Genomic DNA, 103522 nt, shown 5'->3' with positions numbered 1-103522 from the left:
TCGCAAAACTAAATACTTATTTATAACTCTCAAAATTTAGTTCTACTAAATAATTTCCGGTATTTATAAGCTCCTATGTCAACTACAATACTACTCGTCTTTCGTATTGGGATTGCAAATATACAACCCATTTTTCCGAAACTCCAAACGAAATTTACATTTATTTTACACAAAAGCCCTAACTCATTGTTATATCGCTAAATATTTTTGAAAAAAACATAAATTAAAATCGAAAAGTAAGAAGATCCCTGCTAAAACAAGCACGAAATCTATAGAGGTTAACCAAAAAATGACTGGCGATTTGTGATTATTCGAAAAAAGAAGTGAGAAATTCGGGTTATTGAATCGTGGGAAATAAGTAGAAAACAAGGAGAATTAATTTTAATGAGAGTTATCTTGTATAGCAAATCTCTTAACTTTGCTCCTACAATTTAAATAAATTCACATCCGTATTTACATCTATTATGCTTTGCAGAGAAAAAGAATATTTTGAAATAATTAACCAGATCTATCAAAAAGTTATTCATGAAGAGAATATAGGAGAAACAGCCAACTACATTCCTGAACTCTCAAAAATAGATGGTGAAAAATTCGGTGTTTCATTGTTGTTTATCGATCAGCTTCAATTTGGATTTGGAGATTATCAAGAAAAATTTTCCATTCAAAGTATTTCAAAAGTTTTGCTTCTAGCTTTAGTGTATGGAGAAATTGGAGAAAAAATTTGGGAAAGAGTTGATGTAGAGCCATCAGGAACTCCTTTCAATTCTTTACTACAATTAGAGTCTGACAAAGGAATTCCCAGAAATCCATTCATTAATTCCGGAGCATTAGTTGTTTGTGATATATTAATTGGTATTTGCGACAATCCAAAAGAATATTTTTTAAATTTTATACGGAAAGTATCCGGAAATAATACCATTCAGTATTCAGATAAGATTGCAGAAAGTGAATTTACAACTGCTTACAGAAATGCTGCGTTAACGAATTTTTTAAAATCGTTAGGAAATATACACCATTCACCTAATGAAGTATTGGATTTATATGTTCATATCTGTTCAATAGAAATGACCTGCTTAGAATTGAGCAAAACTTTCTCTTTTTTAGCCAATAAAGGAAAAAACTTATTTGATCATCAGGAAATCCTGTCAAACAGTCAAACCAAAAGAATCAACGCTATTATGCAAACGTGCGGGTTTTATGACGAGTCAGGAGAATTCGCCTTTCGTGTTGGTTTACCTGGAAAAAGCGGTGTCGGTGGTGGAATTGTTGCTATAATGCCCAAGCATTATATTGTTTCTGTTTGGAGTCCAAAATTAAATTCTAAAGGAAATTCTTACAGAGGAATGAAATTCCTGGAAGAATTCACAACCGCTACAGAAGATTCTATTTTCTAGCGTTAATAATCTCCATCACTTTATCAGCAGTTTCTTCCAGATTCATATTAGAATTGTCCACTTCTATTGCATCATCAGCTTTTCGAAGTGGTGAATATTCTCGATGCGAGTCGATATAATCTCTTTCATTTACATTTTTCAGTACCTCATCCAAAGAAATTTCTTTTCCTTGTTGCTGGTATTCTAAAAAACGGCGTTTTGCCCGAACTTCAGGCGAAGCTGTTACGAAAATTTTAATATCAGCTTTTGGAAAAACTGTTGTTCCTATATCACGCCCATCCATTACAATTCTTCCTTTTTCACCCATTTCTTGTTGAAGTGCGACACAATAATCACGCACTGCCGGAATCTCAGAAATAGGACTAACCATTTTAGAAATCTGCATTGTCCGAATAGCTGTCTCTACATTTTCTCCATTTAAATACGTGAAATTCTTTTGAGTTGAAGAGTCTTGTTTAAATTCTATCTTAATTGCTGACAAATTCGCTACCAGAGCTTGTTCATCGATTTTATTTTCGATAATATAATTATGTTGAAAAGCATACAATGTTACTGCACGATACATTGCTCCACTATCGATGTGCGTATAACCAAGATTTTTTGCGATAATTTTTGACATCGAACTTTTTCCTGTAGAAGAATATCCGTCGATTGCAATAATTAAATTTTCTTTCATCAAAATAGAAATTGAAGACAAAGATAATATTTTATAGTTGTTTGAAAAGTTTTTATAACCAAGGATTACTTCTCCAATAATCTCGTCCTTGGATAATTCGATCTAAATTGATAATTAATCCAAAATGATTCGACCCTCCTGATTTATGATAATTAGCATGCCCAAATTCGAAACGAAAAGCATTCACTCGAATTCCAAAACCATATGTTAAACCAGATAATGAACGCACTCCTTCTGCGGCCAATTCATTTCCTCGTTTAAAATTATATCCCAAACGCATATTAAAATCCGATTCCGGAAATAACTCTGCCCCAACTGAAACATGATCGATTATTTTCCGTCCGGCTGAAACTTCTTGACCATTTTTATTGTAAGGTTGTGAAATATCAAACTTCTGCAAATCGTGCAGAGAAAAGGTAAATTCTAACGGTACATGTTCCAAACGGTGTGAAATTCCTAAATTGACTTGCGTTGGCATATCTTCTTTCTTCCCGTTGTACGTTTGGAGTTGTCCTCCAATATTACGAACAACTAACGAAACATTGATATTTTTATCGAAATCATGATAAGAAAGACCTACATCACCTGCAATAGCCGATGACTTATACGATTCGATTGTAGAGTTAATATATTTTAAATTTGCCCCAACTGTCCAGTAATCGCCTAAAACTCGAGCATAACCAACTGTAATGGCCGCGTCATTTGCTTTGAAATTTCCTGTTACATTTCCATTTTCGTCGGTCCCAATTAATTTTCCATAATCAACATATTGCCCATGTACAGAGACAAAATTTTCTTTATCAATTTCATAAACAGTCGAAAATGTACCAAAGTTTACGTCTGCAATATAATTCACATAATTAATTCCGAACTGACCATGCATATCACGATTCATTAATGCAGGATTCCAAAGAGATGAATTAGGATCAGCATCCCAAGAAGTCGCCGCATTTCCACCCAGAGCAGCTTGACGCGGAGAGGTTGTAATGTTCAAAAACTCGTAAACACGCGTTCCATCTTGCGCAAAGATCGAAGACGACAGCGCAAAAAACAATAATGTACTTAGCTTTTTAAACATTGGGCAAAAATAAAGATTTTGTAGAATAACGAAAACACAATGATTTTGGTATATATGGAATTAAATTTTAAGCATTCTGAAAAAAAGCTTAACTTCAATTTACCTAAAAAAAACAGACTATGGATTTTTTCATTGCCGTCATCATACTTACATTATTTGTGATTTTGTTTAACAAAACAACACAACTGAAGAAACAACTTGATTATCAAGATACCAAAATAAAAGATTTACAAGAACAATTAAATACTCAGGAAACAAAATCTAAACCAATTGTTCAAAAGCCAGAAGTTGTTGAAGAAAAAATCACACCTCAACCTGAGTCAATTTCTTATCAAAAAGAAACTATAGAAAAATCTGATCTCGAAGAATTAATTGAAAAAACGCAATCACATCCTCAACCCGATGAAAGTAACTTTGATAAAAACCTTCATAATGCTATTGTCTTTATTAAAGACAATTTTTTGACAATTTTCGGAATTGTAACCTTGGTTCTTGGTATTGGTTATTTTGTAAAATATGCCATCGATCAAAATTGGATTAATGAAACTTTCCGCGTAATGATTGGTTTAGTTCTTGGTTTAGGAATTATTGGAACCGCTCATAAAATCAGGAAAAACTTCGACATATTTTCTTCTATCTTGATTGGCGGCGGATTAACCGTTTTATATTTTACACTAACCATTGCTTTTCGTGAATATCATTTATTTTCTCAAAACATTACTTTTATATTACTCACAATTGTCACTGTTTTTTCTATTGTCATGGCAATGTTGTACAATCGTCAAGTAGTAGCAATTTTCTCTATTATTGGTGGATTTACCGCTCCGCTAATGATCAGTACAGGCGAAAGTAATTTCGTATTTCTGTTTGGCTATCTGGTTATTTTAAATCTTAGCATGTTGTATATGTCCTGGCGAAAAAACTGGCAAGTTATTTCGTTCATTGCTTTTTCGTTCACTTTTATTTACAGTATTGCCTGGATTAGCCATTCCAAATCTAACGTACAATTTTTATTCTTTGCGCTACTTTATATTATATTTACTATAACAAGTTTCATCAATTATTTAAAAAAAGAAGAATTCTCGGTCTGGAATTGTCTTTTATTCATTTTTAATACCATTCTTTCGACCATCTTAATTTCTGTTGTTTATTATTTTAAAGTTGGAGATCATAACGGTTTGATTGCTTTTATATTTGGATTGATGACTGCGTTGGGAGCATTATACATTTACAAATCATCAAAGCAGGCTTTGTTACAAAATACGTTCATTGGATTAAGCATTTCATTAATCACAACAGCAATTGGATTAGAATTTGAGGCCAATGTTGTTTCCGTATGTTTTGCAATAGAATCAACTTTGTTATTATTTCTTTGGAAAAAGAGTCATCAAAACATTTTCAAAATATTTTTCATTGCGCTATTTCCTTTCTTTTTTATTGCACTAAGTATCAATTGGTTTGATTACATTCACAGTAACAATCGTTTACCCATTATTATCAATCCTGTTTTCAGCACAAGTTTTATTGCTTTAGTTTGTTCGATTGCAAATATTTATTTGATGAAAGATTTTGAAACAGAAGAACAATTTTTAGGGTTCAAATTAACGCATTCAAAATTTATTTTCATTTCGACATCTCTTTTATTGATGTATACAGGAATTCTGTTCGAACTAATTTACCAGATTGAACCTTATTTTAACTTTATGCTGATGATAAGTTATGTTTTGATTTACACCTTGTTCTTTATTGCATTCATTTTAACTTTGCGCAAAAAGTTCAATTTAGGCAATACACTACAACTTCTTCTGCAAATTTCGGCTGGTTTTTGTGTCTTACTTTTACCACTTTTTGCCGAAATACCATCATTAACTTATCGCGAAAATTTTAGTACAAGCAGTTATTTCATTTACATAACTTACTTATTCCCGACAGCCTATATCATCTATTTACTTGTAAAAAATAAAGACTTCAAAAACTCTAAAGCACTACAAATTGCAACGATGTTTATCTTGGTTTATGTCATTAGTTTTGAGAAATATAATGCATTTATGCTCATAACACTTGATGAAGCTTCAGCAAATTTTACTCATCAAGCAGATATTTTCCGAATGATATTATTGCCTATTATTTGGGCTGTTTTAGGATTTGGAATGATTTATTTCGGGTTGAAGAATCAACTAAAAGGTTTTCCTATTGTTGGAATTATTTTATTTGGATTGATTATTTTAAAACTTTACCTCGTTGATGTCTGGGAAATGAGTAACGTGTTCAGAATTGTTTCATTCATTGTTTTAGGAATTTTAATTTTATTGACATCCTTCATGTACCAGAAACTAAGAAAGTTAATGTTTAATTTAATGGAGAAACCAAATCCAGGCAAAGAAGCTGAACATTAATGTTCAGCTTCTTTGCCTGGATTTTAACTTTCTTTCAATGCTTCTGCTATTTCCCGCATATCATTTGAAGATGGAGATTCAAAAATCTCCAAATGGAAAAATGGAACAACTGCAATAATGTGATCAAAAATATCTGCCATGATGACTTCATATTCATTCCAGACAGTTGTATTTGTAAACATAAACAATTCTATCGGCAATCCATGTTCTGTTGGTTGGAGCTGACGAACCTCAAACATCAAATCTTTTCTAATTTTTGGACTGTTGTACGTATAAGTCTTAATATATTGTCGGAACAAACCTATATTTGTCATTCGCCTCCCATTTGCCCATACTGTCGGATCTACTTTATTTGAAAGATTATATTGTTCAATCTCACTTGAACGGTCAACAATAAAGTCGTATAACATTTTAATCTTTTTCAGCTCCTCTATTTCTTCTTCTGTCACAAAACGAATCGAATTCATTTTAATATTAATTGAACGTTTTATTCTGCGACCTCCTGCATTTTGCATTCCTCTGTAATTACGGAACGAATCTGAAACCAGTGCATAAGTAGGAATAGTTGTAATGGTTTTATCAAAATTCTGAACTTTTACAGACCCTAAATTAATTTCGATTACCGTTCCGTCTGCACCATATTTTGTCATCTCAATCCAATCTCCAACTCGAACCATATCATTCATGGACACCTGAATACTTGCTACAAAACCTAAGATTGAATCTTTAAAGACTAACATTAAAATTGCCGAAGCGGCACCCAATGAAACTAAAAATGTAAGTGGTGATTTTCCGGTTACAATCGAAAAAATAAGAATTCCGCAAACAAAGAATAATGAAATGTTCATCACTTGCAGGTAACTATCTATTGGCTTGTCTGCAAACGACTTTTTGCTTCGAAGAAAATCTCTGAATGTTTTAAACACAGCACTAAACAGCAAGCCTATAGCGACAACCAACGCTACATCTGTTATTTGCATCGCAATTTTTATCCAATTTGGAAATCCCTTAAAAATTAAAGGAATTGCTTCTTGGGCTACAATTATCGGAACAATATGTGTAACAAATTGCAAGACTTTATTTTTGACCAATAAGTCGTCAATTTTTGTTTTACTCTTACGAATGACGTTCGTCAAAACTAACAACAGCACTTTCCTAAATAGAAAATCAATCACATATAAAATGATGACTAGGGCTATTGACAATACAAGTGTAGTAATAATTGTTGTCGAATAACTCGAAAATCCAAAGGTTGAAATCAATTCTAAAGTTGTGCGATACAAATCGCTTTGAATATTTTTGTCTAAAAGTTCCATTTATCTAAAAACTAACGGAACAAAAATAAGTTTATCCTTTTCAAAAAAGACAACAATTGATAAATTACATTGAAAAATTATTCTGTTGTTAATTTATTTTGATTCAAAGCAAAGAAAACTTTACATTTGTTAGATTAATCTAACTTATTTAAATTAATGTTTTCAAACCCTTTGATATTTGCCTTTAGTTTAACTTTCCTTGCGGGAATCAGCACCGGAATTGGTAGCATTTTATGTTTACTTTACAAAAAATTCAATCCAAAATTTTTAGGAATCATGCTCGGAATTTCTGCTGGCGTGATGCTTTACGTATCTTTTGTTGAAATTCTAACGAAAGCAAAACTATCATTATCTTCTGTTTTTGGAGAAAAATTGGGTTACACCTATACCTTATTAGGTTTTTTTACCGGAATATTGATTATTATTTTAATTGATAAAATTTTACCTCATCAACATCCCGATGAAAAACAATCTGAAACTCATGATCAAAAACTTTTACGTTTAGGAATTTTTTCAGCTTTAGCTTTATCTATTCATAATTTTCCTGAAGGTCTGGCAACATTTTTATCTGCATTAGAAAATCCTACTTATGGAATTTCGATTGCATCAGCCATCGCAATTCATAACATTCCTGAAGGAATTGCTGTTGCCATACCAATTTACTACGCAACAAAAAACAGAAAAAAAGCTTTTTTATACTCATTCTTATCTGGGTTAACAGAACCTATTGGCGCATTAATTGGGTATTTTATTTTACTGCAGTTTTTCGATGAATCTATTTTTGGAGCAATTTTCGCAGGTGTAGCCGGAATGATGGTTTATATTTGCATCAACGAATTAATTCCTACAGCAAAGGAATATGCCGGAAAAAAATTATCTACTTACGGAATTGTATTCGGAATGTTTATCATGGCTGTCAGCTTGGCTCTTTTTATATAAAAACAAAAAAACTTCCCGCAAAGAGAAGTAATTTTGAAAAATGATATAAATTAACACATGAGGATTTTGTTACAGCAAACTTACTTCAAGATTTTTTTGAATAGCTTAATTAAATATTATCTGATTGTTAAGTCAAGATTAAATAGACAATTTATGAAAATAACATTTTTACTTTTTTGTTTTATCCTAATTTTTGGGTGCTCGTCAACTTCAGATTCACATAATTTAAATGACAATGTTGAAGATGGAACCTATTGTGCAAAAGTCCGCATAAAAATGAGAGAAGAAACCAAAACATACCAATTAACAATAACTGCTAAAAATAATCATCTTCAGAAGATTAATTGGCCAAATGGAGGCTGGTTAGATCGATCTCATTACAAACTCCCTGAATTTTATGAAAATGAAACTACTTTTATAGATGACAGAGGCAGAAAGTTTGATGTAAAAATTATACACAAAGGAAAGTGTACATTATAAAAAAAGCCCGAAACATTTGTTTCGAGCTTTAATCTAGTACTCGGAGTGGGAATCGAACCCACACTCCAAAGGAACACGAGTTTGAGTCGTGCGCGTCTACCAATTCCGCCATCCGAGCCTTTATGGACTGCAAATATAGTGTTACTTTATTTATTTTTCCAAATGTTTTTCCAAACTTTTTACAGATTAATTTCTAACATATCGTAAGCCAAATGTTTACCTTTTGGTAATCGTTTCTCTACTTCATCGTGAAATCCCAAATGATGCGAAATATGCGTAAAATATGTGCACTTGGCTCCGATCAGATCTGAATAACGAATCGCTTCATCCAACAATATGTGTGAAAAATGCTCTTGCTCCACTCGTAATGCACTTATAATCAAAAGCTCCACACCTCGAAGTTTTTCAAGAGATTCGGTGGGAACCGTTTTTACATCTGTCAAATACGCTATTTTATCATCAATTAAATAACCTAAAATAGGCAATGAACCATGCATCACTTTTATGGGTTGAATATTAAATCCGGCAACAGAAAATTGCGCTGTTTCAACCTCGTTTTCAATCACCGTTGGCACCCCAGGGTATTTATGTTCTGCAAACATATATGGAAAACGATTATGCAATTCATCTAATACTCGTTTCAACCCATACACGTTCATATCTTCTCCGGATTTGAAAACTAACGGACGAATATCATCCAATCCCATTACATGGTCATTATGCTCATGTGTATAAAGAATACCATCTAATCTTTGTGCATTATAGCGCAGCATTTGCTGCCTAAAATCCGGTCCGCTGTCAATCGTAATAACTTTACCATCTTTTTCTAATAACAAAGAGGAACGCAGTCGCTTATCTTTTTGATTCGTTGATAAACAAACAGGATGATTACTCCCTATAACCGGAATTCCCTGCGAAGTTCCTGTTCCTAAAAAATGTATTCTTATATTTGATTTAGCCATAATGATTTGGTAAATTTACCACAAACTATTTGAAATTAAAATATGGCATTAGAACAAGTTCTTACTCCTAAACAAAAAGCTTTAGAGATCAATTTGAATCCGAAAATATACGGTTCTTTTGCAGAAATTGGTGCTGGTCAAGAGACCGTTCGTTTTTTTTATCGCGCAGGAGCTGCTTCCGGTACAGTTGCAAAAGCGATGAGTGCTTATGACAAAGAAATGTCTGATTCGATTTATGGTGTAGAAGAAAATCGTCGTTATGTAACACAAGCGCGCTTGAAAAAGATGTTGGATCATGAAATGGAACTGATGAAAGAGCGCCTTGTTCATGATCATTACAAAGAAAAAGCGTTTTTCACCTATGCAAATACTGTTACAACGATTGATTATTCAAAGAAGAATGAAGGTCAAGGGTGGATTGGTTTACGTTTCAAATTGAATGCAGAAGAAGAAAAAGCAAATGAAATTATTTTCCATGTAAAATTCAAAGAAAATTCTGCTCAACTGCAACAGGAAACCCTAGGTGTTCTGGGAGTTAATTTAATTTATGGAGCTTACTATTACTACGACAATCCCCGAAAATTAATCAAATCTCTGTATGATACTTTGGATAAAGATCAATTGGAAATTGACATGATTAATTTCCGCGGACCACAATTCAAATATGTTGACAATCGCTTAATGTCTCTTCAGTTGGTTAAGAACGGAATGACTGATGTCGCAGTTTTTAGCCCACAAGGGAAAAATATATTACCTGCAGATTTATTATACAAAAAAAACATTTTCGCTATTCGTGGGTCTTTTCGTCCTTTTATGAATGTCAACATGGACATGTTCAAAGGTGGTTTAGAAATTTTTAAACAGGAAGACGATGTTCGAACTGATAATACTGAGATTCTATTTGAAATTACACTTTCTAACTTAATCGCCTGTGGTTTTGAAGGTGAATTAAACGAGCGCGATTTCTTAGATCGTGCCGATATTATTGGAAGTCTAGGTCATAATGTTATTATTTCTAATTTTTCTGAATATTATAAATTGGTCGATTATTTCTCGAAATTCACCCGAAATCAAACCAAAATTGGTTTAGCAATGGGGGTTAATAATCTGGTCGAAATATTCAATGAACAATATTATGCTGATTTGCCGGGCGGAATTATGGAAGCCTTTGGAAAATTATTCAAGAAAAATGTAAAGGTTTATTTATACCCATATTTAGACAAACAAAAAGATATTTTATTGACTTCTAAAAATCTACAAGTAAGCGATAATGTACACGAATTGTACAAATACTTCTTGTACAATGGACGAATTCAAGATATTTTGAATTACAACCGGGGTTATTTAGATTCCTATTCGCGCCGAATTTTAGAAAAAATTGCCAATGCTGAACAAGATTGGGAAAAGGAATGTCCGGAAGGGGTTGCGGATATGATCAAAGACCGTGGCATGTTTGGCTACAAATTGAAATATATTTTGGAGTAATGCATTCCCTAAACAAAAAAGTGAAATTAAAATCTTTTTTTAGGTAAATTCGAGAACAAAAAGAGATCTAAACAAATTAATTATTGGTTATTAATAGGAGAATCAGGAAAAATAATCGACGAAAAAAATGAAAATTTCCCTAAACGTGTTTTAGTTTTATTTGACACAAATTTGGATCAATTCAACTTGATTAATCATAATCCGATTAAGAACTCTTTATGGATTTTAAAAACTGATTTAGAAATTTTATCATAATATTAAAACGGTAAACCAAGTTGGTCTACCGTTTTTTTTCATTTACGAAACTTTTGAAATCATTCAATAGAAGCTCAAAAGTCTTGTTCACTCGAACTTCTGAAGTTGGTGAAGCTGATACTCCTTCCATGTTTAAATTCTAATGAAGGTTCATCTTTAAAAATCATAAAAAAGCCCTGAGTTTCCTCAGAGCTTAAAATCATCATATAAAAATTCTAAAAGAATTATTTTTCTTCAAATAATGCTTCTTCATCTGCCGGGTTATCAACAGAAATTTCTCCTGTTATAGGCTCACCTTTGATCAAAGCAACAATTTTCGCTTCAATTTCTTCTGCTAATTCAGGATTATCTTTCAGCACTTCTTTTACTGCATCACGACCTTGTCCAAGTTTGCTATCATTGTATGAATACCAAGAACCGGATTTGTTGACAATTCCTTTCTCAACACCCATATCCAAAATTTCTCCCACTTTCGAAATTCCTTCACCGTACATAATATCAAACTCTGCCTGACGGAATGGAGGAGCAACTTTGTTTTTAACAACTTTTACTTTCGAATGATTTCCGATCACTTCATCTCCATTTTTAATCTGCGTTGAACGACGAATATCTAAACGAACAGAAGCATAAAATTTTAATGCATTACCACCTGTTGTTGTTTCCGGATTTCCGAACATTACACCAATCTTCTCACGTAATTGATTAATAAAAATCGCCGTACATTTTGTTTTATTGATTGTTGCTGTTAATTTTCTAAGTGCTTGAGACATCAAACGAGCTTGTAATCCCATACGAGAATCACCCATTTCCCCTTCAATCTCCGCTTTTGGGGTTAAAGCAGCCACAGAGTCAATCACAATAATGTCAATTGCTCCCGAGCGAATCAAGTTGTCTGCAATTTCTAAAGCCTGTTCTCCATTATCAGGTTGAGAGATAATCAAGTTTTCTACATCAATCCCTAATTTAGCAGCATAAAAACGGTCAAATGCATGTTCAGCATCAATAAAAGCCGCAATACCTCCAGCTTTCTGAGCTTCAGCAATTGCATGTAATGTCAACGTTGTTTTACCTGATGATTCTGGTCCATAGATTTCAATCACACGTCCACGAGGATACCCTCCTACTCCTAACGCTAAATCTAATCCCAAAGACCCCGAAGGAATCACTTCTATTTTATCATCAACAGCAGAATCTCCCATACGCATTACAGTTCCTTTACCGTAAGCTTTGTCCATTTTATCTAAAATCAGCTGAAGTGCTTTCTTTTTATTATCTAAATCGCTCATTATCTTATTTTTTATTTTCTAGTATTTGTTTTGCGTGTTCTTTTGTTTTTACTTTTTCAATCACATCAGTGATAATGCCATTTTCGTCAATGATAAATGTTGTACGATGAATCCCATCAAATTCACGTCCCATAAATTTCTTTGGTCCCCAAACTCCAAATGCATTTAATACATCATGGTTTTCGTCTGCAATCAATGGAAAAGGCAAATTGTTTTTTTCTGCAAAATTCTTTTGTCTTTTTACTGAATCTGCACTTACTCCTACCAAATAATAACCTTGCGCTTTCAACGCATTTTCATTATCCCGCAAATCGCATGCTTCAGCCGTACAACCAGGTGTACTTGCTTTTGGATAAAAGAAAACAACCAATTTTTTACCGGCATAATCCTGGTATGAAATGTCATTCCCTTCTTGGTCTATTCCTTTAAAATCCGGAACTTTATCTCCTACTTTTAACATATTGATTTGTCTTTAGAACTTCTCGTAAAAATAATCATTAAATCTCAAATCATAATTGATTTAACTAATTAATCTTTTATTGATACTACAAATGTAATACCTTATGACGTCAAAACAAGTCGCTGAATGTTTATACTATAATTTTGATTAAAAAGTTATCTTTATAAAAAACTAAACGATGAAAACATTTCTAGCTACATTATTCTTTTCATTATGTTCTTTTATAATTGCTCAGGATACTGAATTTCGAAAAGTTGATTATAAAACAATTGAAAAAGAAATTAAAAATAAAAATTCTGAATATTACTATTCTACTTTAATGGATCGGTTTCAGAAAATGGATACAACCTTAACAAAAGAACATATGTATCGTTTATATTATGGTTATAGTTTTCAGAAAAACTTTGATGTTTTTGACATCATCGAACATCCAAAAAAAATTCAAGAAATTGAACAAAAAAATAGTCAACCAAATAAAACCGACATCGAAACTCTAAAAAAATATTACACTTCCCTTTACAAGGAAAAACCTTTTGTAAATATAAATAGTATTGAAACTCTAGCTATTATCTATTCTTTGGATGAGGATGAGACCATGGTTAAAAAATTATTAAAAATGTATTATACATTAATAGATGCAATTTTATTAACGGGAGATGGAAAATCAATGGAAAATGCAATTGATGTTATAAATGCCAGACACGAATATACTTTAATAAATCTTTTTGGGTTAAAAGTGAATGAACAGGCTTTACTAAATGACAAAGGAAGATCTTATGATTTATTATCATCAGAAAATGAAGATGGTGATAAATTTGATGTCTATTTTGATGTGACAAGATCTTTTGAATTTTATAGTCAGAAATTTAAATAATCTTAATCTAGATTTCTTTTATATCAGAAAGACATTTTATTAATTGTCATGAGAATCTTTTTTAATGATTTATTATAAAAGATGTTTCATTATTTTTACACAAAAAGTTTCAGAACTTATGATGTTAAAGAAAGAACGTATCCAGTTTGTGATTGATGAATTGGAGAAATTATACCCTGTACCGCCTATTCCATTGGACCATCAAGATGCTTTTACATTATTAATTGCTGTTTTATTATCTGCCCAAACAACAGATAAAAAAGTGAATCAGGTGACACCGGAATTATTTGCAAAAGCCGCTAACGCAAAAGCAATGTCGTTGTTAGAAGTAGATGAAATAAAATATTATATCCGCGAAATTGGCTTGTCAAACACAAAAGCTAAAAATATCAAAAGATTATCGGAAATTTTACTTGAAAAACACAACGGAGAAGTCCCTGAAAGTTTCGAAGAATTGGAAGCTTTACCAGGAGTTGGGCATAAAACTGCTTCTGTTGTGATGTCACAATGGTTTGGTCATCCGGCTTTTCCTGTTGACACACACATCCATCGTTTAATGAAATTATGGAAGTTAACAAAAGGAAAAAACGTAGAAGAAACAGAAAAAGATGCCAAGAAGATTTTTCCAAAAGAATTATGGAATAAACTTCATATACAAATCATTTATTACGGAAGAGAATATTCTCCGGCCCGTGGATGGAACTTGGAAAAAGATTTTATTACACGAAAAATGTTTGAATAAAAAAAACGTCTTCTGAAATTCAGAAGACGTTTTTTTTATTTTGAAGTCTGATAAACATATTGCATCAACTTTAACGAATCATTTTCAGTAATTTCTTCCTGTAAAATTAGCGATTTAGGACTTATCTCGAACATATAATATGTTTTAGGTTCTCCATTAACAGGAGTCAAGTTCAAACGTCTTTTATCTTTAGCTGTTTCATAAACATATTTACCTTCGGCTTGAGTTTCTGTACAGTTTCCTTCAATCGTTTTATACGAAACGGCATAATATTTTTCTACATCTCTAAAATCCAATGTCGATTGTCGCTCGCAGGCTAATAATTTATCAACAATGGTTTTCGTTCCTGAAATTTTTACGGTTTGCTTCAGCTGCCACTTATTCCCACGTAATAATTGATCCTGAGAAATTGCCAATGAGTCGTCTTCTTTACAAGAAAAAACAGAAACTAAAAAAGTTGTTATTAAAAATATGCTGAAAAAATTTTTCATCTGAGTCTTAAATTATGGAGTAAAAATAAAGATTTTAGATGATGTTTCCAGTTTATAAAAAAGTTTTGATATAAAATTTTAACTTTAGCATTCAAACCAATTACATATGAAGACTTTTCAAGTTGAAACATCTGACGGATTCAAAATTGCTGCCACCTCATTCGGAGAAAACAATGCAACAAAAAAAATTATTGTGATTTCATCTGCAATTGGTGTTAAACAATCTTTTTATACAAAGTATGCTACTTTTTTAGCCAACAAAGGTTATTTAGTTTTCACCTATGATTATCGCGGAATTGGAGATTCTAAACCTAAAAAAATGAAAGGTTTTGAAGCCCATTTTATCGATTGGGCTGATAAAGATTTTATGGGATTAACGCAATATATAGAAGAATTTTATCCCACTCATGAAAAATACTTGATTGGTCATAGTATTGGCGGAATTATGATTGGACTGACCCGCGCTTATAAAATTTACGCAAAAATAATCACAATTGGTTCTCAATACGGCTACATTAAGAATTTTCACCAGAAAGATAAACCAAAGGTCAATTTCTTTTTTCGAATAGCCATTCCGGTTTTATCTAGATTTTATGGATTCTTTCCTTCTCAAAAAGTTGGAATGGGCGAACCTATTCCACATGGAATTGCTCGCGATTGGAGAAAATTAATTTTGAACGAAAAATCGATTTTAGGGTATGCCAATGAAACTCAAAATTTATATGAGGAAATTACACAACCTGTTTTGATTATTAGTTTGGATGATGATTTTATGGCGACACCAAAATCTGTCGATTTATTTGCGACACTGGTTCTAAAAAATGCAAAAAAGAAACGATTAAATATTATTCCGAAAGAATATGGATTAGACGAAATTGGTCATTTGGATTTTTTTAGAGAAAAGAACAAAAATGAGCTTTGGCAAATCCCATTGGATTATTTTGAAGAATAAAAAAAGCTCCGTTTCCAGGAGCTTTTATATACAATTAGAATCTTATTCCGACTCCACCCAAAACATTAATTCCGGCTTGTGGAAAATAAGATGCCTTTCCATAATAAGTCCCATTTGACTCATACTCTACATCAAATAGATTATTGATTAAAAATGAAAATTCAAGATTCTTGATTCCTTTTATTTGAGGAGAATAACGAATCAATAAATCTGATACCAAATAACTATCGAGTTTACCGTCTACAGGTTCTGTATTGGATAAATATTGTTCTCCGATATATTTATTTGATAAATTAATCAATATATTCTTGATGGGAAAAACTTCGAATCCAAAAGCAGAAATAACTTCTGGCGACATTGATATTTTTGTTGTTCCAAAATTCTTAATAGAAGATTGGCCTTCTTTGTCCCAAACTTCTTCTTCATAATTTATATTTTTATTCTGGCTTAAAGTCAAGTTTCCAAAAACATTCAATCGATTAGGAATAATTTTATAATTCACATCCAACTCTATTCCTCTTCTATAACTTCTCCCTGAATTAATACGTTTTCGTGCTCCTACTTCATTCAACTCACCTGTTGCAACTAATTGATTTCGGTAATCCATATAGTACAAATTGGCACTCAAAGAAAGTTGCCCTATTTTTCTATATCCTAATTCATAATCTTGTAAAAATTCTTCTTTTGGTTTGGATTTAGAATCCACATAATCATTTCTCAAAGGCTCCCTGTGTGAAATTCCGTAAGAAGCGTATAAAACATTTGAATGATTAATATTAAAATTAACCCCTGCTTTTGGGTTCACAAAATTGAATGTATCAGAAAATGGTTCAAAATCTTCCCTCTTGTTCTCCCCATTCGGTAAATATTTTGCATCATAATCTACAAAACGATATTGTAAATCTCCAAATAGCTCAAATTTATTCAGTTGATACAACACTTTTGCATAGGCTGCGAGTTGTTTTTTAACGGATCTGTTGTTATAATATTTAAAATCTTTATTGTCCCATTCGATATCTTTCACCCATAAAACAGTACCGTAATGATCTCCATCATATTGGTTTGCAGATAACCCAAAAAAGACTTTAAAATCATTTAGTCTTTGATTTTCAACTTCAAGATTAAATCCATAAAAATCATTGTCTAAATATTCGCGGTTAATTAGGTTACGTGATTCATTTTCATAACCGGTTATCTTATAGCGTTTCAACTCTCGTTTATTTTTATAGCTCTCGTAATATCCTTTCCCTTTTGTATAGTGAAATGTTAAATTAGATTTCCAATTGTTCCCAAAGTCTTGTAACCATGAAAGAAAATAATGATTCTGCTTATAATTATCTGTGTGATTATCATAAAAACCAATCACTTTACCTTCCTCATCTTCTATTTCACCCTCTGAGTTGTATGTTCTATCTTTCTTCAAGGTTTCTGCATCAACACCACTCCATGCCTGATAAGTCTGTTCTTTACCAAACATATTCTGGAATCGAAATTTTGTTTTAGCATTCAATTCATATAAGGCTGTGAAGTTATACGAAATCAAATCTGCCCAAGATCGATCCACATATCCGTCCGAATCAATCTTAGAAAAACGCCCATCAATACTTAATTTATTATTCAATATTTTTCCTGTACCAGCCTGAACTGTATATTTTTGAGTTTTAAAATTTCCGAAAGAAATATTGGCCTCTGCAAAAGGAATTGTAGACGGATTCTGCGAATCTATATTGATACTTGCTCCAAATGAAGCCATTCCGTTCGACGAAGTTCCAACACCTCGCTGAATAATCATAGAACTTGTTGAAGAAACCAAGTCTGGCATATTAACCCAAAAAACACCTTGAGATTCTGCATTATTTAAAGGAATACCATTTAAAGTGACATTAATTGACTGCTCATTAAGTCCACGTATTCTAACGGATGAATAACCTATTCCTGTTCCTGTATCGGAAGTGGTTGAAACTGAAGTAGCAGTATTTAATAAAGCAGGAATATCCTGACCTAAATTCCTTTTCTGTAACATTTTATCCGTTACTTTCTCTACAGTAATCGGTAGTTTCTCTACAATAGAGACTTCCTGAAGTTGAATTTCTTCTTTTTGAATTGAGTCATGTTCTTGTGCATATAAAATTGATGCACCAAATAATGACAATAAAAAAATCGACCTTTTCATAATTTATTTTAATAAACATTATGAAAGGAGCCATCTTACACTTTTATAATTTACGCGCGAATGTAATTTGGTGAAGTACCATTTCCCTTAGCAGCATTACCTGCCCAGGTTCCTTGGGTATAATCTCAGCCTCTACTAGAAGCACCCCTTTCGATTGAGGCTCAAAGGTAGCTATTTTTTTGAAATCTAAAAACTAGCTCAAAAAACTTTAATTGTGATCCTCTGTAAATGTTAAAAAACCTTCAGTAAAAACATGAAGGCTTTCGGGTTTAGTAATAGAAAAATAGATTAATTGATTTTCAATAAAAAATCAACTGGTCTAGTTGATATAAATCTCAAATAGATTACACATTTAATATTTATTTTAGCAAAGTAAATGCACAGAAAAAAAGTATCAAAAAAATTGACATCTCATAATGTCTACATCTTTTAAAAAAAACATCTACCAATCGTCTACATTTTTTAATCTTCCCTCTTATGCTAGTTAAATGACTACTATACCTTCACAAAAAAAATAATCTCTATGAAATTAGGCGTTGTCTATTCTTCAAACACAGACTTATTAAATGAATAATTTAAGAGCTCTTTATAGTATTAAAAACCTAACTCTACCTATATATAAAAAAGAATGCTTATATAAATAAGCATTCTTTTTTGATCTCCATAAATTGAAAAAAAATTATTCTATTTTTAATTCCGCTACTATTGGAAAATGGTCTGATTTAATATCTTCTCCTCTATAAAAATTGGTTACTTTTATTTTCTTTGAAACCCAACATTGATCAATATTTGTACGAAAGACCGGAATAAAAGCATTCCAAGAGTTTTGTAAGCCAAAACCGGCACGAGCATCTTTTAATTTTTCTGATTGTACCAACTTAAAATTTGGAGAATGAATTGTCGAATTTAAATCTCCTATTAAAATAATGTTTTCATTTGGCAATGCGTCTATTTCTTGCTTCATTAACTCATATTGTTTGTTTCGCCTCTCAAAACGTGCTTGATTAGGTAAAGGCGGAACAGGATGCGTTCCCAAAATAGTCACAGGTTTTCCATTTACAAGAAAATCGGCTAAAATAGAAGGATGCATTTCGTCAATATAATTTTTTGTAGAAACCTTTGTAAACGGAATCTTAGAATAAATTGCAATTCCAAAGTTATTGCTTCTAACCTCTTCTTTAAAATAAGGATATTCTTTTCTGATAAACTCAACATGCTTTTGCCAAGTAGGAGTCAGTTCTTGTAAAATAATTACATCACTTTTCTCTTTTGATAAATAATTTTTCAAATAGTGAAAATCTTCATTCTGAGAAAAAATATTAATTGATGTGATCTTAAAATTGGGCTTTTCTCCTTTTGCATTTTCCCCGAAATAAAAATATCCTATGCTTTGGTAAACAATTATTGGAATCGCTACAAGAGGGACCAGCCACAAAATATTTTTCTTCTCTTCTTTTCGAATCGAGTAATTATAAATCAGACATAAGAAAAAAGCAATAATTAATGCATAAATAGAATATTGCACCAACATATCAAATATAAAATATTGATAAAAACTTTTACTCGTCAAATAAATTCCTGCAAATACAAAGAACAAAACTTTGCTCCATTTTGTTAACATCTCGTCAATACTTTTTTAATTCTCGTAAAAGTAGAAATTATATTATTCATTAACTTCGCAATATGATAAAAATCGGAATTTTAGGAGGAGGACAATTGGGGTATATGTTTTTGCAAAATGCATTACAATATCCTTGTGAAATTAGTATTTTAGATCCGGCTGCTGATGCGCCTTGCGCACCGCATGCACATCATTTTGTACAGGGCGATTTCAAAGATTATGAAACAGTTGTTTCATTTGGAAAAGATTTAGATGCGATCGGAATTGAAATTGAGCACGTAAATGTTGAGGCGTTGCGTTATCTAAAATCAATTGGGAAGCACGTTGTTCCGGATCCTGAAGCGTTAGCGATTATTCAAGACAAAGGAGTTCAAAAAGAATTTTATGTCAACAATAATATTCCGACTGCGCCTTATTTTGGTTTAGACAATTGGGAAGAATTAAAATCAAAACAAGATATCAATTATCCGATTTTCCAAAAATCCCGAAAAGACGGTTATGACGGAAAAGGTGTACAATTCTTGAAGTCAGAGAATGATTTGGATAAAATGCTTCAGTCGCCTTCCATTTTTGAAACTCCAGCAGATTTGAATCGTGAAATTGCTGTTGTTGCAGTTGCCGACCATTTAGGAAATATCGTTACTTATCCTACTGTAGAGTTTGTCATTAACGAAGAATATAATTTATTAGATTATTTATTGATGCCTTCCATACTTCCGAAAGATGTCACGAACCAAGCTGAACAAATTGCTCGCGATGTTGTCAAAGCATTAAAATCCCCAGGAGTTTTCGCAGTTGAATTATTCTTAAATAAAGACCAATCCATTTGGGTAAATGAAACTGCTTCACGCGTTCATAACTCTGGACACTCAACAATTGAAGCGGCATATTCATCACAATTCGATCAAATGTTAAGAACGTTAATGCAATTGCCACTTGGTTCTACAAAATTGTTTACAACTTCTGCAATGGTGAATTTAATTGGAGCTGAAGGGCAAACCGGACAAGCAGAAATTGAAAATATTAAAGAATTATTGACAATTCCAGGAACATTTTTGCATTGGTATGCAAAAACCATCACAAAACCAGGTCGAAAAATGGGACACGTTACATTGGTTAACGATGATTTAGAACAATTAAAACAAAACATAAAACAAGTCAATGCAACGGTGAAAGTCGTAGCGAAAAAGTAACAACTATGGTAGGAATTATAATGGGAAGTGATAGCGATTTGCCTATCATGAAACAAGCTGCTGATCTATTAACAGAATTAAATATTCCGTTCGAATTAACAATTGTTTCTGCACATCGTACGCCACAACGTATGTTTGATTATGCTAAAACAGCTCACGAACGTGGAATAAATGTGATTATTGCCGGTGCAGGAGGTGCTGCGCATTTACCAGGAATGGTTGCTTCAATTACACCACTTCCTGTGGTTGGTGTTCCAATTAAATCGTCAAATTCAATTGATGGTTGGGATTCTATTCTATCTATTTTGCAAATGCCAAACGGTATTCCGGTTGCGACAGTTGCTGTCAATGCAGCGAAGAATGCAGGAATTTTGGCTGCGCGTATTTTAGGAGCAACAAATCCTACTTTACAAGAAAGATTAATCCAATACCAAGAAGATTTACAAAAAGCTGTAGAAGCGAAAATAGAGCATGTAAAAGGCGAATATCCGAATGGGTTTGATAAATAGAATATAAAAGCATCAATTTTCAATTGATGCTTTTATTATTTATAAAAAATTAATCTAAAATAATATTCATACTATCCCTGTCAAGTTTATTATTTAGTAAAATAACTTTTTTATTTTTTTCTTTCTCTACTATCAAATTAACTTTAGGACATTTAAAACCACAAGGAATTAATATTGTTCTAGTATTAAAAAAGCCATTTTTATCTGTAAACAATATCTTCGGTTTATAATATTCTCCTATTGCATTAATATATAAATCGTCTTTTGTACCCTTTTTTCTTAATTTATCTCTTTCTTCTACCGGAATTGTATCTAATATAAATCCCACCTTTTTTATAGTATCATTTTTTCTCAATAATACGGTTATCTTAGCATTTGAAATGGGTTCATTTTCAGAATTATAAACATTACCTTTAAATCTTATAATTGATTCACAAGAAATTAAAGATATTATTCCACCAAAAAAAAGAAAGAATTTAAAGTTAATTATTTTCATAAATCTAATTTCTCCTTAAATATAAAACAAAAACCGCCTGAACAATTGTTCAAACGGTTTTATTTATTATAAGATTTTTTTTTTGAATCTTAACGTAAAGCTCTGTCGCGGTTATCAACCACATCAGCAGCTTGAATCAATGATTGTAACAATGTTTGTTGGAAACGTCCTTGTAATTGACGGTTTAAATTATCCAAAATCATTGAACCTTTTTGATTCTTTTGAATTTGTTGGTTTGAAGGAATAATATAGAAAACTCCCGCATTACCAGCAATTGCTTTAGAAGATTGATTTGGTTTTACGCCAAACGCAGCTCCTACAACTTTAGGCTCTAAACCAATTCCTGTTAAATTAGAATTAGAGAAGTTAACTGTCGCATTTCCTTTTTTCGCTCCGAACTTAGATGCAAAAGCATTTAAACCACCATTTGCCACTTGCTCATCAACCAATTTAGCAACTTTTTCGTGCATCAAAACCGGCTCTACATATTGACGAACAACACTTGGATGAGCTAAACCTTTGTCAAATTTCTCAACTAAATGAACAACGATGTAGTCACCTGTTGAAGATGTAAACAAATTAGATGCACCAACATCTGTTTTCTTATCAAAAGCCCATTTTAAGATATCAGCATCTTGATCATTTGGAATATCTTGTCCAATTGCAGCATAACGCTCAATACCTTCTGTCGTATTATTTAAATAACCTCCTTTTTTTGCTAAAGTCTGGAAATCTTTCAACGATTTTCCTTCTACATTCTGCACATATGTTCTTGCACTTGTAAATGCTTTTTCTGTTGTCGCTTTAGAAGGCTCTATTGTTTTCACAATGTTTGCAACTTGATAAGCCGTTTTATTTTTCGCTTCATCAACTTTAATAATATGGTATCCAAATTGTGATTCAACCAAGTCAATTGTTCCAACCGGTTTCGTAAAAATAAATCCGTTATAAGTTTGATCCAATTGATTGTTTTTACCAACCCAACCAATACTTCCTTTTTGTACAGCAGATGATTTGTCATCAGATTTAGTAGACGCCACTTCTCCAAAAGAAGATGGATTCGCTTTTACTTGAGCTAAAATTTCTTCTGCTAATTTCTTTGCTTCTTCTTTTGTACGTTTTACTCCATTTCCTGCTGCGCTTCCAGTAAATGCAACTAAGATATGGCTTGATTTTACTGAATCTTTAACTTCTTTTACTTTAGAAAGTTTATATAACTGGTACGTATTTCCAATTTTGAAAGGACCTCCTATTTGTCCAACTGCAGCAGTTTTTAAGAAATTTGTTGCTTCTGTACCTAATTGTGCTTGCTCCAATTCTGCTTTCGTAAAGAAATTTGGAATAAATGGTTTCTCAGAATTTTGAGTCACATAAACTGAATCGCTTTTTGCCGAACCAAAAGCTTGAATCGTATCTGTTACATTATTCACTTCATCATGAACAATTTGTGTTGACAAATATTTTTTGATGTTCGCCAAAGCAACAGCTTCATCAGCAGCAGATGCTCCTGCAGGAAAATAAGTATAACTTAATTTCACTAATCCTTCTGCTTTAAACAATTTAGGATATTTCGCTTCGTAAGCAGAAATCTCTTCATCTGTAACTTTCACATTTAGTTTTTTAGCTAAAGTTGCATAGTCAACAAAAGCATATTGAATATTCGCATTAGAGATGTTATATCCTTGTTGAATATCAGCTTCTTTATTTGTAACCGCTGTACCAGCCATTACATAGCCAAAATATTTTTGAGATAAAATCTGTAATTTTATTTGTTCAGCAGTTTGCAACCAAGCTCTATATTGTTGTTGTGCTTCTGGACTAGCAGCAGCGTTAGCTTCTAATTGAGCAATTTGTTGCTGTGCTTCTGCACCAGATGCCATTCCAAAGTTTTGTGCAACATAACTCCAGAATTCATCATCAGAAACTCTTAAACCTAATTTTTCTGCATGTTGTTTCAACACTTTTTGGCTAACCAAGCTATTCCAAGTCTGTTGAGCAATTTGGTTTGGAGTTGCAGATTGACCTTGGTTTTCATACATCTTTTGTGTTTGATCGTATGCACTTTGATATTCTGCAATACCAATAGATTCTCCGTTAACTGTACCAACTACAGACGGATCTCCAGTAAATAATTGTTTAATCTTTGAATTCTCCCCGAATAAATCTCCTGCAACGAAAGCTAACATTGCAACTCCGATTACAACGAAGATCAGCCAAGTTTTTTTACGAATTTCTCCTAAAACTGCCATTGTTTTATTTTAATGTTATTTCTATAATAGGTGGCGAAAATACGACAATACATTGAATAATAAAATAGAAGAAGCGACAAGTATTCGCTTTTTTAATCATTTTTTTAACGTTTTTTAGAATTTTTGATTATCCTCTACGTACTTAAATCCTTGATTATTGAATAAAGTATAACTTTCTAAATCATCTGTAGCTTGTAAACCATTTTTCGCTGTTAACGAATCGCCTTCACTACTAATTAAATAAACTTCTTTCGATGTGTAAACCGTTTTGTTTTTTTTATTCCAAAATAATTGTTCGCTTTTCAACGAATCACCTTTTTCATTCACAATAATTACATTTCCTCTACCTTCATAGATTCCTGTCGCATCGCTCAATTTTGCCCAATCTGCCTGAAAATAACCTGGTTTGATTTGTCCTTTTTGATAAAAATCGAGGTCTAATCCTTTTCTAAACACCGTGTAAGGCGAATCAACCGTCGTATATTCTTCAATTAATGGTGAACGAACATTCATCGAAATTCGCCCTGAATCTCTATTGATAATATTCGCATTAATTAATGTACGGCTTGGAAATTCTACTTTCTTCTTATTGGTAGGAGGAAGTTCTTTTTTACAAGAAAAAAGCAAAATGGAAATGCTAATTAGTCCGAAAATATAAATCGGGGTGATTAAAACATTTTCATTTGCTTTTCTATACAATTTCTGTTTGTCCAAAATTAGTCAATAACTCTTTTTCTAAACCAAATATCATTTATATCAAACCCAACTTTAACTCCAAAATAATTTTCTTTGATTAAGTTGTTTGTTGTTTTTCCTTTTTGTCCGTATTCTAAAGAAATATTCATCATAGAACCATCACTCTGTTTCCCGATTGGGAATCCAAATCCTAATGTTGCTCCATAAGAATCTATATCTGTCCCATGAATAGAATATTGTGCAGATTGGTAATACATTCCGGCACGATAAGTCACACGATTAAAATAACTTTTATAACTGTTGTAATCAGGAATCCAATATCCTCCGACAGCTAAACGTACATTGTTCTTATAATCAACACTTGAAGACATCGTGCTATTTTGCCCTTCTAGCGGTTGAGAGAAATCTTTCCAATTGTTATACTTTGCTTCAATCGCTAACGACCAAGTATTGTCTTTAGAGTATGAAGCTCCTAATGTAAACATTTGTGGGATTTTTGTTTTACCGTTATCTACTCTGATAATTGAAATGGTGTCTAAAGAAGACTGAGTTGTTCCAATATAGCTGTATGTTGTTGTAAGATCGGTCACGTCTGTTCTTAGATTAGTCCCTAAAGTATAGGTTGCTCCAAGATTCAAGTTGTGTGTTTTCCCTATTTTCTTTGTGTACATTGATCCTAACGTAAACTGAGCCCCTCTATAATTAGACTTATCACTATAATCCACAGCCAAACTAGCTCCTTCTACGGCTAAAATTTCATTACGTTTCAACTCTCCAAATAAATAATTCACACGTAAACCTAAAGAAAATTCTTTGGTAAGGTTTCTAGAATAAAAAGCATGAATACTATTTAGTCCACCATCTCCTTTCATTTGAACATTCTGTTTGATATTATTTCTTTCTGAAGTTGTCATAATATCATATCCTAAAGCTGAATAAGGTTGAAATCCTAAACCAAAACTTCCTTTTTCACCTACCGGAAAAGCCAATGAGATATTTGAAACGTTAAAACGACCAGCGTTTTCTTTGTCTGTTCCAGATTTGAAACTATAGTTGGTTCCACTTCCACTCGCATTAAAAGTTGTCATACGCAAGTTTTGATTAGCTGCCGGATTTGCAAAATTTGCACTTTGTCCGTAAGGATTCGTAGGAACTGTTGAAATACCGCCCATACCAGCTTGTTCAGTATTATTATCGAATAATTGCTCACCTACTCCATAAGCAGAATAAGGAGAAACTGATATTGATTGAGCTTTTACTGTTACCACACTAAAAAGTGATAAACTACAAATGATCCACTTCATTATGAATGTATAATAGAATTCTAAGACGCAAATATGATGATTTGTTGCGAATTGTAAAAATTAGATTGCAAAAATGAGTTGTTAATTATCTATTAAAATGTTAAAACTTCATTTTTTTCTGCAAAGATAAAAAAAATAAAATTTTATTTCTCGGTAAATGAACAAGATAGCTTTTACAGATGAAAAATATTTTAGAAAATGTTTGGCAGAACAGATTTTCGCTCTATATTTGCATCACAATTAAGGCGGTGCCTTAGCTCAGTTGGTAGAGCAAAGGACTGAAAATCCTTGTGTCCCTGGTTCGATTCCTGGAGGCACCACTGCTTAAAACCTCAATCATTTGATTGAGGTTTTTTTTATGCTTAATTATTTTTAAACACAATAAAAAAATCAAATTTTATTGTGTTTAAAGAACAAAAGCCGATGTAGAAATACATCGGCTTTTGTTTTATAATAAATTAAATGAATTATTTTGCTTGCTGCACTTTAATTAAATTCAATGCAGAACCGGCTTTAAACCACTCAATTTGTTGTGCGTTATACGTATGATTTGCTAAAATTGAATCTTTAGAACCATCTGTATGTACCAATTCTATTGTCAGTGGTTTTCCCGGAGCGAACTCTGTTAAATCAATAAAGTTGATTGTGTCATCTTCTTGAACTTTATCATAATCCGCTTTATCAGCAAATGTTAAGGCTAACATTCCTTGTTTTTTAAGATTTGTCTCATGAATACGTGCAAAAGAACGAACCAGAACAGCGACAGAACCTAAATGACGGGGCTGCATTGCCGCATGCTCACGAGAAGAGCCTTCCCCATAGTTTTCATCTCCAACAATTACAGAAGGAACGCCTGCCGCTTTGTATGCACGAGCAGTATCAGGAACAGCTCCATACTCTCCTGTCAATTGGTTTTTAACTGAATTTGTTTCTTGATTGAATGCATTTACAGCTCCAATCAATGTATTATTCGAAATATTATCTAAATGACCTCTGAAACGCAACCAAGGACCAGCCATAGAAATGTGATCTGTTGTACATTTCCCAAATGCTTTGATTAATAATTTAGCACCCATAATGTTTTCCCCATTCCAAGGTTTGAATCCTTCTAATAATTGCAAGCGTTCAGAATTAGGATTAACAATCACTTCTACATGAGAACCATCCTCTACCGGTGCTTGATATCCGTTATCTTCATATGCATACCCTTTGCCTGGTAATTCTTCACCTTTTGGAGCATCTAACATAACTTCTTCGCCGTCTTTATTGACCAATTTATCCGTCAATGGATTAAAATCTAAACGACCAGAAATTGCAATTGCTGCAACCATTTCCGGAGAAGTTACAAATGCATAGGTATTTGGATTTCCATCTGCACGTTTTTTGAAGTTACGATTGAATGAGTGAACAATTGTATTTTTTTCTTCTTTATCAGCACCTTCACGATCCCATTGACCAATACATGGTCCACAGGCATTTGTAAAAATCACGGCATTCAAATCTTCGAACGTTTTTAATAATCCATCACGATCTGCGGTATAACGAACAACTTCAGAACCTGGATTAATCCCGAAAGCGGCTTTTGTTACAAGGCCTTTGTCAATTGCTTGTTGAGCAATTGAAGCTGCGCGAGTTAAATCTTCATAAGAAGAATTCGTACAAGAACCTATTAATCCCCACTCCACATCTAATGGCCATCCATTGGCAGCTGCAGTTTCCTTCATTTTTGAAACCGGCGTCATTAAATCTGGTGTAAAAGGACCATTCAGACGAGGTTCCAATTCTGATAAGTTAATTTCGATTAATTGATCGTAATAGTCTTTTGGATTTTCATATACTTCATCATCCGAACGTAAATATGATTTATGTTCATTCGCAGCATCAGCCACATCATTACGGTCTGTTGCTCTCAAATATCTCTCAGAAGCATCATCATACGCAAAAATAGACGTTGTTGCTCCAATTTCAGCTCCCATGTTACAGATTGTTCCCTTACCTGTTGCAGATAAAGACTCTGCACCTTCTCCAAAATATTCTACAATTGCTCCGGTACCACCTTTTACAGTTAAACGTCCCGCAACCTCTAAAATAACATCTTTAGGGGCTGCCCAACCAGATAATTTACCGGTTAATTTGACACCAATTAATTTTGGCATTTTTAATTCCCAAGCCATACCTGACATTACATCAACTGCATCAGCACCACCAACACCAATTGCAACCATTCCCAATCCACCTGCATTTGGGGTATGTGAGTCAGTACCAATCATCATTCCTCCCGGAAAAGCATAGTTTTCCAAAACAACTTGGTGAATAATACCGGCACCTGGTTTCCAAAATCCAATTCCATATTTATTCGACACAGACTCCAAAAAGTTAAATACTTCTGAAGATTTATTAATTGCCTCTTGTAAATCGGTTTTAGCACCAACTTTAGCCTGAATCAAGTGATCACAATGAACCGTAGACGGAACTGCCGTTTTTACTTTACCTGCTTGCATAAACTGTAACAAAGCCATCTGAGCAGTTGCGTCCTGCATCGCTACGCGATCTGGAGCGAAATCCACATAAGACTCGCCTCTTGTGTATGCTTGCGTTGGTTGTCCATCAAACAAATGGGCATATAAAATTTTTTCTGAGTAAGTTAAAGGACGAGCTACGATACTTCTCGCAGCATCTACACGTTCTTGCATTTTGGCATAAACGCCTTTAATCATATTTATATCAAATGCCATAATTACTGTTTTTATTTTATTGGTTTAAATTCATCAAAAAACATACCCCAATATACTGAATTATTTATTAATTAACACCTCTTAAACAATCAATAATCTTATTTAAATCAATTCTAACTTGTTTTTAAACAACCATATAAAAAGTCTATAAAAAAACCGAGACTATCGGTGAACGATAGTCTCGGTTTAAATTTATATCAATACGTTTTGCAGTGAAAATGCGGACGAATTAATTCATAGAAATTGGTTTAAACTTCGTTAAGTTAATCCCTTCTACAGCCGCTTTGTACTCTTCTATACTTGGAATACGACCTAAAATAGCAGACAACACAACAACGGGAGTAGACGCTAATAAAGATTCACCTTTTTTACCATCTCTATCTTCAACCACACGCCCTTGGAATAAACGAGTTGACGTAGCCATTACAGTATCTCCTTTTTCAGCTTTCTCCTGATTACCCATACATAAGTTACAACCAGGACGCTCTAAGTACATAATATTTTCATATTCCGTACGAGCTGTAGATTTTGGTAATAAATCACTAAACTCAAATCCTGAGTATTTTTGTAACATTTCCCAATCTCCTTCCGCTTTTAATTCATCGATGATGTTATATGTAGGAGCTGCGACTACTAAAGGAGCTTTGAACTCAACTTTCCCATTTGCTTTTTCTACATTACGCAACATTTGAGAAACAATTTTTAAATCGTCTTTGTGTACCATACAAGATCCTACGAACCCTAAATCTACATGCTTATCTCCTCCATAATAAGTCAGGTCACGAATTGTATCGTGTGTATAACGTTTAGAGACATCTACATTGTTAACATCCGGATCGGCAATCATTGGCTCTTCAATGATATCTAAGTCAATCACAACTTCTGCATAGTACTTAGCATTTGCATCAGGTGTTAAAGCTGGTTTTTCGCCAGACTTAATTTCTTCGATACGTTTGTTTGCTTTATCAATTAATCCTTGTAACACTTGGTTTTTATTATCCATCCCTTTCTCGATCATAATTTGAATACGAGATTTAGCAATTTCTAACGATTGGATTAAGGTGTCATCTTGAGAAATACAGATAGATGCTTTCGCTTTCATCTCTGCAGTCCAGTCAGTAAACGTAAACGCTTGATCCGCTAATAACGTTCCGATATGCACCTCAATTATACGACCTTGGAAGACGTTTTCACCATCAAATTGTTTCAACATTTGTGCTTGAGTAGCGTGAACCACATCACGGAAATCCATGTGTTGTTTCATCTCTCCCTTGAAAGTAACCTTTACAGATTCCGGAATTGGCATAGATGCTTCACCAGTTGCCAAAGCCAGAGCTACCGTTCCTGAATCGGCACCAAAAGCAACACCTTTAGACATACGCGTGTGTGAATCACCACCAATGATGATAGCCCATTCGTCAATCGTAATATCATTTAATACTTTGTGAATAACGTCAGTCATTGCATGGTATTCACCCTTAGGGTCACGTGCAGTAATTACACCGAAGTCATTCATAAATTTCATCAATTTCGGAATGTTAGCTTGCGCTTTTTTGTCCCAAACTGAAGCTGTATGACATCCTGATTGGTAAGCTCCATCCACTGTAGGAGCGATAACTGTAGCAGCCATAGCTTCTAACTCCTGCGACGTCATCAAACCTGTTGTATCCTGAGAACCTACAATATTTACTTTAACACGAACGTCAGAACCCGCATGTAAAACTTTTCCCGGAGTAGATCCAACTGCATTGTTATTGAAGATTTTCTCAACAGCAGTTAAACCTTGACCATCATTTGAGATCTCTTTTGAAGGAGCGAAAACTAAAGGAGCTTCGATACCCAAAGTTTGAGCAGCAAATGTTTGAATTTTTTTACCAAAAACAATCGCATAAGAACCACCTGCTTTGATAAATTCCATTTTTTGAGGAGTCAATGATCTTGAAATATCTATTAACTCTTGGTCTCCGTTGTATAATTTTTGAGTTTTTGTATTGATTGTTAAAACAGTACCTGTAGCAACTGAATAAACTTCTTCTAAAACCGGATCTCCAGCTTCGTTACGAACAACTTCTCCGTTTGCATCTACTTGTTTTTTCCAGTTTTTCAAATCGATCCCAATACCACCTGTAACATCTACTGTTGTTAAGAAAATTGGAGAAATTCCGTTAGTACCTGCAACAATTGGAGCGATATTTACAAAAGGAACATAAGGAGACGCTTGTTTTCCTGTCCATAGCGCCACGTTGTTAACACCTGACATACGAGAAGAACCAACTCCCATTGTACCTTTTTCAGCGATTAACATCACAGAGGCATCTGGGTGTTGCGCTTGTAAAGCTTTGATTTCAGCTTGAGCAGCTGGCGTAATCATACATTGACCATGCAATTCTCTATCAGAACGAGAGTGTGCTTGGTTACCCGGAGATAGTAAATCTGTCGAAATATCACCTTCAGCAGCAATGTAAGTCACAACTTTTATTTCTTCTGCAACAGCAGGTAATTCTGTAAAGAATTCTGCTTTTGCATAACTTTCTAAAATATCTTTTGCGATTGCATTTCCTGCTTTGAAAGCATCCGCTAAACGCGCTGTATCTGCATCATACAAGAAAACTTGTGTTTTAAGAACTTCCGCAGCTTGTTTAGCAATTGCTTCGTCGTTTCCTAAAGCCAAGTCTAAAAGAACCTCGATAGATGGTCCTCCTTTCATGTGAGATAATAATTCGAATGCATAAGTTGGTGTAATTTCAGCAACTTCCGCTTCTCCTAAAATAATTTCTTTTAAAAATTTTGCTTTTACACCTGCAGCAGAAGTTGTTCCCGGCAATGTGTTATAGATAAAGAATTTAACAGAATCCTCTCGGTATTCGTTGTTAACATCTTTAATTTGATTAATGATTTCACTTAGTAATTCTGCACCATCAATTGGTTTTGGATGTAAACCTTGACCTTTTCTTTCTTCAATTTCGTTAAGATACTCTTGGTAAAGACTCATAATTATTTATCTTTTCTTTTTTAATATTAAAGATTGTTTAAAACCAAGCTACTTACACTTAATTTTAATCAATCAAAATGAACTATATACTTATACTACTTCGTTGTATCGTCACATCTTATACTACAAATTTTTTTCATCGAAAACCATTTTTGGCATAGGTAACCACTGTTATCAGAATACAAACTAAGTATTTAATTTTTCTTCGAGGCAACTTTTAAACATTAACTATCAGTAAATCAAAAACAAAAACGTTTAAAAACCATATCAATATTTAAATTTCCATGTTGTCAATCGTCTAAACAAACCTGTATTTATTTATAAATTGGCACACAAAATTACGTTTATAGTAATGATTTTTCATCAAAGAATGATATATTTTAGTTATATTTTAATAATTTAGAATTATTATAAAAAAGGTGTAAATTTCACTTTAACAAGGTTTTAAACGTAAAAAAACAGAAGTTAAAAATTTAAGGCTTCTCAAAATATCAACTTCACAATTTTTGTATCTTTTTTTTACGAAATTGAATTATATCTAAAATTTAATAACTATTCAATAATCAATCTTTAAAAATGATATCAATCGTCTAATCAATCTTTAAAATCAATTCATATTATTCAAAATGAATAAATATTAAACAATATTAATAATTATACAGTTTTAATGCAATATTATACAAGTTTTTATTACCTTTGCGCCCTTAATTCATTATTATAAATATGAAACTTTGGGACAAAGGTTTTACCATTCATGATAAAATCGAAAAATTTACTGTTGGGAAAGACAGAGAATTAGATGCTCATCTCGCAAAATATGATGCGTTGGCATCAAAAGCGCAAGCGAACATGCTGGCAAAAGCGGGTTTGATTACAAATGAAGAGAATCATGCTTTGCAAAATGCATTGGATGAAGTCTTGGTTTTAATTGCTGAAAATAATTTCGAAATAGACGAAAGCTACGAAGATATCCATTCAAAAATTGAAGCTTTCTTAATTGAAAGAACCGGAGATGCAGGAAAAAAAATCCACGTTGCGCGCTCCAGAAATGATCAAGTTTTAGTTGCAATACAACTTTTTGAAAAAGAGTATTTAAAACAAACAACAGAAAAAATAATCAATTTAATTGAGGTATTCTTACAAAAAGCAGACGAATTCAAAAACCATTTATTACCGGGGTACACACATTTTCAGGCAGCAATGCCAAGCAGTTTTGGCCTATGGTTTTCTGCATATGCCGAAAGTTTATTAACAGATTTATATTTTTTTGAAGCTGCCTATAAAATTGCCGACCAAAACCCTTTAGGTTCGGGAGCCGGTTTTGGAACGAGCTTCCCTATTGATCGTTTACAAACAACACAAGAATTAGGTTTTTCTGAAATGTTAGTTTCTTCTGTCGGTGCACAAATGCTACGTGGAAAAACAGAAAAATCTGTTGCCACTGCATTGGCTATGATTTGCGGAACATTGTCTAAAATGTCTTATGATTTGGTTTTATACAATTCTCAAGATTTGGCTTTTGTAAAATTGCCCAACGAAATGACAACCGGCTCATCTATTATGCCTCACAAGAAGAATCCGGATGTTTTTGAATTGACTCGTGCACATTGTAACCGAATTCAGGCTTTACCAAATGACATCACCATGACAATTAACAACCTGCCTAGCGGATATCATCGTGATTATCAAATTTTGAAAGAAATTTTATTCGAACCCATGATGCAGTTTGACAACATCATTGATATTTTAACATTTGCAATTCCACAACTTCAAATCAAAGATAATTATATAAATCAGGAAAAATATGACCCTATTTATACCGTGGAAAATATCAACGAAGCGATTAAAAATGGAACTCCTTTCCGTGATGCCTATAAAGAAGTTGGTTTATCTGTTGAAAACGGTACATATATTCCACACAAAGAATTTCAGACTTCACATATCGGAAGTATCCATAATTTGAGATTAGATTTAATTTCAACTAAAATCGAAAAATTCAAATTAGAAGCACAAGTTATGAAATAACACCTTGTATAGAGATAAGAATTCATCCTCAAATCTATCATTTTTGAGGATTTTTTTATGTAGACAATTTTATAATTTCGGAAAACTAAAGCACATAAACAACTGATATCATGTTTTTTGTAAAACAGAAATTGTTTTACAAAATAATTACAATAGTTTTTTATCACATTAGGTCAAATCCATCTTAACTTTGATTCATCAAATAACAAATTTGTTTAAACGATTAAAATTAAAAAAATGAAAAAATTTTTCGCAGTAGTTGCAGTAGCAGCTTTATCATTAGGAGCAGTATCTTGTGGAGAGAAAACTGAAGAAGCACCAGTAGAAGAAGCACCAGCTACAGATTCTGCAACAGCAGTAGTTGATTCTGCAGTAGTTGATTCTACAGCAGTAGCTCCAACAGCTGATTCTACAGCAGTAGCTCCAGCAGCTGACTCTACAGCAGTAGCTAAATAATTCAAGCGAAGCTAAAATATAAATGCGTTTAACTAAGTTAAACGCATTTTTTTATGGTTTTAGTTCATAATTCCCATTTGCCCACATTTTACATGGTTTAATCCATTCATCAGAAGCAATGTATAAAAAGCCATGTTTTAGTCCATTGTTTAATTCAATTTCTCTAAAGTGTGGAACCGGAAGTTTAGACAATTCTTTTCTTCTTATTGCGGAAACTCCATATTCATCTGATTTCTCATAAATATTCAAAATATTTCCACAGAACTCTATTTCTGGAGTATCTTCAATATCAGAATTTTGATAAGCTCCAATAAAAACAAAATTCAGATTAGGTTCTTTTGCTATAGTAGAAACATATTGAGCAATATAACCGCCTTTAGAAGTCCCTATTATTGTGATATGATTCGGTTTTACACCTTGTGAAATTAAACTATCAACCTGAATTTTAACTTTTTGTGCATATTCAATCCAATTTGTCTTTGATTTTCGCTTTTCACTAATCACCACAAAACCATCTTTCCTAAACGATTCTAAAATCTTTGAGTACTCTGCTTTCACTCCATAGTTTGACTCATAAGTTCCATCCGGATTCTCTTCTAAAAATTTGTTGTGTAGAAAAAATATATATTTCCTTTCTGTTGTATTGTTTTTTGTGGCTTTTGAATAACAATTTAAATGAATAATTAAAACTGATAAGAATACTATAGAAATTAGTCCTTTCATGGATTTAGAATAATTTTATACACAAGTCAAATGAACAATTTTATCTAACTAAACACGCATAAATAAAATTTCAAATGAATATATATAAAAAAATGGGAATCTTATAGTAGATTCCCATCAAATTTTCCTGATTGTATTTTACGGTCTAATTCTGCTTGAATATCTTCCAGAACAGGACGAACAGTCGACTCGGGAATATCCGAAACTCTGATGTACATTAAACCATCTATTGCATCATTAAATTTCGGATCAACGTTAAACGCAATAACCTTCGCGTTCTGTTTGATGTATTTTTTAATCAAAACCGGCAAGCGCAACATATTAGGCTCAAGTTCATCAATCAATTTATCAAATTTATTCAAATCCGCTTCAGACTCATCAAAAATAAATTCTTTATCCTCTTCTTTCAGCTTAACCTTATATTCATTTTTGGCTCTCACATATTGTGCAACTGTTGAATCATAGTAATGAGATTTCATAAACTCGATCATCAATGATTTCGAAAAATCAGAAAACTGATTACTAATACTCACACCACCTATAATAAATTTTTGATTTGGATTTCTCAATGTAACATGTACAATCCCTCTCCACAACAAGAACAGCGGCATTGGTTTTTGTTGATATTCAGCCGAAACAAAAGCACGTCCCATTTCGATGCATTTTTTAAAGAAAGGATGAATTTCCGGATCGAAATTGAATAATTCATTCACATAAAACCCGTTGATTCCATATTTTTCATACACTTCTGAACCAATTGCCATACGATAAGCTCCTACTATCTTGTTTGTTTCCTTATCCCATAAAAACAAATGATGATAATGATTATCAAATCTATCCAAATCAATTTCGTCATTTGTTCCCTCTCCAATCGCTCGGAAAGTGATTTCACGTAAACGTCCGATTTCTCTTAAAATATTTGGAATTTGCTGAGCGGTTGCAAAAAAACATTCGTAATTATTATTGGTAAACAATAACGCCTGTTCATCTTTTTGTAACTCTATAATGTCCTGCTTCAACAATTCTAAAGATGTTTCAGAAATAACAGGTTTAACCTTTTTATTTGAAGAAGATAAACTTGGTAAATTCGGAATTTTCAATTCAATATTTGTCGGATTTTTCAGAACCTCTGTAAAACTTCTTTTCTGTTTATAATAAGAAGAAAGCATGTAGGTTTTCTTTCTCAAAAAAGCTGAATAATCTTGAATTGTTTCGTGTTCGTCTTGCTGTTTTTGTAAGATTGGTTTCCCGATCCGAATCTGAATTGGACGAGTTCGCTTCTTCATCATTTCCGCAGGCAACATCGCCGTTTGGAAATCCGGATGAAGTTTTGCCACCCGGTAAAAAATATTGCTATTTCTCGCTCTAAAAAACATTGGAACAACAGGAACTTTAGCCTTCTTAATCAACTTCATTGCTGACTCCTGCCATTCTCTGTCAATAATTCTGCTTTCATCATCGCGGTACGAAACTTCTCCTGCCGGAAAAATACCTAAACACCCTCCGTCTCTCAATAATTTTAACGCATCTCGCATTCCCGAAAGACTATTGTAGGCTTCTTTTCGTGTTTCGAAAGGGTTAACCGGAATAATCATAGGATCTAACGGTTTAATTTTTTGCAATAAAAAATTACCCATTACCTTAAAATCAGGACGAATTTTTGACATGCAATGCATCAAAATAATTCCATCCAATGCACCTAACGGATGATTAGAAATAAGGATAAACGGACCTTCTTTTGGAATACGTTTCAAATCTTCTTCGTGGATTTCATACTCCACTCCCATGTCATCTATTAAATAATCTAAGAAAGGTTCACATTCTAAATGTTTTCCCCGGTTATATAAATCATTTAGCTGATCTATACTAAAAATTTTTTTCAATGCCCAAGCGACGGGTTTTCCTAAAACTCCAATTTTAGAAAGGCCTGATGCTGAATAGATATCTTGTGTAGTAATTAAACTCATTTAAGCTTTTACAACGATTTGTAATGTTTCGCGTACGGTTTGACGCAATAACTCTTTTTCTTTTGATACAACTTTGTCTGAGTCGGAATTGAAATGACGAATTGTGTACAATAAAACATTGTTTTCTGCCTGTACTTTGAATTCTTCATTCATATCTGCTACAAACTTATCTAAGTTGTTGTATTTATCCTCTAAACATAAAGATAGTGAAATTGCTGAATTCTGCATCAAATTTACTTTGATTTGATAATCATACAATTTATTGAAGATACCGCTCAATTTATCTTCTGTAATAAACGAAAAATCCTTACTTGATAAACGCACCAAGTGCTGATCCCTTTTCAAGATGAAACAAGGAACTTTCGGATCTAATGGTTGACCTTTTGCAACCTCTGTTCCTGCTTCTGTCGGATTGATAAATGATTTGACGAAGAAAGGAATTTTCTTTTGTTGAAGAGGTTGTAACGTTTTCGGGTGAATAACAGAAGCTCCATAATAAGCCAATTCTATTGCCTCTTCATACGAAATGTGATGCAACAACTCTGCCTTATCAAAATAGCGCGGATCCGCATTTAAAACACCCGGTACATCTTTCCAAATGGTCATGCTTTCAGCATTTAAACAATATGCAAAGATCGCAGCCGAATAATCTGATCCTTCACGCCCTAAAGTCGTTGTAAAGAAATTAAGATCCGACCCTAGGAAACCTTGTGTTATAAATAAGCCTGTTTGTGGCAGCTTTGTGATATTTTCTTCCGTCAATGTCCAATTTACTTTTCCTTCGCGGTATGTATTATCTGTTTTGATATAATCGCGAACATCTAACCACTCATTGTGAATCTTTATCGAATTAAGATACATACTGATAATTTTTGTCGAGATTAACTCTCCACAACAAACGATTTGATCATATACATAACTGTAATTCGGTGATTTGTTTCGTCTCAGAAATGATACAATGTCATCAAAAAACTGTGAAATTTCATTCGAAACTTCTGTTGGATTATCAAATAATTCTTTTGCTAAAGTAATGTGTTGCTCCTTAACATCATTAATTGTTTTCTCGAAATCGTCCTTTTCAAAATAACGTTTGACTACTTCTTCCAATGCATTTGTTGTCTTGCCCATAGCAGAAACGATCACGCATGTATTTTCGTAACCAACAGATTGCAGCAATTCTGCAACATTTCTAACGCCGGCTGCATCTTTTACAGAGGCACCACCGAATTTGAAAACTTTCATTTCTATAAAAACTTTTTTTACAATTTATTAACTTGCAAATATAACCAAACTACAAATTATATCTTGACCGAATCAAATTAAAATGAAAAATAAATTTGCATGATGGTTTTCATGTATTTAGATTAATTTCAAACGTTTGAAATGATGAGCATTTAAGTTTTTATTCCGATATTTGACGAGCAAAACATAATTATGAACACAAATTCTCATCAAACTCTCGGAGAGTTTATCATAGAAAATCAAGCCGATTTTATTTATTCATCCGGAGAACTATCCAGACTACTGAGTTCTATTAAATTAGCGACAAAAGTTGTTAATTACAAAGTCAACAAAGCTGGTTTAGTTAGTATATTAGGTGAATTCGGAAATGAAAATGTCCAAGGAGAAAAACAACAAAAATTGGATGTTTTTGCAAATGAAACATTTATAGAAACTTTATCGCAACGTGAAGTTGTGTGCGGAATCGCTTCAGAAGAAAATGAAGATTTTATTGCAATTCAACCTTCAAAAAATTCTAAAAACAGTAAATACGTTGTATTAATTGACCCTTTAGATGGTTCTTCTAATATTGATGTCAACGTTTCCGTAGGAACTATTTTCTCTATTTACCACCGTGTTACAGAACCAGGAACACCTGTTACAATAGAGGATTTTCTACAACCCGGAAATAAACAAGTTGCTGCCGGTTATGTTATTTATGGTACATCGACCATGTTGGTTTACACGACAGGAAAAGGGGTTAACGGATTTACCTTAAATCCGGGAATCGGTACATTTTACTTATCGCATCCGAATATGTGCATTCCGGAAGATGGAAATATTTATTCGGTAAACGAAGGGAATTACGTCAAATTCCCGCAAGGCGTTAAAAATTACATAAAATACTGCCAGGCAGATGAAGATAACCGTCCGTATACTTCTCGTTATATCGGTTCCCTTTGTTCCGACTTTCACCGAAACATGTTGAAAGGAGGAATTTACATTTATCCTTCGGGAACAAATAATCCAAATGGTAAATTGCGTTTATTATACGAATGTAATCCTATGGCCTTTATCGCGGAACAAGCAGGAGGTAAAGCTTCAGATGGTTTTAAACGTATTATGGATATCGAGCCAACAGAATTACACCAACGTATTCCTTTCTTTTGCGGATCAAAAAATATGGTCGAGAAAGCAGAAGAATTTATGCGAAATGAAGAATTGAAGTAAGCTAGATTTTAACAGATATCAAATAGAAGCAAACCATTGGGTTTGCTTTTATTATTTTCTAAACGACCATTTCTTCAACAAAAAAAAGACTACCTCAACGAGATAGTCTTTTATAATTTATTGAATAATAATTAAGGAATAGCTATTCCCGGGTAGTTCCCCGGATAAACATGTCTTAATGTCGATTGATATTTTCTGTTAATTGCATCTGCAAACATATTAGCTACAATAGCATAACCTGTTCCTGTTAAGTGAACTCCATCTAAAGAGAAGGCTCCTCCCGAAACAAAAGTTGTTGTATAAGTTTGTCCATAATACTTAATACCTGAACTAGAACTTAATTTTTTCATTTCAGAATATGCATCCACCAATGCTAAATTATATTTTGTTGCTAAACTTGCTATTGAAGCATTGTATTTCGTTACTGCCGCTTCAGCTTTTGCCGTTTCTTTTTCTGTTAAAACATATTGATCTGGCATTTGTATTTGTGTACCATAACCTTGTCTTAACAAAGGCAATGCTGTTAGCGTAATTAAATCTTTCGAAGTCGCTTGTCTATAACTATTTAATCCTAAAGCTGATAAATTTGTTAAATCTTTATCTATTATTACTAATGCATTTTGAGTTGCTCCTGCTGTAAATGGTTTAATTAAACGTTGTTCATACTCTGCCTGATTAATTAAATTATTCTTAAGCGCTAATGCTAATCCACCATTGTATTGCGCATAAGCAGTATTTAAACCTGATATCTGCACATCTGTTAAACCAGTAATTGCATTATACGGTACAGTTGTAAAATATGGAATCGATGTTACAGAAGGAATATTCGCAATAACACCTTTTGGCTTTTTTGCAGAATTCGTCATTGTAGCAATAATTTGTTCTAAAGCCCCTGCAACTACTGTCGCATTTGAAATATCATTTGAATTATAATCTGCGGCAACTAAACTACCTGTTTCATTATGATCTACACCGGTACCACCACTTGTTGCATACCCCAATACATCATTATTTCCAATCCATAGAGAGAAAAATGTAGGTTCTTGTTCTACAGCATCAGCTACAACAGAAACAGAAGGTCCACTTGCAAAACGAACAAAATACGGATTTGCCTTTCCTACTGCTAATCCTGCAGGATTTCCATAACCTGGGGCAACTAAATGGTATGATTTTGCACCCGGAACCCCCATATTTTGGAATTTTCCTTTATCCGCTAAAAAATCCAATGCCGCTCCGGGAGCACTTGGCACAGGAGTTAAAGCTCCATTTACGATTTGTAAACTTAATTTTCCCGGAAAGCCAGGTAAATCGGTAAATCCACCTGTATCATTTGGCATATAAGGAGTTGTAAATTCTCCTCCACCTGCAGCTTTCATTAATCCGGCTAACATATTCGGATAAGAATTTTCTTGACCGGAACGGTACAATGCATTGTCTCTATAACCAGAAGTTAACGAGTTTCCTAACGCAATGTATTTTTGAAAGTCAGCTTCACCTGCTGTTACTTTAATGTCTTCAACCGGATTGTCAAAATCCTGATCACAGCTAAACATCGTAGCAGCTAAAGCAACTAATACTATTTTATTTAAATGTTTCATGTTGTAGTGTTATTTAAGATTATACGTTAGTCCTAAACCAAAGTTAATTGCACGCATCTTCACATCTCCTGAGAAATTTTGCTCGATGTTGTCAATATGTCTCTCATCTCCCTGTACATAAGAACCAAACAGATCTAAATAAAATCCATTGTTAAATTTAAATCCTACACCTGCAGAAACAGAGTTTAAATTAGAACTTGGTGTTTCTGAAGACCAGTATGCTGCCGGAACAGGTGATTTATCGTGGTAATACCCAACACGTCCTACAATCATATCATTGAATGTATATTCAGCTCCAAAACGGAACAATGTATTGTCTTTCCAATTCTTTTGAGAAGATGACGTGTAAAAAGTGTTTGATGCATCATTGTATAAATTGATATCTAAACTTTTATAACGTGTCCAGTTTTGCCAAACAACATCTCCAAAGATTTCCAATTGAGGTAAGATTTTATACGACATCCCGAAAGTAAATTCAGATGGTAGTGGTAAAGTTGTGTTCCATTTATCTGTATTGAAAGGCACATTAGAGGCTATTCCGGAAGGCACATTCGTCCATGTAACGTCTCCTTTGTTTGCAGAAACATCAACATTTGAACGGTATGCTAATCCTACACCAAATTTCTCTGTTGGCTTGAACATTGCCCCAACATTAAACCCTAAACCATGAGCATCTTTGTCCTCTAGTTTTAGTTTAATATCATTTCCGGCAACAGTTTGTACTTTTTCTAATTTCGCTGTTCCGTGTGTGTAGATAAAGCCGATACCTAAACTGAACCAATCAGAAAAACGGTAAGCCACAGTTGGCTGAATGTTAAATGCTTTTAAATCAATATGCGTGATATTCGCTTTATTCTGCCAATCTTCCGGCCAGGTAACCGAACTTCCAAACGGTGTCGTTACGCTTATCCCTACTGCTAAGTCATCAACAGGTTTGTAACTCACCGCTAAATACATTGGTGTTCCCAATTTACTATCCGTTTCAGCTTTTTGCAAAGTTGTCGGGTCTTGCCATTTTACGTCAGTTTTTACACCAAAACCTCCGACAGCAATACTCAATTTACTGTCTACGAAAGCTAATCCGGCAGGGTTATAAAACGCCACACTCGCATCACGAGTCTGCGTCGCAGAAGTTCCTCCCAAAGCAGCTTGGCGAACTCCCTGTAAAGCAACACGGTAACCTCCTGCAAATGCAGATGTAGATAAGCCGATAAATGCTAATGTTAAGAAAATTTTCTTCATATTTTTTGTTCGTTTTTAATAATACCTTCTAACAAAAATAACATAATTTTATAATAATGTTATGTTAACATAATAAATTTTAAAAAAATCTTTATTCTTAAGGCTTTCAGCCATAATAATACTTGTGTAAAATATACACTATTGATAAATTTCTTTAATTTTTTCAGATATAATGTATCCTTCAGACCAACATGCCTGAAAATTAAATCCTCCTGTAATGGCATCAATATTTAACACTTCTCCTGCTAAAAATAAATGCGGTAGCTTTTTCGCTTGCATCGAATGAAAATCAATTTCTTTTAAATCTACCCCTCCAGCTGTTACAAATTCATCCTTGAATGTACTTTTTCCATTTATCTGATACATTCCTTGTGTCAATTCAATCGCAATTGCTTCCACTTGTTTCTTTGATAAATCTGCATACACTTTGTTTTCATCTACACGGCAATAATTTAGAATACTGAACCAAAAACGTTTCGGAAAATCGAACGGGTTATTCTTATGAACATTCTTTTTTGCATCAGCCTGTTTCTTATCATTTAAGAAAGAAATCACTTCATCTTTGGATTGATTCACAAAGTTAATTTCAGCTTCGAATTTATATTTACTTTCATTTAGCTTTAATGCTCCCCAAGCGGATAATCTTAAAATAGCCGGACCGCTAAATCCCCAATGTGTAATTAAAAGAGGACCTTCAGCGTCTAATTTTTGCTGATTGATTTTTACTTCTGCATTTTCAAATGAGATTCCCATCAAACCTTCAATGCGGGGATCTTTGCAGTTAAATGTAAACAATGAAGGAACAGGTTGAACAATCTGCAACCCTAAACTCTTCAGGCTTTTCCAAAATTTAGGGGTGCTTCCGGTTGTTATAATCACCGTTTCAAAAAATTGTTTTCCCGATTTCGTCATTAATTCATACCCTCCGTCTACCTTGCTTATCTCTTGTACACCTTCCGAGAAATTCAATTGAACTTTATTTTCATCTACGGCTTTTGTCAATGCTTCTATAATAGAAAGCGAAGAATCGCTCACAGGAAAAATACGGTTATCCTCTTCAATTTTTAATTCGACACCGCGTTCATCAAACCAAGCCATTGTATCTCCTGGTTGGAAAACATGAAAAACACTTCGCAATTCTTTTTTTCCTCGGGGATAAAATTCGACCAGATCCAACGGATCAAAACAAGCATGTGTCACATTACATCTTCCTCCTCCCGAAATTCGTACTTTTTGCAGCGGTAAATTTGCTTGTTCAAACAATACAGTTTGTTGTCCTACAGTTTTTCCAAGGTTTGCTGCAACAAAATATCCTGCTGCACCACCTCCTACAATGGCTATTTTTTTCACGGAACAAAGGTAAAATTTTATTTTTAACAGAAATTTTAATAAAAAAAGGAAATGTTTTCACATTCCCTTTTATACTTTTTGTTCATGAAAAACAAACAGAGGTGTAATATTTTTATTCGCGATTTTCTTTGTAAATCCCGGCGAAAATATTTTATCAAAAAAACCTTTGTTTCGACTCACCACAGTCAATAGATCAATTTGTTTTTCCTTGATAAAATCCAACACCGCATTTACAGGATCCGTATCATGATAAATCTCGAAAACAATTGGATCTCCGGCAAATTGATCTTGCCAATCTTTCAGTGCCTGTTCATCATATTTACCATCCTTAGAAACATGCATACAATGAATTTTAGCTTGGTGACGATTTGCAATCTCAATCAGATATTTTAAAGCATCTTTGTCTTTTTGATCAAAAACAGTTGTAAAGCCAATATTTTTAAATCCTTTGAAAGACATCGCTTTCGGAATACTTAAAATCGGAATCTTCATCGATGTAATTGCATTAATCGTATTCGATCCAAAAAGCATTTTTTCTATTCCAGAATTACCATCTGTTCCCATCACAACAAAGTCGACACTTTCTTCACCGATAATCTCTCTTAAGATGTAAAGAAAATTTCCTTCTTCTAAAATAAATTTAACCGGAATTTCATTCAATCCATTTTCATCCGCAATTTGTCTTAATTGTGGAATATTATCTTTAAAATTATCAAAGCTTCCTAATTCTACCGTCTCATAAACATTTTGAATTAAGCCGGCGCTTAAACTTCCTGTTATCATAGGTAATTCGTAAACGTGTAAAACATAAACCTGTGCATCTATACTTTTTGCAAGGTTTAAAGCATATAAAAATGCATTATTGGCAGTCTCAGAAAAATCTGTTGGGAACAATATTTTTTTCATTTTTTCGTGTTTTGTAGTCAAAAGTTACGAATAATTTTATTTCGACACGAAAAAAGCTCAATCTATTTACACAGATTGAGCTTTCTTTATTCACTATAAATTATATTATTCATGAAAAACAAATAGCGGCACTATATTTTGAGAAAGAATTTTCTTTGTAAAACTTGGAGAAAATAATTTTTCAAAGAAGCCTTTATTTCGGCTCACCACAGTTAACAAATCTATTTTCTCTTCTTTGATGAATTCTAAAACCGCATCAACTGACTCTTCTGTGGTATAAATAGAAAAATCCACTGGTTCATCTTTATAATATTCTTTCCAATGATTAAGTGTTGGAATGTCATAATTACCATCTTTCGATACATGCAGACAATGCACTTTCGCTTTGTACCTGTATGCGATTTCTGTTAAATAATCTAATGCTTTACGGTCTTTATCCTGAAAAATTGTTGTGAAACCAATGTTATTGATTCCTTTATATTTGTATCCGTTTGGCACACTTAAAACCGGAATTTTCAAATGTTTGATCGCATTCATGGTATTCGATCCAAAAATAACTTTATCAAAACCTGTATTACCTGTAGTCCCCATTACGACAAAATCCACTTTTTCTTCTTCTATAAAAGTTGGTAAAACAAACGAAAGCATTCCCTCTTTTATAAAAAATTTCAAATCAATAGATGAAAAACCATTGTCTTCTGCCATTTTTCGTAAGAACGGAATGTGATCTTTCAGATTTTCGAAATTATTCAATTCTATTGTATCATATACATTTTGTAAGATTGTCGCATCAACTCCTCCGCTCACCATTGGGTATTGAAATGCATGTAAAACATACAGTTCTGCATTTTGATTTTCTGCCAAATTTAAAGCATATAAAAACGCATTATTTGCAGTTTCTGAAAAGTCTGTCGGAAATAATATTTTTTTCATAATCTCACTGTTTAATAGCTCTTTAAATATACAAAATAATAAAGACTTAGCATTTAATTTGATGTTAAATATTATTGTTTTTTTCTATTTGATGTGATTAAAAATATTAATCATTTTCGTGTAAATTCTAATCCGTAACTTTGCAATTAAAATAATTTTCAATTCATGAATAATACATATTTTCAGAAAACCATTGTTCGCTGGTCTGATTTGGATGCGAATCGTCATTTAGCAAATGCTTCGTACATGAATTTTACAAGTTTTGCGCGAATTGCTTTTTTAAGAGATTATGGTGTTTCGATGAAAAATCTGGCTGAATACGGAATTGGTCCTGCGATTTTACATGAACAATTTTCTTTTTTCAAAGAAGCGATGGAAGGTGAAGAAATTTACATCTCTGTAGAAATTGGCGGAATGTCAGAAGATGGTATGATTTATCAGTTTATTCACAATTTATATAATCAAGATGGAACACATCTTTGTCATTCTGAATTGACAGGTGTTTGGTTTTCGATGACAAAACGTAAAATGCAGGCTCCTCCAATCGAAATGTTAGAAAATATACAAAAATCATTTGAAGGTAAAACCATTAAAACAATGTCAAAACAAGACATTATCAATTTACCTTTCCGCTCAGAAAATGTAGATCCATCACTTTTTCAATCCCTAAAATAAACAGATGTTAGAAGATAAAAATATTTCAAAAACTAGTTTGGCAGAAATCGGCGAATTCGGTTTAATTAATCAAATCAAAGAAGGTTTTCCCATCAAATTAGAAAGCTCTATCAAAGGAATTGGTGATGATGCGGCCGTTCTTGACTTCAAAAAAGATAAAATTGTCGTATCAACTGATATGTTGGTAGAAGGCGTTAATTTCAGTTGGTCGTATATGCCATTGCGTCATTTGGGATACAAAGCTGTTGTAACGGCTATCAGCGATATTTTAGCTATGAACGCAATTCCAAAACAATTGTTGGTTTCGATGGCAATTTCAAACCGTTTTACAATAGAAGCGGTGGACGAAATTTACAACGGAATGAAATATGCCTGCGACAAATACAACATCGATATTGTCGGAGGAGACACAACTTCATCTGTCAGCGGGCTTGTGTTAAGTATGACAGCAATTGGTTCGGCTCCTGAGAAAGATTTGGCTTATAGAAATGGCGCCAAAGAAAATGATCTGGTTGTTCTTTCAGGAGATTTAGGCGCTTCTTTTCTTGGTTTACAGGTTCTGGAACGCGAAGCACAAGTTTCTAAAGTGAATCCTAACAATCAACCGGATTTAGAACAATATTCTTATTTAGTCGAACGACAATTGAAACCGGAAGCAAGATTAGACATTGTCAACCTTTTAAAAGAACTGAAAGTAAAACCTACTTCTATGATTGATATTTCGGATGGATTATCTTCTGAAATTATTCATTTATCAAAAGAAAGTGGTATTGGATTTAATATTTATGAAGAAAAAATTCCATTGGATTCTATTGTCATTCGTACAGCTGAAGAGTTTAAAATCAATCCCATTACGTGTGCATTAAGCGGTGGAGAAGATTATGAATTGCTGTTTACCATTGACCAAAAAGATTTTGAAAAAATCAAAGGAAATCCACATTTAACGGTGATTGGCCATGTAACCGGGAAAAACGAAGAAAATTATTTGATTACACGCGGAAGTGAGCAAATGGTTCCGTTGACAGCGCAGGGATGGGGTATTGAAACGGAAGAAGAAGAATAATTTTTGAAATGAAGCTTCTCATCAAATATAAAATCAAAAGCATTCAAGAGATTGGATGCTTTTTTTGTTGAAATAAGTTGTAATTTTAAATTTAATAGAACTAAGATGAATACAGAAAAACTAACAGAATTAATAGGGGATTTAACAGTTTTTGATTTGAGTATCGATTTCAAAAACAAATCAATTACACTTCATCTTGGTTATCTGCCTTTTGAAAAAAATCCAACTAAGAAAATAACTTTTAATGATATTATTTGGCAAGATTTCTCTAGTTTTCATAAAGAAAACATTCAAAATACGATAGAATATACGAATGATTTCAATATTTTTCTTGAATATAAAAAAGATTATATTGAAAAGAATATAAAGTATTTACCAATTGATTTATTAGAAACTCTCAAAAATAATCAACATCATTATTACTACTCCCAACCAACTCTTGGGTTTGAATTTTTAATTATTACTCAGACAGAAATTAGTATTTCAGATTTATAAAACAAAAAAGCTCATCCAATGGATGAGCTTTTTTATATTGTTAGCGTTTTCGCTGTCGAATTATCAATTAAGATAATGGTTCAATTGAAACGTAAGATCTATCGTTACGTTTTTTAGTGAAAACTACTTTTCCGTCAACTAAAGCGAATAATGTGTGATCTTTACCGATTCCTACATTATCACCAGGATGATGTTGAGTACCTCTTTGACGAACAATAATGTTACCAGCGATTGCTGCTTGTCCACCAAAAATTTTAACACCTAAACGTTTCGAATGTGATTCACGACCATTTTTCGAACTTCCGACCCCTTTCTTATGTGCCATTTCGTTTTGTTTTTAAGAGTTAATAATTAATCTCAGCTCAATCTTAACCGATTGAAGCTACTTCAATTTTAGTGAATTGTTGACGATGACCGTTAGACTTTTGGTAACCTTTTCTTCTTTTCTTTTTGAAAACGATTACTTTGTCTCCTTTCACGTGTTCAACGATTTTAGCTACTACGGTAACTCCGTCTATAACTGGGGCGCCGACAGTGATTGCTCCGTTATCTGTTAATAAAACACGATCGAATTTTACTTCGTCTCCTGCTTCACCAGCTAAACGGTTTACAAACAATTGTTGGTCTTTTTCAACTTTGTATTGAAGCCCTGCTATCTCTACAATTGCGTACATAAATTAATGTTTATAAATGAAAATTGAGTGCAAAGATAACCAAAATTTTGAATTTAAACACTTGAATTGATTGAAATTTAATTAGAAAGATAAAAAAACTATGACATATCTTCTATTTGGATTAATTAAAAATAAGTATCTTTGCCTTTGAGATAATTCATAGATAGATTGGTAGAAATGATTGAAAATTATTCTTTAAAAGATTTAAAAATTGGCGAACAAGCAGTTGTAACAGGGTTTAGTACCGAAGATATTCCTGCTAAGTTTTATGAAATGGGTTTTATTCCCGGTACAAATTTACTTGTTAAAAATAAGGCTCCTTTTGGCGGTCCTATTTGCATCAGTATTGTATCAAACAAATCTGTTTTGGCACTAAGAAGAAATGAAGCTGATAAAATCTTGATAACAAAAAAATAATGAATCATTATAAAATTGCCTTAATTGGTAACCCAAATGTTGGAAAGACTTCGTTATTTAATAAACTTACAAATCTTCGCCAGAAAGTAGGTAACTACCCTGGTGTAACAGTTGAAAAACGAGAAGGGAATATTGAACGAAATGGAAATAAATTTTTCATTACAGATTTCCCCGGAACGTATACAATTTACCCTAGTTCGCTGGATGAGGAAATTGTTTTCAAGACGTTAGGAGACAAAACCAATGATCATTTCCCTGATTTGGCTGTTGTCATTGGAGAACCTTCTAATTTGAAGCGTTCAATTTTATTGTATCAACAAGTTCGTGATTTGGGTGTTCCTGCTATTTTCGTCATTAATATGAAAGACGAAATCAAAAGTAAGGGTCTGAATATCGACTTGAAAAAGTTAGAAGATTTTCTTCAAACAAAAATATATCTTACTAATGCTCGTACAAGCGAAGGTCTTGATGAATTGGTAGAAGCTTTCACGAAGAATGCTACACCATACTCTCATCGTTATGAAATCCCGAGAGAATATTCTTCTGTCGTACAGAAAGTAAAAGAAGAATTTCAACTAGAATCAGATTACCTGGCTTGGCAATATCTTTCTCAGAAAGAAATTTCATTCCAATCGAAAGAAAACCTGAGTAAATTAGATACGATAAAAAAAGAAGCGGATTTAGTCTCAAAACGATTACAGGTTAAAGAAGCATTGGATCGTAATAAAATTTTAGATGATAAATTAGAAGATATTATTTCCTACAATTTTGAAGGAAATGAAACTTTAACAGATAAAATTGACAAAACATTAATCCATCCGATTTTTGGATATATTATCTTTCTAGGAATTTTATTGTTAATCTTTCAGGCAGTTTATACATGGTCTGCTCCATTAATGACAATGGTTGAAGATTTATTTGGCTGGATTGATGAAAAGGCAATCAGCTTGCTTCCGGAAGGTCCTATCAGCGAAATTATAGGCGGTGCTATTATTCCCGGTATAGAAGGTATTGCTGTTTTCGTTCCTCAAATTGCCATTTTGTTTTTATTCATTTCGATCATGGAAGAAACTGGTTACATGAGTCGCGTTGTTTACCTAATGGACAGATGGTTAAAACCTTTTGGACTGAGTGGTAAGAGTGTTGTTCCTTTAATTTCCGGAGTTGCCTGTGCTGTTCCGGCAATCATGTCAGCACGTAACATTGAAAATGACAAAGAACGTTTGTTAACAATACTTGTTACACCATTTATGACGTGTTCTGCTCGTTTACCTATTTATATCGTTCTGATTGCTTTAGTCATTCCCGACGAAAAGATACTCGGTTTCAGTTATCAAGCTTTGGCCTTATTTGTGATGTATATCTTAGGTGTTATAGGAGCATTAGGAAGTGCCGTATTACTTAATTTGATTATCAAAGCAAAACATAAAAGTTACCTTATTCTAGAAATGCCGACATACAAACTTCCTGATTGGAAAAATGTCGTAATTAATGTTTGGGAAAAAACATTAGGCTTCTTAATTGATGCGGGTAAAATAATATTTGCAATTTCAATTATTCTTTGGGTTTTAGGAACATTTGGACCTGGAGAAAAATTCAAAAATGCAGAGGAAATTGTAACTGCTCATCATCCAAAAATGAATGAAGAAGATTTAGCTAATGAAGTTGCATCTTATAAATTAGAACATTCATATTTAGGAAGATTAGGAGCTGTTATAGAACCAATTGTAGAACCTTTAGGATATGATTGGAAGATGGGAATTGGTTTAATTTCATCATTTGCTGCACGTGAAGTTTTTGTCGGAACAATGTCAACTGTTTATAGCCTAGGCGAGGTTGATGTTGAAGACGATGGACAAAAAGATCGTTTACTTCATCGTATGCAAGCTGAAATTAATCAAAATACAGGACAGCCTGCGTATAATCTTGCAACCGGAGTTTCATTGTTATTATTTTATGCTTTCGCAATGCAGTGTATGAGTACAATTGCAATTGTAAAGCGTGAAACAAATTCTTGGAAATGGACATTGATTCAGACAGGGTTTATGACTGGCTTGGCATACATTGTTGCATTTATTGCTTATCATTTTTTAAAATAAAATTATGGATAATATATGGCTACAATATATTTTTATTGCATTCCTTTTCGGATTTGCAGTTTGGTATGTTGTAAAGTTAATACGAAATTCATTCAGCTCAAAAGGTGGTGGTTGCTCAAAAGGCTGCGGCTGCTCTCCGGACAAAGACGAATTTCAAAAAAAAGCTAACTCATAAGTTAGCTTTTTTTTATTTCAATATTTCAAAGTATTTTTACTTCATTAATGATGATTTAAAATCAACTATTTCACTGATTATTAATCAATTTAATTTTATTTATTCGGAATAAAAATTTTACATAATGGAAACTTGGATGATCATTTCGCTCATAATTTCAGCCCTAATTCTTTTAGGCCTAATCATTTACTTTGTCTCTAAAAATAAAAAGCAAGAAATGATTGAAGACCATTTCTTAGCTCCTGAAAAAGCTAAACCTATAATAGAAAACAAAGAAACGTTAGCTAAACCAGCAATACCCACTAAACCTATAAATGTTCATGAAGATATTCTTCAAGAAGAAAAAACTATCAGTAATCTTAACATTTCATCTAAAACCGAAAATGATTTGCTAAAAAAGTTAGAATTATTCGAGAAAAATAAAGGTTTCATCAAAAAAGATATTAACCTGGCAACATTGTCAAAACAGTTCGAAACAAACACAAAATATCTTTCTGAAATCATTAAAGTACATCGTCAAAAACAGTTCAACTCTTACCTGAATGAATTAAGAGTAAATTATATCGTGAACCGGTTAAAGAATGAATCCTCTTACATAAATACAAAAGTAAGTTATTTAGCTAGTGATTGCGGATTTACTTCCCACAGTACTTTTACAACAATTTTCACACAGATTATGGACGAATCACCTTCAGTTTTCATAAAAAGAATAAAAGAAGAGCAAAAAAAATCATAATTCTCATTCATTAAAGAATAACACTCACTATTACAATCAGATAAAAAACATCAAACATATTTTTATTAACAACAATAAAAGACGATCTATATAAAATAACTTCTATTTAAAATTTCATATTTTTTTATTCTTGATGAAGATTCTATCTTTAAAATAAGATTTAGTCTTATGCGAAAAATAGAACCTGAACTACTTGCTCAAAAAATAAAAGACGGCGATCGATTCGCTCTCTCACGAGCCATAACTCTTGCCGAAAGTAATCGATTGGATGACTTAAATTCAGCTCATCAGATTATCAGTCTATTACCAACTTCAAACACATCTAAAAGAATCGCAATCACCGGAATCCCAGGTGTTGGAAAAAGTACATTCATCGAATCTTTAGGAAAATACATTCTCCAACAAGGTGAAAAAGTTGCTATTCTGGCAATTGACCCCAGTAGCTCTCTATCAAAAGGCAGTATTTTAGGTGATAAAACACGTATGGAGGATTTATCTAGAGAAAATAATGCTTATATCCGTCCAAGTGCCTCTAATGGTTCTTTAGGAGGAATTACGTCCCGTACTTATGAAGCAATCTTACTGTGTGAGGCTGCCGGTTTCGAAAATATTTTAATTGAAACTGTGGGCGTAGGTCAGTCGGAAACTCTTGTAAATGAAATCTCAGACCTTTTCCTATTTCTTCAGCTTCCCGGTTCCGGAGACGATTTGCAAGGTATAAAAAGAGGGATTATGGAAATGGCAGATTTAATTTTTGTAAACAAATCAGATTCTTTCCAAGAAAAACTGGTAAAAGATGCAAAACTGGATATCGTTCGCTCTTTGCAATTTCTACCTACAAAATCATCGCAATGGAAAAGAAAGTCCATTGTTGGTTCTGGTTTAATCGGGAAAGGAATACCTGAATTATGGGAATTAGTAAGTGATTATTTTAAATTTATACATGAGAACGATTACTATCAATCAAATCGAGAAAACCAGCAACTGAAACAAGCCCAGCGGTATACCATAGATTTAGTTAATCAACATTATTTAAAAGCTCTAAAAGCTCAGCCAATCCAATCTGATAAAAGTATTTCAGCTTTTGAAATGGCCAAAAATTGGTTAAACTCTCATTCAGTAGAAATTAATACAAAATAAAAAAAGACAATCAATTTGATTGTCTTTTTTGCTCCTCCTCTTGGGCTCGAACCAAGGACCCTCTGATTAACAGTCAGATGCTCTAACCAACTGAGCTAAGGAGGAGTATCGTTATCGATATTGTGATGCAAATATAGAGCAAATTTTATTACTTCCAAATCCTAAAACTATTTTTTTTCGTTCTGAAAGTCGCTTAAACAAACAACTCTTTGAAAATGAATTAGAAATAATTCAAAAAAAATATAAAAATTTTTATTCACGTATTATTTGTAATGATAAAATATCCCTTGTTGCGTTGCTGTCCATAAAGGAGCCGTTTTATTTGCCACTTTTAAAGCATCTGCTGTCCAAGTATTACAAGTGAAAAATAAATTATAACTTCCTTTTGCTTCATAAAAAGAATCATTATCGCCATAAACAGCATCTGTTTTGATTAATTCCACTTTTTTATTTTGATTCAAGTCAAAAGAATCTTTAATGTAACCGACCAACTTTTCATATTCTTCTAGGCTCATCTCAATACGTTTACACCCCTCTCCCTCTGTCATCTTATCATAAAATGTTGTATGCATAGCCGAATCTCCTAGCCAAAAAGCAGCCTTAAAAGCAGTAGAAAATTTTAAATCTTTCCATTCTGGTGTATCCAAATAAAATCCTTTATCTCCCCAACCAAAAGCTATGTATGCGTATTCTTTCTTTGATTTTGTATCTGAAAAAGGAACAAATGCAGACCAATCGATCAGTTCTGATTTTACAGGAACAACAATATCTGTATGCATTCCGTTCGTTAAAATATAAACTGTTATTTCATGATTGGCATTGTGCTTTTCTTTGTTCACAGTAATTAATGGCAATAAAACGACCGCCAGCAAATAGATGACAACTAACAAGAGCAATACACCTAAACATTTTAACACAATTCGAAAAAGTTTTTTCATACAATTTGGTTGAAGAGCTAAAATAAAGAAAATCACTAGAATCAATGACCATAGTAAACAGATTTTTCACGAAATTTTAAGTCGTTGTTACACAGTCTTAATATTTACTATTCTTATTTTCAAAATTTCATGTAAATTAAAATACGGAATCAGAAATTGTATTTCACTTGAAAATTGAAGTAAGGATCAAAGGATTGTATCATTTCACAATAAATTACTACTTTATAAAAAAGAAGAAACTCTCTAATGACAGAAATTAAAAAAACCTGCTCAATTGAGCAGGTTTTTTTAATTTGATTCGTTGTAAAGTGTATTATGATCTTTATCCAAGAAGTTAAATTGTAAGTATTTGTACGCATCTCTTGGTACAATCTTAATCCACTTTTTATGCTTAAAAAACCATTTCATCTGAATGCTTGGCAATCCATGTTGCAAATAAGCTGCTACGAAAGGATGTACATGCAATGACATTTTTCGTAAATCCTTATCTTTTCTATCAAGGATATTCAAGAGCACTTGTTCAATTTTATCAATTGTAACGATAGGAGCTTCTATTTCATTCGATTCTTGGTTCGGATTTTCTTCAGTTGTAATAAAATTCACCTCTGGGCGAACTCGCTGTCTTGTAATCTGAATCAATCCAAATTTACTTGGTGGCAAAATCTTATGTTTTGCTTTGTCTTTCGACATTTCGGCTCTCAGATGTTCAAACAATTCTTTTTTATGTTCTGCATCTGTCATGTCAATAAAATCGACCACAACAATTCCTCCCATATCACGTAAACGTAACTGACGTGCAATTTCAGAAGCAGCAATTTTGTTAACCGCAAAAGCCGAATCTTCCTGATTTTTAGAGTTTCGAGAAATATTTCCCGAATTCACATCAATTACATGTAACGCTTCTGTATGCTCAATCACAAGGTAAGCCCCTTTAGATTGTGGAATAGTTACCGTTTTACCAAAAGCTTGTTTAATTTGTCTTTCAACATTAAACTTTTCGAAAATTGGAACAAATGGATCTTCATATTCTTTCACCAAATTTACTTTATCCGGTGCAATGACTTCCAAATATTCACGCATTTCGTCTGCTAATTCAGCATCATCTACAGAAATTTTAACAAAATCATCATTAAAATTATCTCTCAAGATAGAAGAAGCTCTGTCCATTTCACTAAGAATTTTAGATGGAGCTTTCTTTTTCTGAAGATTTTTAAAAACTTGAGTCCATTTGTTCAACAAATATGTCAAATCCGCTTGCAATTCTTCAGCATTTTTATCTTCAGCGACTGTTCGGATGATAACTCCAAAGCCTTCTGGTGTTAATCCTTCCAAAATTTTGATTAAACGATCGCGTTCAGGTTTTTGTTTGATTTTTTGTGAAATCGAAACACGCTCCGAAAAAGGAACTAAAACCAAATATCGACCGGCAATTGAGATTTCAGAAGTAATTCTTGGTCCTTTCGTATGAATTGGTTCTTTTGTAATTTGAACCAAAACGGAATCACCGGGAGCAAAGATTTCAGTAATCTGACCATCTTTATCAATTGGTTTTTCCATACGGAAGTTCTTCAATTTTTCGGTTTTGTACGTTCCATTTGCTACAATTTTGTTGTAAACATTTGATGAACGTACTTGTGGACCTAAGTCATGATAATGTAAAAACGCATCTTTTGAATAACCTATATCAACAAAGGTTGCATTTAAACTAGGAGCTAATTTTTTGATTTTACCCAAGTAAATGTCGCCAACTGCAAAGCCATCATTTGCAGTATCTTGATGAAATTCCATCAGGCGACCTTCATCTAAAACTGCGATGCGTACTTGATCAGCTAAGGCTGAAATCACTAATTCTTTACTCATCAAAAAATTATGTTTTTAAAAATGATAAAAGCACTTTCCAAAATTTCCATTGAAAAGTGCTATCTTGTAAAAAGACTAAAATTATTAATAGTGTGCTATTAATTATTTTTTCTTTTTGTGTCTGTTAAGACGACGACGTTTTTTACGTTTATGCGTCGCTACCTTATGTCTTTTACGTTTTTTTCCGCTTGGCATGATACAATTATTTTATTGTTATTTGATTACGTTTGCTTCGCTAGTCTTTACATCTTCGATGAAAGTTTTAGCTGGTTTGAATGTAGGAACGTTGTGAGCTGGAATGATAATAGAAGTCCCTTTTGTAATATTTCTACCAGTTTTTTCAGCTCTAGTTTTAATAGTAAAAGATCCAAATCCTCTTAAGTATACATTTTCTCCTTCTACTAATGATTTAATCACCTCCTCCATAAACGATTCTACCACTCTTTGAGTATCGCTCTTTTCAAGTCCTAATTTACCTGAAATGTTATTTACTATTTCTGCCTTTGTCATAATTCCTCTTATTATTCTTAAATTTGAAAGCGGGTGCAAATATAACGATTGTATCTCAACAAAAAAACATTTTACTAGTTTTTATGAACTTCAACTATCTGATTTTGTCATATTTTGACAAAAATAAACGAGATTTACCTTGGCGTCATACAAAAGACCCATTTCGCATTTGGTTGTCGGAAATAATTCTCCAACAAACAAGGGTTGACCAAGGTATGAAATTTTACAATAATTTTACACAAGAATTTGAGACTATTTTCGATTTGGCAAATGCTGATGAACAAAAGGTCTTAAAACTCTGGCAAGGATTAGGTTATTATTCTCGTGCCAGAAATTTGCATTTTACTGCCAAGATGATTGCACAAAAATTGAATGGTGAGTTTCCTTCAAATTTTCAGGACCTGAAAAAACTTAAAGGAGTTGGGGATTATACTGCAGCTGCAATTGCCTCTATTGTTTACGATGAAGCTGTACCGGCTGTTGATGGGAATATGTTTCGTGTTTTTGCACGTTATTTTAATATTGATGATGACATAAGTTCGCCAAAAACGAAGAAAATATTTTGGGATTTAGGGTTAGAAGTAATAGATAAAAACCGACCGGGTGATTTTAATCAGGCAGTAATGGATTTGGGCGCTACTATTTGTACTCCAAAGCAACCTAAATGTGACCATTGTCCACTAAATGAATCTTGTGAAGCTTTGCGTTTGAACAACGTAAACGAACTTCCTGTCAAACTCAAAAAGACAAAAGTTTCCAACCGTTTTTTACATTTTATCATTATCGAGAATGACACTAAAATTGCTTTGTCTAAACGAACCGGAAACGATGTTTGGAAAAATTTGTATACTTTTCCAAAAATAGAAACCGAGACAGATTTATTAGATAAGGGTTGGGTTCTGGAGAACGGACTATTAAATCGACTTTCTTTTCTTGATGAGGAGAAACACATTTTATCGCATCAAAATTTATTTATAAAATATTGGAAATTAAATGTATCTTTAAAAGAAATAACAATATTGAGAACAGAAAATGATTTTGAAATGATTTCTTTACATGATTTCGAGCATTATCCGTTTCCAAAACCAATAGAAAAATTTATAACTAAACATTATTTGGATTAACTTTGTATATTACAAGCCACTAAAACCTATTACACTATGAACGGGACAACAAATAAAGTACTTTTAATCGGGAATTTAGGCGATGATGTAAAATTGCATCATTTTGATGAACAAAACTGTATCGGACGATTTCCTATCGCAACAACAGAATCTTACATTTCAAGAACAGGAGAGCGAATCACAGAAACAGAATGGCACAATATTGTGACACGCAATAAACTGGCAGAGTTATGTGATCGTTATCTGAAAAAAGGAGATAAAGTTTTTGTTGAAGGACGTATCAAAACGCGCAAATGGGATGACAATGGACAAACTCGTTACACAACGGAGATTGTTGCAAATTCAATTGAGTTTTTAACTCCAAAGATTGACAACGAACAGCGACAAACTATGCAAAATGAACAGAATAAAAGTCAACCAAACACACCAATTGTTGAACCTCCGTTTATTGATGAAGGGGAAGATGATTTGCCTTTTTAGAAATTAAAAAATTTAAATGAATTTTAAAAAACTTAACGTTTTACATCATACAATGAATTTTAAAACTATAATAGCATTAGGTAGTAGTGCTATTTTTTTTATGTCGTGCAATAAAGGCGAGGATATTGCTAAACCTTTGGGACAGGTCCGCCTCGAATATCCGCAACAAACATATTTGTCATTCTCCGAAAATGTCCCTTATACATTTCAGTACTCAACTTTTGGAAAAGTAATTCCCGGAAAGAAATCAAATTCGTTCAATATTGTTTACCCAAAAATGAAAGCGACAATTTACCTGACCTATTTTCCGGTAAAATCTCCACAAGATTTAATCATTCAGATTAAAGAAAGTGAAAGCTTTGTACAAGAACAGACGGTTAAAGCAAGTTTTATTTCTCCGCAAGAATTTACTTTTCCTCAAAAAAAAGTATTTGGTACCTTATATGAATTAGGTGGAGAATCTGCCATTAATATTCAATTCCATGCAACAGACAGTACAGCGAATTTTTTAGCAGGTTCAGTGTATTTTAAAACCCAACCAAAGCCCGATTCTTTAGCACCTGCAGTTGATTACATTAAAAAAGATGTAAAAAAATTGTTAGAAACCTTAGAATGGAAAAAATAAACCTTGTCGGTAAATAAAAACAATTAATTTTGTAGTCATTTAAAAATTAGAACATAATCAAATTTAAAATAATATGTTAATACAGATAGCTACTTTAATGCTTAGTTTGATGCTATTGGTAATGTTGCACGAACTTGGACATTATGTAACAGCGCGATGGTTTGGCGTTCGTGTCGAACGTTTCTTTTGTTTTTTCGATGTGAAATTTGCCATTTGGAAAAAGAAAATTGGTGATACTGTTTATGGTATCGGTTGGTTACCACTTGGAGGTTATGTAAAACTTTCCGGTATGATTGACGAAAGTATGGATTTGGAACAGATGAAACAAGAACCAAAACCATGGGAATTTCGTGTAAAACCAGCATGGCAAAGATTAATCATTATGTTAGGTGGTATTATTGTAAACATCATCTTAGCCATGATTATTTATGCCATTCTTTTTATTTCTCAAGGGAAAAGCTTTGTTGATGTAAGTAAAATGCAATACGGAATTGAAACAAATTCAACTCAAACTAAATTTGGCTTGCAACATGGTGATATTCCTGTTGGGGTAAATGGTGTTAAATACCAATCGTTACAAGAAATTGGAAAAGAAGCTTTATTAGGCGGAGAAACTTTAGATGTAAAACGCCAAGGGAAAGAAGTTTCTTTACCTATTACAGAAGATTTTAGAACTGAAATATTAAATGCAAAAGGAACATTCTTTAAACCACAGATAATTCCGGTTGTTGACTCTGTACTTGATAACAGTGCAGCACAAAAAGCAGGTTTATTAAAAGATGATAAAGTTATTGCTGTCGATGGATTTACAACACCTTTATACACTGATTTAAAAAATAAATTGAATGAATACAAAGGGAAAACAACTTCTTTAAGTATTGAAAGAAAAGGTGAACCTGTAGAATTGATGGTAAATGTAGGAAAAGATGGAACAATTGGTTTTTCAGTTTCTAATTCATATACAGAGTCTTTAATTTCTCGTGAAGACTACACAATTGGAGAAGGTATTGCTATGGGAATCACAGAACCTTTTAAAGCAATTGCAACACAAGTCCGTGGAATTGGAACATTATTTCAAGTAAAAGATGGACGTAAACAAGTAGCAGGTCCTATTGGAATGGTAAAACAAATGCCAACAGAATGGAACTGGTTATTCTTTTGGTCATTTACAGCAATGATTTCTGCTTGGTTAGCATTTATTAACTTGTTACCAATTCCTGGTTTAGATGGTGGACATGCTGTTTTTGCCATCTATGAAATGATCACAGGAAAAAAACCAAGTGAAAAAGTTTTAGAGAAAGCGCAAATGGTTGGTGTCGTAATTATCTTAGGCTTAATGGTCTTCATCTTCGGAAACGATATTGTAAATATGATTTTTAAATAAAAATTAAAATATTTTTTGTGGGTGTAAAAAATACTATTATATTTGCACCCACAATTAAGCAACATTCCTCCTTAGCTCAGTTGGTTAGAGCATCTGACTGTTAATCAGAGGGTCCTTGGTTCGAGCCCAAGAGGAGGAGCTTTTTTAGTGAAACGTCAAACAAAGACTTAAAAATAATATTTTAAAATATCGGATTTTCCTCCTTAGCTCAGTTGGTTAGAGCATCTGACTGTTAATCAGAGGGTCCTTGGTTCGAGCCCAAGAGGAGGAGCAAAAAAGACAATCAATTGATTGTCTTTTTTTATTCTTACAACTACCGATTGACTATTATTCGGATTATATCCAAAATATAATCATCTACTTCAACTATACTATATTTTTCCAAGAATAGTATAGTCCGACACAGAATTAAAACATGCACTGTAATTATGCTTTACAATAGATTTTGTACATCACAGTCTATACTCACTACTTATCGTATTGAAAATGTTTGATAATAATTCACAGATTTACAAATAATGAATAATAATAGGTTTAAATCGTTCGAAGAAAAAGATATGAAAAAATTTCAGTTCAAAAAACAAAATACTCATAGCACGAATTGAAAAAGAAGTTGAAACTGAAAAACAGATGAGCTACTACCTTATCTTCAATACTTTAATTAATCAGGTACAAAGATTGTAAAACATCTTAAAAAGAAGGACTCTTTCTTTCTGCTAAGGTTTTAGAAATATTTAACATTTCTCCACGCAACCATTCCTTCATGTAGAGCATCTTACTAGTAAGAAAATAAACAAATCAATTTAGTATGAAACTGACAAAAGTATTTAGCGTTTTAGCCTTATTTATTGCAATGGTATCATTTGCTCAGAAAAACAGTAAAACAGATTATTCAATGTATCCGAAAGCAAAAAAGGGATATGAGCAGAAAATTATTACGCTTGAAACATTGCCTAATGAAGACAATTATAAAGTAGAAATTTTTGCAGGTAAAAAAACCATGGTCGATTCATGTAATAATTTCTTTTTAACCGGAGGTTTTGAACAAAAAACAGTAGATGGTTGGGGATATGATTATTATGATTTTGAATCGAACGGTAACGTTGGAGGAACGTTGATGGGATGTTTTGATAATAAGTCTGTCGAAAAAATTGTTCATGCACAATCATTGCAAACTCGTTACAACAGTAAATTACCAATCATCGTTTACCTTCCTAAAGGATATACTTTGGAGTATAGAATCTGGAAAGCTGACGAAAAACTAAATTTAGTAAAATAATTTTTTAGACAATTATATGGAAAAGCTCGAGATGATCTCGAGCTTTTTTTATTCTAATGAAAAACCAATTGGGTAATGGTATAAATGACCAACCCCACAAGTCCTCCTACTAACGTTCCGTTAATGCGAATAAACTGTAAATCTTTTCCTACTTCTAACTCTAGTTTTTCACTCAACTCTTTCCCTTCCCATTTATCCACAGTAGAGCTAATTAAACCTTCTACTTCCTTCACATTTCTTAAAATCATTCGGTAAAGAAAATGACGTACCCAACCATTTATTTTAGCAATCATTTCCTGATTTTCATTTAAATTTTCAGTTAATTTTTTGATATTCTTCCTGATATACAATTGCATCGCAGAATTTTCATCATCAAAACTTTCTGTAAGGTTCAGCTTTATAGCTTGCCACAAATCTGCTGCATAATCATTCATGCGTTCTTTTGTGATAAAGTCATCCCGAAGAGACTCTAACCTCAATTTCCATTCAGGAGATTCTTTTATATTCTGAATATTTTCTATGATAATTCTTTCAATAGAATGACGAATAGGGTGTTCTTTATCTTCTTCTACCTCATCCAAGAAACTCACCACACCTTCCACTACTCCTTTTGAAATTCTTTTACCTGCGAAAAATGAAATCACCGGGTGTTTTTCATTCAATTTATCCTTTATGATTAAATCACTTTCAAGTATATATTCTTTTGCCTTCGGAATAATGGCTTCTAAAATATCATCGTGTTTTTCCTTTTCTAAAATATATTCTAAACTTGATGAAACCAATTCCGGAAGATTAAACTGCTTTAGAATTTCATCTCCTTTCAAGGTAATGAATCTCACCACATCCTCATCATCTAAATCTCTGACAATCTTTTTGGAAAAGTTGATTAATTCTTCTTGCAGCATCTCTTGATTAGTTGAGCTGTTCAACCAATCCGCAGCATATTTTACAACTTCCAATTTTTCAATATACGGACGTATTGTTGCCGGTGTCAGAAAATTACCTGTTACAAACTGTCCTAAATTATCTCCAATTGCATTTTTACTATTTTCAATAAGATTTGTATGCGGAATTTTAAGACCAAGCGGATACTTGAATAAAGCTGTAACGGCAAACCAATCGGCAAGCGCTCCTACCATCGCAGCTTCTGCAAAAGCTTCCACATAACCAATCCATTTCGCTGATGAATGCTGACTTAAATAAACCATCAAAAAATAGATGAAAGCCATTAAAATGAATAACCCCGTTGCAATTGCTTTGTGCTTTTTGAGATTTTGTATTTTCTGAAGTTCCGTCATAAAAATATTTTAAAAAATGGCGCAAGAATTTAGCCAATCAAAAAAAGCGGAGACTTCTCCGCTAAATGCTTTATACTTTTTAGCTATTTGCTTTCCTGAAACACCAACAAAGCAACATTAGCACTCGATAATAAACGTTGGCTGTGGTTGATTGTAAACAATCTTTCAAAAGAAGATAATTCACGGTGAACGACTCCTAAAACATCAATATTATTCTTTGCACAATAATTAATTAATCCTCCTTCTACATCTTTATTCGGTTCTATCGTAATCAACGCTTCAGGGTAATCAGATTCCCATTCTTTTTTCACACTTAACATTTCGGGCGTAATCGACTTATCGTCTACATGGACAATGTTCAACAATTTATCGTATCGTTTTGTGATTTGCGCCATTTGCGTCAGAGCTTTTGTTTCTTTTTGATTGAATAATGTCGCATATGCAAAATTTCTTTCTTCTTTAAACTTTACCTTATTTGGAACTACTAACACAGGAACAGGCGAATTGTTGATGACATTGACCGTATTTGAGCCAAAAAACTTTTTTCCTAAACTTGTTTGTCCGTTTGTTCCCATCACTACATATTGTATGTCCTCTTTGTTGATAATATCCAATAACATTAACAATAAGTCTCCAACAACCAATGAACTGTCTATTTTTACATGTTCCAGGTTATTCTCTTGTGCTATATTTTTCAGTTGATTGATGTAATTTTCGAAATTAGCTTCAGTTACATCAAGATAATTTTTAAGATTAGATTGTACCGAAACTAATTTGATCCCAGTCTTGAGTACTTTTGCAAGATTTAACGCATATAAAAAAGCATTGTTTGCCGTTTCCGAAAAGTCTGTTGGAAATAATATTTTAGCCATAATTTAATTCGTTAATACATTTTTCTGTTCTATAAATCTACGATTAAAAAATGTCTATCCATAAAAAAAGCCTTGATTTCTCAAGACTTAAGTATTTTTTATTCGTTCTTAATAACCAAAACGACGAAGGTCATTTTCTTTACTTCTCCAATCTTTGCGTACTTTCACAAAAAGCTTCAAGAAAACTTTTTTATCAAAGAATTTTTCCAATTCTTCTCTCGCTTCTTTTCCTACTTTCGATAAAGATTCGCCTTTATGTCCAATGATAATTCCTTTCTGAGAATCGCGTTCTACATAGATTTCAGCATCAATCGAAATTAAATTTAAATCTTCCTTAAAACGTTCTGTCACCACCTCTACAGAATAGGGAATTTCTTTTTGATAATTCAATAAAATCTTTTCACGAATTACTTCATTTACAATAAATCGCTCTGAACGGTCTGTTAACTGATCTTCCGGATAATACTGGGGACCTTCCGGAAGAATTGCTTTTATTTTATTAATCAATAAATCTAAATTCACATTTTCTTTTGCAGAAATTGGAAGAATTTCAGCCTTCGGTAATAATTCATGCCAATATTCTACTGCTTCATTCAAACGTTCTGGTGTCACGGTATCAATCTTATTTAATAATAAAATAATTGGTGTAGACGTTTTTTGCAGACGCTCAAAAACGTCTTCATTTTTCAGACGCTTCTCTCCAATCTCTACCACATAAAGAATAACATCGGCATCTACCAATGATTCTTTTACAGCATCCATCATTTTTGATTGTAATTCATACGCCGGATCTAAAACTCCGGGAGTATCTGAAAATACAATTTGATAATCCTCTCCTGTCAAAATACCTTTGATACGATGACGTGTTGTTTGTGCCTTATGTGTAGCAATCACAAGACGTTCTTTCATCAATACATTCATCAAGGTAGATTTTCCAACATTTGGATTCCCTATGATATTTACAAAACCGGATTTAAATTTCTTTTCGTCTGACATTCTGCAAATTTAGTGATTTCTTTAGTAATATTTCAGATTTATATTTTGAAGAAAAGTATAAATTCTAATCAAATTTTAATGTAATAAATTGATTTTGGTCTGTATTTTGAATAATTCTAATTAAGTTCAAAAAAATATGACGAAAGTTATGGTTTATTGAAAAATATGATTAATTTCATACTCGTGTTACGGAAAAATTAAATTAACCAAAATTTAAAAAAATGATGAAAGCAGAACTTATAGAGAAAGAAGAAGTAAGAAACTATAAATTTTTAGACGCGCCAAAAGACGAAGTTACGGTAGAAGTAAATAAATTATATGGGGCTGTTAGACTAGGAAACGAATTCAAATCAAAAGCGTATATTACATTCCAAACGGATCAAGGTCCTAAAAAAATAGAGACAACGGTTTGGTCTGTCACAGATAAGTTTTTACAAATAAAGAATGGAGTGTTAATTCCATTAAAATCTTTAATTGATATTCAATACTAGTGTTGTGTATTACTTAAAATAAAAAGACGGTTACTACGGGTAGTAACCGTCTTTTTATTTTAAGTATTTTCATTCGTTTCATTTAATAACCGGATCAATTCTGCTCGTATTGCAGCTTTGTCGTTACTTTTCGGAAAATCTCCGATGAAAAATGTTTGCTGCGGAATCTCGTCCGGTTGTAATTCTCTTTTCGGAATATCTACATGCTCTGCAAAACGACTCTCAATTACCAAAGAAATGACATCTTCATTGCTTCCTTTTTTGGGGAAAGCAATCACAATAAAGTTATACTCAATATATGGTTTTAATTTTTCTTCAATCAATTCCAAATTTACCACCTGTCTTCCGTTCAGCTTGCATTCGTTTCCGGAGATCCATCTAAATTTTCGTTGATCATCAGAAATAACTGCTTGTCTATACAGATTAAGTGTTTCTGTTTCATATGGAGAATTCAAGACTAAATTACCTTTTTCATCTTCTGATATTTCAACCTTATCTAAAACAGTATATTCATTTTCATCTATTTTTTTTACAGCAACCGGAAATCCATTTGCTGTAAATACTTGATAAAAATTCGTTTTAGTTTGCTCTTTTAATTTCTGAATTAATCCGGAAGATAAAGTATCACTTTCTATCGCTACCTTTTCTATCCTAGCCAAATCTGAAAAAGAATTTTCCAATTGGTCTTTTGTTAAATAGGCATAATTTAATGCATAACCTATCTCATCTTGACCATCTCCTGTTAATGGAATTTTAACTTTATCCGCATCTTCGTGACAATATAAATCCAATCCTCCTTCTATCGCTTGAACCAACGAAATTTCTCCCTCGTTTTCTAAGACTGATGAATTTAAGAGAGCAGAATCACCTCTTTTCAATCCTAAAAATTTGTTCAGTGATTGAAAACTTGCATTGACAAACTGGTGGCTAAAATTGGAAACATAAATATTATCTTCCCGCAAATAATGAAAATTAACAATCTCTTCTTTTTGATCCATTCTTTCCATCAGCTCAAAAATATGATCTTGCCATTCGAAGGTATTTTTATCCTTAAATTCACCTAGAATTTCAGGAATATTTTTGTTACTAAACTCTAATTTCATAATAACTATTTTTTGTGCGTTTTTAATTTATTGATAATCAATAATTCTACCAAAAACAATAATTCATCTCTATTTTGAATGTTTGTTGATAAAAAAGTTGAAAAAGAGTTTTCAAAAAAAAGCTATTTTATAAAATCTAATCGATAATTATTTATCTTAGCAAGATGAATCACAGAACAGATTTTTCGAATTTAAGATTTAAACGAAATCTAAATTCTAATCCATCACAAATAGAGTCATTTGAATTAGATAGTTTACAAGTTAAAAGTGATTACAATTACGATGATGTAAAAGATCTGAAACAAATTAATTTTCTTCCGGGAGTTGCTCCATATTTACGAGGACCATACACGACAATGTACGTACGTCAACCATGGACAATTCGTCAATATGCCGGTTTTTCTACTGCAGAAGAATCGAATGCTTTCTATAAAAGAAATTTAGCCGCCGGGCAGAAAGGTCTTTCTGTCGCATTTGATTTGGCAACTCACCGTGGTTATGATTCAGACCACGAACGCGTTGTTGGAGACGTGGGAAAAGCAGGTGTTGCTATTGATTCTGTCGAAGATATGAAAATTTTGTTCAATGAAATTCCGTTGGATAAAATTTCCGTTTCCATGACAATGAACGGAGCTGTTCTTCCTATTTTAGCATTCTACATTGTTGCTGCAGAAGAGCAAGGAGTTTCGCAAGAACAACTTTCAGGAACCATTCAGAATGATATTTTGAAAGAGTTCATGGTGCGTAACACCTATATTTATCCACCAACTCCTTCTATGAAAATCATTGCAGATATTTTCGAATACACCTCTAAATATATTCCTCGTTTTAATTCCATTTCAATTTCAGGCTATCATATGCAAGAAGCCGGAGCGACACCTGTTCTGGAAATGGCTTATACCTTGGCTGATGGTTATGAGTATGTAAAAACCGGGCTGGAAGCCGGACTGAAAGTAGATGATTTTGCACCTCGATTATCATTTTTCTGGGCAATCGGAATGAATTTCCCTCAGGAAATTGCAAAAATGAGAGCAGCCCGTATGTTATGGGCAAAATTAATGCAGGAATTTGAGCCTCAAAATAAAAAATCGTTGATGTTACGAACGCACTGTCAAACTTCAGGCTGGAGTTTAACAGAGCAGGAACCTTATAACAATATTGGCCGCACAGCGATTGAAGCATTAGCTGCTGCTTTAGGCGGAACACAATCTCTACACACGAATGCATTGGATGAAGCCATTGCTTTGCCTACAGACTTCTCTGCTCGTATTGCACGTAATACTCAAATCATTTTGCAAGAAGAGACACAAATTTGTAGAACTGCAGATCCTTTTGGAGGAAGTTTTATGATTGAATCTTTGACGAATGAAATGGCGAATCAAGCTTGGGAGTACATTCAGGAAGTTCGCGAACTAGGAGGAATGACACAAGCAATAGAAGCAGGAATTCCGAAAATGCGGATTGAAGAAGCGGCCGCTAAGAAACAAGCGAAAATTGATTCGGGAGAAGTAGCTATTGTAGGAGTAAATGCTTATCGTTCAAAATTAGAACAACAAGAATTTGATATTTTAGAGGTTGACAATACTGCTGTGCGTCAAAAACAAATTGATCGCTTAAATCAAATCAAATCAGAACGTAACAGTGATGCTGTTCAAGAGATATTGGAACAATTAACAAAATCTGCTGAAACCGGAGAGGGTAATTTATTAGCCTTGTCTATTGAAGCAGCCCGACGTCGTGTAACATTAGGCGAGATTTCTGATGCATTAGAAACTGTTTTTGGTCGCCATAAAGCAATTACAAGAGGAATTCAAGGAGTTTATGCTATGGAAGCCGGTAAGATGAATAAATTTGAAGAAGCTCGTAATTTAGCAGACGAGTTTGCAGAAGAAGACGGACGCCGTCCACGTATTATGGTTGCAAAAATGGGACAAGATGGTCACGATCGCGGAGCTAAAGTTGTGGCAACTTCATTTGCGGATATGGGATTTGATGTGGATATTTCTCCATTGTTCCAAACACCTGCTGAAGTTGCAAAACAAGCCGTAGAGAATGATGTTCACATTTTAGGAATTTCTTCATTAGCTGCGGGACATAAAACACTGGTTCCGGAAGTTGTGAAACAGCTAAAGGAACTTGGTAGAGATGATGTTTACATTGTTGTTGGAGGAGTTATTCCTCGTCAAGATTATGATTATCTTTACCAAAACGGTGCAGATGCAATTTTTGGACCAGGAACTAATCTGGCTGAATGTGCTTGCGAAATTTTAGAGAATTTATTGAAATCTTATAAATAAATCTATTTTAGTACGAGTATTCCTGTCTATTGACAGGAATATTTTTATATTTATACCACACAAACCTTAAAGCGAAATGAATAAAACTCTTCGAAACATTATCTTAATCATCTGTACAATTTTTATTATATGGTTTATTGGGTACTTTCTGATTGGAGACTTTATCAGTTTAGAATTCGCTAATCAGCAGTTTTCCAAATTATTCCCTAAAATATTAACTTTTGTAGCAGCAGTTAGTATTTACATTATTTTTCTTGTCTCAATAAAAAAGAAAGAGGGATGGAGTTTTATGAATATCATGAAATTTGTTTTTGGAATTATCATTGGTTTAATACCGCTCTTAACCTTCGAATATTTCAGTATCGGAAGTTGTACAGATTGGAAAATAGATAAAAAGATAAAAAAAACACTGTACCAATCCAATTCATCAAATGCTGAAACTATTGTATTGCTTGAAACATATTGCCCGGAATCTAACCTGAAAACAACCCAAGTAAAACGTGTTGTAAAAATCACACCGCTTTTTATTACGACATCAGATATTGATATTTCAAAGATTTCGGATAAAAGCTGGAAAAAACTTTAATCAACATTAAACTTTGCTCAAAATTTGATGTCTAACAGGTGAAGAAATCAATTCATCATATGACAAAATATATTCTAGCATTTCTTTTTAGTTTCGTAACGATATTATCCTTCGCTCAAGAAAAAATTACGATGACCGGTAAAGTGACTGATGTACTTCAGTTTCCTTTGACTGATGTTGAAGTTAGTTTAGGAAATACATCCGATTCGACTAAAATTTCTACTACAAAGACGGATGCTTCAGGAGTTTTTAAATTAGAAATTTCTACTCAACAAAACCCTGTATATCTCATTATTGATGATGCTTTAGAAGGTATTTTTAAACAAAATTTTGAATCCATTAAACACTCCATTGATCTTGGAACAATTATCATCAATCCTATGATCTATGATTTGGACGAAGTCCTTGTAACCAATGTAGAACCTATTGTTATAAAGCAGGATACAATTGAATATAATGCAGACTCGTATAAAGTAAAACCAAACGCTAACCTGGAAACACTCCTGAAAGAATTACCTGGTTTTGAGATGGACGAAAGTGGTAAAATAACCGTAAATGGAAAAGATATCAACGAAATTTTAATTGATGGAGAACCTTTCTTTGGTACAGATGGAAAAGTTGCTTTAGAAAATCTACCTGCAGATATTATCAATAAAATACAAGTTTCTGATTACAAAACAAAAAATGAAAAATTTTCAGGAGAGCGTTCAAAATCAGACAAATCATCCTTGAATATAACCTTAAAAGAAGATAAGAAAAAAGGATATATGCTAAAAGCATCTGCAGGATATGGTACCGATAATCATTATGAAGGCAACTTAATGGCCAATTATTTTAAAGGTAAAAAGAAAATAAGTTTAATTGGTTCTTCAACAGATATTGCCTCTTCCGGAATGGTAAACGGTGAAGGTTCTCGTGGCCGTGGAGGAATGGGACGAAGAAGCTCGGACGGAATAACCACCAATACTTCAATTGGTTTAAATTACAATGATCAATTGAGTGAAAAACTAAAAATTGGTGCTGATTACCGATTGAATCATTCTTACAATAAGAATGAAAATTTTACACTTCAAGAAAATCTTAACCCTAATAATACCTTTACAACAACATCAAATACAAATTCGAAAACTGAAAATTACGGACATAATTTTGGAACAAATTTAGAATGGACAAACAAGAACACAAAAATTTACGTTTATCCAACTTTTAACAATTCTTCTGCTACATCCTCTAAAATTGGTGACGGTGAAAGTATTGATCAGGATGGTGTTCTTAAAAATCAAACTGACCAAAACATTCATTCAAAATCAAATTCGAATACATTTGGAAATCAGTTATCAATCAATCAAAAATTCGGAAATAGCTCATATTTAGATTTTAACTCAGGAATCTCTGTTTCAGCAACAAACACTGATCAACGTGAAATTTCGAGTGCCGTTTTTTATGACGGAACAAGAGCTGATACAAACCGTAATGTTAATTCAAAAAATAATTCAAAAAATAATTCTTATACTTTTGATTTAAAATATACCTTACCTGTAACAGATTCTATCAAGGTTTCCGTTGGGTCTTCTTACGACATTACTGATTCGGAAACCAATAACTATTCATTAAACTACAACGAACTTACAGGAGAATTTGATGAGGTAAACAGTGATTTGACAAGGTTATTTACAACTAAATCTACTTTATTTAACCCATATGCTCAGTTTTTGCTGGATAAATCGAAACTTTCGGCAACTGTAAAAGTTGGTGCAAATATTTATAACCAGGATAATTTTGGTCAATATAAAACAAGTGTTGAAAACTTGACTGTAAACAAAACGCTGCCTCAATTACAAGGGAACATTCGTTATCAAAAAGGAAATAATTCGTTGATGTTGATGTACAACTACAACACAAGTTTACCTTCTGCCAGTCAATTACTAGCCATTGAAGATCAATCTTCTCTTACCAGTACAATAACTGGAAATCCTAATCTTGATCCGAACAAAGCACATAGTTTTAGTATGATGTTTGGAAATTTTGATCGTAAAACACGCCAGGGATTTAATGCATTTCTTAATTACACGTACAACGAATCCAGTATTGTGAATGCTATCGTAACTGATGAGAATTTGACCAGAACTATTACCTACGAAAATATTACAGGAAATTACAGATTGAATGGGAATTTATCGTTCAACAAACAATACCAAAAAGGAATGAATAAATTCCGAATGAACCTGGGAGTCTCTGCAAGTTACGGATTAAATCAAGGTTTTAATGACAACCAAAAATATGAATCGTATAACACGACTCTTTCTCCAACCCTAAGACTGAATTGGGATTATGGAGATTATTTAACAATTTCACCTTCGTATCGGTTAAATTTTACAAAATCCAAGTACAAGAATTATCAAATTGACGGGCAAGATAATATCACGCATAATTTCGGAATAAGAACAATTGCGAACTGGCCTAAAAATCTAAGCTGGACAAATGACTTTAATTACAATTACAATTCGAGAATGGCAGCTGGCTTTAAACGTGATTTCTTTTTATGGAACACCAGTTTAATGTATCGTTTTTTCAATGATAAACTAGAAGCAGGGATAAAGATTTATGATGTATTAAATCAAAATAACAGTTTTACACGTACAATTTCTGATGAATATATTCGCGATGAACGTAATAACATCTTAACACGCTTTATGATGTTTTCCCTAACATTTAACCTCAACCAATTTGGAGGAAAGTCGGCAAACCGTGGAGATCGACGAGAAAGAGGCGGAATGCGAATAATGGATATGCAATAACTGGAAAAACGGCTCAAAATTAAGCCGTTTTTGTATTTTAATCTCCTCTGTCAACTCCTCTGTTTTTATTGATATTTTCTTGTATTTTTTGATAATATTCTCCTTCTAGTTTTTCAAATTCTGATAACAAAATTACTTTTCCTTTACTTGGCTTTTGTAATTTTAATTTATTATCAATCGAAATTGATTCTAATTTATAAGTCGTATATTGATTTTCATCTTTCAAAGATGTTCTTTTCAATTCTAATAATAAGCCCGGTAAACCATTATATTCTTCTGGTCCACATTTCGATTTTATCGTAGGAACATACCACGCTTCTATGCTAAAATTAGCATCAACAACTATTGCTTTTCTTACATCGTAGCCTTTTATCTTTTTGGTTTCTCGTGTTATATTCCATTTATATGTTGTAATAGAATCTGAAATGTTATAGATTTTTGAATCCATTTCTCTCCTAATTGTTTTTGTATTATTGTCAAAATCATAAAAACTTTCTAAATCCTTGTAACCACCAATTACTTTCATCGAATATTTTGGCCCTTGAGAATTATCTACTCGCTCTACTTCTTGGGAAAGACATTGGTTCGCATCAACAGATAAAGCAATGTATTTTGGTTTAGAAAACATTTCTTCTCTCAGCTTCTTTGACTCAGGATTCGGATCATCTAAAGAAATAAAATATCTTCGTTCATATTCTACTTTAAATTTATCTTGAGCAAAAGAACAAATTGAGAGAAATAACAATAATATGTATTTCATTTTAATTGAATTAGATACTAAATATAAGAAATAAAAAAGCTTCACCATTTCTGATGAAGCTTTTTTTTGTAAATATCCCTCTTGTTTTTAGAAAACTCTTACCAACAATTCTTGTTCTATTTTATTGTGACAATCTTCTAATGCATTTTTCTCTGCCTTACCGGCTTTCCAATGCGATGTACAATAAAATTCGTCTTTTTTCCATTCTAAATCATCTTTAAAAAATGATTTAATTTCCTTAACAGATTTCGATTCGCCTGCGACATATGCAAAACGTTTTCCTTCTTTTCGTTTCGGAAATTGTTGATTTTTAGTCAAACTGTACAAAGCTGTTCCACTTCCTACATTCTGATTCACAATCCATTTAAACTCTAAATTCGCTTTCGTTTCTATTTTATGAATATCGTCTTCTGTTGGGACTTCCACGCAAACAACTCCATGCGTTTTTGCAGGTAAAGATTCTATAATTGAAGAAATAACAGGTAAACCTGTTAAATCAGCTGCCAGAAAAATAAAATCCGTTTTAGGAGCCAATTCCTTCTTTTTCGACTTCATCGAAACTCCAATCATATCTCCAACTTTCGCTTCATTTGCCCAACGAGAACCTGGTCCGTTTAGTCCATGATTTGCGATATCAATTACAATCACATTATGTTCTGTATCTATATTACGTAAAGTATAGGTACGGGAAACAGGTTTGAACTTTTCTGATGGTGAAATCCATTTTTTATTTTCATCGTCATACTCTGCATAATGAATATCTCGGATTCCAAGCGGAGGAAATAATAATTTACACGTTCCTCCTATTGTAGTATTTTCAAAAAAAGAAACATCATCATTTTCTAAATAAACGCGAATAAGATGTGGTGTTACAAATTCTTTCTTTTTTAAGATGAACTTCTCCTTCGCAATTTTGACTTTTTCTCCCATCAGATTATTTAGATTTATTCTAATTCTATGCGAAGATAAACTAAATTTAGATTGAATTAAAATAATAAAATGTTAAAGTAAAAACTTATAGTTTTTTTAATGTGGTAAACTAGATTATTCCCCGTAACTTTTAGGTATTGAAAAAATAACCTAAAAAACGAACAGAAAATGGAATATACTTTATGTGAAATCGAGCTTGACAAAAGAACTCTTCCAATTGAAGGCGGATATAATTGCAGAGATTTAGGTGGAATAACAAACAAAAAAAATGAAGTCATTAGAAAAGGATTGTTAATCCGATCTGATGATTTAGCTAATTTAACGGATGATGATTTAGAAATTTTAAATGATTATCCTATTCGGACAATTATTGATTTACGGACAACTTACGAGCGTTTAAAAAATCAGGATCATATCCCAAATAGTTGCAATCATGAAGTTCATCTGGATATTTCTTCCGGGCATTTTGAAAATTTAGTGAAACAATTTAAAGCCGGGATATCAAATCCGAAAGAATTTATGTGCAAAATCTATGAAGATTTTGTCTTGGACAGAATTTGTCAAGCGCAATACAAAAGCTTTTTCGACATTATACAACATAAAAATAGAACACCGATATTATTTCATTGTACAGCAGGAAAAGACCGAACTGGTTTTGCTACAGCTATGATTTTATCTGCGCTGAAAGTAGACTTTGAAACAATAATGGAAGATTATTTGGCTTCGAATATTTATTTAGAACAAAAATATGCACATATATTAAAAATTGATCCGAACTATAAATATTTAATCGATGTTCTCCCTGAATATCTGGAATGCTCTTACACAGCTATTAAAAATAATTTTGGTTCTGTTGAAAATTATTTAACAGACATATTAAATGTAGATTTAAATTTAATGAGAAGTTTATACATAGAAAAATAAAGCGGCCAATTGGCCGCTTTATTTTTCTATGTATGAAATTTCATTCGTTGAATTCTTACTGCATTCAGAATAGCTAACAAGGCTACACCAACATCAGCAAAGATAGCTTCCCACATATTAGCAATCCCTTCAGCTCCAAGCAATAAAACAATAGTTTTAACTCCCAATGCCAAAACAATATTCTGTATCACGATCTTTTTAGTTTCGTGACCAATTTTCATAGCAGTGGCTATTTTAGATGGCTGGTCGGTTTGTATCACGACATCCGCCGTTTCAATCGCTGCATCACTTCCCAAACCACCCATCGCAATTCCCACATCAGAAAGAGCCAATACCGGCGCATCATTAATACCATCTCCCACAAAAGCAACTAGTTGAGTAGGATCTTTTTTTAATGCTTCTACCTTCTCTACTTTTCCTTCAGGTAGTAATCCTCCAAAAGCTTCATCCACGCCAACTTCTTTTGCTACTTTTTGCGTAATCGTATTTTTGTCACCACTTAGCATAATCGTTTTTGTCACACCCAAAGATTTCATTCTCTGAATAGCTTGTTGGGCATCTTCTTTTATTTTATCTGCAATCGTAATATAACCCGCATATTGACCGTCTACCGAAACCACAACGATACTTTCTACGATATCATGAATTTCTTGCGGATATTCAATTGAAAAATGATCTAATAATTTTGTATTTCCGGCTAAAACAATTTTTCCATCTACATTTCCTTTCAATCCTTTTCCGGAAATTTCTTCTACCTCTACGGCTTTTAGACCAGATGGGTGATGCTCTACAATCGCTTTTGCAATAGGATGTGTAGATTGTTTTTCTAAAGCGGAAACAAGATTTAGAAACTCAGGTTCAGGAAGAGTTGTCTCTATTTTTTGAACTTCAAAAACCCCTTCTGTCATTGTTCCTGTTTTATCCATCACAACAGTATTCACTTTAGCAATTAAATCCAAAAAGTTGGAACCTTTGACTAAAATACCATTACGAGAAGCCGCTCCAATTCCTCCAAAATAACCCAATGGAACTGAAATAACCAATGCACAAGGACAAGAAACCACCAAGAAAACTAAGCCTCTGTACAACCAATCGTTGAAATCATAATTATCCACAAAGAAATAAGGAATAATGACCAAAGCTGTTGCCAGAAAGAATACAATAGGCGTATATATTTTTGCAAATTTTCGGATGAATAATTCAGTAGGTGCTTTACGGGAAGCCGCTTCCTGAACCATTTGTAAAATTTTAGCAATTGAACTGTCTTCAAATTTTTTCGTTGTTTGTATCTCAATTACATTTTCGAGATTTAACATTCCGGCCAGAACAGTTTCTCCTGTTTTATAAGTTGAAGGTTTACTTTCTCCTGTCAATGCTGCTGTATTAAAACTTCCTTTATCTGAAATCATCATTCCATCTAACGGCACCTTTTCACCTACTTTAACCTGAATTGTTTCACCTATAGCCACATCATGTGGTTTTATAGTCTCGAAATTACCATTTCGTAAGACATGTGCTGTATCAGGGCGAACGTCCAATAAAGCTTTGATGTTTCCTTTCGCTTTATTAACCGCTGCTTCCTGAAACATTTCTCCAACTGTATAAAACAGCATAACCGCTACTCCTTCCGGATATTCACCTATTATGAAAGCTCCTAAAGTTGCAATTCCCATCAATGAAAATTCATTGAAAAAATCGAATCGCTTCGCAAGCTTAAATGCTTCTTTCCAAACTGAAAAGGCAACTAGAATATATGAAACAGCAAACCAAATCAAACGGATGGTTTGATTTTCTACAAACCATGATGATTTTAAACCATATTGAATAAAAATCCCTGCAAAGAAAATTGCTAAACTTGCTCCTAATAAAACCTTGCTATTATTGTGCTCATGATCGTGATCATGTCCTTCATGAGAATGATTCTTTTGCTCATCTACTGAGCAACAATTATTACAATTCGCCATAATTTAACTTTTATAAGAACAAAGCTAGAACGAATCCTGTGCAACTAAGTTGCAAAGTGGTTAATGTTTACAATGATCACAAATTCCTCTCAGAATAAACGAAGATTGCTCCACTTCGAAATTTTTTGGAAGACTAATTTCCGGCAAGTGAATATTTCGTAAACAAAATGTTTGGCTACAGGTCGTGCAATGAAAATGGGCATGTGTAAACTCTGGAGTACATTTACAACTCGATTCGCACAATGCGTATTTTATAGAACCTGTTCCATCTTCTATCGAATGAATTAATTTATTCTCTTCAAAGGTTTTTAAGGTCCGGTAAATTGTTACACGATCTGCCTGATCCATTTCTATTTCTAAATCTGCTAAGCTCAACGCAACCTCTGCATTCATCAATTTATCCAAGACCAACAATCGCATCGCAGTCGGATTGATGGAACGGTTTTGTAATGTTTTGTTTAAAATTTCTGTTTGCATTTTTTTCGATTTCGTTCTATAAAATTACAAAAAAAGAGGCAAATCAGCAATGATATACGTCTCTACAAAAGTTTGAATTATTTTTATTTAATTGTAATCTCATCAATAAAAATATATGATTTTCCATTAAAAGGTTCTGCTAAATGACCTTTAGGAAAGGCTCCATAAGTTGTTGCTTTCACTTTCACATAGCGCGTTTTTTCTGATTTGAATTCTGTTTTCCACGGATCAGAAAATACAGTATTGTCAAATGCATCAACTTGTTTTTCTCGTAATCCAACCAGCTTATAATCTTTATTATCTTTTGAAGTATAAATCTCTAGCTTGATTGGAAGTAAAATCCATGAACGCGAATCTTGTAAAAAATTCATCGAAACAGATGAAATTGATTTTACTTTTTTCAAATCGATAATCGCTTCAAAATCTTGATCATAATAACCTTGCCAATCCCCTTTTTTCCAATTCGCATCCCCAAAGATTCCATCCAATAAACCTTGTGCTCCTCCTGCATGATATTGAGGCGTATAGGTAGAATTCAGTTGAAGTATATAATCATTCGGTTTCTTTGTAAATGTCCCAAAAACTGTTTTACTTTTTTTACCATTCGTATCTACAAAAGCTGAAATAATAGACGTTTCTTTAATTAAAATTGGTTTTTTATATAATTCAGATTTTTTCCCGTTTATTGAAATAAAAATTTGTGCAGCAGGTTCAACAGACTTAACTTCTACGACTAATTTCTCTTGAAATGTTCTATCTTCTGCAATCAAAACCGGAACAGTTACAATTTTTTCTTCGTCTAATAGAGGTTTTATTTCCCTATCTTTTAAAAACTCAAAGCCTAAAAACTGGTTTTCTTTGTAATTATTTTTCGTCATGATACGTTTTGTTCCATCTTCCAAATGAATGGTAATCTCATCAAAGTACGGCTCAACTACCGTCCACATTCCTGAGGCTGGTGTTACACTATAAATTCCCATCGAAGCCAAAACATACCAAGCACTCATTTGTCCACAATCTTCATTCCCGATCAAACCATCTGGAGAATTTTTATAATGTTCATCTAATATTCGATGAACCAACTCTTGTGTTTTTTCAGGCTCATTAATATAATTGTACAAAAAAGCAACATGATGACTTGGCTCGTTACCTTGCGCATATTGCCCGATTAACCCCGTCACATCTACTTGTTCTCGCCCCGTCGTTTCCGAAGGAGCATTGAATAATTCATCTAATTTCGTTTCGAACCCCACTTTTCCACCATAAAAATCAATCATTCCATGAATATCATGCGGAACAAAAAACGTATACTGCCATCCATTTGCTTCCGTATAATTATTGTTCACTTCTCTCGGGTCAAATGGCACTAGCCAGCTTCCATTTTTCTTGGGTTGAATAAATCTTGTTGCATGATTAAATAAGTTTTTCCAATATTGCGAACGCTCAATAAAATACTGGTAATCATCTTGTTTATTCAAAAGCAAAGCCATTTGAGCAATACACCAATCGTCGTAAGCATATTCTAATGTTTTGGAAACCGATTCATGTTCATCATCAATTGCTATAAAACCGTTTTGTTTATATGCTTTTAACCCCAAGTGGTCCAGAGTAGCTGAATGTTTAGCTGCCTCAAATGCTTTTTCATAATCAAATCCTTTGAAACCTTTTACCATCGCATCTGCTATGACAGAAACTGAATGATAACCAATCATACAATCGGTTTCATTACTCGCTAATTCCCATACCGTCAAACGCCCTCCTTGCTCATAATGCTTGATAAACGTATTGATAAAATCAACTGTTCTTCTTTTTTCGATTAATGTATACAACGGATGTGCTGCTCGGAAAGTATCCCAAAGCGAGAAAACCGAATAGTAATCGAAATTGTTTGCCAAATGAATTTTATCATCCATTCCACGATAATTTCCATTCATATCTTGCGAAATATTGGGTTGCATCATTGTGTGGTATAAAGCGGTATAGAAAATAGTTAATTTATTTTTATCTGAAGATTTAACTTCTATTTTCGACAACTCTTTATTCCAAGTTTTCTCTGCTGCTGCTTTTGTTTTCTTAAAATCAAAATTTGGTAATTCTGCACTATTTACATCTGTTCCATCATAACCTGTTGTAGACAAAGTAACCTTTACTAAAATTGTTTCTCCCCTCTTTACTTTTTTGCCAAAGGCCAAAGCAATTTCTTTTCCTTTAAATTTTGTAGACTTAGGATTTCCTTCTTTTGATGCTGTTAATTGAAGTGGCACATTAAATTCAATCTTTGCAAAAATCTTTTGATTTTTAGCCCACTCTTCCGAATTTCTGTAAACATAGATTGTTTTTGCATCGACAACTTTAACTTCTCCTTCTACAAGTTTATCACGGTGATTTAAATCTAAAATAATAGTTGCATCACCTGCCTTGTTAAAAGTATATTCATGCAAGCCAACACGAGTAGTTGTTGTCAAGCGGACATTAATATTGTATTTATCCAACAAAACCTGGTAATACCCCGCAGTTGCTTTCTCATTTTGATGTGAAAACTTTGAACCGTAATCAGCTTGATTAAAGCTTTTTTGGTTAAGTGTAGGCATTAACATAATATCACCGTAATCGGATACACCAGTTCCATTTAGATGGGTGTGTGAAAAGCCATAAATAAAATCATCCGAATAATGATAGCCACTACAACCATCCCAACTTCCATCAATTCTCGTATCAGGTGACAATTGAACCATTCCGTACGGCAAAGTTGCTCCCGGAAATGTATGACCATGACCTCCTGTTCCTATAAACGGATTAACGTATTGAGCATAATTGGTATTTTGAGCACAAATAAATGATGAAACTATTATCCAAAATAAAGAAAGGAAAGTTGATTTCATAAGTTTTAGTGTTTTGATTTTCAGATAAACTGTTATACAATAATATGGATTATATTTGTTTTCGACACAATTAGAAATCGATTAACACATGAGTAACAGAAGAAATTTTATAAAAAAATTGGGGGCTTTAGGACTTCTTTTAGGCACTTCAAAATTAGACCTTAACGCTCAAACAAAACATACAAAACCGGCAAGAGTTCATCAACCTGTTGTCTTATCGACATGGCGATTTGGAATTGAAGCCAACAATGAAGCTTGGAAAATTTTGAGTAGAAACGGAACTGCTTTAGATGCAGTGGAACAAGGTGTAAAACTTGTTGAGGCAGATCCGAACGAAAGAAGTGTTGGTTATGGCGGGCGTCCTGATCGAGATGGAAAGGTTACTTTGGATGCTTGCATCATGGATCATCAAGCGAATATTGGGTCTGTAGCCGGATTGGAATATATTAAACATCCGATTTCTGTTGCCAGAAAAGTAATGGAAGAAACTCCCCATGTGATGCTCGTTGGAAATGGAGCTTTCCAATTCGCATTGGAAAAAGGATTCAAAAAAGAAAATTTGCTAACAGCTATTTCTGAAAAAGAATGGAAAGAATGGTTGAAAGATACCAATTATCAAATGCCTATCAACATTGAAAATCATGATACAATCGGAATGATTGCTCTAGATGCAAATGGCAACCTTTCCGGAGCCTGTACAACGAGTGGAATGGCGTACAAAATGCATGGACGTGTAGGAGATTCTCCTATTATAGGCGCAGGTTTGTATGTTGACAACGAAATTGGTGCGGCAACAGCTACCGGTCATGGAGAAGAAGTAATCCGCATTGCAGGAAGTCATTTGGTTGTTGAACTGATGCGTCAAGGGTATTCGCCTGAGAACGCTTGTAAAGAAGCCGTACAGCGTATTATTAAATTAACAAAATCCCGGAAAAAAGAACTGGAGAACATTCAGGTTGGTTTTATTGCAATTAACAAACAAGGCGAATATGGTTCGTATTGTATTCATCCGGGGTTTAACTTTGCCGTATATGATCAAACAGGGAATCAATTGATTGACGGAAAATCTATTACAAAATGAAAAAATTAGAAATTGCTTGTTTTAATCTTGAGTCTGCTTTAATCGCAGCAAAATCGGAAGCAGATAGAATTGAATTATGTGCCGACGCATCTTCAGGAGGAATTACGCCAAATTTTGAAGACATTCAAACTTTACGAAAAGCTACAAATAAAGAAATTATGGTGATGATTCGTCCTCGTGGAGGAGATTTCTGTTATTCGGATCAAGAATATGAACAAATGAAATCAGAAATCATTCAACTAAAAAATTTCAGAATTGATGGGTTTGTTTTCGGAATTTTGAATGAAGATAATGAAATTGATTTTGAACGAAATCAAAAATTAATTGAACTTGCAAGACCTTTTCCGTGTACATTTCATCGTGCATTTGACAGAACATCAAATGAAGTCAATTCATTAGAAACAGTTATCAAATTAGGATTTACAACAATTTTAACTTCTGGCTTAAATCGTTCTGTAGATTATGGGAAAATCTCCTTGAAAACTTTGGTAGAGCTTTCTGAAAATCGTATTACAATTATGCCGGGAGGAGGATTACGCTCCATAAATATTGAAGAAATCAATTCATTTACGAATGCATCATATTTTCATTCTTCTGCAGTAATTGATGATTCTGGAATTGCAGATTTAAAAGAAATCAATCGTTTAAAAAGTTTGATTCATTCAGAAAAATAAAAATAGTAACTTTGGCCTATGCTTTGGGAAAATGTAATTGGACAACAAGAGATTAAAAACAAACTTCAACAATCTATAAAAGACGGTCGTATTAGTCATGCACAACTTTTTTCAGGACCAGAAGGTTCAGGTACTTTAGCACTGGCGATTGCTTATGCGAGAGAAGTTTTATGTGGATTAAACAATTCGCAATGCCACCTCAAAATTGATAAATTACAGCATCCTGATTTACATTTTTCTTTTCCTTATTCAGCAACTGAATCTGTAAAAAAACCACTTGCAAAGTATTTATTAAATGATTGGAGAAGTTTTGTAAACGAAAATATCTATGGAAATTTAACCGACTGGATGTCACATCTTGGTATTGAGAAAAAACAAGGTGTAATTCCTGTTGATGAAGCAGACGAAATTGTAAAAACCCTTGCACTAAACAGTTATGAAGGCGGGTATAAAGTGATGATTATTTGGCAAGCAGAGGAAATGACAATTGCTGCTGCAAATAAATTGTTGAAAATAATTGAAGAACCTCCTCAAAAAACACTTTTTTTGCTAGTAACAGAACGAGAAGATTTGATTTTACAAACCATCATTTCGCGTTGTCAATTGGTTAAAATTCCTCGTTTGTCTCAAACTGATATCAAAGATTATTTGATTGAGAAGAAAAATATTAACCAAGAAAAAGCACAACATCTTGCTTTTTTGTCACAAGGAAATTTGAGAGAAGCACTACATCAGTTAAATGATGACGAGCATTTATTTGATAAATACTTTGTAACTTGGGTTAGGAAAGCATTTATGGCTGCTAAAACGCCAACTGTTTTGAAAGATTTAATTGATTGGTCGAATCAAATTTCGAGTTGGTCGCGAAGCGAGCAAAAAGATTTCTTAAATTATTGTTCAGAAATTTTTCGTCAAGCGTTACTCAAAACATACCAATCAAACGATTTGGTGTTTCTACAAATTAATGCTGAAGGATTTAAATGGCAAGGTTTTGCTCCTTTTATTCATGGAGCAAACATCGAAGATATTTTAAATGAAATCAACCAAGCTTCATATCACATCGAAAGAAACGGAAATTCAAAAATTATACTTTTAGATCTGTCCATCAAACTCACTCGGTATTTGCATCGTAAAACAACATAAAAAAACCACTCATCTAATGAGTGGTTTTTATTATATGATTGAATTTTCTTTCAATTATTTTGCTGGAGCTTCAGTAGCTGGAGTTGTAGCTGCTGGAGCTTCTGCTTTTAAAGAATCAACTGTAGCTTTAGCTGAATCTACTACTGCGTTAGCTGAATCTACTACTGTATTAGCTGAATCTACTACTGCGTTAGCTGAATCTACTGTATTCTCTACTGCTTCTTCTGCTTTTTTCTCTCCACAAGATACTGCTCCTAATGATAAAGCTGCTACTGCAACTACTGCGAAAAATTTTTTCATTGTTTTATTGTTTTAATTATTAATAATTTTCGATTAATTTTCTTTGACAAATTTATTTCGGAAACTGAAGTTTGTCATGTAAAATCAATGTAATATAATTGTATTAAATAATTCTTAAATATTAAAAACAATAATACTGATAATCAAATAATTAAAAAATATTTTACAAATATATAATTCGTTTTGTAAAATAAATTAATTTTAATTTTTATCAATTTAGGTCTGTCAAATTAACAAAATATTCAAAATTGTTCTATTTTTAATTGTAAATGATTTAAACTTTATTCAGAAAAGTTAATTATTTATACATTTGTATAAACTTAAATAAAAAGTATGCTAGTAGTTTCTTACATTCAAGAAAACAAAGATCGTGTAATTGAAGGACTTAAAAAACGTAACTTCAAACAATTGGATCTTGTGGATGAAGTTTTAAATGTGGATGAACTTCGTCGTAAAACTCAGTTTGAATTGGATAATATATTAGCTGAATCCAACAAGTTAGCAAAAGAAATTGGTAATTTGTTTAAAGATGGTAGATCGGAAGAGGCTAATGAATTAAAAAACAAAACTGTCGATTTAAAAACACAATCGAAAGAATTACAAGATTTATTATCTTCTTACGAGAACTCCGTTAAAGAGATTTTATATCAAATTCCAAATATCCCGAATGAACTTGTTAAAGCCGGTAAAGATGCTGATGACAATGAAATTGTTTTTGAACATGGAGTTGCAACCGCAAAACCGAACAATTTACCTCATTGGGAAATTGCAAAGAAATTTGATATCATCGATTTCGAATTGGGTGTTAAAATTACCGGTGCAGGTTTCCCTGTTTACAAAGGAAAAGGTGCTCGCTTGCAACGCGCTTTGATTCAGTATTTCTTAGATAAAAATGCGGATGCAGGTTACACAGAAATCGTACCTCCGTTTGTTGTAAACGAAGCTTCTGGTTATGGAACCGGACAGTTACCCGACAAAGAAGGACAAATGTATTATATAAATGAAGACAAGTTCTACTTAATTCCGACTTCTGAAGTTCCTGTCATGAATATATACAGAGATGTTGTGCTGAAAGCTGAAGATTTGCCTATCGCCCATACTGCTTATTCACCATGTTTTCGTCGTGAAGCCGGTTCTTACGGAAAGGATGTTCGTGGTTTAAATCGTTTACATCAATTTGAAAAAGTAGAGTTAGTACGAATTGAAAAGCCTGAAAATTCATATGCAGCATTAGATGCAATGGTAGAGCATGTAAAAGTTTTACTAGAAGAATTAGAATTACCTTACCGTATCTTAAGATTATGTGGTGGTGATACTGGATTTACAGCTGCCATTACATATGATTTTGAGGTTTTCTCTGAAGCTCAGGAAAAATGGTTAGAAGTTTCTTCAGTCTCGAATGTTGAAACTTTTCAAGCAAATCGTTTAAAATTACGTTACAAAGATGAAAATGGGACACAATTGGCTCATAGTTTGAACGGTTCTGCTTTGGCTTTACCTCGTATTTTAGCTTCTATTTTAGAAAATCATCAGCTAGCTGATGGAACAGTTAGAATTCCGAAAGCTTTACAACCTTATACACGTTTTGAAGTTTTAGATTAATTAAAATTCAGATAGAAAAAGCTCGAGAAAATTTCTCGAGCTTTTTTATTTCTAACAGTTTTCAAACTAAATATTTTAATTCTTCTTTTAAACTATCTTCCCAATTTGGAACTTCGACTTGAAAAACTTCTTTTATTTTAGATTTATCCAATAAACTATAGGCCGGGCGTTTTGCTTTTGTAGGATAAGCAGATGTCGGAACCGAATGGATTTCTGTCGTTGCTCCGGACAATTCTTTAATCTTTTGAGCAAATTGAAACCAGGAACATTCTCCTTCATTTGAATAATTAAAAATTCCGTACGCCGGCTTATCTACCGAAGTAATATCCAAAATAGCTTTTGCTAAATCTAATGCATTCGTGGGAGAACCAATTTGATCTGCAACAACAGAAATAGATTCTTTCTCTTTAAATAACCTTAGCATCGTTTTAACAAAGTTATTTCCAAATCTGGAATATACCCAAGCGGTACGAATAATGATTGTATTTGGATTATTTTCTAAAGCTAAATTTTCTCCCTTCAGTTTTGTCTCTCCATACACACCAATTGGATTTGTTTGATCAGATTCTGTACGAGGCATAGGTTCTGTTCCATCAAAAACATAATCAGTTGAAATATGAATAAATTGACTATTTTTTTCTTTTGCAATTTTTGCTAAATACTCTACCGCTTTCGCATTCACTAAATATGCATTTTCTTGATCATCTTCAGCTTTATCAACAGCAGTATAAGCAGAACAATTCACGACAAAATCAAACGATTTATCTTCAAAATAATGCTTAACCAAATCTTCATTTGTAAGATCTAATTCATTTCGAGTCACAAAAAAACATTCTATTTCTTTGTAATTTTTAGATTGTTCTAAGATTGACTGGCCTAACTGTCCGTTAGCCCCGGTAACTAAGATTCTTTTCATATATAAAAAAAGCCACTAAACTAGTGGCTTGAAGATATTAATAATTCAAAAAATTATAATCCTAATTCTTTTTTAACATCGTTTAATAAATCGTACCCTCCGGCTTTGTAAACCAATACACCAGCAGGTAAAACATATTTAACTCCTTTTTTTGCAGCAGCAGCATTAATTGCATCCATTACTCTTTTCTCGATTGGGTCCATTAAAGCTTTTTCTTTTGCTTGCATTTCCTCTTGAGCTGCTTTAGCTACTGTTTCGTATGCTTTTTGCATTTCTTGCTCTTTTTCCTGGTATTTATTCGCCGCAATTAATTTTTGTTGCTCTTCTTGAGATTTACCAGCTAAATCTTTCTGTGCAGTTTCCATAAAAGTTTTATAATCTGCTTGTAATTTAGAAATTTTTTCTTGGTGTTTTTTCCCTAAAGCTTCTAAATCAGCCTCTGCTTTTTTGTATGCTGGCATTGCTTCAATAACTGCTTGCGTATCAATATGTGCAATTTCTTGAGCGAAAGATAAAACGCTTCCGAAAACCATCATTGTAAATACTGCTATCAATCTAATTTGTTTCATTTCTAGTCTAATTTGTTTTAAAATTTATTTTCTTGTTGTATTATTTGTGTTCTTATTCTTTGTTTTAGAATTTGAATTATTTGGTTTCAAATCTGGTCTTAGTGTATGTAAAACCTCTCTGCTTATGTCAAATTTAGGATCAGTATATATCATAATTAAATCGCTTCCTTTGTCAAAAACAAAACTATATCCACGTTTATCGGCAACTTCTTTTGTTGCATTATAAATTTGATCCTGTAAAGGTTTGACCATCGATCTTCTCAGATTCACTAAATCGCCATTCGGACCATAACGTTTATCTTGTAAGACTCTTACGGCAGTAATCTCTTCTGCAAGCTTTTTCTCTTGTTCTTTAACCTGTTCAGCAGTTAATAAAATCTTTTCGGCTTCAAATTCGGCTTGTAATTTAGCTAAATTTTCTTGTTTCTGCTCTATTTCTTTCTGCCAAGAGTCAGTTTGAGATTTTAATTTGCTTTGAGATGATGTATATTCTGGTAAATTCTCTAAAATATATTGAGAGTCCACATAACAAAACCGTTGTGCAAAAGTGAAACTTGCTAGTCCCAAGAATAGCGCTATAAAGCTAATCCATTTTTTCATATTCTGAGTGTATTAATTCTAAAACTATGCCAAAACGTGTTCTACAAATTTACATAATTTATTAGAATTGTTGACCGATAATAAAGTGTGTTTGCCATCCAGAGCGTTCTGTTTGTCCAAATCCTTTATCAAATCCATATCCAAAATCAAATCCTAATAAACCGAATGCCGGCATGTAAATACGTACTCCTGCTCCTGCAGAACGTTTTAATTCAAACGGTTTAAATTCACTTGTATTGTTCCAAACATTACCTCCTTCAGCAAAAGTTAAAGCATAAATTTTAGCTGTTTGACTCATTGTAATTGGGTAACGTAATTCCAGCGAATATTTATTGTAAATCGTTCCCCCTCCTTCTGGTGTAATATCTCCTGTTTGTCCTCCGGAATTTGTGGCATCTTCATAACCTCTTAATGAAATTATCTCACGTCCATCAAAACGGTTTTGGTTAAGTCCTGTACCTCCTAAATAAAAACGTTCGAAAGGAATTGTTCCAATTTTTCTGTTGTATGTACCTAATACTCCAAATTCTCCACCGGCTTTTAAAACAAGTTTTCCTGCTAATTCTTTATAGAAATATGCTTTGGCTTTGAATTTATAGTATTCTAACCATTTGAATTTTTCTACATCAGACATATTATTGTAATCTTTTTCTTTGAATAAAGAATAAGGAACTGTTGTTGTAAATGATAAACTAATTTCTGATCCTGATTGTGGGAAAATTGGATCTGGCCCAGCAGAATTACGTGTCAAACCTAATGTATAATTTAAGTTATTCGACGAACCATTCTCATATTGCAAATTACCAACAGACATGTTGTAATTATCAAAATTATATAACTGGTATGACACAGAATTAGATAATCTAAAGTAATCATCCGGCCAAGTTAATAATTTAGTCAAACCAACTGAAGCTCCCAAAATATCTAAGTTTGCTTTCTGTCCGTAGCTATCTCTATAATTATATTGCGAGTAATAAACTGATGTAGACAGAGCGGTAGGACGTTTTCCTCCAATCCAAGGTTCTACAAACGATAAACTATAGTTTTTATATCCATTACCAGCTTGTGCTCTTAAAGAAAATTGTTGTCCATCTCCCATAGGAACAGGTTTCCATGCTTTTCTATTAAACAAGTTCTTAATAGAGAAATTTCCAAATGTCAATCCTAAAGTTCCAATAAAAGTACCTGCACCATATCCCCCTTGTAATTCTACTTGAGAAGAAGATTTTGGAGCTACTTTCCATTCTACATCTACTGTATTATTATCTTGATTTGGCTGAATATCCGGAACAATTTGCGTTGGCTCTAAGTATCCTAAAGAAGCCAACTCCATCATGGTACGCTTGATATCCGATTTAGAAAATAAATCTCCCGGTTTTGTTCTCAACTCACGGTATAAAATATGATCGTGTGCCTCTGTATTTCCGTTAATTGTTACTTTATTAAGCGTTGCTTGAGTTCCTTCAAAAATTTTGATTTCCAGGTCAATCGTGTCATTTTTCACACTTTTTTCAACAGGAATAGCGCGTGCAAATAAATACCCTCTGTCCATGTATAACGTTGAAATATCATCATCTTTTTCTGATCCCGAAATCTTTTTATTGATTCCGACAGCATCATAACGATCTCCGGTTTTATATCCAAAAATTCGTTGCAATTGCTCAGAAGTATAAATAGAGTTTCCTGAGAACGTTACATCCCCTAAGAAATATGGTTTTCCTTCGTTAACCTTAATTTTTACCAATAAGTTTTTATCATCAACTTTTTCGATATCATAGGAATCAACTTTCGCATCTCTAAATCCGACAGATTTATACTCTTCAACCAAGGTTTTCAAATCTTCCTGAAACTTTTCAGGAATCATTTTAGATGATTTGAAAATATTAATTGATTTACGCTTGGTATTTTTCATTCCTTTTTTACGCAAACGAGAAGCTGTTAAATTTTCATTTCCTTCAAAAACGATATTTTTGATTTTAACACGCTCGCCACGATTCACATTCAATGTAATGTTTTCTTCATCTTCTTTCCCAACAATTGGTTGACGATCGACATTAATTATTGTGTTAGGATATCCCTTTCCTGTATAATAATCTTTGATCTTATTATTTGTCGTATTGATTAAACTTTGTGTAATCTTAACTCCTGGATTTAATTTATTTTGTTTAATTAAATCTTCTCGTTGAGATTTTTTCACTCCGTTAATCTTTATTTCTCCTAAACTTGGAACTGAAACTAAAGCTAATTCTAAAGTTACCTGATCTCCTTCTATTTTATCTACATACAAATCGATGTCAGAGAAAATATTAGATCTCCATAATTTTTTTACAGCATTATTAACTTTCGTACCTGGTAATTCTATCTCTTCACCAATAGCAAAACCTGCATAACGGATAATTTGATTCTTAGAATATTTACTATCTCCAGTTACAATAATATCTTTCAATTTGAAAGTTTTTGCGTTGGTATAGTCTAAGACAAAATTATCTTGTTGTGTTGAATCAATGGTTTTCGTAGAGTCTACGATCTGCGCTTGTGCCATGTAAGCACCTAGCATACACATTGTCCAAAAAATTTTCTTCATAATCCTCTATTTCAGTTCGATTAGTTCTTTAATTGCTCGCTTATTTTACCAAATCTGCGTTCTCGGTTTTGATAATTTAAAACTGCTTTATAAAATTCTTCTTCGTTAAAATCAGGCCACAAAACTTCTGTAAAATACAATTCTGCATAGGCTATTTGCCACAATAAGAAATTGCTAATTCGAGTTTCGCCACTTGTTCTAATCATAAGATCTACCATTGGTAAATCGTGTGTATATAAGTTTTGGTGAACTAATTCTTCATTAAAATCATCGTCGGATATTTCACCGTCTTTGTATTTTTTTGCAATCGTTTTCATTGCATGTAACAACTCTTCTTTTGAGCCATAACTTAATGCTAATGTCAAAACACAACTTGTATTGTCCTTTGTTTTATCCATCGCTTTTTCCAAATCATTGTATGCTTTTCTTGGTAATTTTGATAGATCTCCAATGACATTCAAACGAATTCCATTTTTGTGTAACTCATTTATTTCGTCCTTTATTGCAGAACTTAACAAAGTCATTAAAACATTGACTTCTAATTTTGGACGGTTCCAATTTTCAGTTGAAAATGCGTAAAGTGTAAGATGTTGTATACCTAATTTGCGACAAGTTTCTATTGAAGATCTCACAGCACCCAAAGAACTTTTGTGTCCAAAGGTTCTTTCTTTACCATTCTTCTTTGCCCATCTACCATTACCATCCATAATAATGGCTACATGATTTGGTATATTATTTTTATCTATTTGTTCTACTAAACTAATTTCCATTCTTTTTAATCGCAATAACATGCAGGTCGACCAAAACTATAAGTTAAGGTGATTCCTGTTAATACATACCAGTCTTTACTAGACATATTTCCAAATTGTCTTTTATCAAATTCACTTTTTGATAAAGTTCCGTCTGCTATTGCCTCATTAAATCGATCAGAAAACTTTCCTGTGTTATAATCAAGATAATCTACATTTGCATAACGAACACCTGTTTCGAAAGATAAAATCCAATTGTAATTGAATCTTACTTTATAGCCAACTCCAAAAGGAATCGTCAAATCAGTATTGTATTTTGTTTTTTCTATAATCAAATCATTGTCTGCGTCATAATCATATTCCTTTCCTTTGGCAGAGAAAGCACCCAAACCTATAAAAATATAAGGAGATTGAGCTTTTTCCTGATCATCATTTATGCTAAAGAAATTATACTCAAACATTACTGACCCTTCTACTATATTGTTTCGAAAACTTTTTTTCCGGTCTAATTTATATTGCTCTTTCGAACGGTGATCACTTGCACCTACTTTCGAATAAGAAATATTTGCTCTAAATCCCATTTGTGGATTTATATTAAAACGATACAACCCTCCAATCGAAATAGGCAGAAAAATTTTCCCTCCAGGTTCAGTTTTTGTAGGAAATGGATTGATATAGCTGGCTTTTCCAACATCACCTATCACATTTGCCCCACCAGCAAAAATTCCGAGTTCGTGTCTTTGGGCAAAAATCATTTGCGACAAACACAATGTAAAAACGAACAAAAATAATCTCATCATAATGTTGTGTTATTTTTTCGGCTTTTGCTTTTTCTTCTTTTTAAATTCGAACAAATATAAACAAAAGTCAATTCAACGTAACTGATTTAACAAAAATTAAGAAGTTTTATTGTAAATTTTAATTCCTTTTATCTGAACCCCAAAGCATTTTTTCTCTCAAAGTCGTGAAATAAGTCGCATCAATAGCTTCAACAATTAGGATTTTGAACTCTGCTTTTTGTATGGTTAATTCAACGTCAGTTGTTAAAGGAAAGTTACGAGAATCTAATGATAAGAAGTATTCATTGGCACGACTTCGAATTTTCAAGTCTATTTTTTCGTTTTCCGAAACAACTAATGGACGTACATTCAAATTATGTGGTGCAACCGGTGTAATGACAAAATTTTGATTAGAAGGATGTACAATAGGTCCTCCACAACTTAAAGAATATCCTGTAGATCCTGTTGGTGTTGAAATAATCAACCCATCCGACCAAAAAGAATTTAGAAATTCGTTATTCAAATAAGCATCAACTGTAATCATACTTGTCGTTTCACGACGAACAACAGTCACTTCATTAATGGCAAAATTATTTTCAATTTCTACCCCATCACTCCTTTTGACCGTTAATAACGTACGTGGAATAATGTTGTATTCTCCATTGAAAAAACTATCCATTTGTTCCAGTAAAACACTTTTATTAATTGTTGCTAAGAACCCTAAACGACCTGTATTGACGCCTATTATCGGAATATTAGAATCTCTGACAATTGTCGTCGCAGACAATATGGTTCCATCTCCTCCAAAACTAAATAAAAATTTTACCGATTTATCTAAATCTTCATAAGAAGTATATGTTTCTACCTGTTCAAAACTAATATTTGTAGAATCCTTCAAAATTTGAAGAAAATTCTGCTCAACACAAAAAGCAATTTTATTTTGAATTAAATAATTAAGAAATGGAGGAATAATGTCCGTTAAAGACGTACTTGTTTTTTGTCCAAAAAGTGCAACTTTTATCATTAGGTATTCATGTATTTTAACAATTGTGCATAACGACTTTGCAGAAGCTCTTGCTTTTCATCGTTATAAAATTTTTGAATCACTTGGTATCCATACCGTTCAAAAGTTTCTCCAATTGCTAATAAATTAGATGAACTAAATTTTAATAAAACATAAACGCTATCTTCTTTGTAACCTACAATCAACATTCCCAGTACTTTTCCATTATTCACTTCGATAATGTTAGAAATTGCAGTCATCGACAAGTCTTTCTCTGCTATCGAAACTAACATTGAAACTCCTTGGGCAGAAACAAAAGGGAAATTTGCAAACGTATTGATAATATCAGTTTCTGTTATAGAACCAAGATATCTCGATTGCTCGTTCATAATTGGTAAGATATTCGCCTGATTCGCATACATCATCTGAATAGCATCTAAAAGTGTACTGGATTCCGAAAGGTAGAAGTTTTCTAAATATGACATATAATCCACTTTTTCATCATCAATAGATAGCTCTATCAAATCTTCTTCCGAAATATTACCAACAAAATCCAATCCTTTCAATAAAGGTAGATGAGTTAATTTATTCTCTTGAACAACTTCTAAAAGTTGGCTTGGAGAAGAATCAACTTTTCCTGGTTTCACTTCGTTCGATAAATATTCAGTAATATACATGGCACAAATTTATATATTTTAATACATTAATTCTCTATTTTCAGTTCTAATTCAGTTAAAATCACTCATTATTAATTAAAATTTAACCAATTTATTTTAAAATATTTAGTCAAAATATATTCCAAAAACAAGACTTAACTGAAAAATAATATAATTTCGAATAAAAATAAACATGATTTACAATTTATTAAACTGAAGCTCTTTCATAAATTCAAAAAAGAATGGCTTAAATTTTGTAGCTTTGCACTACCAATTATAGCATTGAATGAAAAACCCATTATTTTATGCCAAAATTTTGCTGTTTGGCGAATATGGAATTATTGAAAACTCGAAAGGATTAACAATTCCTTATAATTTTTATCAAGGTGCATTAAAGTTTGAACCTTCTGAAATTGCAGAACAATCAAACGCTCACCTTAAAAATTATGCAAAATTTTTAGAAGAAAATTTTGCCGACACATTTGATACGAAATCTTTTTCGAAAGATGTTGCTAACGGAATGTATTTCGACTCTAACATTCCTCAAGGATATGGCGTAGGTAGTTCCGGCGCTTTGGTTGCCGCTATTTATGACAAGTATGCGTTGTCTAAAATAGACATCAATCAGCATCTGAATAAAGAAAAAATTAGCGAATTAAAAGCTCTTTTCGGAAAGCTAGAATCGCATTTTCATGGAAAAAGTTCAGGAATTGATCCGTTAATTTGCTACATGAATATTCCTTTACTGATTCAGTCAAAAGATGATATTTCTACAATTGGTTTACCTTCTGCAAATGCCAACGGAAAAGGCGCTGTATTTTTGATTAATTCCGGTACTCCGGGAGAAACAGCTCCTATGATTCATATTTTCTTTGAGAAAATGAAAAAAGAAGGTTTCCGTAAAACATTGAAAGAAGAATTTATTAAATACAATAATGCTTGTATTGAGTATTTTGTGAAGGGTGAATACAATCCGCTTTTTGCAAACCTTCAGAAGTTATCTGCTTGGGGGTACGAGCATTTTCGACCTATGATTCCTCAAAAATTGGTTGATGCGTGGAAAACGGGAATTGACACAGATACCTATTACCTAAAGCTTTGCGGTTCTGGTGGAGGAGGCTATGTACTTGGTTTTACACAAGATTACGACAAGGCGAAAAGTTATTTAAAAGACTTTCAGACGGAAGTCATTTACAAATTCTAACAAACTAATCTCACAAAAATATAACCGATGAACGTTCAGAAAATAATCGTAAAAATTATTGCTTTATTTTCTGTTGTTCGTGGATACAACTTAATTGTACTCATTTTAGCACAATATCTTGCCGCTCTTTTTATTTTTGCGCCAGAAGTTAGCCATCGTCAATTGTTAACAAATCCTCGATTAGATGGTCTTATTCTTTGTTCTATTCTTTGTGTAGCTGCAGGCTACATTATCAATAATTTTTATGATTTAGAAAAAGATGAGCTCAAACGACCATTGCAAGTCTATTTGCAAAAACAAGTCTCGCAAGGGTTTAAATTAACCGTTTATATTGTCTTAAATGCATTTGCTTTACTTCTTGCTGCTTTAATCTCTTGGAAAGTTTTTATCTTCTTTTTAGTTTATCAATTTCTGGTTTGGTTTTACAGTCATAAAATCAACCGATTTGCACTGATTAAAAACTTTTATCTCGTCATTATTCGCGTCATGCCGTTTTTTGCTTTACTGGTGTATTTCGATAACTTTACATTCAACTTAGCTTTACATGCCACTTTTTTAACCATTCTATTGTTGATTACAGATATCGTTAAAGATCTCAGTTCACAAAAAGCAGATTTAATTTACAGTTACGATTCTATTCCAATCAAATACGGGATTGACTTTACAAAAGTTTTAATCTCATGCTTGATTATTACGGAGCTTATTATCGGATTCATTATTGTGATGAAAAATGATGTGGGTGCAATGAAATACTTTTTTATTGCTTCTAATATTGCATTTACCCTGATTCTATTTACCATTTGGAGAATCAAAACAATGCAAGGATATAAGATTTTACACTATTTTTTTAAGGGAATGATTGTTGCAGGCGTATTTAGTATCGTATTAATCGAAATAAATCCCTTAACTTTGCAAACTATTGCGCAAAATTTTAATAAGCGCATAAATTAATCAAATTCAGATGAATAACAGACGAAATCAATCCAACGACAGAAATTCCCAAGGCGGGAACAATCGTGGAAAAGGTGGAAACAGAGGAAACGCTTCTTCTAAACCATCTTCAGGGAAAGGAAAACCAACTTTTGGAGGAAAACCTTCAGAAGACGGAAAGAAAAGTTTTGGACCAAAGAAACCGTTTAACAAACAAGGTGAAAAACCATTTGTTAAAAGACTGAAAAAAGCACCAGTTGATGACGGGACTATTCGTTTAAATAAATATGTAGCGAATGCAGGGATTGCATCCAGAAGAGAGGCTGACGAGTTGATCAAAACTGGAATCGTTACAGTGAATGGTCAAGTGATTACTGAAATGGGGTACAAAGTACAACCCGAAGATGAAGTTCGTTTCGATGGTCGTAAAATCTCTTCAGAGAAAAATGTATATTTTGTGTTGAATAAACCAAAAGGTTTTATTTCAACTTCAAAAGATGAAAAAGATCGTAAAACCGTAATGGACCTGATGGCAAACGCAACTACAGCTCGTATTTTTCCTGTAGGACGTTTGGACAGACAAACAACAGGGGTTTTATTGTTTACAAATGATGGTTACCTAACAAAAAAATTAACGCATCCAAGTCATGATATTAAAAAAATATATCATGTTACATTGGACAAAAAATTAACAGCAAATGATTTAGCTGACATCAAAAAAGGTGTTCGTTTAATTCCGGAAGGAATTGCAGTTGTTGATGCAATTTCATTTATCGAAGGAAGACCAAAAAATGAGGTTGGAGTAGAATTGCACATAGGTTGGAACCGTGTGGTTCGCCGTATTTTTCAAGAGAAAGGATACGAAGTTGAAGCTTTAGACCGCGTTTCTTTTGCAGGACTTACAAAGAAAACTTTACAAAGAGGTGAATACAGAAAATTAACCGAGTTAGAAGTTAACTTCTTGAAAATGTTATAATACCTCATCAAAATATTTCATAAAAAAATCTCCCAAATGGGAGATTTTTTGTTTAGTCTTTCTCTACCCTGTTTCCCGAAGCTTCCACTATTTTTCGATTTGCTTCTTTTACAAAATCATCTGCCTCTTTTTGTGTCATTTTTTGTCCTTTTGAAGGAATTTTTATCTTTTCTCTTTTCGAAGCCTCTTTTACATGAATTGCTTTAAATACAGTTTCATACTGTTCATCTTCTAACATCGTTTCAGCTTTTAATTCTAGAATTAACCCCGGTAAACCATTAAAAAATACAGGTCCGCCTTTTGGTTGTAAAGTTGATGCAAACCAAGCTTCTATTTTTGAATTTTGATGTTCTGTCATTGCTTTTCTGACTGTTATTCCTAAAAGTTGTTTTGTTTCTCTACTAATCGTCCAGTTATAGGTTGGCAAATGATCGGTTATTAAAACATTTTTATTCAGATAATTATCTTCAATCATGTATTTCGAATTCTTATAATCGATATAAATGTGATCTGTAATTGTACTCATTGACATGGATGATTGATTTTGCTCATTCTTTATTCGTTCAATTTCGCTGAAATAAGACTGATTTTCATCAAAAAGTAAAGCGTAATATTTTGGTGTTGAATTATTTTTATCCAATTCTGCCTTAAAATTTGCATCCTTTTCATCTAAGAATATTTTATCATATGTTTCATATTCTACTTTCCATAAATTTTGAGCAAATACAGCTTGAGTAAAAGTCATCAAAACAAATATTAAACCTTTCATTTTCATGCTATTTATGATTATATAATCATAAATATAACAAAAAAACGACTCAAAATTGAGTCGTTTTTTTGTTATTAAAGGAAAAAATTATTTCTTTTCGATTTCTTTACCTTTGTTTTTTACATATTTTTCTAACCACTGATCTTGTTCCCATAACATGTGTAAAACATTTTCTTTGGCAGCGTATCCATGAGATTCTTTAGGTAATAATACCAAACGAGTTGTCGCTCCTAAACCTTTTAATGCATTGAAATAACGTTCTGATTGCATTGGGAAAGTTCCTGTATTGTTATCCGCATCTCCATGAATTAACAATAATGGTGTTTTCATTTTATTCGCATTTTGAAAAGGTGCCATTATATTATAAACATCTGGTGCTTCCCAATAATTACGTTGTTCTGACTGGAAACCAAACGGCGTTAATGTACGGTTATATGCTCCTGAACGTGCAATTCCTGCTGCAAATAAGTTTGAATGCGTTAATAAATTCGCTGTCATAAATGCACCATAAGAATGCCCACCAACAGCTACTTTTTCACGATCAATGAAACCTAAGTTATCCACAGCATCAATTGCTGCTTTAGCATTCGCTACCAATTGTGGGACAAAAGTATCATTTGGTTCCTCTTTTCCTTCTCCGATAATTGGGAAAGCCGCATCATCTAAAACTGCATATCCTCTCAATGCCCAAAAAATAGGACCTCCATAAGAAGGAGAAGTAAATTTATTTTCAGAAGTTGTGACCTGACCTGCTGTTGAAGCATCTTTAAACTCACGCGGATAAGCCCACATTAACATTGGCAATTTTTCTTTCTTCGATTTGTCGTAATTTGGCGGTAAATACAACGTTCCTGATAACTCTACTCCATCAGCACGTTTGTAAGTAATTAATTCTTTTGAAACTTTACTCATCGCTTCAAAAGGATTTTTTGTAAATGTTACTTGTTTTGGCTTTCCTCCTTTTTGAAAAATAGTACGAACATATAAATTTGGATAATCTGTTTTAGACTGAATTTGTTCTAAAATAATTCCTTTCTTTGGATCAATAACACGAGCGATTGTTTCTAGCTTATCTGATTTCTTTGCTCTCCATAAACGAGACGTTTTTTGTGTTTTGATCTCAAAATCATCTACAAAAGGTAAAATTCCTTCCGGAGAAACACCTTCTCCAACTAACATCAATTTCCCTTTGTTGATTGAAAGTACATTAAATCCGTAATCATTCATTTCTGTAACAAAATTTCCTGGATTATTGTAGGCATCTTGTGTATTTCTATTGAAGAAACGAACCGGTTCTTGTTTTGGATTCGATGGATTGAAAAGATAAGTACTTTCATTACGTGTATTGTACCACGCATCACGAACTAAAGCGACCTCATCATTCCCCCAAGTAACTCCTCTGTAACGGTCTTTTACTTTTACCAATAATTCTTTCTCAGATGTGAATGGTGCTGTAACTTGATAAAGCGCGTCACGATACTCTGCCGGCTTGTTAGCATCTCCACCATCTAAAGCTTCAACCCAGTATAATGTATTTGGTTTATCAGCTCTCCAATTCAAACTTCTTTTCCCTATTATAGTAGAAGAAAATCCTTTAGGAACTACTTCTTGCAATTCTTTATGATCAATTTCTTTTACTAACTTCCCGTTGATGTCATATACAACATCTGTAGAAGGAAAACTACTATATGTGACTAAATAAGAGAACGGTTTTTTGATCTCATTGACCAAGACATATTGTCCATCCGGAGAAATTGCAACATCTGTATACATTGCTGCATCTTTCCATTTCGACTTTGCTCCTGTTTCGATATTCACTTTTACCAATTCAGAAATCGCCAATTGTTCGAAATTGAACTCATCATTTTTATTCTTCAATAAATCCTGGTAGGTTCTATTTTGAGCTTCTTTTCCATCTGCAACAGAAACTGTTGGTCCAGTAGGAATCACATCAACCGTATTTATCAACGCTTTTCTAGAAGCAGGAATCACATTTACCAATACTTCTGAATCTGAAATCCAACTAAAAGGGCGGCCTAAATTTGCATTCAATTTGTCTTCATACACTTTAATTGCAACCTGTGTTTTTACATCTACAATCCACAATTCAACTCCTTTATCTGTTGTATTTGTTAGTGCAAATTTTGATTGACTTGTGTTCCAAGATTGATTCGAAAAACGACCTTTCGCTGGTAAACCAGCAATCACTTTTTCTTTTGATGTTTTAAGATCAAAAAACGTAATTCTCTCGCTAAACGTTTCTCGAGAATTAATATTTGTTACCGGATTTATACGCAATCCAGCCAAGCGCAATTCTGTTTCTGACAATTCGTTAATTGTTTTATAACGACTTCTATAAGACAAAAATGCATTTTCTGCTTTACGATCTGTACTAATTGATGGTGGCATATCTGCATCTGCCAATTGTAATATTTCTTGTGGCGGTAATTGAAATGTAACATTTTCTTGTGCATTTACCGATGTTCCTAAAGTCATCGCTAAAAACAGCAATGAATAAACAATTTTCTTCATGTGTGATTGATATTTTACATGATAAAGATATTGAATCTTTCGTAAAGCAATATGACGGAAATTAGTATTCGATAAAAAATGAATAAAAAAAGACGAATCATTTGAAACGTCTCTCTCTTTTTATCTTCTCTTTCCTCCTTTCGCCTTATTGGGATTGCTTTTCCCTACTCGTGCTTGTGAAGTTTTGGTTTTTGGCTTTGATTTTTTAATTGATTTCCCTTTTGAATCTTTGAAATCAGGAGAAATTTCTTTTGATTTTTTTACAGATGATTTTTTCGGTTTTGATGTAGTTTTCTTTTCTTCATGTTTTTCCGAATCTTTTGTCAAACGATTGATTTCTGCTAATTCTTCTGCAGTTAGATCTCGGTGCTGACCAATTCCTACATTCAAGGTTAAGTTCATTATTCGAACCCGTTCTAATTTTTTGACATTGTAACCAAAATAATCACACATACGGCGAATTTGCCTATTTAAACCTTGTATCAACGTAATTTTAAAAACATTGTTACTTATTTTCTCTATTTTACATTTTTTTGTGACTTGATTCAAAATCGGAACACCTTTAGACATTCGTTCGCAAAAATCGTCTGTAATGGGCTTATCAACCGTTACAATATATTCTTTTTCATGATTATTCCCTGCCCGTAAAATTTTATTCACAATATCTCCATCACTCGTTAATAAGATCAATCCTTGTGAATCTTTGTCTAAACGGCCAATCGGAAAAATTCGCTCTCCAAAAGAAAGAAAATCAATAATATTATCAGGATCTGTAGAATCTGTTGTACACGTAATTCCAACAGGTTTATTCAGCATAATATAAACAGCGTTTTCCTTTTCTCTTGGCTCTATCTCAACTCCTTTCACCGTTACCACATCATGAGGCCCTACAAATTGACCTATTTTAGCAACTCTTCCATTTATCTGAACCAATCTGTTTTCGATGTACTGATCTGCTTCTCGTCTCGAACAGAACCCACTATCACTGATGTATTTATTTAAACGTAAAAAACTAGTCTCCTCCATAACTACAAAGATAGTTTTTTATCGACTTGAAATATATCCCGACAAAATTCTTTCTCCTCCTCAAAAAAGAAGAATCTTATTTATATTTACACAACCAAAGATTTTTGAGAAATGAAAAAAATATTTTTTTTGAAGACGTGTGATACTTGCAAACGCATCATGAAAGAGTTTGATTTTACAGGTTTTGACTTGCATGAAATTAAATCAACCGCAATTTCTGAAGAAGAATTAGCCGAAATGAAAGATTTAGCAGGAAGCTATGAAGCTCTTTTTTCGCGTCGCGCTCAGAATTATAAAAAATTAGGATTGAAAGATCAACAACTTTCTGAAGAGGATATCAAAAATTATATTTTATCGGATTATACATTCTTGAAGCGTCCTGTGGTTGTTGACGGAGATAAAATTTTTATCGGTAACGAAAAGAAGAACTTAGAAGCCCTAGGGCAATATTTGAAATAGAAATCACACATGAAAAAAACAATTTTATTCAGTACGCTTTTGATGAGCGCCAGTTTACTTGCTCAGAAAAAGAATGTCACAATGGAAGACGCTGTACTTGGATTATCGACAAATTTACGTATCGAAAGTCTAAATCAAGTTCAATGGATCCCGAATCAAAATGCGTACACGCAAAATGTAAAAACGTCTTACGGAGAAGCTTTAATCAAGAAAGAAGTTCCTTCGCTAAAAACGGATACCATTTTCAGAAGTTCTCAATTCGAGAATAAAAGAATTCCTTCTTTGAATTGGATCAATGATAAGCAAGCATATTATTCTACAAAAACGGGTTACAAAACAATTACAACTGCTGGTCAGCAAACAGATTGGCTAAAGCTTCCTGATAATGCAGAAAATATAGAATTTGACGCAACAAATAATCAAGTTGGATATGTGATTGATAACAATTTATTTTTTGTTGATAAAGCGGGAAAAACACATCAAATTACCAAAGACGGAAAATATGAAATCGTCAATGGAAAATCGGTTCATCAAAATGAATTCGGGATTCACAAAGGAATTTTTATTTCGCCAAAAGGAAGTTTAGTTGCTTTTTATAGAATGGATCAAACTGTTGTAACAGATTATCCGATTATCGATTGGTCTGTTCAACCTGCGGTGAACAAAAACATCAAATATCCGTTTGCCGGAACCAAAAATCATACGGTAACATTAGGTGTTTATAATCCGGCAACTCAGAAAACAACTTTCTTAGAAACGCATCCGGAAGTAGATCATTACCTTACTTCGGTTACGTGGTCTCCTGATGAAAAACATATTTACATTGCATTATTGTCTCGTAATCAAAAACATTTGGAATTAAACCAATATGATGCCGTTTCAGGAAAATTGATTAAAACATTATTCAAAGAAGATGATGCAAAATATGTAGAACCTCAGAACGAATTACACTTTATTCCCGGAAAAACAAACGAGTTTGTTTGGTGGTCACAACGTGATGGTTTTATGCATTTGTATCGTTTCAATACAGCCGGAAAATTATTAAACCAAATCACAAAAGGAGATTGGATTGTAACAGATCTTGTTGGAGAAAATGCGAAGAAAAAAGAATTCTTAATCATGACAACAAAAGATTCTCCGAAAGATCGTCATTTATATGCGGTAAATTGGGAGAATGGAAAATTGCGTAAAATAACAACAGATGCAGGTACACACAATGTTTCGGTTTCATCGAACGGAGAATATGCGATTGACAACTGGAGTAATGACAACACGCCTCGTAAAATTGATGTGTTGGATGCGAATGGAAAATTCAAACAAAATATCTTAACTGCTCAAAATCCTTTAACAAATTACAACACTGCGAAAGTTGAAAATGTAACGTTAAAAGCGGATGATGGAACAGATTTGTATGGAAAATTAATCTATCCCACAAACTTTGATTCTTCGAAAAAATATCCAGTTATCGTTTATTTATACAATGGACCTCACGCGCAATTAATCACGAATCGTTTTCCTGCAACAGGAAATCTTTGGTACGATCATTTAGCCGAAAAAGGCTATGTTGTGTTTACAATGGATGGACGAGGATCAGCGAATAGAGGTCTTAAATTTGAGCAAGCTATCCATGGAAATGTAGCAACAACAGAAATGAATGATCAAATGAAAGGTGTCAACTTCTTGAAAACCTTACCTTTCGTAGATGCGGAACGTATGGGAATTCATGGCTGGTCGTATGGTGGATTTATGACCACTTCTTTTATGTTACGTAAACCTGATGTTTTCAAAGTTGGAGTAGCCGGTGGACCAGTTTTAGATTGGGCACAGTATGAAATCATGTACACAGAACGTTACATGGAATCGCCACAAGATAATCCTGAAGGTTTCAAAAACACGAATTTAATTAACCGTGTAAAAGACTTAAAAGGTAAATTATTGATGATTCACGGAGCGCAAGATAATGTGGTAGTTTGGCAACATTCTATTGATTTTATTCGCGAAGCCGTGAAAAATGGTGTTCAAATGGATTACTTTGTTTATCCCGGACATGAGCACAATGTTCGTGGAAAAGATCGCGTTCATTTGATGCAAAAAATTACAGATTACTTCGATTTATATCTTAAACCAGAAGGTACATCTCAAAAATAATAGTCAACAAAAAACCACTTCCTTCGAAGTGGTTTTTTTATTATTTCGTGAGATCGTGAAATAGGTTCTGTATGATTTAAAATTCAGCCTTTATATAAGCTTCAACTTATTTTTTTATAAATTCAAATTTCTGATCTGATTCTTCTATTGTAAACGTTTTTTTATCTTTCGAAAAATTTAAATCAAGTCCAGCTTGTTCGTTTATAAACTTACCTTCACCTTGATAATTTAATGGAAATGTTTGTCCATTAAAAACAAAATTCAACTTATCATTTTCTGCTTTTAACACAAAATCTGCGTTCATCTGTTTATTGGTAAATGTTCCTTCATATTCTTTTGGATTAATCTTTTCTACCGGCTTTGCTTCTGTCATATTGAAAACATTGTTTTTGAGATCAGTATCCGGTAAAGCCCCTTTAGGATCTAGTTTTATTGTCGCAACTTCTTTTGTTGAAGGTACTTTAAATGACCATTCCGTATTACGTTTCCAAACTTCAACAGGCAACTTCATTTCTTGAGAAGTCCCGTCTTTGAAATTTATTTGAATTGTTGTTGGCATTGGTAGTTGTCCAAAGTTTTCAACTTTCAGAATCAATCCTTTCTTATAATCACCGTCCACATATTTAGCACTATTAATTCCTTGATCAATTGTCCATTTATTCAAAAACCAACCTCTCCAAAACCACGACAATTCTTCCCCTGCAACATTTTCCATTGTACGAAAAAAATCTTCCGGCGTTGGATGTTTAAAGGACCAATACTTAATATAGTGTCGTAAAGCTTTGTCAAATTTTTCTTCGCCTAAAATTGTTTCACGTAAAATTGTCATTCCTGCTCCAGGCTTATAATACAATAGAGCTCCAATATTTCTTTCTCGCATATTATCCGGTTGAGTTGTTACCGGTTCTAGATTTTCACTGAAAAAGAAATTACTCATTCTTTGTAAAGACTGTTTTTTATAATATTCTCCATTGTTGAAATTTTTTGTAGAAATGTCATTGATAAACGTATTAAAACCTTCATCCATCCAACCATGAACACGTTCATTAGAACCAACAATCATCGGGAACCAAATATGTCCGAATTCATGATCTGTAACGCCCCAAAGGCCTTCTCCTTTCGAATTCATGTGGCAGAAAACAATTCCCGGATATTCCATCCCCCCTTCATTTCCCGCTACATTTGTAGCAGCAGGATAAGGATATTCAAACCATTGTTTTGAGTAATGCTCTATTGATGCCTTTGTGTATTCTGTTGATCTTCCCCAGGCCGCTTGTCCGTCACTTTCGACAGGATAAGCAGAGATTGCTAATGATTTTTGACCGCTTGGTAAATTAATCTTTGCAGCATCTACGATAAAAGCAG

The 103522-nt window shown here is 33.0% G+C and carries 90 protein-coding genes and 5 tRNA genes (1 of these 95 cut by a window edge); 44 read left to right on the top strand and 51 right to left on the bottom strand.

Translation table 11 applies throughout. From position 1 onward, the window contains the following. The first annotated feature begins 464 nt into the window (after positions 1–464). Positions 465–1394, top strand: a complete 930-nt coding sequence (locus tag H277_RS0111270) for a glutaminase (RefSeq protein WP_019975701.1) — start codon at positions 465–467, stop codon at positions 1392–1394. On the opposite strand, the gene cmk is transcribed toward H277_RS0111270, so the two are convergent. After that, positions 1384–2070 (bottom strand): (d)CMP kinase, encoded by a 687-nt coding sequence (cmk, locus tag H277_RS0111265; protein ID WP_019975700.1) that lies wholly within the window; start codon positions 2068–2070, stop codon positions 1384–1386. The genes H277_RS0111270 and cmk overlap by 11 nt on opposite strands. A gap of 52 nt (positions 2071–2122) precedes the next feature. Then, positions 2123–3148 carry a type IX secretion system protein PorQ gene (porQ, locus tag H277_RS0111260; RefSeq protein WP_019975699.1) on the bottom strand — a complete coding sequence of 342 codons (1026 nt, stop codon included), beginning with the start codon at positions 3146–3148 and terminating at the stop codon, positions 2123–2125. 119 nt (positions 3149–3267) lie between these two features. Here porQ and H277_RS0111255 point away from each other — a divergent pair, with 119 nt between their 5' ends. Continuing rightward, entirely contained in the window at positions 3268–5544 is a 2277-nt protein-coding gene (locus tag H277_RS0111255) for a DUF2339 domain-containing protein (RefSeq protein ID WP_019975698.1), read from the top strand. Between the two features lie 23 nt (positions 5545–5567). Here H277_RS0111255 and H277_RS0111250 read toward each other — a convergent pair whose 3' ends face one another. Continuing rightward, complete coding sequence (locus H277_RS0111250) at positions 5568–6860, bottom strand: mechanosensitive ion channel family protein (protein ID WP_019975697.1); 1293 nt, start codon at positions 6858–6860, stop codon at positions 5568–5570. Positions 6861–7016: 156 nt separating this feature from the next. On the opposite strand from H277_RS0111250, the gene zupT reads away from it, so the two are divergent. Together zupT and H277_RS19755 are read left to right on the top strand one after the other, a co-directional pair. Continuing rightward, positions 7017–7799, top strand: coding sequence for a zinc transporter ZupT (gene zupT, locus H277_RS0111245; RefSeq protein WP_019975696.1), 783 nt, complete (start codon positions 7017–7019; stop codon positions 7797–7799). Positions 7800–7952: 153 nt separating this feature from the next. Further along, entirely contained in the window at positions 7953–8279 is a 327-nt protein-coding gene (locus H277_RS19755; RefSeq protein ID WP_146810782.1) for a hypothetical protein, read from the top strand. Positions 8280–8316: 37 nt separating this feature from the next. Here H277_RS19755 and H277_RS0111235 read toward each other — a convergent pair. Both H277_RS0111235 and H277_RS0111230 read right to left on the bottom strand, forming a co-directional pair. Further along, positions 8317–8397: transfer RNA gene (locus tag H277_RS0111235), tRNA-Leu, on the bottom strand. 61 nt (positions 8398–8458) lie between these two features. Further along, positions 8459–9241 (bottom strand): MBL fold metallo-hydrolase, encoded by a 783-nt coding sequence (locus H277_RS0111230; protein WP_019975694.1) that lies wholly within the window; start codon positions 9239–9241, stop codon positions 8459–8461. Positions 9242–9283: 42 nt separating this feature from the next. Between H277_RS0111230 and H277_RS0111225 the strand changes: the two genes are divergently transcribed. Further along, positions 9284–10726 (top strand): hypothetical protein, encoded by a 1443-nt coding sequence (locus tag H277_RS0111225; protein WP_019975693.1) that lies wholly within the window; start codon positions 9284–9286, stop codon positions 10724–10726. 479 nt (positions 10727–11205) lie between these two features. On the opposite strand, the gene recA is transcribed toward H277_RS0111225, so the two are convergent. Then, positions 11206–12267 carry a recombinase RecA gene (gene recA, locus H277_RS18970; protein ID WP_019975691.1) on the bottom strand — a complete coding sequence of 354 codons (1062 nt, stop codon included), beginning with the start codon at positions 12265–12267 and terminating at the stop codon, positions 11206–11208. Positions 12268–12271: 4 nt separating this feature from the next. Next, positions 12272–12733, bottom strand: coding sequence for a thioredoxin-dependent thiol peroxidase (gene bcp / locus H277_RS0111215; protein WP_026357551.1), 462 nt, complete (start codon positions 12731–12733; stop codon positions 12272–12274). A 172-nt stretch (positions 12734–12905) separates the two neighbouring features. On the opposite strand from bcp, the gene H277_RS0111210 reads away from it, so the two are divergent. After that, the gene (locus tag H277_RS0111210; RefSeq protein ID WP_019975689.1) at positions 12906–13601 is read left to right on the top strand and encodes a DUF4919 domain-containing protein; all 696 of its coding nucleotides are present in this window, start codon (positions 12906–12908) and stop codon (positions 13599–13601) included. Positions 13602–13722: 121 nt separating this feature from the next. Next, on the top strand, positions 13723–14343 hold the full coding sequence (nth, locus tag H277_RS0111205) for an endonuclease III (protein WP_026357550.1): 621 nt from the start codon (positions 13723–13725) through the stop codon (positions 14341–14343). A 35-nt stretch (positions 14344–14378) separates the two neighbouring features. Here the strand turns inward: nth and H277_RS0111200 are convergent, their stop codons facing one another. Beyond that, positions 14379–14834, bottom strand: coding sequence for a lipocalin family protein (locus tag H277_RS0111200; RefSeq protein ID WP_019975687.1), 456 nt, complete (start codon positions 14832–14834; stop codon positions 14379–14381). Between the two features lie 106 nt (positions 14835–14940). Here H277_RS0111200 and H277_RS0111195 point away from each other — a divergent pair, with 106 nt between their 5' ends. Then, the gene (locus H277_RS0111195) at positions 14941–15786 is read left to right on the top strand and encodes an alpha/beta hydrolase family protein (RefSeq protein ID WP_019975686.1); all 846 of its coding nucleotides are present in this window, start codon (positions 14941–14943) and stop codon (positions 15784–15786) included. A 34-nt stretch (positions 15787–15820) separates the two neighbouring features. Here H277_RS0111195 and H277_RS0111190 read toward each other — a convergent pair whose 3' ends face one another. After that, the gene (locus tag H277_RS0111190) at positions 15821–17959 is read right to left on the bottom strand and encodes a TonB-dependent receptor (RefSeq protein ID WP_019975685.1); all 2139 of its coding nucleotides are present in this window, start codon (positions 17957–17959) and stop codon (positions 15821–15823) included. 679 nt (positions 17960–18638) lie between these two features. Then, complete coding sequence (locus tag H277_RS0111185; protein ID WP_019975684.1) at positions 18639–19580, bottom strand: endonuclease/exonuclease/phosphatase family protein; 942 nt, start codon at positions 19578–19580, stop codon at positions 18639–18641. Between the two features lie 62 nt (positions 19581–19642). Here H277_RS0111185 and H277_RS0111180 point away from each other — a divergent pair, with 62 nt between their 5' ends. Beyond that, on the top strand, positions 19643–20773 hold the full coding sequence (locus H277_RS0111180; protein ID WP_019975683.1) for a 5-(carboxyamino)imidazole ribonucleotide synthase: 1131 nt from the start codon (positions 19643–19645) through the stop codon (positions 20771–20773). Between the two features lie 5 nt (positions 20774–20778). Next, positions 20779–21282 (top strand): 5-(carboxyamino)imidazole ribonucleotide mutase, encoded by a 504-nt coding sequence (gene purE / locus H277_RS0111175; protein ID WP_026357548.1) that lies wholly within the window; start codon positions 20779–20781, stop codon positions 21280–21282. A 49-nt stretch (positions 21283–21331) separates the two neighbouring features. On the opposite strand, the gene H277_RS0111170 is transcribed toward purE, so the two are convergent. From H277_RS0111170 to bamG, 4 genes are all read right to left on the bottom strand, one after another. Further along, the gene (locus H277_RS0111170; RefSeq protein WP_019975681.1) at positions 21332–21778 is read right to left on the bottom strand and encodes a hypothetical protein; all 447 of its coding nucleotides are present in this window, start codon (positions 21776–21778) and stop codon (positions 21332–21334) included. An 89-nt stretch (positions 21779–21867) separates the two neighbouring features. Beyond that, positions 21868–24027, bottom strand: coding sequence for a peptidylprolyl isomerase (locus H277_RS0111165; protein WP_019975680.1), 2160 nt, complete (start codon positions 24025–24027; stop codon positions 21868–21870). Between the two features lie 114 nt (positions 24028–24141). Continuing rightward, positions 24142–24741, bottom strand: a complete 600-nt coding sequence (gene lptC, locus H277_RS0111160; protein WP_019975679.1) for an LPS export ABC transporter periplasmic protein LptC — start codon at positions 24739–24741, stop codon at positions 24142–24144. Positions 24742–24743: 2 nt separating this feature from the next. Then, a complete protein-coding gene (gene bamG / locus H277_RS0111155) occupies positions 24744–26027 on the bottom strand; it encodes a BamG family beta-barrel-assembly machinery protein (protein ID WP_081623214.1) in 1284 nt (427 codons plus the stop codon). Between the two features lie 247 nt (positions 26028–26274). Here bamG and H277_RS0111150 point away from each other — a divergent pair. After that, positions 26275–26347, top strand: a tRNA-Phe gene (locus H277_RS0111150). 147 nt (positions 26348–26494) lie between these two features. Here the strand turns inward: H277_RS0111150 and H277_RS0111145 are convergent. Continuing rightward, positions 26495–28762, bottom strand: coding sequence for an aconitate hydratase (locus tag H277_RS0111145; protein WP_019975677.1), 2268 nt, complete (start codon positions 28760–28762; stop codon positions 26495–26497). A 229-nt stretch (positions 28763–28991) separates the two neighbouring features. Then, a complete protein-coding gene (locus H277_RS0111140) occupies positions 28992–31754 on the bottom strand; it encodes a bifunctional aconitate hydratase 2/2-methylisocitrate dehydratase (protein WP_019975676.1) in 2763 nt (920 codons plus the stop codon). A 723-nt stretch (positions 31755–32477) separates the two neighbouring features. Here H277_RS0111140 and argH point away from each other — a divergent pair. Further along, complete coding sequence (gene argH / locus H277_RS0111135) at positions 32478–33779, top strand: argininosuccinate lyase (RefSeq protein ID WP_019975675.1); 1302 nt, start codon at positions 32478–32480, stop codon at positions 33777–33779. Positions 33780–34016: 237 nt separating this feature from the next. Then, on the top strand, positions 34017–34235 hold the full coding sequence (locus H277_RS0111130; RefSeq protein ID WP_019975674.1) for a hypothetical protein: 219 nt from the start codon (positions 34017–34019) through the stop codon (positions 34233–34235). Between the two features lie 51 nt (positions 34236–34286). Here H277_RS0111130 and H277_RS0111125 read toward each other — a convergent pair whose 3' ends face one another. From H277_RS0111125 to H277_RS0111115, 3 genes are all read right to left on the bottom strand, one after another. Further along, on the bottom strand, positions 34287–34958 hold the full coding sequence (locus H277_RS0111125; RefSeq protein WP_019975673.1) for a hypothetical protein: 672 nt from the start codon (positions 34956–34958) through the stop codon (positions 34287–34289). Between the two features lie 101 nt (positions 34959–35059). Next, positions 35060–36925, bottom strand: coding sequence for a GNAT family N-acyltransferase (locus H277_RS0111120; protein ID WP_019975672.1), 1866 nt, complete (start codon positions 36923–36925; stop codon positions 35060–35062). Continuing rightward, the gene (locus tag H277_RS0111115) at positions 36926–38167 is read right to left on the bottom strand and encodes an aspartate kinase (RefSeq protein WP_019975671.1); all 1242 of its coding nucleotides are present in this window, start codon (positions 38165–38167) and stop codon (positions 36926–36928) included. A 192-nt stretch (positions 38168–38359) separates the two neighbouring features. Here H277_RS0111115 and fbp point away from each other — a divergent pair, with 192 nt between their 5' ends. Beyond that, complete coding sequence (gene fbp / locus H277_RS0111110) at positions 38360–39376, top strand: class 1 fructose-bisphosphatase (RefSeq protein ID WP_019975670.1); 1017 nt, start codon at positions 38360–38362, stop codon at positions 39374–39376. A 131-nt stretch (positions 39377–39507) separates the two neighbouring features. On the opposite strand, the gene H277_RS0111105 is transcribed toward fbp, so the two are convergent. The 5 genes from H277_RS0111105 to H277_RS0111085 form a co-directional block, all read right to left on the bottom strand. Beyond that, a complete protein-coding gene (locus H277_RS0111105; RefSeq protein ID WP_019975669.1) occupies positions 39508–40974 on the bottom strand; it encodes an SGNH/GDSL hydrolase family protein in 1467 nt (488 codons plus the stop codon). 9 nt (positions 40975–40983) lie between these two features. Further along, the gene (locus H277_RS0111100; RefSeq protein WP_019975668.1) at positions 40984–42216 is read right to left on the bottom strand and encodes an OmpP1/FadL family transporter; all 1233 of its coding nucleotides are present in this window, start codon (positions 42214–42216) and stop codon (positions 40984–40986) included. A 138-nt stretch (positions 42217–42354) separates the two neighbouring features. Beyond that, positions 42355–43566 (bottom strand): BaiN/RdsA family NAD(P)/FAD-dependent oxidoreductase, encoded by a 1212-nt coding sequence (locus tag H277_RS0111095; RefSeq protein WP_019975667.1) that lies wholly within the window; start codon positions 43564–43566, stop codon positions 42355–42357. 69 nt (positions 43567–43635) lie between these two features. Further along, positions 43636–44472 (bottom strand): universal stress protein, encoded by an 837-nt coding sequence (locus H277_RS0111090; protein WP_019975666.1) that lies wholly within the window; start codon positions 44470–44472, stop codon positions 43636–43638. A 105-nt stretch (positions 44473–44577) separates the two neighbouring features. Continuing rightward, positions 44578–45405, bottom strand: coding sequence for a universal stress protein (locus H277_RS0111085; protein WP_019975665.1), 828 nt, complete (start codon positions 45403–45405; stop codon positions 44578–44580). A 165-nt stretch (positions 45406–45570) separates the two neighbouring features. On the opposite strand from H277_RS0111085, the gene H277_RS0111080 reads away from it, so the two are divergent. The 3 genes from H277_RS0111080 (at position 45571) to H277_RS0111070 (ending at position 47638) form a co-directional block, all read left to right on the top strand. Then, positions 45571–46080 carry an acyl-CoA thioesterase gene (locus H277_RS0111080; RefSeq protein ID WP_019975664.1) on the top strand — a complete coding sequence of 170 codons (510 nt, stop codon included), beginning with the start codon at positions 45571–45573 and terminating at the stop codon, positions 46078–46080. A 4-nt stretch (positions 46081–46084) separates the two neighbouring features. After that, on the top strand, positions 46085–47143 hold the full coding sequence (gene thiL, locus H277_RS0111075) for a thiamine-phosphate kinase (protein ID WP_019975663.1): 1059 nt from the start codon (positions 46085–46087) through the stop codon (positions 47141–47143). Between the two features lie 105 nt (positions 47144–47248). After that, complete coding sequence (locus tag H277_RS0111070; protein ID WP_019975662.1) at positions 47249–47638, top strand: hypothetical protein; 390 nt, start codon at positions 47249–47251, stop codon at positions 47636–47638. 67 nt (positions 47639–47705) lie between these two features. Here the strand turns inward: H277_RS0111070 and rpmA are convergent, their stop codons facing one another. Further along, entirely contained in the window at positions 47706–47963 is a 258-nt protein-coding gene (gene rpmA / locus H277_RS0111065) for a 50S ribosomal protein L27 (RefSeq protein WP_019975661.1), read from the bottom strand. Positions 47964–48006: 43 nt separating this feature from the next. Then, on the bottom strand, positions 48007–48312 hold the full coding sequence (gene rplU, locus H277_RS0111060) for a 50S ribosomal protein L21 (RefSeq protein ID WP_019975660.1): 306 nt from the start codon (positions 48310–48312) through the stop codon (positions 48007–48009). Between the two features lie 177 nt (positions 48313–48489). Here rplU and H277_RS0111055 point away from each other — a divergent pair, with 177 nt between their 5' ends. From H277_RS0111055 to meaB, 5 genes are all read left to right on the top strand, one after another. Next, positions 48490–48729 carry a FeoA family protein gene (locus tag H277_RS0111055; protein ID WP_019975659.1) on the top strand — a complete coding sequence of 80 codons (240 nt, stop codon included), beginning with the start codon at positions 48490–48492 and terminating at the stop codon, positions 48727–48729. After that, entirely contained in the window at positions 48729–50828 is a 2100-nt protein-coding gene (gene feoB / locus H277_RS0111050; protein ID WP_019975658.1) for a ferrous iron transport protein B, read from the top strand. Before H277_RS0111055 ends, feoB begins: the two co-directional genes overlap by 1 nt. A gap of 4 nt (positions 50829–50832) precedes the next feature. Further along, a complete protein-coding gene (locus tag H277_RS20200) occupies positions 50833–51003 on the top strand; it encodes a hypothetical protein (protein WP_019975657.1) in 171 nt (56 codons plus the stop codon). Between the two features lie 124 nt (positions 51004–51127). After that, entirely contained in the window at positions 51128–51739 is a 612-nt protein-coding gene (locus tag H277_RS18965) for a helix-turn-helix domain-containing protein (RefSeq protein WP_019975656.1), read from the top strand. A 168-nt stretch (positions 51740–51907) separates the two neighbouring features. Then, positions 51908–52879 (top strand): methylmalonyl Co-A mutase-associated GTPase MeaB, encoded by a 972-nt coding sequence (gene meaB, locus H277_RS0111035; RefSeq protein ID WP_019975655.1) that lies wholly within the window; start codon positions 51908–51910, stop codon positions 52877–52879. A gap of 31 nt (positions 52880–52910) precedes the next feature. Here meaB and H277_RS0111030 read toward each other — a convergent pair. The 4 genes from H277_RS0111030 to H277_RS0111015 form a co-directional block, all read right to left on the bottom strand. Next, positions 52911–52984, bottom strand: a tRNA-Asn gene (locus H277_RS0111030). Between the two features lie 158 nt (positions 52985–53142). Further along, entirely contained in the window at positions 53143–53817 is a 675-nt protein-coding gene (locus H277_RS0111025) for a TIGR02117 family protein (protein ID WP_019975654.1), read from the bottom strand. A 288-nt stretch (positions 53818–54105) separates the two neighbouring features. Further along, entirely contained in the window at positions 54106–55677 is a 1572-nt protein-coding gene (locus H277_RS0111020) for an Rne/Rng family ribonuclease (protein WP_019975653.1), read from the bottom strand. A 213-nt stretch (positions 55678–55890) separates the two neighbouring features. Further along, positions 55891–56187 (bottom strand): HU family DNA-binding protein, encoded by a 297-nt coding sequence (locus tag H277_RS0111015; protein ID WP_019975652.1) that lies wholly within the window; start codon positions 56185–56187, stop codon positions 55891–55893. Between the two features lie 104 nt (positions 56188–56291). Between H277_RS0111015 and mutY the strand changes: the two genes are divergently transcribed. From mutY to H277_RS0110980, 7 genes are all read left to right on the top strand, one after another. Beyond that, entirely contained in the window at positions 56292–57311 is a 1020-nt protein-coding gene (gene mutY, locus H277_RS0111010; RefSeq protein WP_244874889.1) for an A/G-specific adenine glycosylase, read from the top strand. A 36-nt stretch (positions 57312–57347) separates the two neighbouring features. Further along, positions 57348–57791 (top strand): single-stranded DNA-binding protein, encoded by a 444-nt coding sequence (locus H277_RS0111005; protein WP_019975650.1) that lies wholly within the window; start codon positions 57348–57350, stop codon positions 57789–57791. Between the two features lie 16 nt (positions 57792–57807). Continuing rightward, positions 57808–58416, top strand: coding sequence for a gliding motility lipoprotein GldD (gene gldD, locus H277_RS0111000; protein WP_019975649.1), 609 nt, complete (start codon positions 57808–57810; stop codon positions 58414–58416). A gap of 73 nt (positions 58417–58489) precedes the next feature. Then, positions 58490–59800 (top strand): RIP metalloprotease RseP, encoded by a 1311-nt coding sequence (gene rseP, locus H277_RS0110995; RefSeq protein WP_033422669.1) that lies wholly within the window; start codon positions 58490–58492, stop codon positions 59798–59800. A gap of 65 nt (positions 59801–59865) precedes the next feature. After that, a tRNA-Asn gene (locus H277_RS0110990) sits at positions 59866–59939 on the top strand. Positions 59940–59997: 58 nt separating this feature from the next. Continuing rightward, positions 59998–60071, top strand: a tRNA-Asn gene (locus H277_RS0110985). 537 nt (positions 60072–60608) lie between these two features. Further along, positions 60609–61079: an ecotin family protein gene (locus H277_RS0110980; protein ID WP_019975647.1), complete on the top strand. Its 471-nt coding sequence runs from the start codon at positions 60609–60611 to the stop codon at positions 61077–61079. Between the two features lie 53 nt (positions 61080–61132). On the opposite strand, the gene H277_RS0110975 is transcribed toward H277_RS0110980, so the two are convergent. The 3 genes from H277_RS0110975 to era form a co-directional block, all read right to left on the bottom strand. Beyond that, positions 61133–62377 carry a DUF445 domain-containing protein gene (locus tag H277_RS0110975; protein ID WP_019975646.1) on the bottom strand — a complete coding sequence of 415 codons (1245 nt, stop codon included), beginning with the start codon at positions 62375–62377 and terminating at the stop codon, positions 61133–61135. 83 nt (positions 62378–62460) lie between these two features. Beyond that, positions 62461–63249 carry a universal stress protein gene (locus H277_RS0110970; protein WP_019975645.1) on the bottom strand — a complete coding sequence of 263 codons (789 nt, stop codon included), beginning with the start codon at positions 63247–63249 and terminating at the stop codon, positions 62461–62463. Between the two features lie 108 nt (positions 63250–63357). Continuing rightward, a complete protein-coding gene (gene era / locus H277_RS0110965; RefSeq protein WP_019975644.1) occupies positions 63358–64245 on the bottom strand; it encodes a GTPase Era in 888 nt (295 codons plus the stop codon). Positions 64246–64466: 221 nt separating this feature from the next. Here era and H277_RS0110960 point away from each other — a divergent pair, with 221 nt between their 5' ends. Then, positions 64467–64736, top strand: coding sequence for a hypothetical protein (locus H277_RS0110960; protein WP_019975643.1), 270 nt, complete (start codon positions 64467–64469; stop codon positions 64734–64736). A gap of 59 nt (positions 64737–64795) precedes the next feature. Here H277_RS0110960 and H277_RS0110955 read toward each other — a convergent pair whose 3' ends face one another. Then, positions 64796–65839, bottom strand: coding sequence for a hypothetical protein (locus tag H277_RS0110955; RefSeq protein ID WP_019975642.1), 1044 nt, complete (start codon positions 65837–65839; stop codon positions 64796–64798). 164 nt (positions 65840–66003) lie between these two features. Here H277_RS0110955 and scpA point away from each other — a divergent pair, with 164 nt between their 5' ends. The 3 genes from scpA to H277_RS0110940 all read left to right on the top strand — a co-directional run bounded on the left by scpA (position 66004) and on the right by H277_RS0110940 (position 71520). After that, on the top strand, positions 66004–68136 hold the full coding sequence (gene scpA / locus H277_RS0110950; RefSeq protein ID WP_019975641.1) for a methylmalonyl-CoA mutase: 2133 nt from the start codon (positions 66004–66006) through the stop codon (positions 68134–68136). 76 nt (positions 68137–68212) lie between these two features. After that, a complete protein-coding gene (locus tag H277_RS0110945; RefSeq protein ID WP_019975640.1) occupies positions 68213–68722 on the top strand; it encodes a hypothetical protein in 510 nt (169 codons plus the stop codon). A gap of 59 nt (positions 68723–68781) precedes the next feature. Then, the gene (locus tag H277_RS0110940) at positions 68782–71520 is read left to right on the top strand and encodes an outer membrane beta-barrel protein (RefSeq protein ID WP_019975639.1); all 2739 of its coding nucleotides are present in this window, start codon (positions 68782–68784) and stop codon (positions 71518–71520) included. A 37-nt stretch (positions 71521–71557) separates the two neighbouring features. Here H277_RS0110940 and H277_RS0110935 read toward each other — a convergent pair whose 3' ends face one another. Continuing rightward, on the bottom strand, positions 71558–72280 hold the full coding sequence (locus H277_RS0110935; protein WP_019975638.1) for a GLPGLI family protein: 723 nt from the start codon (positions 72278–72280) through the stop codon (positions 71558–71560). 87 nt (positions 72281–72367) lie between these two features. Beyond that, entirely contained in the window at positions 72368–73210 is an 843-nt protein-coding gene (locus H277_RS0110930) for a siderophore-interacting protein (protein ID WP_019975637.1), read from the bottom strand. 168 nt (positions 73211–73378) lie between these two features. Here H277_RS0110930 and H277_RS0110925 point away from each other — a divergent pair, with 168 nt between their 5' ends. Next, positions 73379–74134 (top strand): tyrosine-protein phosphatase, encoded by a 756-nt coding sequence (locus H277_RS0110925; protein ID WP_019975636.1) that lies wholly within the window; start codon positions 73379–73381, stop codon positions 74132–74134. A gap of 26 nt (positions 74135–74160) precedes the next feature. On the opposite strand, the gene H277_RS0110920 is transcribed toward H277_RS0110925, so the two are convergent. The 3 genes from H277_RS0110920 to H277_RS0110910 all read right to left on the bottom strand — a co-directional run bounded on the left by H277_RS0110920 (position 74161) and on the right by H277_RS0110910 (position 79457). After that, on the bottom strand, positions 74161–76098 hold the full coding sequence (locus tag H277_RS0110920; protein ID WP_019975635.1) for a heavy metal translocating P-type ATPase: 1938 nt from the start codon (positions 76096–76098) through the stop codon (positions 74161–74163). 60 nt (positions 76099–76158) lie between these two features. Next, complete coding sequence (locus tag H277_RS0110915) at positions 76159–76575, bottom strand: Fur family transcriptional regulator (RefSeq protein WP_019975634.1); 417 nt, start codon at positions 76573–76575, stop codon at positions 76159–76161. A gap of 83 nt (positions 76576–76658) precedes the next feature. Beyond that, entirely contained in the window at positions 76659–79457 is a 2799-nt protein-coding gene (locus H277_RS0110910) for a GH92 family glycosyl hydrolase (protein ID WP_019975633.1), read from the bottom strand. A gap of 88 nt (positions 79458–79545) precedes the next feature. Between H277_RS0110910 and H277_RS0110905 the strand changes: the two genes are divergently transcribed. The 5 genes from H277_RS0110905 (at position 79546) to serS (ending at position 84257) form a co-directional block, all read left to right on the top strand. Further along, on the top strand, positions 79546–80538 hold the full coding sequence (locus H277_RS0110905; RefSeq protein ID WP_019975632.1) for an isoaspartyl peptidase/L-asparaginase family protein: 993 nt from the start codon (positions 79546–79548) through the stop codon (positions 80536–80538). Then, a complete protein-coding gene (locus H277_RS0110900) occupies positions 80535–81212 on the top strand; it encodes a copper homeostasis protein CutC (protein WP_019975631.1) in 678 nt (225 codons plus the stop codon). The genes H277_RS0110905 and H277_RS0110900 overlap by 4 nt, the downstream gene beginning before the upstream one ends. Positions 81213–81230: 18 nt before the next feature. Next, on the top strand, positions 81231–82355 hold the full coding sequence (locus H277_RS0110895; RefSeq protein ID WP_019975630.1) for a DNA polymerase III subunit: 1125 nt from the start codon (positions 81231–81233) through the stop codon (positions 82353–82355). 16 nt (positions 82356–82371) lie between these two features. Further along, positions 82372–82671: a hypothetical protein gene (locus H277_RS0110890; protein WP_019975629.1), complete on the top strand. Its 300-nt coding sequence runs from the start codon at positions 82372–82374 to the stop codon at positions 82669–82671. Positions 82672–82988: 317 nt separating this feature from the next. Beyond that, positions 82989–84257, top strand: a complete 1269-nt coding sequence (gene serS / locus H277_RS0110885; protein WP_019975628.1) for a serine--tRNA ligase — start codon at positions 82989–82991, stop codon at positions 84255–84257. A gap of 61 nt (positions 84258–84318) precedes the next feature. Here the strand turns inward: serS and rfbD are convergent, their stop codons facing one another. From rfbD to H277_RS0110845, 8 genes are all read right to left on the bottom strand, one after another. Then, positions 84319–85173 carry a dTDP-4-dehydrorhamnose reductase gene (gene rfbD, locus H277_RS0110880; protein WP_019975627.1) on the bottom strand — a complete coding sequence of 285 codons (855 nt, stop codon included), beginning with the start codon at positions 85171–85173 and terminating at the stop codon, positions 84319–84321. A gap of 53 nt (positions 85174–85226) precedes the next feature. Then, the gene (locus tag H277_RS0110875; RefSeq protein ID WP_019975626.1) at positions 85227–85742 is read right to left on the bottom strand and encodes an OmpH/Skp family outer membrane protein; all 516 of its coding nucleotides are present in this window, start codon (positions 85740–85742) and stop codon (positions 85227–85229) included. Between the two features lie 24 nt (positions 85743–85766). After that, positions 85767–86342, bottom strand: coding sequence for an OmpH/Skp family outer membrane protein (locus H277_RS0110870; protein ID WP_019975625.1), 576 nt, complete (start codon positions 86340–86342; stop codon positions 85767–85769). 61 nt (positions 86343–86403) lie between these two features. Then, a complete protein-coding gene (gene bamA / locus H277_RS0110865; protein WP_026357544.1) occupies positions 86404–88926 on the bottom strand; it encodes an outer membrane protein assembly factor BamA in 2523 nt (840 codons plus the stop codon). Between the two features lie 20 nt (positions 88927–88946). Beyond that, positions 88947–89690: an isoprenyl transferase gene (locus H277_RS0110860; protein ID WP_026357543.1), complete on the bottom strand. Its 744-nt coding sequence runs from the start codon at positions 89688–89690 to the stop codon at positions 88947–88949. Between the two features lie 11 nt (positions 89691–89701). Then, positions 89702–90475 carry a type IX secretion system protein PorG gene (gene porG, locus H277_RS0110855; RefSeq protein WP_146810500.1) on the bottom strand — a complete coding sequence of 258 codons (774 nt, stop codon included), beginning with the start codon at positions 90473–90475 and terminating at the stop codon, positions 89702–89704. Positions 90476–90593: 118 nt separating this feature from the next. Beyond that, complete coding sequence (locus H277_RS0110850; RefSeq protein ID WP_019975621.1) at positions 90594–91478, bottom strand: NAD kinase; 885 nt, start codon at positions 91476–91478, stop codon at positions 90594–90596. Then, the gene (locus tag H277_RS0110845) at positions 91478–92134 is read right to left on the bottom strand and encodes a CBS domain-containing protein (protein WP_019975620.1); all 657 of its coding nucleotides are present in this window, start codon (positions 92132–92134) and stop codon (positions 91478–91480) included. The genes H277_RS0110850 and H277_RS0110845 overlap by 1 nt, the downstream gene beginning before the upstream one ends. A 265-nt stretch (positions 92135–92399) precedes the next feature. Between H277_RS0110845 and H277_RS0110840 the strand changes: the two genes are divergently transcribed. Genes H277_RS0110840 through H277_RS0110830 form a run of 3 tightly spaced genes read left to right on the top strand, consistent with a single transcriptional unit; the run spans position 92400 to position 95223 of the window. Further along, positions 92400–93317, top strand: coding sequence for a mevalonate kinase family protein (locus tag H277_RS0110840; protein WP_019975619.1), 918 nt, complete (start codon positions 92400–92402; stop codon positions 93315–93317). Positions 93318–93344: 27 nt separating this feature from the next. Further along, the gene (locus H277_RS0110835) at positions 93345–94268 is read left to right on the top strand and encodes a UbiA family prenyltransferase (RefSeq protein WP_019975618.1); all 924 of its coding nucleotides are present in this window, start codon (positions 93345–93347) and stop codon (positions 94266–94268) included. A 10-nt stretch (positions 94269–94278) separates the two neighbouring features. Further along, the gene (locus H277_RS0110830) at positions 94279–95223 is read left to right on the top strand and encodes a pseudouridine synthase (protein ID WP_019975617.1); all 945 of its coding nucleotides are present in this window, start codon (positions 94279–94281) and stop codon (positions 95221–95223) included. A gap of 52 nt (positions 95224–95275) precedes the next feature. On the opposite strand, the gene H277_RS0110825 is transcribed toward H277_RS0110830, so the two are convergent. From H277_RS0110825 to rluF, 3 genes are all read right to left on the bottom strand, one after another. Further along, positions 95276–95992, bottom strand: a complete 717-nt coding sequence (locus tag H277_RS0110825) for a GLPGLI family protein (RefSeq protein WP_169337520.1) — start codon at positions 95990–95992, stop codon at positions 95276–95278. 87 nt (positions 95993–96079) lie between these two features. Next, positions 96080–98524 carry an alpha/beta hydrolase family protein gene (locus H277_RS0110820; protein ID WP_019975615.1) on the bottom strand — a complete coding sequence of 815 codons (2445 nt, stop codon included), beginning with the start codon at positions 98522–98524 and terminating at the stop codon, positions 96080–96082. A 120-nt stretch (positions 98525–98644) separates the two neighbouring features. Further along, positions 98645–99550, bottom strand: coding sequence for a 23S rRNA pseudouridine(2604) synthase RluF (rluF, locus tag H277_RS0110810; protein ID WP_019975614.1), 906 nt, complete (start codon positions 99548–99550; stop codon positions 98645–98647). Positions 99551–99661: 111 nt separating this feature from the next. On the opposite strand from rluF, the gene H277_RS0110805 reads away from it, so the two are divergent. After that, positions 99662–100009 (top strand): arsenate reductase family protein, encoded by a 348-nt coding sequence (locus tag H277_RS0110805; RefSeq protein ID WP_026357540.1) that lies wholly within the window; start codon positions 99662–99664, stop codon positions 100007–100009. Between the two features lie 9 nt (positions 100010–100018). After that, positions 100019–102157, top strand: coding sequence for a S9 family peptidase (locus H277_RS0110800; protein ID WP_019975612.1), 2139 nt, complete (start codon positions 100019–100021; stop codon positions 102155–102157). A gap of 106 nt (positions 102158–102263) precedes the next feature. Here the strand turns inward: H277_RS0110800 and H277_RS0110795 are convergent, their stop codons facing one another. Further along, on the bottom strand, positions 102264–103522 hold the 3' portion of the coding sequence (locus tag H277_RS0110795; RefSeq protein ID WP_019975611.1) for a M1 family metallopeptidase. The gene runs 943 nt beyond the window's last position; only the last 1259 of its 2202 coding nucleotides appear in the window; its start codon lies beyond the right edge, outside the window; the stop codon is at positions 102264–102266.

The organism is Empedobacter brevis NBRC 14943 = ATCC 43319 (genome assembly GCF_000382425.1).
GTDB classification, from domain to species: domain Bacteria; phylum Bacteroidota; class Bacteroidia; order Flavobacteriales; family Weeksellaceae; genus Empedobacter; species Empedobacter brevis.
Note: the sequence above shows the minus strand (reverse complement) of the source record. Positions and strands in the feature narration are given on the sequence as shown.

Bases quoted from the DNA above. Each gene is read 5' to 3' on its own strand.
- H277_RS18965 (WP_019975656.1), top strand. From the start codon at position 51,128: ATGGAAACTTGGATGATCATTTCGCTCATAATTTCAGCCCTAATTCTT.
- H277_RS0111225 (WP_019975693.1), top strand. From the start codon at position 9,284: ATGGCATTAGAACAAGTTCTTACTCCTAAACAAAAAGCTTTAGAGATC.
- H277_RS0110925 (WP_019975636.1), top strand. From the start codon at position 73,379: ATGGAATATACTTTATGTGAAATCGAGCTTGACAAAAGAACTCTTCCA.
- H277_RS0111005 (WP_019975650.1), top strand. From the start codon at position 57,348: ATGAACGGGACAACAAATAAAGTACTTTTAATCGGGAATTTAGGCGAT.
- H277_RS0111100 (WP_019975668.1), bottom strand. From the start codon at position 42,216: ATGAAGAAAATTTTCTTAACATTAGCATTTATCGGCTTATCTACATCT.
- rfbD (WP_019975627.1), bottom strand. From the start codon at position 85,173: ATGAAAAGAATCTTAGTTACCGGGGCTAACGGACAGTTAGGCCAGTCA.
- H277_RS0110915 (WP_019975634.1), bottom strand. From the start codon at position 76,575: ATGCAAACAGAAATTTTAAACAAAACATTACAAAACCGTTCCATCAAT.
- recA (WP_019975691.1), bottom strand. From the start codon at position 12,267: ATGAGCGATTTAGATAATAAAAAGAAAGCACTTCAGCTGATTTTAGAT.
- H277_RS0111105 (WP_019975669.1), bottom strand. From the start codon at position 40,974: ATGAAACATTTAAATAAAATAGTATTAGTTGCTTTAGCTGCTACGATG.
- era (WP_019975644.1), bottom strand. From the start codon at position 64,245: ATGTCAGACGAAAAGAAATTTAAATCCGGTTTTGTAAATATCATAGGG.
- H277_RS0110870 (WP_019975625.1), bottom strand. From the start codon at position 86,342: ATGAAAAAATGGATTAGCTTTATAGCGCTATTCTTGGGACTAGCAAGT.
- H277_RS0110940 (WP_019975639.1), top strand. From the start codon at position 68,782: ATGACAAAATATATTCTAGCATTTCTTTTTAGTTTCGTAACGATATTA.
- H277_RS0111255 (WP_019975698.1), top strand. From the start codon at position 3,268: ATGGATTTTTTCATTGCCGTCATCATACTTACATTATTTGTGATTTTG.
- porQ (WP_019975699.1), bottom strand. From the start codon at position 3,148: ATGTTTAAAAAGCTAAGTACATTATTGTTTTTTGCGCTGTCGTCTTCG.
- H277_RS0110800 (WP_019975612.1), top strand. From the start codon at position 100,019: ATGAAAAAAACAATTTTATTCAGTACGCTTTTGATGAGCGCCAGTTTA.
- H277_RS20200 (WP_019975657.1), top strand. From the start codon at position 50,833: ATGGATAATATATGGCTACAATATATTTTTATTGCATTCCTTTTCGGA.
- H277_RS0111070 (WP_019975662.1), top strand. From the start codon at position 47,249: ATGAATACAGAAAAACTAACAGAATTAATAGGGGATTTAACAGTTTTT.
- H277_RS0111055 (WP_019975659.1), top strand. From the start codon at position 48,490: ATGATTGAAAATTATTCTTTAAAAGATTTAAAAATTGGCGAACAAGCA.
- H277_RS0110805 (WP_026357540.1), top strand. From the start codon at position 99,662: ATGAAAAAAATATTTTTTTTGAAGACGTGTGATACTTGCAAACGCATC.
- rseP (WP_033422669.1), top strand. From the start codon at position 58,490: ATGTTAATACAGATAGCTACTTTAATGCTTAGTTTGATGCTATTGGTA.
- H277_RS0111130 (WP_019975674.1), top strand. From the start codon at position 34,017: ATGAAAAAATTTTTCGCAGTAGTTGCAGTAGCAGCTTTATCATTAGGA.
- H277_RS0111120 (WP_019975672.1), bottom strand. From the start codon at position 36,925: ATGAGTTTAATTACTACACAAGATATCTATTCAGCATCAGGCCTTTCT.
- H277_RS0111180 (WP_019975683.1), top strand. From the start codon at position 19,643: ATGATAAAAATCGGAATTTTAGGAGGAGGACAATTGGGGTATATGTTT.
- H277_RS0111270 (WP_019975701.1), top strand. From the start codon at position 465: ATGCTTTGCAGAGAAAAAGAATATTTTGAAATAATTAACCAGATCTAT.
- H277_RS0111025 (WP_019975654.1), bottom strand. From the start codon at position 53,817: ATGAAAAAACTTTTTCGAATTGTGTTAAAATGTTTAGGTGTATTGCTC.
- bamA (WP_026357544.1), bottom strand. From the start codon at position 88,926: ATGAAGAAAATTTTTTGGACAATGTGTATGCTAGGTGCTTACATGGCA.
- H277_RS0110845 (WP_019975620.1), bottom strand. From the start codon at position 92,134: ATGTATATTACTGAATATTTATCGAACGAAGTGAAACCAGGAAAAGTT.
- H277_RS0110960 (WP_019975643.1), top strand. From the start codon at position 64,467: ATGATGAAAGCAGAACTTATAGAGAAAGAAGAAGTAAGAAACTATAAA.
- H277_RS0111115 (WP_019975671.1), bottom strand. From the start codon at position 38,167: ATGAAAGTTTTCAAATTCGGTGGTGCCTCTGTAAAAGATGCAGCCGGC.
- H277_RS0110945 (WP_019975640.1), top strand. From the start codon at position 68,213: ATGAATAAAACTCTTCGAAACATTATCTTAATCATCTGTACAATTTTT.
- H277_RS0111125 (WP_019975673.1), bottom strand. From the start codon at position 34,958: ATGAAAGGACTAATTTCTATAGTATTCTTATCAGTTTTAATTATTCAT.
- rplU (WP_019975660.1), bottom strand. From the start codon at position 48,312: ATGTACGCAATTGTAGAGATAGCAGGGCTTCAATACAAAGTTGAAAAA.
- H277_RS0110820 (WP_019975615.1), bottom strand. From the start codon at position 98,524: ATGAAGAAAATTGTTTATTCATTGCTGTTTTTAGCGATGACTTTAGGA.
- H277_RS0110975 (WP_019975646.1), bottom strand. From the start codon at position 62,377: ATGACGGAACTTCAGAAAATACAAAATCTCAAAAAGCACAAAGCAATT.
- H277_RS0110955 (WP_019975642.1), bottom strand. From the start codon at position 65,839: ATGAAATTAGAGTTTAGTAACAAAAATATTCCTGAAATTCTAGGTGAA.
- purE (WP_026357548.1), top strand. From the start codon at position 20,779: ATGGTAGGAATTATAATGGGAAGTGATAGCGATTTGCCTATCATGAAA.
- fbp (WP_019975670.1), top strand. From the start codon at position 38,360: ATGAACACAAATTCTCATCAAACTCTCGGAGAGTTTATCATAGAAAAT.
- H277_RS0110895 (WP_019975630.1), top strand. From the start codon at position 81,231: ATGCTTTGGGAAAATGTAATTGGACAACAAGAGATTAAAAACAAACTT.
- H277_RS0111185 (WP_019975684.1), bottom strand. From the start codon at position 19,580: ATGTTAACAAAATGGAGCAAAGTTTTGTTCTTTGTATTTGCAGGAATT.
- H277_RS0111190 (WP_019975685.1), bottom strand. From the start codon at position 17,959: ATGAAAAGGTCGATTTTTTTATTGTCATTATTTGGTGCATCAATTTTA.
- H277_RS0110835 (WP_019975618.1), top strand. From the start codon at position 93,345: ATGAACGTTCAGAAAATAATCGTAAAAATTATTGCTTTATTTTCTGTT.
- H277_RS0110890 (WP_019975629.1), top strand. From the start codon at position 82,372: ATGAGTGGTTTTTATTATATGATTGAATTTTCTTTCAATTATTTTGCT.
- bamG (WP_081623214.1), bottom strand. From the start codon at position 26,027: ATGAAGTGGATCATTTGTAGTTTATCACTTTTTAGTGTGGTAACAGTA.
- cmk (WP_019975700.1), bottom strand. From the start codon at position 2,070: ATGAAAGAAAATTTAATTATTGCAATCGACGGATATTCTTCTACAGGA.
- H277_RS0110830 (WP_019975617.1), top strand. From the start codon at position 94,279: ATGAATAACAGACGAAATCAATCCAACGACAGAAATTCCCAAGGCGGG.
- H277_RS0110900 (WP_019975631.1), top strand. From the start codon at position 80,535: ATGAAAAAATTAGAAATTGCTTGTTTTAATCTTGAGTCTGCTTTAATC.
- H277_RS0110935 (WP_019975638.1), bottom strand. From the start codon at position 72,280: ATGAAATACATATTATTGTTATTTCTCTCAATTTGTTCTTTTGCTCAA.
- H277_RS0110910 (WP_019975633.1), bottom strand. From the start codon at position 79,457: ATGAAATCAACTTTCCTTTCTTTATTTTGGATAATAGTTTCATCATTT.
- H277_RS0111200 (WP_019975687.1), bottom strand. From the start codon at position 14,834: ATGAAAAATTTTTTCAGCATATTTTTAATAACAACTTTTTTAGTTTCT.
- H277_RS0110825 (WP_169337520.1), bottom strand. From the start codon at position 95,992: ATGAAAGGTTTAATATTTGTTTTGATGACTTTTACTCAAGCTGTATTT.
- H277_RS0111015 (WP_019975652.1), bottom strand. From the start codon at position 56,187: ATGACAAAGGCAGAAATAGTAAATAACATTTCAGGTAAATTAGGACTT.
- H277_RS0111250 (WP_019975697.1), bottom strand. From the start codon at position 6,860: ATGGAACTTTTAGACAAAAATATTCAAAGCGATTTGTATCGCACAACT.
- H277_RS0110970 (WP_019975645.1), bottom strand. From the start codon at position 63,249: ATGGCTAAAATATTATTTCCAACAGACTTTTCGGAAACGGCAAACAAT.
- H277_RS0111140 (WP_019975676.1), bottom strand. From the start codon at position 31,754: ATGAGTCTTTACCAAGAGTATCTTAACGAAATTGAAGAAAGAAAAGGT.
- H277_RS0111020 (WP_019975653.1), bottom strand. From the start codon at position 55,677: ATGAGTAAAGAATTAGTGATTTCAGCCTTAGCTGATCAAGTACGCATC.
- H277_RS0110850 (WP_019975621.1), bottom strand. From the start codon at position 91,478: ATGATAAAAGTTGCACTTTTTGGACAAAAAACAAGTACGTCTTTAACG.
- scpA (WP_019975641.1), top strand. From the start codon at position 66,004: ATGAATCACAGAACAGATTTTTCGAATTTAAGATTTAAACGAAATCTA.
- zupT (WP_019975696.1), top strand. From the start codon at position 7,017: ATGTTTTCAAACCCTTTGATATTTGCCTTTAGTTTAACTTTCCTTGCG.
- H277_RS0111080 (WP_019975664.1), top strand. From the start codon at position 45,571: ATGAATAATACATATTTTCAGAAAACCATTGTTCGCTGGTCTGATTTG.
- rpmA (WP_019975661.1), bottom strand. From the start codon at position 47,963: ATGGCACATAAGAAAGGGGTCGGAAGTTCGAAAAATGGTCGTGAATCA.
- H277_RS0111145 (WP_019975677.1), bottom strand. From the start codon at position 28,762: ATGGCATTTGATATAAATATGATTAAAGGCGTTTATGCCAAAATGCAA.
- H277_RS0110980 (WP_019975647.1), top strand. From the start codon at position 60,609: ATGAAACTGACAAAAGTATTTAGCGTTTTAGCCTTATTTATTGCAATG.
- H277_RS0111210 (WP_019975689.1), top strand. From the start codon at position 12,906: ATGAAAACATTTCTAGCTACATTATTCTTTTCATTATGTTCTTTTATA.
- H277_RS0110905 (WP_019975632.1), top strand. From the start codon at position 79,546: ATGAGTAACAGAAGAAATTTTATAAAAAAATTGGGGGCTTTAGGACTT.
- H277_RS19755 (WP_146810782.1), top strand. From the start codon at position 7,953: ATGAAAATAACATTTTTACTTTTTTGTTTTATCCTAATTTTTGGGTGC.
- H277_RS0110930 (WP_019975637.1), bottom strand. From the start codon at position 73,210: ATGGGAGAAAAAGTCAAAATTGCGAAGGAGAAGTTCATCTTAAAAAAG.
- thiL (WP_019975663.1), top strand. From the start codon at position 46,085: ATGTTAGAAGATAAAAATATTTCAAAAACTAGTTTGGCAGAAATCGGC.
- serS (WP_019975628.1), top strand. From the start codon at position 82,989: ATGCTAGTAGTTTCTTACATTCAAGAAAACAAAGATCGTGTAATTGAA.
- porG (WP_146810500.1), bottom strand. From the start codon at position 90,475: ATGATGAGATTATTTTTGTTCGTTTTTACATTGTGTTTGTCGCAAATG.
- H277_RS0111090 (WP_019975666.1), bottom strand. From the start codon at position 44,472: ATGAAAAAAATATTGTTCCCAACAGATTTTTCTGAGACTGCCAATAAT.
- H277_RS0111085 (WP_019975665.1), bottom strand. From the start codon at position 45,405: ATGAAAAAAATATTATTTCCGACAGACTTTTCAGAAACTGCAAATAAT.
- H277_RS0110875 (WP_019975626.1), bottom strand. From the start codon at position 85,742: ATGAAACAAATTAGATTGATAGCAGTATTTACAATGATGGTTTTCGGA.
- H277_RS0111165 (WP_019975680.1), bottom strand. From the start codon at position 24,027: ATGGCAGTTTTAGGAGAAATTCGTAAAAAAACTTGGCTGATCTTCGTT.
- argH (WP_019975675.1), top strand. From the start codon at position 32,478: ATGAAACTTTGGGACAAAGGTTTTACCATTCATGATAAAATCGAAAAA.
- H277_RS0110920 (WP_019975635.1), bottom strand. From the start codon at position 76,098: ATGGCGAATTGTAATAATTGTTGCTCAGTAGATGAGCAAAAGAATCAT.
- gldD (WP_019975649.1), top strand. From the start codon at position 57,808: ATGAATTTTAAAAAACTTAACGTTTTACATCATACAATGAATTTTAAA.
- nth (WP_026357550.1), top strand. From the start codon at position 13,723: ATGTTAAAGAAAGAACGTATCCAGTTTGTGATTGATGAATTGGAGAAA.
- rluF (WP_019975614.1), bottom strand. From the start codon at position 99,550: ATGGAGGAGACTAGTTTTTTACGTTTAAATAAATACATCAGTGATAGT.
- H277_RS0111230 (WP_019975694.1), bottom strand. From the start codon at position 9,241: ATGGCTAAATCAAATATAAGAATACATTTTTTAGGAACAGGAACTTCG.
- feoB (WP_019975658.1), top strand. From the start codon at position 48,729: ATGAATCATTATAAAATTGCCTTAATTGGTAACCCAAATGTTGGAAAG.
- H277_RS0111170 (WP_019975681.1), bottom strand. From the start codon at position 21,778: ATGAAAATAATTAACTTTAAATTCTTTCTTTTTTTTGGTGGAATAATA.
- meaB (WP_019975655.1), top strand. From the start codon at position 51,908: ATGCGAAAAATAGAACCTGAACTACTTGCTCAAAAAATAAAAGACGGC.
- H277_RS0110840 (WP_019975619.1), top strand. From the start codon at position 92,400: ATGAAAAACCCATTATTTTATGCCAAAATTTTGCTGTTTGGCGAATAT.
- H277_RS0111195 (WP_019975686.1), top strand. From the start codon at position 14,941: ATGAAGACTTTTCAAGTTGAAACATCTGACGGATTCAAAATTGCTGCC.